This is a genomic window from Paenibacillus sp. yr247, from assembly GCF_900103825.1.
Lineage (GTDB): Bacteria > Bacillota > Bacilli > Paenibacillales > NBRC-103111 > Paenibacillus_E.
Map to the genome: position 1 here is coordinate 1 of NZ_FNIF01000003.1, position 115,343 is coordinate 115,343.

Sequence of the window (115,343 nt, forward strand, 5' to 3'; positions counted from 1 at the left end):
GCCGATACACACGCATCGCCCTTACCCAGAAGCTGCGCCGCATCATCGATGAAGGCATCGGTTATGGCCTTGCCCTCGAAGGCATCAGCGCCGCCGACGTCGCCCGATCGATGGCCAACAAAGCGTGAATCTATAAAAAATCTCCGAGGTACTCCCGGAGATTGAGAAACTCGGTGGCCAGCTGATCGCTGTCACTCCACAAAGCCCCGACAACTCGCTGTCCCATCAGGAAAAGGAAGAACTGACCTTCCAGGTGCTGAGTGACTCGAACGGCACTGTATCCGACAGCTACAAAGTTCTGTATCAAATCCCTGATTACGTTCAGGACGTCTTCACCCAAAAATTCGGTCTGGATCTCACCAAGTTCAATAATACCGCTCGTTGGATTCTGCCGGTTCCGGCGACGTTTATTATCGATAAGGAAGGAATCATCCGCCGCACTCACGTCAATCCGGACTTCATGAAGCGGATGGAACCTCAAGAAATCATCGATCAATTAAGGAAGCTTTGATCATTAAGAAAACCAACATCGTTGGGATCGAAATGAAAGATGCATGATAGGATTGGTTAAATGGGTAAACTAACTGTTGCTGTTTTCACAGGCGCATCGAAAGGTATTGGCGCCGGCATCGCGTAAGCTTGAGCTGCGGAAGGAGCTCCAGTTTACCGAGTTCGGTACTTTATTCATCGACCAAAGCTGTAGTTGACACGTTGTCGCTTGCGCTCGTGAAAGAGCTTGGTCCGCGAAATATTCGCGTCCATCGTCGCTCCGGGCCACACCGATACAGAAGGGCTGCATAGCCTTGGTCTCATTGGAAGCGAGCACGGCAAAAAGTTGGTTTCCGACATACAGCTTGGAAGCCGTTTTGGCCAGTCGGACAAAGACATCGCGCCTGTCGTCGTGTTCTTAGCTCCGACGAAGCCTTGTGGCTGAAAGGTGAGCGGATCAACGCATCCGGCGGGACGCACTAAACAGAATCGATCATCAAAATGTGCAGTACACTCAAATTATCTATCTGAAGGAGAGAAAAGAATCATGAATAAATTGACTGGCAAAGTGGCGGTTGTAACTGGTGCATCGAAAGGTATTGGTGCTGGGATAGCAAAGGCATTGGCGGCGGAAGGGGCGGCAGTAGCTGTTAACTACGCATCCAGCAGAGAAGGAGCCGACCGGGTCGTAACGGAGATCACCGCTAACGGAGGTAAAGCTGTCGCGATTCAAGGCGACATGTCCAAGGCAGCGGATGTTAAACGGTTGTTTGCAGAAACGAAGACCGCACTCGGAACGCCGAACATCTTGGTTAACAACGCGGGTATCTTCGAGTTCGGCCCGTTCGAAGAAGTTTCGGAAGAGCAGTTCCACCAGCATTATAATATCAACGTTCTTGGGCCGATTCTGACAACGCAGGAAGCTGTGAAGTATTTCCCTGCAGAGGGCGGCAGCGTCATTAACATCAGCACTATCGCCAGCATCAATCCGGTACCGTATTCCATGTTGTATGCTTCGTCCAAGGCTGCGGTCGATACAATGTCGATGGCGCTGGCCAAGGAACTTGGACCTCGGAACATCCGGGTTAACATGGTTGCGCCAGGCTTTACGGACACGGAAGGGAATAAGGCATTCGTTGGCAGCGAGATCGGACAAAACCTGGCTGCCACTACCCCGCTTGGCGGACGTTTTGGAAAACCGGAAGACATCGCTCCTGTCGTGGTATTCCTCGCGTCGGACGACGCTGCCTGGTTGACTGGCGAAAGAATCAGTGCATCCGGTGGTGTGCATTAATCTATCTTATCAAAAATACTAAACTACACAAGCCTTGCTGCCGTCGTCAGATCATCGGGATGACGGTTTTTTTCATTGTCCGTAAATAAAAGGCGATTCCTGAAATAGTACGATTAACAAGTTAATATCCAATATGAAAGGGGACGCTTACTTTCCTGGACCGTTTATAAGACCTCTACAAAAAAGCCCGGGCCGGTATCCAGCCGCAGGCTTGAAAAATAATTGCTTGCTTTCTTATGTGTATCCTCCCTTCTGTTTGCATAATTGCAGCTGCGCTGTAGCATGATACAATGCATAAAACACTAGCTGCTGTTGATTTCAATACGCTTCAGCATATCCGTTTCATCGACTGGCGGCACTTCTGAACGAACGAATATCTGCAAGCACGGCGTCCATTACCGCTTCAAGAGGACTCGTCTCCTTGTGGCACTGCGTAAGAAGAAGGCCTTCCTGAAGTGCGGTCAGCAGCGCCATAGCGAGATTGTCCGGATCGGCTTCGGCTCTCAGTTCGCCGCGCTCATTCATTGCGCGGAGTCCTTTGCGAATGGCGAGTTCCCACTGCATTAATCCGGCTGCGAGTTCTGTGCGAGCCGCCGGTTCCATATCCGCCAGCTCGCTGGCAAACGAACCGATGGGACAACCTCCTTTGTACTGCCGTTCAATCTGAAGCTGTACGATCGCATCGCGCCAAGTACGCAACGCTTCCATACTGTCCAGACGACTCAGCAGAGGCTCCTGGGCACCTAGCACCTGTTCGGTCTGATACAAAATGACCGCCAGTACAAGCTCTCGTTTTTCTTTGAAATAATGATATAACTAGGAGGCGCTGACCTTAGCCTCTTGTTGCACATCTTCCACGCTTGTACCGGCAACCCGCGTTCAAACATCAGTTTGGCCTCGGCGGCAACGATGCGAGCGCTGGTTTCTTTCCCCTTTTTCGTCAGCCGCTGCTCTTGTGTTTTGACATCCATAATAGTTCCCATATATGTAGTATGTCAAAAATGGAGTTGACAATCCAAAAAAATAGCGTTATGATGGGTTTGTTGATAAATGGAGTAACTACTCCAATATTTATATTTTAAAGGAGGACTGTACAATGTCCGTTAAAGAACAATTGGATCAAGCAAAGGAAGGCTTTATTGCCACCGCGCCCGAAGAGGTGCAAGCGGCACTTTTCCGGAACATTAAGGAGCAGCAAGAATCAGGTATTTTGTTCGGTTTGAAGGAAGGGGACAAAGCTCCTAATTTTACGCTGACCAATCCGCTTGGAAATCAAGTAAACCTGTATGACGAGCTGGCGAAAGGTCCGGTTGTCCTGACCTTCTACCGCGGCAGTTGGTGTCCTTTCTGCAATATCCAGCTTCGTGCATACGAGCAAGCACTGCCGGAGTTGAAAAAGCTCGGCGGCCAGCTGATCGCTGTCACTCCGCAAAGCCCCGACAACTCCCTGTCCCATCAGGAAAAGGAAGAACTGACTTTCCAGGTGCTGAGTGACTCGAACGGCACTGTCTCCGACAGCTACAAAGTTCTGTATGAAGTCCCTGATTACGTTCAGGACGTCTTCACCCAAAAATTCGGTCTGGATCTCACCAAGTTCAATAATACCGCTCGCTGGATTCTACCGGTTCCGGCGACGTTTATTATAGATAAGGAGGGAATCATCCGCCGCGCTCACGTCAATCCGGACTTCATGAAGCGGATGGAGCCTCAAGAAATCATCGATCAATTGAAGAAGCTTTGAGAGAAGCATGAAAAGCCGCCTTGTATGGACTTAAGATTATCGAGAGACCCAGCATCCTTTTTCAAAGATGTTGAGTTTCTCCTTTACTAATCGATTAAAGTGGGAGGCATGTTGCTTTGACAAAAGTAAGTTTCGATTTAAGCGGAAAAGTAGCTATCGTCACCGGTGCTGGACGCGGAATAGGACGTGCTATTGCAGAAGGGTTAGCACAAGCGGGGGCGAATGTCGTGCTGATAGCTCGTACTGAAACGGAAGTGGTTGAGGCTGCCAATCAAATCCATCAAGCAACCGGGCGACGCACGCTCGGCATTTCTTGCGATATTAACGATAAAAGCTCCATTGATTCAACCGTTCGCCAAGTTTTGGAGAGTTTCGGACAAATCGATATACTCGTTAATAATGCCGGTACGACAGTTCGTCAAACAGCGTTCGACTTAAGCGAGGAAGATTGGGATTTCGTCGTCGATACCAACTTCAAGTCCGTTTTCCTCATGTCAAAGGCGGTCGGTAAACATATGGTCGAACGTCAAAGCGGACGTATCGTCAATATCGCTTCCGTAGCTTCTGAATTGACATTATCTTTCACATCAGCATATGGGCCAAGCAAAGCAGCAGTCGTACAGCTGACCAAACAACTTGCCAACGAATGGGCTAAATTCGGTATTACCGTAAACGCAATTAGTCCATGGTTTTTCCGAACTTCCCTTAATGCAAAGAATCTTGACAATCCGGATTTTAAAAATTTGATTGAGCAGCGGACGCCGATCGGAAGAGTTGGCCGGTTAGAGGAAATGATCGCACCGGTTCTGTTCTTTTGCTCTGAAGGTTCGAGCTACGTAACTGGGCAGAATCTATTTGTTGATGGGGGAACTACCCATTATGGAATCTGATTGTCGAATTCCTTCATCGAACGGATGAATTTATGCGGTTCTCAAAGAAATTGGATTGGGAGATTCAGCCACCGGAAAATAAGAAAAACCGTCAGGGAAAAACATCCTGACGGTCCTTTTGCGTGTAAACCCATACTTTTGTGCATGGGGAGAGATAGATGTGGGGTTCCAACCGCTGTTGTGCGGTAATAAACACGACTTCAAAGGCGGCCCACCGCAAGGCGCCTTTCCACCCTCACACCCATCCCTCTTCTGTTCTACATTGAGCTGCCTTCCACTTCTTTATTCTCTAACCAATCTGAGACCCGGTATTCGTATCCATGTATTCCTTTGTAATACTCTGGATACATGGCTCCACCACAGCTTTCACATGTGAATTGTGAAGGTACAGCTCTATCTCCTTGATCCATTCCGGTCAAAATCTCTTACAACATTAAGCGGTATGTTTTCGCTTTCCGAAAAGGTCAATATAATTCACTGTCTGTTTGGACAACTGTGGTTTCTTCTTTTTGTTTTTCGTTTTCTTGCTTCCCTGTGAGATCTCGAATCATCCTTTCCAAGCAGCCTCGTGTCTTCTCGCATGCTGCTTATTTAATCGTTAGTTTACCTTCTTCTAAACAGACTTCCCCCTTGTATTCAAGGTAACATTCGCACTTTGGACAGACCAGTGGGTCTTTTCCGGTTGCTCTTTGAATTCGTTCTCTCCAATTCCTGCGGTTTAGACGTCTTTCAGCGCGTACGATCCACTTCTTTACTTCTTTTTGCCAACTTGTCAATAGCGTTTTACTTACCTTTTTCAGTCTTCGCGAATAGATCCCATAGTACCGAATTGTTTTAAAGTTTTCATCCGGAATATGGTGTATGACCCTTGCAATAAATTCTTCGACCGTTACTTTTTCCGTCTTCTCTTCCCCACTTGTTTTATCGTGGTAGCTGAACGCTACGTATTCTCCGTCATAGGACTGGATTCGTTTTAACGCAATAGCTGGTCTCTTTATATAACGTCCTATGTATCCTAGCTTTTTCTTTACATTCCCTTTTTGCTTCGGAGCATGCACATAAAAACCTTCTCCATTGGAGGAATATGCTTTCTATAGTCTGGACTGTACCTGTTTCTTCTCTTCTGCGTTCAATCGTTTTTGAATTAGCTTTAACACCACGGTTTGCCACTGTTTTCTAGCACTTCAAACGGCACGTAATCATACGTTTTCCATTCTCCGTTTGATCTCATTCCACCCATCGTCACCAACATATGAACATGCGAATTAAAATTCAGACGTGAGTCAAAGGTATGCAACCCTGCAATAATGCCAGGGGTAATCTTATGTTTCATCTCGAAATGCTCTTCAATGATTCGTACGGCCTCATCCATGAATTCTTTTAGCATTTTTCGATGCAGCAAAAACATACCCCATAGACCTTCATCAATGGTGAATACCACGTGTCGATGATTGACTTGAAATACATCTTCCATCAACAAGCGGCTCCATTCTTCGGTTTCGCCACAGGAGCATGTTGTGCAGAAACGACCTTTACATCGATAGGGCACTCTCCGTATGTCATGGCATCCTTCACAAACTAGAATGTTGAAACCGTTATAGGATCGCAACAACCACGAAATTTTTGTACCTCTTTGATGACATTTGGCCGAATATGCTTTTTATGTTTTTCTACAAACGCATCCCAATGCTGATGTTGATCGAAAAAGATTTGTTTTAAGAGATTCGAGTTCATATCGCTATTTTACCAAAAAATTTAAATAAGGGGTAAGCTTCGCTTACCCCTAACCATATAAATTCTTATCTGTCAAGAATACCCACCTTTACAACTCGCGAAAAAGGTGGGTTTTTCTTGAAAAGAACAACTAATTCCGAATGGGCTGAATACGCTGAACAGAAAGGATAGTTTTCATAAAAATGGGTACATTATCTAAATAACTTTAACACGAAGGTGGATTCCACTAATGGACTGGTTTGGATTCATGAAGAACAAGATTAAAACAAATACCAATCTTACCAACGAAAATCCGAGCCAAAATATAAGTAACAACATTATTGAGAATGAAAAAGCATTAAAAGATATATTTCAGAATTGTCCCGATATTATATTTCGTGATATTACGATTCACGGTCAAACCAAGGCATTATTAATCTACTTAGATGGTATGGTCAATACTGATATCATTACTTCAAACATTCTAAAACCTTTGATATATGATGGTCTGCCTCAAGGTCTTGGGATGATCGACAGTCTCGCACAAATGTGCAAACAAGAGCTCGTTTCCGTTTTATCGACTAATAAACTCTCCAACTTTGAAGAAATTGTCGATCAGATTTTAAAGGGAAATGTTGCTATACTGGCCGATGGGGAAAATACCGCCCTTCTAGCTGATGTCACAAAATTTGAAACTCGAGCCATAGAAGAGCCTTTTAATGAGGCAACCATTCGGGGATCCAAAGAAGGTTTTACGGAGAGCCTGCGGATGAATACCACGATGCTGCGCAGGATATTGGCAACACCGAAGATGAAATTTGAATCATTAAAGATCGGAAGACTGACGAAGACCGATGTTGTCATCGCCTATATTGAAGGAATTGTTTCCATCCCGGTTCTGAATGAAGTCCGTAAAAGGATACATCGAATACAAATCGATGGAATTCTCGAATCGGGGTATATTGAAGAATCCATTGAAGAAACTCATCTTTCTCCCTTTCCGCAAATGATAGTTACTGAGCGCCCAGACATTGTTGCCGCTGGATTGCTTCATGGAAAAGTAGCCGTATTAACCAATGGAGGCGCCTGCGTCCTTGTAGTTCCAATGACGTTCTGGGAAGGATTTCAGGCGCCTGACGATTATTATGAACGCTTTTTATTCGTAACCCAGATTCGATGGATTCGCCATATATTTGCTTTATTCTCGGTGGTATTCCCTAGCGTTTATATTGCGTTGACTAATTTCCATCCGGAGATGGTTCCTCAAAAACTGATGTTGACGATTGCAACGCTGCGGGAAAAGGCACCCTTTCCAACTGTGATTGAAGTCTTTATGATGGAGCTCATGTTCGAAGGTTTACGGGAAGCGGGAATCCGTTTGCCAAAACAGATCGGTCCTCTCGTAAGCATCGTCGGGGCATTAGTCATTGGGGAGGCGGCTGTCCGTGCCGGAATTATTTCCGCACCTATTGTCATTGTCGTATCGGCTGCCGGAATTTCGTCGTTCATCATTCCGCGATATCGGTTCGCTTATGCTCTACGGATGTTACGATTCCCATTGTTGATCCTATCCGGAGTATTCGGGCTATTTGGTTTAGCGATCGGGATCTTCGCGATTTTAATTCACCTCATTCAACTTAGTTCGTTTGGGACTCCATATTTAACTCCAGTGGCTCCGCAAATCGCTCGAAGGCTTACGGACGTATTGATGCGATGGCCTCGAAAGCGTTCCGTTTATAATGAACCACAAAATGAGGCGGATTAACCATGAAGAGGGCGGCTAAGCTTTGTTTCGTTGTTCTCCTAATGGTATCGACCACAACCGGATGCTGGAACCTAAAGGAACCGGATCAACTCGCATTTGCTTTGGGGGGAGGGCTGGATTTAACAAAAGACGATCAGTTAGATATTAGTGCTCAAATCGCGATACCCTCTCGTCTTGGCGGCGGACAGGAAGCAGGCGGCGGAACCGGGAATAAAAGTTTCCGTATAATAAGTGCGACTGGAAAAAACGTTAACGATATTGTTTCAAATTTGCAGAAACAGTTATCGCGAAATTTTTTTGTCGGGCATCGTCAGATCATTCTCATCGGACAACGAATGGCCGAGCACGGAATAGGCAGCTTGCTCGATTGGTTTGTTCGACATCCTCAATCGGAGTTGCGTTCAAGGATATTTGTTGTGAAAGATGGCCAAGCGAAAGATCTCCTATCTGTTGAGCCGTTCATCGAGCCGTTTACATCTACGGAATTGGTACGGCAACAAACAGCTTTAGGTTTAAAGCGTCATTATTTCCGGGATTTTTTGTCAGATACATTAAGTCAAGGTTTACAGCCCATGTTGCCAGTGGTTAGCTTAACGGACACAAAACAAGTTGTTTATTCGGGTACTGCCGTTTTCAATAAAGACGATGGCCTGAAATTAGTGGGTTTCTTGAATAGTGAAGACTCTTTCTATGCCAATTGGATTGCAAATAGACAAACAAATTTAGCTATCACTTCTTTCGTCAAACGAGGAAATGGCAGTATTAGTTTAACGCTGCTGTCATTAGGTCGACGGATTCTAGTGAAGATGATCGATAACCAAATAAAAATTGACGTACTTCTCACTGGAGAAGGAACTATTGTCGAAAATACTACGAACTTGGATCCAACCATACGAAATGATCTCCAAATCATAGAAGATGAACTCAGTGAAACGACACGGAGATCGATACAGCAGCTGATCAAAAAAGTTCAGAAGCAGTACAAGACAGACATCTTCGGGTTTGGTGTACATGTGCATCAGCAATATCCAGACCATTGGAAAACCTTGAAACAAGATTGGGACGTAACTTTCCCTGAGCTGAATGTTTCGGTCAAAGTAAAACTTCATTGCAAGGATCCGGGTGAAACCAGCGCGTCAATTCAGACAAAGCCTTGACTCTTTTACGGGCTGTATACCATTGAGGAGGAGTAGAGGATTTATGAAGCTGTCCGGATCACAATTGGTTTGGATTATTGTAACAGAGGTCTGTGCGATAATCGGGATAAGAATTTCGCCGGCGATCGTAATATCTCAACAAGATACATGGCTTTCGATATTGGTTGGGGGCGTCATAGGCGCAGCCTTAACCTTCCTTGTCGTGCATCTCAGCATTCTCCACCCCAATCAAACATTAACCCAATTTAGCCAGTCTCTGCTGGGCAAATGGCTAGGGAGAATGATTGTCCTTCCGTATCTCGTTGCCTGGTATCTATTTTGTGCTGGTTTACTACGCGAATTTCCAGGCTTTTTGCAACCTGTACTTATTGACAGAACACCTCTGTGGATAATGATATTACTGTTACTAAGTTTAATGATCTCTTTGACTTATTCCTCAGGTATTACAGGAATAGGTCGATGCTGTGAAATAATAGGACCCGTTATTATCTTTGTATTGATTGTCAGCTTCATTTTAAATGTAGGCAATGCAGATTGGCATCAATTATTACCAGTATTTAGCGATACAGGTTGGGTAAACATTTTAAAAGGGTCGCTTGGTCCCGCTTTTTGGTTTCCAGGTCCTTTCACCTTATTGGTTATTATCGCTTTTATGCAGAACCCCCGAAAAGCGCTGTCAAAATCCTTATTAGGAGTAGGCCTTACCGTTTTCATGGTTTTTATTGCAACTCTTATGGTGCTTATGGTTTTTGGACCGAATTTATCAGCCCATTTAAGGTTTTCTTACTTTATGTATGTTAGGACCATTGATATATTAAATTTCATTCAAAGCGTCGATGTATTTTTCATGTTTATTTGGATTTTCGGAGTGACTGCCCAATTGTCATTATATTTGTTTGTCGTTAGCTACGAAATGGCAAATTGGTTCAATGTGAAAGATTGGCGGAAAATGATTTGGTTCAGCGCATCGGCGATTTTTATTATAGCTATGTTAATCCCCAATGAGACAGCATTTACATCATACGATAAATTTTGGACATCTGTGATATTCCCTGTTTGTGGTATCGCGCTCCCCCTTATATTATGGATTATTTCGGTCGTCAAAAAGAAAACTGTGAAGATATAAATGTATTGTAAATTCGTCCTCGGAAATTGGACGATAAACACATATTTGCATTACTAAACCCGGCCACACTTGCCGGATTTTTGCTTTTTATTGAGCTTTCCTCCGATAACTTAAGTTTGATCAGTTTAACGGCAGTGTTTATAAATCCTGAATCACTTGTCACCGTCTTGCCCAAGTCCCTCCTGAGCATTCCGTAATCAAAGCGCCTTTACCCGGATAGTCGTTGTGGACTTGACTTTGTGCCGTTACGTTGCCGCCACAGCAGTGCCATGCAGTTACAGTCCGTTAGCGGAGCAAAGTAGCCGAACGGTACCTCCGAAGCCTCGTCGGTGTAGTTTTGTTAACAACCGTATCCGTCGTAGTCTACTTACTGTATGGGGCATGGTTCTAGGTTTTAAAATTAATACAGATGAATAATATTAAGCGAAAGCATTATCGAAAGCGGAGCAAAGAAATGTGATAATAACCGCACCAAAAATTACCCGAAAGATCAGTTGAACTCTTAAACACGATTCCTGGAATCCTGAAAGATGCTGCTGCGGTCATCTTAGCAGAGATCGGGAATGATATGTCTTGCTTTGGAGGCGATCCGCAAATAGTAGCTTGGGCCGGGTTAAGCCCAGGGAATAATGAGAGTGCAGGAAAGAAGAAAAGTTCAAAGATAGCTAAGGGGAATAATAGTCTAAAGGCAGTGCTTTGCCAAGTTGCTTTGGCGGCAAATAAATCTAAGGGCACGAGACTTGCGTCTTTCTTTTATCGAATACAGAAACGACGAGGACAGAAAAAGGCAACAATAGCGACAGCCCATCTCATACTTTGAATTATCTACCGAATGCTCAAGGACAAAATAGCTTACCGTGAAGTAGGCTGGGACTATCTAACCTCTTCAACATCATCTGTGGAATATTGGATAAAAAAATCGAGGCCCAGGGACTCATTTGTCTTTCTGCCACTTTTTGTTGAGCACTTCGATCGTTTTGGGTCCCGCGAAACGCCCGCTCCCCATGATCAACTCGGCACCGCTAGTCTTGTAGGCATCCAAATGAAAAGCAATCTCGCGGCAATCATGTCTTGCTTGCATTGTCGAACCTTCGCCATGTCGGTCGTGACGGAACCGGTCATCACCGTGCCGAACTGAGCGGCGCTCCAAATCTCATTCTTGCTGGGCACGCAGGCGACGGCTGGACATGAGCCCCGACCCACCGGCACTCCACGACGGCAACCCTTTGCCCGGATCGCGCCAGGTGCCAAGCCAGCAACTTTCCGCCTTGGCCGCTGCCAAGGACCAGGGTTTCGAAATGTTCTGCTTGAGATATCAGAGTCCTCCTTTTTTGAAATCCCAATGATGTTGGGTTCTCGACAATCCGAGGTCGCACAAGGCGGCCTGAACATTATAGTTGCCACACCTCGCGGACGCAAGTAAGCAAGGTAATCACTCTCGAGAGCAGGGGTCTTTTTTATTCATATTCATCATATTTTCATCTTCCTAGCTATCCATTCGGGATTCAATACACTACGATCCAAATTGAGAATTCGATATTTCATCACCGAAACTATAACTAAGAACCGCTTTGACTATTGTCAAGCGGTTCTCTGTCTCGTATTTAGTCAAACGGATTCGTGTTTCCAAGTTGTTGCTTTCCCGGTCTTAGAGCAATTTGGGAAAGTTTCGCCAGCTTGTAATACAACGTGTCCTCCATCAACATCAATATAATGCCCCGATTCAGTCACTCTTTCACCAGTTTTATGCCGATGACTTGCAGTATTCATCGTTTTCGCCCCTTCTTGATTTGGAATTGAGATTTCGTGAAAATTCACGCTAACATATTTATGCCCTGTCTGGTTTACGACAAATCACATAACAATTGCCAAATCTTCGGGGTATGTATTTTTAAACGCTGCTGCATTCAGTTTTCCATAAACAATACGAACCATGTACTGTAGGGCTTTTATCAGAATCTGATTATGTTTCTAAATATATCTTGTGTGCGGACGATTGCTGCGGATGACATGCGCCGCGATGACGCTGCGAGCCAAATTGCTGCAAAACAGACGTCAGAAAAAGTTAGTAGAAAACTTCTGTTGTCACCAACCGAATAGCATACCCTTTTTAGGGCAATCTTGCCGCCTTCCCACGATTAACATTTGATACAGTTCGTGAAGGCATTACTTTCGGAATAAAGAAAAGCATCAGGATCACGAGAATTATCGCGTAGCAATAAGTAACTCCTAATTTTTATCTTCAAATATAAATTGCCTGGGCTGGAGAATTCCAGCCACAGGCTTGAATAAAAGAGAACTTTTCTCTATAAGTAAATCTTCGTTAGGCTCATTTTCAAATCTGGTCGGCAAATAGCGCTATCACTTGGCCGATCAGTTCCTGACCACTTCGATCACTTTGTTTGGCTGTCGATCCAATCCCTTAATTGGTCTTCGAACGATAGCCGGAAACTTGATCGACTGCAACTCCATCCTGAAACAAAATGAGGGTTGGAACTCCCATCACGGCAAAGTTATTGGCGGTTTGCAGATTGTCGTCGACATTGATTTTTGCAACTTTTAATTGTTCTCCAAACTCAGACTCGAATTCATCCAATACTGGAGACAGCATTTTGCAAGGACCGCACCAAGGCGCCCAAAAATCAACCAATACGGTTCCTTTCTGTTTCTCCACTTCCGTCTCGAATGTTTGATCCGTCACATGTACAATAGCCATTTCGATTCCCTCCTGTTTTTTGGTTCTTGAAACAATTATAATAACACTCTAATGGGATATCCTATTTTCGAAAAAACCGAACGAATTTTCTGGAAAGCAGAGAGTGATCGTTAGTATTAAGGTTACATCCGTGTACTCTCTCCTGCCCATCGTCTAATAACAGAAGCCTAAAGACAAACTTCCTAGACTTTCAGACTGAAAAACTTATGATATAGATTCCAGATAATCCTGCACTTGAGCAGGGGTCTTTGCAAACTTACTGTGCAAATGTCCCAATTTCACTCCGTTCTTATAAACAAGTAAACTTGGAATCCCACGAACCTCGTTTGCTTCCACAATCGTTTGAAATTGTTCCGCATCGATTGCATAGAAATCCTTATCCTTATTCTCCGTTATGATCTCATCAATAAATCGGTCCATGTTTTTGCAGTCGGGACACCAGGTTGTGTCAAATTTCACTACTGTGTATTGATCTCTATTGACCAAATCTTGAAAACGATCTTCCGTAAGTATTCTTTCCATTTTTATTCGCTCCTTATAAAATGGGTTGTAATTACACTGTCTTAGCTCACAAAATCAGTTCCATTGGAGACATCCAGTTCAATAAAAAGCTAGCTATCTCGACAAAATAGTTACATTGTAAATATAAGCCTCATACGCGATCCTCTCCTGTTTTTTGGTTAGCCGATCGGATGTTCTTCCAAAAATCGTTCGCAATCCAGTGCCGCAATCGCTCCGCTGCCGGCCGAAGTGATTGCCTGCCGGTAGCGGGGGTCCTGCACGTCGCCACAAGCGAATACGCCTGGAATACTCGTTTCAACCGTTCCCGGCCTTACAATTAAGTAGCCTTGCTGATCGGTCTGCAGTTGTCCGTCAAGAAATTCGGTATTCGGATGATGGCCGATCGCTACGAATATACCGTCGGTTTCGATGATCTCCGCAGCGCCTGTTTCATTGTTTTGCACTTTCAATCCGGTTACGCCTTTTCCATCGGAGATAACTTCCAGCGGAGTCCGATCCAGACCCCACTTGATTTTGCTGTTTTGCCGGGCACGATCCTGCATGATTTGAGACGCCTTCAGTTGGTTTCTCCTGTGGACGATGCGGACTTCCGAGGCGTATTTTGTCAAGAAGTGCGCTTCCTCCATGGCCGAGTCTCCGCCGCCGACCACGATTATTTTTTTGCCACGGAAGAAGAAACCGTCACACGTGGCGCAAGTGCTCACGCCTCTTCCAATATTTTCGTACTCATTTGGAATTTGCAGATAGTTTGCAGATGCTCCCGTAGAGATGATGACGGTCTCGGCTTTTAGCGTTTCACCACCTTCCAAGTACAAGCTGAACGGGCGGTTTTGCAGATCGACCCGGCTTACCCGGCCTGTTTTAAACCTGGCGCCGAATCGCTCTGCTTGCTTTCTCATATTTTCCATCAGTTCCGTTCCCAGGATCCCATCCGGAAAGCCGGGGAAGTTCTCAACTTCCGTCGTCGTCGTCAATTGCCCGCCGGGCTCAGTTCCTTCGATAACGAGAGGCTCCAAATTCGCCCTCGCCAAGTAAATAGCTGCTGTTAATCCGGCTGGACCGGTACCGATAACAATCGATTTGTACATGGTAAACAACTCCTATTTACTATTTTTCAAAATTTAATCGTATGTAAACTATTTAGGTAAAAATTTTTGACTAAAGGTGTCGATATTAAAGCTGACGTCCATCTTTTCAAAGCTGGAACCCCTCAGTCCTTGACGAGTTTACTTGCTGTCGCTCGGCCAATGCCGCTCGTTCCTCCTATAATAAGTGCTGTTTAACCCGATTGATTAGAAGCCATTCGTAGTTACTCCTTTCAATATTTTGGTGTTTTCAATCCATTTTATTGATCTGAAATCAATACTAATGCATTCTTTTTGGATTGTCAATTCCAAAATTACATATCAATGCATGCCACGCTCTTATGGCAAACACAGCAACCCAAAGGTTCAGCGGAATCTCGATTAAACAAGGAATATCTCGTACTTAACCACCTGCATGAGGAACATGCCCACCTTTAAGAAGGTTACTTTCGTTGCAATCACGACGTTGGGCTACATCTTAGAGTGAGTTATTATTGCGCGCTTTCTACTTGATTTGAACAAAGTGACTGCCCTAATCCTGGACCGTCGAGCCGCCGTTTCCGTATCCGACAGCTTCGCTGACAAGCGAGCCGATCGGACAGCCCCCCTGGCATTACCACTCATTCTGAAGCTGTACGGTCGCATCGAGCTGGGTTCGCAACGCTTCCATTTTGGCCATGTCGACGACGATACGCGCGCGTCTCTTTTCCCTTTTCGTCAGCTCCTGCTCTTGTTTTTTGATATCCATTAAGTTTTCCATTCATGTAGTAAAACAAAAAATGGAGTTGACAATCCATAAAAATAACGTTATGATGGGCTCATCAACAAATGGAGTGAAAAATCCAATATTCAATTTAAAAGGAGAGTTGTACCATGTCGGTTAAAGAACAATTGGATCAAACGAAGGAAGGTTTTATTGCTAACGCACCTGCAGAGGCCCAGTCGGCTATTTTTCAGCACATTAAGGAGCAACTGCAGTCCGGTATCGTTTTCGGATTGAAGGAAGGGGACAAAGCCCCGAATTTCACACTGGCCAATTCGCTCGGTGAGCGAGTGAACCTGTATGACGAGCTTGCGAAAGGCCCGGTTGTCCTGACCTTTTACCGCGGCAGCTGGTGTCCCTTCTGCAATGTTCAGCTCCGTGCTTACCAGCAATTGCTGCCGGAGATTGAGAAGTTTGGTGGCCAACTGATTGCCGTCACTCCGCAAAGCCCCGACAACTCGTTGTCTCAGAAGGAGAAGGAGGAGCTGACCTTCCAGGTGCTGAGCGATTCGAACGGCCGTGTCGCCGATAGCTACCAAATTTTGTTTGAACTGCCCGATTACCTTCAAAAGGTATTCACAAATTCGTTCGGTCTGGATCTCACCGTGTTCAATGCCTCCGATCGCTGGGTGCTGCCGGTTCCTGCGACGTTTATTATCGACAAAGAAGGAATCGTCCGCCGCGCGCATGTCAATCCGGACTTCATGAAGCGGATGGAGTCACAGGAAATCATCGATCAATTGAAGAAGCTCTGAGAGAAAGCATAAAAGGATGGCCGCCTTTGCGGCCTCAGATTGTCGAGAAGCCCAACATCCCTTCAGAGATGTTGGGCTTCTCATTCACTAGAAGAAATTGATGTTGCCGTGTGCTCATGTCGAATGATATCAGCCAAAGAGGCGTGATACGTCCGTGGTACGGCCAAAGTGGGAACGATTGAAAGAGGAACGATCGGCGGAAGCTGCGTCAATATTAATAGTGTGTCGGTGAGATCAACCATTTGTCCAAACAAAATTACTTCACCGGACTTCAAATATCCGCGAAAGCAGTAGATTTGACAGCTAGGAACATCTTGGTTCCTACTGGAGCTTCTCCTGCATTTCCGGACTTGCTGGGACTGGGAGACTTCGATTACTTGCTCAGCACTTCGGCTCTCGAACTCCGTCCGGGATATTCCCGAAGCGCCTTGCAGTCATCGGATCCGGTTACATAGCGATGGAACTGTGTCAATTATTCCATAACCTTGGTGTCGAGGTTACGCATAAGCATGAAAGGGTAGGCCGAATGCATATATTCGTCTGCCCTTTCTACTATTAAATTAATCAACAAATTATTTGGTTTTGACAGCAAAATCAACCCACAAAATCGTTCGTACACATGCTGCTTCTCTTGTTGTTAAAATGTGGCGACGGAATGACGTCCGGTTATGAGGCGACGCCAATTCGCGACTGACGATAGCCCTGAAGCTAGCCGAAGAATTCCAGTGCCTGCCCATTCAATCGTGGCATTCGAACGACGGCCCCGAGACATTCGCCAGTTTCGAAATTGAAGGCGACAACCTCGTCCTGCGCGACGCAATAGAGGAGTCCATTCGGTCCGAACCGCAACCCGCGAGGTTTGTGGAACTCAGTCAAACCGTTTGAAGAGAAGACGCGGATGAGATGACCATCCGTAGCGTCATATTCGCGAATGGTCGTGACAGCGTCTGGTGCGCCGAACGGCTGCTCGCTAGAAACAAGGATATTTTCGTTGGGGGCGATGGCAAGGTCGAGGGGACTGAGTCCAGGGTCCATCACGAACCGAGCCGCCAGAACGCTTCCCCCGGGAGCGAAGACAACAACGGTGTCGTCGCCTTCGCCGCCCGGTCCAACGCCTGAAGCAAGAAAAAGCCTGCCGTCACTTCCAAAAGCGAAACCGCGGGGAAACGGCACAACGCCAGCCGGTACGACAAGCTCGCCCGCGGCATCGAGCCCAGCCGGAAAGGCCATGATGGTGCGCGCGGTACGGAGTCCAATATGATAGCGGCCATCCAGGTCTAAATTCCCCCCACCGGGGTTAAGCCCTTTGATCGGGCCTGTGTCTCGCACGACCCGGCCATCCGGTCCGATAGCGAGTACTCGGTCGGCGCCGCTGTTGAGATAGAGCAAGCCTTTCGGTCGGCGCCGCTGTTGAGATAGAGCAAGCCTTTTGCCCGATCGACGCATAGACCGCGCGGGTCAGCGATCCGGCCGTCATCACTAAAAACGCCGAGCGGATTGCCATCGAGATCGAATCTTAGAAGCGCGCCGAATCCATTACCATTGAAGCCGGCGGCGCTGGTGACGAGAAGACGCATTGAACCAACTTCATCCCTTCTTGTATATTGATTAGTAATACAGGCAATCCAATATCCAGCCATTATATGATTACATTTAAATATACTCAATGGGTAAACTCATTTAAATGATTTCTCCAGGGGGAAGAAACACCTTTTGTCGGCATGAGACACTGGCAATAATTAAACGGCGGTACGTCCTCCAAAACGGCGAGGTTTGCGCCGTGTATGAAACTGGAACGATTCTTCGCTAGGAAGACGATTGCCTCTGTAATCTCATCCGCTGTAGCAGGACGGCCTGCCAATGCTTGGGAGGCCAGATGATCAAGTGCTTCGCCCATTATTTGCTGTCACTCGGCCAATGCCGCTCGTTCCTCCCGTAATAAGTGCTGTAAAACCCTATTGATTAGAAGCCATTCGTAATTACCCCTTTCAAAATTATTATGTGTTCAATCCATTTTCCTTAAACTGAAATAAATACTAAAGTAAAATTTTTGGATTTTCAACTCCATAATTAGCAAGCATCGCTGCCTATCACGCCATTCTGGCAAACGTGTTAACCCAAAGCATCAGCGGAATCGCGATCAAACAAGGAATATCCCGTAACTCCACCCGCATGAGGAACACGCCCACCTTTAAGATAGTTTTTTCCGTTGCAATCACGACGCTGGGCTGCATCTTATGGGGAGGTATTACTCATCTAAATGATACCTCTGCTTCATAGATAAAACACAATGGTGGAGAACAGTTTTCCGTCTCCACCATTGTATGTATATTCATCGTATACGAAATCGCCGACAATTGGATTGCGCGGGGGTATAAGGTGGCTGTGGTGTTGCGAATCATCGGCGTCAGCCTTCATCGAATTGAGATTTCGTTATCAAATTTGGGTGCTTTCCTTTCCGGTACTAATTATAAAAAGCTCGTGGCTGGACAATCCAGCCACAGGCTTGAAAAAAACAAGCACTTTCCTTCGCAAGTAAAGCTTTGTTAATTTTAAAATCCGGCCCCATCTTCAATTTCGATCCACAGATAAAGCCAGTACATAGCCAACCAGTTCCGTACCACTTAGATCAACTCTTTTGTCCGGCTATCGATCCATGGGTTGGAATTCCTAGACGAAACATCCTCCTTCATATTGAATTTTTTTAATAAATACTGCTACTTAGTAGCATCATTAGAAAGCATCGAACGAGATCTTGTGCTGTTTGCAATACGCATCAGCATATCCGCCGCATTTTTTAGCGGCACATCAGATGATGAACGAGCGGATATGCGCGAGCATGGCGTCCAATACCGCTTCGAGCGGGCTCGTCTCCTTGCGGACCTGCGTGAGAAGAAGGCCTCCCTGAAGGGCGGTCAGCAGCGCCAACGCGAGAACGTCCGGATCGGCATCGGCTCTCAGCTCGCCGTGCTCCTGCATCGCAAGAAGTCCTCTGCGAATGGAGTGCTCCCACTGCATAAATCCGGCTGTGAGCTCGGTACGAGCCGCCGAGTCCGTATCCGCCAGCTCGCTGGCAAGCGAGCCGATCGGACAGCCCCCCTGGCATTGCCGCTCAATCTGAAGTTGTACGATCGCATCACACCAAGTTCTCAGCGCCTCCATGCTATCTAGATGGCTCAACAGAGGCTCCTGGGCACTCAACACTTGTTCGGTCTGATACACAATGACCGCCAGAACGAGCTCTCGCTTCTCCTTGAAATAATGGTACAGCTGGGAGGCACTGACCTTGGCCTCCCGCTGCACGTCTTCCACGCTTGTACCTGCAACGCCGCGATCAAACATCAGTTTGGCCGCGGCGTCGACGATGCGCGCGCGCGTCTCTTTTCCCTTTTTCGTCAGCCGCTGCTCTTGTTTTTTGACATCCATTAAGTTTTCCATACATGTAGTATAACAAAAATGGAGCTGAAAATCTGAAAAATTACTTCCACTCTCTACATTTTATTAGCTATAGATGCATGCCCTTCGATCACCAACGGCTTCAGGCTGAGATCCGTGCTTTTTTTGTTGGACGCTCATCTTTTATCAATAATCGCGACGGTGCAACGGGAGATAAAGATCAGTTTATCCTGCTCGACTATGATCTTGCTATCCCAGACCATCGTTTTTGCGTCCCTTTGTGAAAAAAGGGGTAGCGACCGCGGTCACGATACCCTCACTTTTGCTCCGGAGGTGGTTGGCGTTAATCTCCAGCCCTACCGCCGCATATTCTTGGTTGTCTATATTTATGATGGAGGCGCTGGAAGCCGCCGATTCCGCCAATAAAACCGAAGCACCGTCGTGCAGAATGCCCGCAGGCTGATGGGTTATCGGACCAACTGGCATGGTCAAGACAACGCGATCCGGATGAAGTTACGTGTACTCAATGCCCAGCGACGCTATCGCCGAATTTCTTCTTCCTTCTTCCATATGACGGATGATGGTTTCCTTGTCCATTCCGAAGTTTGTTAATATGACATCTGATACGATCACTTTAACCAACCTCTCCTTTATCTAATAGTGAAGCTGGAACTGCACCCGCAAGCTGCGCTTCAAATTCGAAAGTATTCATCAAGAAGTAGTGACTTTTTTGACAATCAACGTATTTATACTTGCTCCTATAATAATTCCTGCAATATTAGGCAAGTTTTATGCATGAATGGCACTATTTTGTTTCGCTTATTCAAGTAATAATATCTATGTCAGGCAACGTTTGAGAGTCAGTTTAATTCATCAGTGCTCTGCACATAATATTGATGTTATGAAAGAGAGGTGAGTGGTCGTGAGCGAAAGAAATATTACTTTTACGCAAGAACAACCACATCGGAACGGTCGCCTGTTACCGAAGATTAGTTTCTATTTGCTGGTATCTGTTCTCGTTAGTTATCTTACTTCTTCCAGCGCCCCTACGCCATTATATGCTTTGTACGCTGTCAAATGGGGCTTTTCACCAATTACCGAAACCGTCATTTTTGGTGTCTATGCCGTAGCCGTTCTCTTTTCTCTTCTGACAGTTGGTTCTTTATCCGACTATGTGGGACGTCGACCTGTGCTTATCGGCGCTCTGGCCATACAGGCGGTGGCTATGCTCGTTTTCGCTACCGCTGGCGGAATAGACGCTTTGATAATTGCCCGCGTTTTGCAAGGGTTAGCAACCGGAGCGGCTGTTAGTGCGCTTGGTGCTGCGCTGCTTGACTTCGACAAGGTCAAGGGGACAATAGCCAATGCGGTGGGGTCCCCAATTGGGATGGGACTGGGCTCGATCATGTCTGGTGTGATGGTTCAATTCCTACCAGCGCCGACGCATCTCATCTACTTCATCCTCCTTGTAGTTTTCATAGTCCAGGGATTAGGTGTCTTGTTAATTCCGGAATCTGCCGACCCGAAAGCAGGTGCATTATCATCGTTGGTGCCGCACTTTGGGATACCCGCTACCACACGTAAACCGCTCGTTGCGGCCGTACCAGCACTCGTAGCAACTTGGGCCTTGATGGCTTTCTATGGATCTATTGGTCCAACTGTAGTTAAACTAATTACCCACTCTAATTCCTATTTCTTTGCGGGGCTACCACTCTTCGCAATAGCTGGAAGCGCCAGCATTACGATACTCATTGTCAGATCCTTCCCTTCAAAAGTTGCAATGCTGCTTGGAATGGTTGCACTGATTGTTGGCGTCGGCTGTACGTTGCTTGCAACTGTTAATACCTCAATCCTCATGTTTTTTATTGGAACGGTTGTTGCGGGAGTTGGTTTCGGAGGAGGGTTCCAAGGAGCGTTCCGAATTGTACTCCCTCTAGCAAAACTGCATGAACGCGCCGGTTTGCTCTCCACGCTGTACGTGATTTGCTATATCGCGTTGGGGGTTCCTGCTGTCATCGCTGGGATATTCGTGGAGAAATTTGGAATCCTCAACATGACGAGAGAGTACGGCCTAGTCGTAATGATATTTGGCGCCCTCTCAGCGTTGGGCTTAGGCTTTGTGAAGAAGAGTGAGTAACCTATAGAGGGCTAATCCAGTAGCGAATCAATTTTATGAAATTTGTACGGACATCGATGAGTCGTCCAGGAATTAAATATCTGCTAGGATTGCCAGAGCTTTGGCGGCAGAAGGCTTTGCTTTTCATGGAGTGAAATTAGCAAGGCGGCCGAGGTTAAAAGTAGCGAGGATAACGATTCAACGCGAATGTTCCCACAAGCAGCTTAAATACCCTTAATCCTCACCGGTTCAAGCATTCGCAGGATGAAAAAGAAGCGTGGAGTGTTGGAAGACGTTACGCAAAATGGACCTCTGTCAATAGATTAGACACACCAAACTGTTTAAGTAAATAAGTTCTTTCTTCAAAATACTATGAAAAGATTCAATGCAGGCGTTGTCGTAACAGTACCCTTTACGACTCATGCTGTCTTTCATCTTGTAGCTACGAAGACGTTTTTGGTACGTAATGGATGCATACTGGCTGCCGCGATCAGAGTGATGCAACACTCCATCCTTAGGCTTCTGAATGCGATATGCTTGATTTAAAGCCTTTAAACACAACTCCTTTGTCATGCGTTCATCCATATGGAATCCGGTAATTTTACGCGTACAGAGATCCTCTACGCTGGCAAGGTAAAGCCATCCTTCGTCTGTTGGCACATACGTAATATCTGCCATCCAGACTTGATTAGGCTTCTCTGCAGTGAAGTCCTGATTCAAGACATTGTCGGACACAGGCAGGTTGTGTTTTGAATTCGTTGTAGCCTTGTATTTCTTCACAATACGCGAATTCAAGCCCAAAAACGGTCCTAGCGCGAAATAGATGCGAAAGCGGGCCGTTTTTGCTTATTGTTAAGAAAATACCAAAAACTCTCCACTCAACCCCTACCGTTCGTCGTGTGCAATATAAGCTAGGATACTAACTAAAACGCCCCTCTCCCCCTGCCTGACACAAGAAGCGCCGACACAAGCGAGGCAAACATCGGGACGAAGCCGACCGCGATCACCTTGGCCAGCCGGTAGCACTGAAACCGGTAGGCACCGGAATCGCCGAAGCTTTCGAGAAAAGCGATCTGCCCTACATACCTGCGGACCGTTTCCTTCGATAGAACGTGCGGACGGTCCTGGCTCGCATCCCGCGCGAAGCCTTTCTGCCTCAGCACTTCCGCGATTTCGTACACCCTGTCCCGATGCGGACTGGATAGACCGTCCGTCAATTCTGCCAGATCGAACCACCGGGTTCCAAACTCATACAAAATTACATGAGTTTCCTCATCATTGAACCTTTTCACAATGGAAAGCCCCCAGGAAGTCTGAACCTCCTGTCCGAAGTAAGCAGGAAAGCTGATCTTTTCATCCGATTCAATCTATCGGCATTGATCATCTTTTCCGTCTCGACGGTTAACGGACAGTGCATCGAGATCACATCCGAGCGCTCAAAAAGTTCGTCCTGCTCCACCCATTGAAAGTTGGCAAGCGGCGTATTAACAGACATGTTCCGCTTATGAGCGAGCACTTTCATGCCGAAGGCCGAAGAAATGCGAGCCACCTGCTCGCCGATGCGGCTATATCCGACGATGCCCATCGTCTTGCCCGCCAGTTCCATTAATGGGCTGCGCCAAAAGCACCAATCCGGATTGAGCGATCACTCGCCCTGGTGAACCGCATCGCTGCGTTGTTGAACGCGGTGACACAGCTCTAATAATAAGGCGAACACCGTCTGCGCAACGGAGACGGTACCATAGCCCGGCACGTTGGTCACAGTAATTTCGCGCTCAGAGCCATTTTCACATCGACAATATCATATCCGGTTGCAAGGACACCTATGTACTTTAGGGCCGGCAGCTGATCAAGCACTTCCCTCCGAAGAGGAGTCTTGTTAGTAAGTATCGCCTCGGCATCCATGCAGCGTTCCAAGATTTGATCCACCGGCGTTCGATCGTGGATCGTTAAGCAGCCCAAGCTTTCCAGCCCCTCCCAGCTTAAATCCCCAGGGTTCAATGTATAACCATCCAGCACGCCGATGTTCATCGGCATCTCATCATCATTCACCTGAATTTCCGTATTTCGCTTTGACGTTCTCTTTATTGAGCTCTCGTACCCGTAGTAACCACCCTACCTGTGAATAGCGAATTCATGAGATCTTCGAGCGATAAATGGTTTCATAAAGTGAGTAAACTTGGCAGGAATACCTTTCCACCAGGGCAAAGAACTTACCCCTCTCCACCAGCACCAACCGAGAAAGTGAACTGTTCATAAGTTTTCATCGTTAATTTTACTTGAAATGGCCCTCCTTTTGGAGCAGGTCCGTAATAAGGTTTTATATCTTCCTTTCTTACTTTTTTCGTAATATTGTCATAAGTGAATCAATTTCATTTCTTCTGAGCTTCCAGCTAATGTCAGGTCCCCATCTTACTTGAGCTGATTGGACTGCATTTGCAGTCAATCTAAACACCCTAATCCGCGTTTTACGAATTCAAAAAATCTCCGGAAGGCTTATGCCCCCGGAGATTCTTTTATAGATTTACTTTTTGTTGGTGGCCATCGATCGGGCGACGTCGGCAGCGCTGATGCCTTCGAGGGCTAGGCCATAACCGACGCCTTCATCGACGATGCGGCGCAGATTCTGGGTAAGGGCGACGCGTGTGTAGTGGCTGGTGAGCGGCGGAAGCTTAGTGATGTTTTCGGCGATCTCGTGTGCACGTGCCAGGAGTTTTTCGTCCGGCACGATCTCATTGACCGCCCCCCACTCCTGCGCCGTCTTCGCGTCAAGCTCCTGTTGCGTGAGGAGGAAGTAGCGGCCGCGTACGCTGCCGATGACCTCCGGCCAGAGCAGATTCACGCCATCACCCGGCACGATGCCGAAATCGAAGTGAGGCTTGTCTTGGAAGACAGTTTTCGGTGTTGCCAGCACGATGTCGGAAAGCAGGATGTATTCCGAATGTAGTCTGACCGGGCCGTTTACGGCGGCAATCACCGGCACCTCGATATCGAGCATGTTCATGAGGACCTTTTTGCCCTCGCGATAGATCTTGTCATAACCCTGCGGGCTGAAGAAGTCGAAGCCTTCCGGGCTGATCGTATCCATGAAAGCATCGCCTGAGCCAGTCAGGATGACAACTCGGTTGTCGGGATCGGAAGCGATGGCATGGAAGAGATCGACAAACTCCTCATGGGTATGGCCGTTAAAGATGAGCTTGCCGCCGTCGGTATGAAACTTCACCTCCAGAACACCGCTTTCTGAACGGGTCAATTGGGCATTGGGAAAGCTGTTACGGTAAGTGTCGAAGCGGCTGCTCGCGGAAGTGCTGCTAGCAGCCGCATTGGACGATGCGGTTTGTTCGTTATCGTTCATGGCGGCGAAGGCCGTCACGTTGCCGCCGGAGGCCGTCAAGAGTGAGAAGCTCAATGTTGCGATTAAAGCGATAGAACTGATTTTTTTCTTCATGTGAACCTCCCAGTTTAATTTGGTACCTTACGATACCCATTTTAAGATTGCGCTTCCATGAAATTGGAATGATCAACCGAACGATGGGACGCGAATCGTTGCAGCGTCACATCATTGAAGGAATTACCGTCGGCACGGTGAAAGGTTAATAGTTTCCTCCTAAGTGATCAACAAGTTGGTTTTAGATAATTGTCTATCTTTCTGAATCGGATTGAACATTGGATTCTGTCGACCGGATATCATTGGACTCGCGTCGCCTCGCTGGTGCGAAAGGAAATTTAAGCTGAAAACAAGCACGAGCATACAATTGTCATCACGCGGGGAAGACCTGTCATTTTATCGCAAATATAAGATCAATGCGATTCCGGCAGCGGGAAGTCGAGAGGCTGCCATGCGCGAAGCTCGAGGGTGCGGGCGCCTTCCAGCACGAACGGATCGTGTTCCGCCAGCCGACGGGCTTCCTCTTCGCTTTCCGCGCGGTACAACACCATCCCGCTGAGTCCGTCGGCGAACGGGCCGGCCATGACGACTTTGCCTTCCCGGTACAAGCGGTTGATGTAAGCAAGATGGACCGGTTCAAGCCGTGAGCTCTTTTCTGTGTCGACAATTGGTAATTGCGCGACGTAGATCATGGACGATTCTCCTTTTTCTCTCCTACAAATGTGCCTACTGCCAGAGCGGTAGTTCTTGCCGAAGCCATGAGTTTTCTTTACATAAGAACTCCTCCTTGTAGTTGAATAATCCTTCAAAATAATATTAATTGGAATTGGTTAAACGAAAAAGACTAATCCTGCATCATATTTGCCTAATAATGCAATATGTTATCATTTTCATTGACGGGTTGTATTGTCCTGCCACGAAATTGAGTATTCTTCATGATAAAAATCCTCGCATGATGAGCAGTATATGTAATTATAATCATTAAGACTGTCATATTCGTCCGCTTCACTGCCTAGACGCCCTGATCTCCAGGACTTCAAATCGCTCAAGTATTCTAATTCTTCCGTGGTCACTTTTTCGGTCGTCAACAAATTTCGCAATAAATGATCAACTTCTAAAGTACAGATTGCAAAATCCTTAGAACATTCTTCGCCCGTGTATGTGAAGCAAAAAAGGCGGCATTGCCCATCGTAAATCTTGCAAGAGAGGTGGTAAAGCCAAAAAACGTGGGATAAGTGATGAACAGTGTCAGTCGTGGTCGCTATTGATCGTAATGGAGCGATTTTATCAAAATAATCTGGAAGTGGACGAATTACAGCATACCAAATCAATGAGGCAATTACGGATTCCGCAACCAATTACAAGTCTTTTGCCAAGCAGTATAACTTTAACCATGAAGTGATAAATGTTCGCAAAGACGGGTAAAGGCAGCAGAACAATCAATAAAATAAATCCATCCGCTTACATTGGAAATACCAATACCGAAGAGCAAAATAGATGGATATTTCTATGTTTCCAACAGTACTTTGAGTTTCATTCCGACAGCTCCTTCCACAAATATTTGCGCTTTATGGGTAACCCGTAAAATACTAAATTGGCTAAAACAAATAAATCCCACCCCCAAGACAAATGAACCGCACCCCCTAAAATAGACATTAGAAAAAACCCCTGGGTTAATCTAAACTATTTTAGGGGGTGTTTGGCATGGCGACAAAGGGACAGAAGTTAAAAACGTACAGCCAAGAACTGAAATTGAAAGCTATTAAAATGAAGCTAGAAGGAATGACGAAACGTCAGATTTCAGAAGAGCTTGGGATAGAAGATCATGATCGTGTTAAGATCTGGATGCGTAAGTATAAGCAGTTTGGCGAGTACGGTCTTATGGATAATAGAGGACGACGTGAAGTGTACAAGGATGAAGACAGACATCTTCAGAAGCTTACTCGGGAGAATGAAATGCTAAAAAAGTGCTTGGAAATCTGGATACAGGAGGTACAAGTCGATTGATTCATAATCGCTATAAAACTGGCATGCAAATTGATCATCCGCTCATTTCTCAGTTTTTAATGATAAGCCACTTAAGGTGGACAAATCCTGTATCAGGCAACCCCGCGTGGATCTTCAAGGCGAATGAATCCGGCTTCATAATCTCCCACTTGTCTGTCAACAAGGTGGACTTGTCGTCGAGAAGTATGGATGGATTTACTATTCCTCAGTCAATGAGAATGGAACTTTTGAACTGGGGCGTTTAAGACAGGAAGCACTTCAAAAGGAGGTGCTTCCTTTGTTGTTGTATTATTAATGCTATTTCTTCCAATGTCCCGCGACAGACCATCATGTCTTTGGTCAGAATTATGTTATCTCCAAAATCTTCATTAAGCTAATTATCAAGCTGGACGGTTCCAAAAGTAACCTGGAACGGGGGAGAACGATCTGTAATCGGCGTAAAAGGTGCAACAGCGCGTCAAGCTAACCATCGACTCAAACACGAAGGTGCGTCCGTCGATCATGACAGGCTCCTGTCCATCCACTTTCAGCTAGCTAGAAATAAAAAAGTGAATGTTCACAAAAGTAAACACCCACTAACGGACTTTATTTTCCACTAACGATCTTTATTTTCCTTGATCATCGTGTCCATGTTATCCCACTTCATTCTTCCTTTCCGAATGCCAGCTGCTCCCATTCTTCAAGAGTCATTCCATTCAGTATTTGGAAATCCTTCAGCTTCATCCAGCACTCCGAACCCAAGCAGTCTACTTGCTCATTTACCTTTTTCCTGCCGGCGAGCGGCCATAGTTCTATATTCATTCGTCTGTGCATGCAATAACAGGACGTAATCGCCGGATTTTACGCATGCGACGCCTGTGTAGTGTTATCGATATCAGCAGGCTAGACAGACCAAAAATATAGTAAGGTGCGTCACTATTATTGAGACTCTCTCAAATTCGGCAAGTTGGGTTTTATTTAAAGCCCCGCAGTAATCGGTATATCCTTTAGGCCTCCGGGTTACGGGTCTTGAACGGTACTGATATGGCAGCCTATTTACTATTTTCTATGAGCCCATAATGAACACCCATTGGGTCAACAATATAGGCTAATTTAAAGTCACCCGAAATCCATTTCTGCTTCGCTACAAAGTAGGTATATTTGTGTAACTTTACAACAATGTAGGGACATTTGTGCAATTTAAGTTGACACAATTCTCCCTAACATAAAAATAAAAAAGCCTGATTTCTCAAGCTTTTGCTGATTTAGTTATGTAGGCACATTTGTGTCATTGGACATTCATCTTTTGTACATATGTATATGCCATAAGTTTTTTTATTTGTTTTGTATTTTGGCGAACGATATATGACAAGAATTTGTACCGATTGTCTCAAAAACGTCTGCTACATCGTGTCGCTGTACTTGCCATGATCCTCAGTATTATTAAGACTTGCATCACCTTTGCGTCGATCCAATTGATGAATAACCCAAAGCAGAAACCCTAACCCCACCAAAGACACAAATACCGCTACCGGCAGGCTCCAAACGGCAAGCGGCTTCGAAAAATAGGGAATCAGCGCAACCGCCAGAACAGGCGCATCAGTCCAATTGAGCCGCTGCATAAGGAATAATGTAAGCAAGACCGTCAGGAAAAAAGCGATAATTCCGCCGACCAGCCAATGCAGCAAACTGCCAATAACCGTCGCCACAGTTGCCGCAATTATTGTCTTTGGCAGATCTTTCTTATATTCTTCCCGCTTGAACAAAATAACGCAGAAGGATGCCAATGATGGATAAAAAACCATTTCCAGTCCAGGAATATGCTGGGTCGCCCAATAAGCAAGTGTTAAATAAACACAAGTTGCTAGTACTTGGATTTTCAAGCTGCCACCCCGATTCTTCTAGATTACGATATATAATTCTATCGGCTGTGGTGGGCCTGTTCGGCTATGCGATCATATCATCTTCCATTCGCACTCGTTCCGGGTGGCGGTCAAGCTCCCACTCGTCCCATTCATCGGCCCTCAGCCATTCGGCTATGCGTTCCCATAGCTTGATTTTGGCTTCCACCACACCAGGTACGGACATTTTTGCTCTCGGAATAGCGGTCAGCCCGGCATAAGCAATCTCGCTTTCATTAGGTGCAAGATGAGCCGCCGCCTGATTGACAAACTTGACATTCGCTTCATCCGTGCTATGGATATCAATAACGTCGTTATCCAGAGCGTTTCGCGCCTTATCTTTGGAATCCTCGTTTCTTCGCTGCACCGACACAGAGACCATAGGTGGATTGGAAGTGACGATATTAAAATAGCTGAATGACGCTGCATTCACGACTCCATACCTGGATTGAGTTGTAACAAGAGCGATGGGCCTCGGGATAATGCTCCCGATCATCAACCTATAATTGTCACGTTCGCTCTGTCTCGCTGGGTCAATCATGAACATGGTCTCTTCACCTCTAGATCAGATTTAAAAATCCTCCTGTACCAGTCCGCAGCTGCAGCCGCTTCTGTTCTGGTTGACATTACTAACAGATCTTCAATGTTGGAGAAGCGCATCAATCGAATACTCGCCGGCACCGATCAACGCCACACTATCGAATACTGCGATAAGGATAAGGTTGAACTCATAGCCGTTTGAAGTGCTCCAAAAGCCGTTTGGACCATGCACTTTAGCAATAGCTACCACCATGGTGATTGCAAGCAGGATTGCAGCTATCGGAGTAAACAAACCCACTGCAAAAGCGCAAATTTCCTATCATCCAACAAAAAACGATTCGTCCATGCTGTTTATCCTCTTGATTGTCAGCTGCAAAAGGAAGCCAGCGCTATGAAACTATCCGGAGTAATAGCGCGCGTTTGGTTCAAAATAAACTCGCGTACCGGATCGTGTACGACGTGAGGATCGCTGACATTCCGCATATCCTCCCAAACGCATTCCGCTCCTTGCTCTTTCGCCGTTCCGGCGAACATTTTACAGCTTTGGCAAAATTGTTCCCGTTGCACATCATTAAGTTTGACAACTTTATTACGCAAGCAGCAATATATTTGTTCATCCTGATCTTTATAATTCATATGAGTTACAAGTCTCATTTGTCCACCCCTTCCAGATAATTAATCAATAATACCTTTTATAGAGCAACTGTAATTGAGGAAGTGAGAAGGCACCGATCCCGTTGTACAAATACAAGGACACTGGATCGAGCTATCACCATGAACGGTTAGGTAATCGTCGATTTTGACTGAAATGAGCGGCGAAACGACATTCCAAACAGCGCTGGCACTTAACCTACCCGTTCCGTTCCGTACCACTTCAATCACTTTGTTTGGCTGTCAATCCAAGCCTTAATCTGGTCTTTCGAACGATAGCCGGAAACTTGATCGATGGCAACTCCATCTTGAAACAAAATGAGGGTTGGAACTCCCATCACGGCAAAGTTTCCGGTGGTTTGCAGATTGTCGTCGACATTGATTTTTGCAACTTTCAATTGATCTCCAAACTCAGACTCGAAATCATCCAATACCGGAGACAACATTTTGCAAGGACCGCACCAAGTCGCCCAAAAATCAACCAATACGGTTCCTTCCTGTTTCTCCACTTCCGTCTCGAACGTTTGATCCGTCACATGTACAATAGCCATTTCGATTCCCTCCTGTTTTTTGGTTAGATGATCGGATGTTCTTCCAAAAATCGTTCGCAATCCAGCGCCGCAATTGCTCCGCTGCCGGCCGAAGTGATTGCCTGCCGGTAGCGGGGGTCCTGCACGTCGCCGCAAGCGAATACGCCAGGAATACTCGTTTCAACCGTTCCCGGCTTTACAATCAAGTAGCCTTGCTGATCGGTTTGCAGTTGTCTGTCAAGAAATTCGGTATTCGGATGATGGCCGATCGCTACGAATATACCGTCGGTTTCGATGATTTCCGCAGCGCCTGTTTCATTGTTTTGCACTTTCAATCCGGTTACGCCTTTTCCATCGGATATAACCTCCAGCGGAGTCCGATCCAGACCCCACTTGATTTTGCCGTTTTGCCGGGCGCGATCCTGCATGATTTGAGACGCCTTCAGTTGGTTTCTTCTGTGAACGATGCGGACTTCCGAGGCGTATTTTGTCAAGAAGTGCGCTTCCTCCATGGCCGAGTCACCGCCGCCGACCACGATTATTTTTTTGCCGCGGAAGAAGAAGCCGTCACACGTGGCGCAAGTGCTCACGCCTCTTCCAATATTTTCGTACTCATTTGGAATTTGCAGAAATTTTGCAGATGCTCCCGTAGAGATGATGACGGTCTCAGCTTTCAGCGTTTCACCACCTTCCAAGTACAAGCTGAACGGGCGGTTTTGCAGATCGACCCGGCTTACCCGGCCTGTTTTAAACCTGGCGCCGAATCGCTCTGCTTGCTTTCTCATATTTTCCATCAGTTCCGTTCCCAGGATCCCATCCAGAAAGCCGGGGAAGTTCTCAACTTCCGTCGTCGTCGTCAATTGCCCGCCGGGCTCAGTTCCTTCGATAACGAGAGGCTCTAAATTCGCCCTCGCCAAGTAAATCGCTGCTGTTAATCCGGCTGGACCGGTACCGATAACAATCGATTTGTACATGGTAAACAACTCCTATTTATTATTTTTCAAAATATAATCGTACATAAACTAATTGGGTAAAAAATTTTGGCTATAGCTGTCGAAATTGAAGCTTACATACATCCGCCCCGTTATTTGCCGCTGATTCGAACTTCGAACGCTCTTGACGAATCAGCCTATTCACTTCCATACGCTTGAGCAGCGGCGTCAATGTCCCGGAATCCAGATCCAATATGTAAGCCATTCCCTCACCGTGCTCTCGTTTCGTTCCCATAGGACCAGTAAAACAATATACTTCGGATAGGTGATGCCCTTTTTTTTCTATTAACGGCCGATACATTCGCGAAATGGCTCAGGAACAAGTACAAGGAAAAACAAAAATAATCCTTCAGATGAAACACTTCCTCTACTTACAGCCCTCCTCTTTTTTGATATGATACACGGTCGATTCAATATTCAGAGATAAAATGGATTGTTTGATCCATTAATTCATGGATTCATCCTAATACTATTTTTTTGGATTGTCAACTCCATTTTTGACTATATGTATGGAAAACTTAATGGAAGCAGCGGCTGAAGAAAAAGGGAAAAAGAGACTCGCGCGCGCATCGTCGCCGCCGCTCGAGGTCGTGCCAGGACGCGTTCTTCAGTCTCTGACCGAATTGAATGCAGGTAAAGAGGGGCTGAGACCCGATGAAGCCGTACTCATTAAGGATCAAATGGTAGGCCGAATCGATATGGAAATGAAAAAAACGGATTACATCCTGAACAGTAAGGGGTACAGCCGACAAACCGGTTTGTTGGAAGCGATCGTTCATACTGAAAGGGGCGATATGTACTGGCTCCCGATTTTTTGAACTTGGCCTTCGTAGGCTTCAATTTTTATAAATAAGCTCAGAATAAATAAAGGAGGAGCTATCGTGGCTAGCTCCTATAGTTTTCGATTCCAGCTACAATAGGCAGATGGAAATGTGATAATTAAACCCCAGCATTTACTTCAATAGTATCCCGTGATGAAATATCGTGGAAAAGCAAAAAGAACGCGCCTGTCCTCTAACGTTTTCTCCCGGTGAGATTCACAAAAATAAGGCCCCTAGGAGAGCTACTCCAGGAGCCAATTTTACATAATTAACGAAGTTTACCATACAAAAAGCCATAGAGATGATAACCAAAAGAATAAAGAGAACTAAAATTGCTGCACTACTAGTTATCGGTTGCGCCATGTTTCACACCCCCTTCGCACTAACATATGGGGGGATGTAATGAAGTGAACTGCAATAATGCCTATTATTTAAAAAAGATCCAGACCTCATATTCAAATCGGTTTGTTTATCTGTACAAAAACCGCTATTTTGTGCAGATGTGATCACTTCGTTCTAGCAATACGAGTGTTATAATTTTTTAATATGAATAGCAATTATTCTGTTATACGATAAAGGCAAAACTAATGAAAATTAGTGACGCAAAGCTAAATGGGCTAAGGCGAATTGTTCGCTATGCCTGCCAGTTACCAAAGGACAGGGATATATATTAACTCCCCATGTTCGATCTTATAAGGGGAGTTTTTCTTATGTCAACGATTCAATGTCATCTATAACAGTTAGTAACTAGGTTTCAAGTCTACTCCTGAAGAGGTGAATTTAAAATGGCTAGAATATTGGTTGTAGATGATTCTATGTTTATGCGATTGATGATTAAGAACATCTTATCAGAAATAGGGCATGAAATTGTTGCCGAAGCACCGAATGGACTTGAGGCAATATCCCTTTTCATCCTGACTTAGTTATGTTGGATATTACAATGCCTGAGATGGACGGTATTACTGCATTAAAGGAAATTAAAAGTTACAAGAGTAATTCAAAGATAATAATGGTATCAGCAATGGGGCAACAATCTTTTGTTATTGAAGCTATTACCCTGGGGGCTAATGATTTTATTGTGAAGCCTTTTGATAAAGACAGGGTAACAGAAGCTATACAAAAGGTATTGAATACGTAAATGAAGACGTAATGAAGCCCCTCGCTTACCATATTGCTTTTACGCGATCGTGTGTTTCTAGTGACATATGTACAAAAAGCATTATCTTGTGAGCAAGTGAAAAGGAGCTGCAACGGCAGCTCCTTCAGAGGTATTGGATTTATCTAAATGTCATTCTCAAAAAATAATAGTCCACCGACACCCAATACAAGTAAGGTAAGAAGCAAACCTATAAATAAGAACCCTAAACCTCCAACGAGAACCAACGCCTTAGGAAAAATAACTAAAGTGATCAGTCCAAGTACGATGAAAAAAAGTATAGATTTAAAAGTAATCCCAATTAATTTCCATAAGAAAATTGCAATAACGATTCCAAAGAGAATATGCGTCAAATGATGCATAAGGTTCAATCCCTTCATACCAATCACTTATCCTCAATTAATGTTTCTCCCGGTACTTTCTTTCAAGAGTCTCTGCAGCTTTTGGATGAACGAACACATTAAAAGGGGAAACTTCCTTTTAATTACCCATCACAGCTAATCTTCGACCTGATACTTTGTAGGCAATAACCCTTTTGCCCCAGCTCGCATAAAGTATCGGGAAGACTATTTTGAAGGCTAAACCGATTTTAAAGGAGGAACGTACGATGTATTCGAATCTAAAGCAGCCTCAACATCATCTCGCATTGCATGAAACGTTGCAATTGCACGAAACGGTCGGTTATTTGTCCGGCCACTTGATCGAGTTAAAAAGGCAGATTCGTTCCGTCCAAGATCTGGCGCTGCGCGCTTTATACGTCGAAGCGATCCAAGTAACCGACATGGACTTGAGAGAACTGCTCCTTTTTTATCCGATGGCTCCGACGCCGTTCCGGGATGACAGGGTCCAAGAAATGCCCGAGTTTATGGGGAAAGAGGGCGATATGACAGGGTTTCATGGAGGAAAACTGCTCGCCTACTTTAAATCGTCGATCCGCGCTTATGCGATACCCCTTACGGAATCGGCAACCCCACAGCTGCGCGATGCGTTTCAAAGACATATGAACAGAGTCATTCATATGTACGGAAAAGTGTCCAATTACATGTTGGAACGCGGTTACTACCCGGCGTATGACCTTGGCCGGCTGCTTGCGATGGATGTGGCCCACGCGCAGAAAGCGTTGGACATGTAAGGGGCAGTCAACGAAGCATTACATCATTCAAAGGGCCCTGCCGGCGAACTAATCTGCCCGTTACTTCAACAGGCTGCCGAGTAAACTGACAGCCTGTTGTTATTGTGCTATAGTTCTCCGCTAGTTCATAGAAACAAGTAGCTCTGCCTACTCCACTAGTACCCCAGGCTTATCTTTCCAATACAACTCCCCGCAATGCCTCGGGTAGATCAAGTGGCATAGACCACCGCAGATGGAATATGTTAATTTCAGATGTTGCTCCCATCCTTAAATTCTTTTACAGAACAAGTTAATAAATTCTTGTGATGGTCCTTTATTATCTTTCCTTCTAATTTCTGTAAAATTATCGTTTGTGTATTCATTAATAACTCAACTTTCGCACCTTCGAAAAACTAGTTAAGCCTTATGGCTGCAAGGCTTAATTGAGAAATTTTGCTCATCTTGACAGAAAAACACCCTCTTTGTTTGGTATCATGGAAGTGACTAGCAACCATGCAAACAAAGAAAGGTGTGTAACTCCTATGGTACACCAAAAATCCTTGTCTGAACAGGCAAAATCTCGCTTTTCCATCTTGCTTTCGACCCTGAAAATCGGCCAACTACTACGAAACGCTGGAATTACGAAATCTTTTGGTTTTTCTAGTTTAGCTGTGTTTCAACTTTTGTTCTCACTCGTGTTTGAAGGACGAAACTGGTTTCGTCTTTTGGAAAGCGAACGCAGTGAGTCACTGCCCGGTAAAGACGTCATTTATCGCTTTCTAAATCAGAGCTCATTTGCTTGGCGAAAGTTTCTCCATAGCTTTGCTCTAAAGATTGTTTTGCACTTTGAGTCTCTTATTTCCACTTCGTGTACACGCGTATTCATCATTGACGACTCCGTTTTGAAGCGTAGTCGTAGTAAAAAAGCCGAATTATTGACACACGTATTCGACCACACGACCGGTCGCTTTACTAAAGGGTTTGCGATGCTGACACTTGGTTGGTCGGATGGTTTTAGTTTTGCTCCCATTGACTTTGTTATGCTTTCTTCGGCTAAGCTTGCGAACCGTATTTGTGAAATGAAGGAGCATGTTTCTAAGCGCAGCTATGGCTACAAGCGCCGACTTGAAGCTCTCCATCGCAAACCAGATGCCGTAGTGGACCTATTAAAACGGGCACTAACCGTCGGATTTACAGCAGACTATGTGCTCATGGACAGCTGGTTTACTCAAGCACCTTTGCTTCGTCAGCTGGACGAAATGGGAGTACCTGTCATTGGTATGGTCAAAGAATTGAAGCAACGCTATCGCTTAAACGGAAAACTAATGACCTTAAAAGAGTTGTACGCAACAATTTCAAAGGGGAATCCAACTGAAATTCTGGGCTCCGTCACGCCGAAACCTCTTGCGGATTACCCGCTAAGTTCGTGTTTGTTCAAAATCGCAACAAGCGCCGAGAATGGCTGGCCATTATCAGCACGGACTTGACCATAAGTGAAGACGAAATCGTACGGATCTATGGTATGTCGGATCATTTTTGGAAGGAGAATTATCTCTATTCTCCTTATTTCTCTTCGTCGTAACAGGGTTCACCAGAACAACGGTTAAGCTTTGTTCTACCAGCCAATTCGCTAGATTAAACCAATAGTGACCCGTCGGTTCCATTCCAATTATTATGTTGTTCAATCGGTGTTTCTGCTGCAACTCATTAACCCAACGTCCAAACCTTTCAAACCCTTCCTTGCTGTTGGTAAACGTAAGATGTCGTTTAGAAAGAACAATTCCGCGAAAGTTCGTTGCTTGTGCGACATGGGCATCCTTCGCCATGTCGATGCCTATTACTAAGTGAGATGGAGTAATTCGTTCTATCCGTTGATTTTGTTCGTCTGATTGCTTAAACTTCATAATAAGAGCGCCTCCTTGATGGTGTTGGGTTTCAAACCCGTGGACAAACCCATCATACCGAGGCGCTCCTTTTTTGACAAAGACCATTTCTTAGATCCTACAGGAAGGTTTAATGAAAAAGGAACTGCATCCCGGCAAGCTCCTCCATTGTCGTTCTTCGTACCAAATAATTTATCTATTTACAGGAATTAATACTACTTTCTAAGACCACAGGACCCAGCTTTCCAGTCTTTGAGTTAGAAAGACGCACCTCTAATTTACTATTTTCCAGGTCTGCTGTTATTTCGTCAAACCTACCTACCCAAGTCGGACCACCTATTACTGGTATTGGATATAGTTTGAATCTCCAACTAATTTCATTTGGAATAAATGCAAAGCCCTCATAACCATCATATTCTCCCAGAGAGGATGGTGTCGGAAGATGATTAGCATGAATACTTATACTGGTGCGCGGAAAGCTTGGTGTTAATTTCACTTTATAAACCAGAACTACCCCTTTTTCATTTGCATAACCGGTATTTACTGGTTCTAGGACTGAGCTACACGGTAAGGATACGTTAGCTTTTCCGTTCTCAGGACTAACTAGGACACTACCCGAAATTATTAAAGCCGCAATAATTTTCTTCACTTTGACTCCTCCACATTTTTATGTGGTTATCATTCCCTTTTTGATTGTTTAGCATTAAATTGCCCGGTAGCAGAAGAAAGGCAGCAGATCAAATTGGTCTGCTGCCTTCTCATGTTGATACTGAACTCTCGGTTGCAATAGGTAAGCATTTGATGTGATCTCCAGCTTTTCCCCTGCTCCACACGGAGCGTGCCAGTTTCCCAGCACTCCGCGTTCCATCTAACTAAATGTACTTGATCATAAGTTCCTCGTTACTCATTGATTTGGGATATGTTAAACTGGTTCTAGTGCATATTTTTCACGGTATTTGTTGATCTTGTTCATCATCAATTCCGTTAGATCCAGTCTATTCTTGAGTACGACAATCGTCTCTTTATTTGTTTGGAGGATAAGTTGTTGGACCTCTTTGTGGAGGATGCGCAAATTGTTAAATTTGTCATTTCCACCTAAGTGCAACGGGATATAGTGGTGGCAGTAAACATCGGACGCGAAGAGGTACATGCCTGTAATTTCGCATTTCCCCATTTTCATGCTATACCGACTAATCCGATTGTCCATATATTCAACACTCTGATTCGGGATGCTAGATGTCGTAAGAAAGTAAATTTCCTGACGTAAATCTGGTCGAAGCTTTTTGTGTATTTGTTCTCTGCCTGCTGTGGTAAAGAGCGAAAGCCCTGTACTAAAGCCCATCGTATTCTTTGTTTTCACATTGGCAAGAGGATATAAATAAACATCTGCTACTTTAAAAGTCCTGTAACCCAAGCTGTAAAATTTACTGTACGTTGGCGGTGGGTTTGCAGGATGCTCGTATTTCCCGATTTGTTTAAGACGATTGTACATGAAAGCTCGAAGATCGTAGGCAAGACGTGAGAACGCAACACTGACATGTGTTGCCCGATTGAAGTAGTTGTGAATTCCTAAAACAAAGCTGTTGAACCGTGCAGCGGTTAGAGCCGTTGGCGAAGCCCTCATTTTGAGAATGTGTTTCTTGGCTTCGCTTTTGATTTTCTGCCTTTTGTTGGCTTTAATGCCCGTATGCGCAACTCGCTTTTGACCCTTTTTGTTCGCTCGGATTGTAAACCCAAGGAATTCCGACTCTCGTTTTCGCAGATTGATGATTTGCGATTTCTCTGGTGAGACGTCGAGTTTCAGGCGGTCTTTGAGATACAGAACAACCGCATGATACCACCTCTGGGCAGACTTCCAATCGCGACAAATGATTTTGAAGTCATCGGCGTAACGCACCAGATAGCCTTCTTTTAGACTAGACCGTATTTTCGCAGCCCTTTCGCCAGTTCTTGATTTGAAAGGTTGTGTCAGCGGAAAGAGTTCCCATTGACCAGCCACCCAATGATCGAGGTCATTCAGTACAATATTCGAGAGCAGTGTTGACAGCAAGCCACCTTGAGGTACGCCTTTAGAAGGTATTCCTTCCCCTTCGATTTCAGCTTTTAACATTTTAGAGATGCACGCTAGAACCTTTCTATCTTGAATGCCCATGTTCCAAAGTTGCTTCACGAGCAAGGTATGGTTGACGTTGTCGAAAAACCCCAATATGTCGATGTCGACTACAAAATGCATTGACGCCTGATTAATGAGAAATTGAACTCTTGCCATGGCATGGTGTGTCGATCGAAGGGGTCTGAAACCATAGCTATGGTTGTAAAATTGGGCTTCAGCTATGGGCTCAAGGACTTGCTTAAAGCACTGTTGAATGATGCGGTCGAGGATGCAAGGGATGCCAAGCGGTCTCCATTTGCCGTTATCTTTCTCGATAAGCTTCCGTCTAACTTTCATGGGGCGGTAGTTTTGCAGTCTGTTTTGGATTTCACTTACTAATTCATGTTCGGGTCGTTGTTCGATGTCTTCGATGGTTAGTCCATCTGTTCCTGGTGTCTTTGATCCTTTATTGGACTTCATCGAGCGATAAGCCAGCAAAATATTTTCTCTGGATGTGACGGTCCCATAGAGGTGTGAAAATGTTTCTTTGTTTGCTGATCTTTCGTATAAATCCGTAAAAGATTCCGTCATGCCGTAATACTCCCAATTTCGTAAAGCTTGCACTGTGGCACCCCTCCTAAATGAAGCGATGTCCCCACATTCCTACCTGATCGGTGCAATTCACGCATGGAAAATGATCGTTCTTTTCAATTAGACTTGGGGCTGTTCCTCCACCTCGATTACAGAGGCTTCCTCAGTCGTGCCCCTGCCCTCACAAGGATAAATCCATTTCGGCAAATGCCTTATTGTAACCGTTTCGGGTAACAGCCCTTCCTGCAACGTCCCTTGTTTTCCAAGTCCCTTACAGCTTAGCTATCCGTTCTGAACTTAGGTGCTCCCTCTAAGCCTGTGAGATCGATGCCGCCATTGTTCGGCATAGCGTATTTCAGAGCAGAAAGTTTTACTTTACGCCCCTCACCCCATCGTCTGATGGTACACACGTTTCCGTGTGCTCTAACTGTAGACCTGTACATTCGGAAGTTCGTCAGTTCGCTTCAGTGCGAGCATTCTCACCATATCCAGTTTTTTAGCCGCGCGACATATCCGTTGGCATACCTTTTCTATTAGAATGGCTACAGCCTTCGTTCTGTCGAATCTACCTGAACTTCACACTTCATGTTCTGTTAAACATGACGCGTGCAGGAGTATTGGCGGGATGGTTTCAGGATACATGGTTCCGTCATTCCCATCCTCGGTTGTAAAGTTAAAATTACTGCTGTAATCTCCTGCTTTTCACACTGTTTGGTGCTTATAGCAGAACTTGTCGTACTTCTGCGTTAGCTGAATGAATAGGGTTTAATGTAATTCTCATAATGCTAAGAAGATGTATTTCCTTGATCTTTAAAATTTGACCAGTATAGATTTGCTGCTTGTTTTAACTCGTCCATCGCTATTTTGTTTCTATTTTCATCATACAGTTCAATTCCATCGCATTTTAGATATAAAGTTCCACCGCTGGAAGACCTGTAACTTTCTATCAGACAGATGATGTTTAGATACCCACGTTTCACGTCAGCATCATGTATTTCTAAATCATACTGATTAATTAAGTATAAATCCGTTATTGCTTTATCTAAATCCCAATGTTCAAAGAATATATAGTGACAGTTCTTTATTAATCCATATAACTTATTTTCTCCTGGAATTAGCATTTCGACGATATATTTACATTCAATTACAAACGAAATGTCTTGCGTATCTGGTACAGAGGCTAGATCTAATAATGATCCATCATGGAAGATACTAAACAAAGCCGCTTGATCTTCTATATTCATAACTTATCACTCCGATACAGAATAAATCTAATCTCTAACTTCGATGACAGTATTCAACTCTCCTGCCCGTTAGCTGAATGCCGGTAGTACCATTTTCATTGAATAGTACAAACGATTACTTGTAGATAAAAATAAAACCGGATCCCCATAGTTTCCCAAGGAGTCCCAGTCTTATAAATACTAAACGTCTTTATACAAACTACCATCCCGAAAACGAATAATCCGCTTCGCTTGCTGCGCAATCAAATTGTCATGCGTAATCAAAATAATCGTCCGACCTTGTGCATTTAATTTCTTCAAAAGCTCTAAAATCTCATTTCCCGTCTTCGAATCCAACGCTCCCGTAGGCTCATCCGCCAAAATTATTGCTGGATCTCCTGCCAACGTTCGCGCAATAGCATCACGCTGCTGCTGTCCACCAGATAACTCAGAGGGAAAATGCTTCATACGATCCAGTAAATCCACCGATTCTAATGCCTGCAAAACGTATGGTTCTCTTTCCTTTTTCGTCATTCCCCGATAAATTAAAGGTAATTCCACGTTTTCATAAGCACTTAATCTCGGCAGCAAGTTGAAACTTTGAAAAACGAAACCAATCTTCTTATTGCGAATCTCAGCAAGCTGAGAATCCTTAAGTAAGTTAATTGCTTGACCATCAAGGTCATAAACACCTTTATCTGCAACATCCAAACAACCGATGATGTTCATGAGCGTGGATTTGCCAGAACCCGATGGGCTCATTATGGCAACGAACTCGCCATGATCAATATCTAACGAAATGTCATCTAACGCTTTAATGGTTTCCTTGCCCATCGTATAATATTTACTGGCATTTTCGATATGAATTAAAGTCATGATCTTCACCTCCATTACTTGTACATGGTCCAAATAAATGAAGTAATCGATTCAGATCCTTACCTTTTCGCCTTATAAAACTCATGATATAGCTTCATCAGCGCCCGCTTCTCAATCCTTGATACATAGGAGCGACTAATCCCCAGCTCCTTCGCAATCTCCCGCTGCGTCCGCTCTTCCCCACCTAATTCAAGTCCGAACCTACCCACAACAACTTCCTTCTCACGGTCGTCCAAAATCTCCAGATTGCGATAAATTTTACTCTTCTCTATTTTCAGTTGCACCTTATCCACCACATCATCCGCTTCTGTGCCGAGGATGTCGATCAACGTGATTTCATTCCCCTCTTTATCCGTTCCGATGGGATCATGCAAGGACACATCTTTTCGTGTTTTCTTCAGTGAACGTAGATGCATAAGGATTTCGTTCTCAATACAACGAGCCGCGAATGTCGCAAGCTTTGTGCCTTTGTTTGGAGAGAACGACTCGATCGCTTTGATCAGGCCTATGGTCCCGATGGAGATCAAATCCTCGAGATCTTCTCCTGTGTTGTCGAATTTTTTTACTATATGGGCAACTAACCTTAAGTTATGTTCGATCAACATATTTCTAGAATATTCATTGCCTTCTGCCATGAGCCTAAGATGTTTTTCTTCCTCTTCCTCGGTAAGTGGTTGAGGAAACGCGTTATTTTTGACATAGGATACAAGCAAGGTTAACTGTTTAATTAATAAAGCAATTGCACTAAACAATCCAGGCATTCCAGCCACCCCCTTCAGTGTTAGCGGATCATAGATGTTTCGGAAGCCTCCGCTTATAGATTAGTATTAGTGTATGTGGGTGTGTGCCTATAAGTGCATGTACACAATAGTTTCCAGAAATTACTCAGTTATCTTGAGCTACTCCTATTAATACTAAGATTAGAATGTATTCTAAGTCTCTTTGCATTAAACTCAAACATCGCTTTTTCTTGTTCTATCCCCATCAGAAAAAACTTTAGTTTGACATCTACAAGCGATCGAAATAGAAAGTCGTAAACTAGCCTCTGACGATGTTCATAGGCTGAGATTTGTAAGGCCTCTTAGCCAAAAACAGAATTATGCAAAGTGCTCAATTAAGAATCGACTGTGTGATCTTGGTAACTATTTTAGAAAAACGGTCCCTTGCAGAAATTATCTACAAGGGACCGAATCTTTCTTTTATTTACTCTACATTACCATAGAACCAAGCTTCTCCATTTTGCATGACACGATCGTGAACAGCTTCCAAGTTATCTTCTGACCAAGCCAAAGTCGTTGGATTCTGGCGAACGAGCACGATGTTCAGGTTGGAATAGTCCCCAGTTGCAACAGAACCGGTACTGGATAATTCGGATAATGGAATGACCATCTCGATGTTGCCGGTAGCCGGATCCCATTGAGGTGCGATCACGCTGGTAATAAAGTGGTCAAATGACCAAGAACCGCTTACAACTTTGAATTTCGAGAAATTAGCGCTGTCGCTCCAACGGCCGACCATATACTGTGCCGCATGATCGAGCCCACCGCCGTACATGGCGGAGGATGACGAAGCTGCCGCACCGTGTTTATAATCCTCCCCATATACCATGACTCCAAAACGAGGAGCGGTATTGTATGCGGAAAGGACTCCGCTTTTATTTTTAACGCGAATGTAGAGATTGCTAGCATCATTACTGACATAAGCCTTCGTAATTGTCGTATCGCCTGAACCGGATGTACTGGCCTTATTATTTAGATAATAGGGCACATTGCTGTACTGAGACAAGTCGGAAGCTACGCTCGTGGTGACGTTAATGGTTTTATAAGCACCAACGTTATACTGAGGAGCAGTGATGCGAATATCGGCCTTTCCTTCGTAAGCAAGCGCTGTTAGAACAAACCAAGCCGCAGTAACGGGCTCGACCATCGTGCTTGGAAGAGGTTTAAATGTAATTCGAGATACCGCTTCTCCTGCGGACATGTACCCTACTCCCGTTCTGGAGACGATCCATTGCAAGTAACTAAGTGCAGTTGTCAAATTACCTTGGTAGATGTTATATAGAGCCACATAGGCACTCATTTGCGGCCAAGAAGGCTCGTTGCTTAAAGCCTCATTGCCTGCTGGACTGAATGCGGCGGTATAGTAGAAGGTATCGCCAGTGTAACGGGCGATTCCATTGCCGTCGTGCTGAAGCGTCGTTGTAATTTTGTTGATATGACTGCTAATTCTCGAGGAATTGGAGTCAAGCAGACCGTAAACGAACATCGCATCAGATGAGGAATCGACCAGCGTATTCGTCCCGCCGGAGGTAGTTACGGCACGGTTGAAGTAACCGTTTATGGAATTCCACAACCCAGGTGGACTCCAGCTATCATTCTTCTGGATATTCGATCGGATCTTGCCCGATACGCCGTTGTAGCTGTCGGCGAGGCTGCTCAATCCTTCCGCGCGGGACATATACTGGGCCGCATCCAATCCGGCTGCATATAAACCTTGCGTAAATCCATTGTACTCCTGTTGTTCCTCCCAAATGCTGGCATCGGGTTGACCGAAGCCGTAGGGATCGGAACCGATATAGTTAGTAATGAAGTCTGCCGACTTTTTATAAGCGGTCCACATATTGGCAAGAAAAGTAGCGCTGCCTGTTAATTTGTAATGCAAATAAGCGCCGATGAGGAAAATTCCGATCGAATCGTTTTCTGGTTCGACAAAGGACATATAGCTGCTGTCCCATAGGTTGAACGTTGTTTTGAAGCTCCCGTCCGCAGATTGTCGGGCAATTAACCAATTCCAATATTTTTCTGCTTCCGCAGTGAAACCGGCCTGATCCAAAATCATCGCAGTCACAGCCGAATCGCGAATCCAGACCTTATAGCCGTAAGCAATCGGATTGGTCGTCGCCGGCATCGCACCCGATGTCGGATTGATCGAGTTTTTAATCGATATCAATGCGCGTTTATAGGTTTCATTGATACCCGTATCGGAAGAGGTCGTTGTTTTCCCGCTGGCCAACCAATTGGTATACGCGGTTTGAGTTTGCGTAAACCAGTAGGTCGCGGTTTGAGCGCGAGCTGTGTCCACGGTGCTTTGTGCATTAGCAAGCGTATCGCGAACCGTAGCGACGAAAGATAATGAAACCGAACTGTTTGCTGGAATGGTAAATCGGTTTTGGAACGCAACGCTAATATCCGTCGCCACTACATCATTATTGTTTTTGACCGTGCCGTTGTTATCGAACGTATACCACGCTGCAACGTCATTGGAGATTAGATTGGAAACCGCATCGTTGGCTACCTGATGGCCGGTCACCGCCTGAAGCGAGGTCAGCGCAAGATAGTATTGGCCGGATGCGCTCATATCAACAAATAGCGTGTTGCGTGTACTGTCGTAGTACCCATGGTGGGAATTGTTGGCTCCTCCGATCGATTTGTTGTTCTCGTGAATCTGCTCCAACAGGTTATAATCAATGGAGGTTGCGTTATTGTTGGTAAACGTATAAGTGGCTACTGTAAAATTCTGATTCGGTACCATATTATAATCCTTAGTCACCGTCAAGGGCATGTTGGATCCGCTATAATCCAGATATTGGGTTTTTAAAATGCCGTTGTCGTCATAATAAGCCTGAGAATTAAAATTATGGATTTGATTATATTTCACAGCAAGTGTCTCGTCACGGAAATAGCCGGAGTAATCCTTAATCTGGTTGGTGTTGTAATCGTTGCTTACACGCATCTCACCGATTCGGGGCCCGAAGGTGCCTGTGTCGTTCTGAGATAATTTACTAGCCATCCATATATTCATTGCGTTGTTCCAATTGGACATGTAAACACTTGTTGCAGATTGTGTAGACGGCAAAGTGGTTGCGAAGACCGGTTTAACGAAGGCCAGCGGCCCCATCGTCAGTGCTGCAGTTAGAAGCACGGCAAGCCCTATTTTAACCTTAACCCATTTAAATTGCCTCATGAAAAATATCCTCCTTTAGTTTAAGGAATGGAAATCGAATAGTTCGTACCTTGCCAACGATCGATATTCGTTTCAAGAATGCCGTTATTATTATCGTCCCATAAGAATGTGAAATTTACCGTCGTTCCCGATGTGAACGGCCCAATCGAATTCTCGTAATTGTGCAATGTATCGCTTGAACCGTTATTTAACATCATCGTATCCGTCACATTTTGCCAATTGTTAATACCTGAGTGAATCCAACCTTGTTCTCCTGTTCTGAAGGTGATTCGATATCCCGCAGGTACAGAGATAATGGCACGATCAAACTGCCAGATATAGGTTTTATCCAAATTAAGGCGATCCAAATTAATCGCACCTGTATTGCTGGCGGAATACCATAGCACAATGCTGTGGATCCCCGGTTTGAGATGTGCGGTTAGTTCGCCGTCATTCCATGTATCCCAGTTTGCGGTGCCTTTAAAGCGTACGGTGCCTGCATAAGCGCCATCAACAAATACATCTCGCGTAGCATCCGTCCCGCCATTGCTATAATGGAACCGCAATGAATAATCATCATTTGTCGCCGCATTTACAATGAAGGATACTCCTTCATTCGCTGCAACGAACCCGTCTACAAAACCGGTGCCCGTATATCCCGTATGATTGGTATTGGTTGTCACGCTAGTCTTAATAGCCGTCTCCGCTTCGTAAACGTTATTGGTCGGTGTGGTGAAGGTGCGGCTCAAGTAAATCATATCCCAATACTGTAATGAAGGTAAGGTAAAGGAAATATACTTGCCGTTGCTGTCCGTTCCCGTGGTGAAAGCAAGCTGCTGCGAGCTTCCGTTGCTAATGTCGGGGGAAGCAAGATTCACGCTCGAAATACTCTCGTCATTGCCCACATACACTTTTGTAATGAGATTGTTCATAGTGACAGGCGTATTTGCCGTATTTCTCCAAGTTGTATCATTGTTCTTTAAATTAATGAGGTGCACGATGTCATAGCTGCCGTTCCGTTTGATTTGCTGCCAGATTGTGTTGGCCGCTGCATTACCGCTTAGCGTCTGGCCAGTAATGGAGACGAACTGCGTGCCGGCGTCATTATCGATCACGTCAGGATCAAACAAAAGATTTTCGTAAGCAGTAATGAAGTTGTAATGATCCTTCATTCCCTCCCGCAGACTTGTTCTCATTTGTTTCCCTTCGTTTGGAAAATATGGGTGCCCGAGCATTTGATCCCCTTCGCCCATTTCAATGTGAAAAGAGCCGCTCGCAGCAATCGCCGCGTTAGCTAACCGTACGGAAGGTTCATTGAATGTTCCGAGCGTCAAGCTATCTAAATTAATAAAGCCTGCATCCGTTGCATTCATTTGAATTTTTACAGTGTGGTTTCCTGCTGTCAGTTGGACGACATCATAGGCGTCAAATGACCATGTATCCCAATTTGCTTGGTTCTGAAATGAAATTTGCTTATCCAAAACCCCGTCCACATAAATACTTCTAGTACCCGTTGCCCCTGTAGCATTCGCGTATTGAAACGCTAATGCATATTTCCCTGTTTCTGGGGCGTTGATATTAAACTGGACATAATTACCTGTGGTTCCGAAATTATCGACGAAACCCGTACCCGTATATCCCGTATGATTATTGTTCACCGTAACCCCATTTAGGGAAGCGGATTCAGCTTCGTATCTTGTACCCAAATTTTCCTGATAATTCATATAAGCGGCCAACACCATTGCTTTGCCACCATCATTGCTTCGAGCTTTGTTAATAAAGTTTTTCAAATCGATATAATTAGGTGAATTTTCCCATATTTCACTGTAATCAAAGCTAGTTTGGGCGTTCGTCGTGACATCATTCGCTGCCCAACCAGTGACGCCGCCATTCACAATATTAAAAGCAATTGCTTTGTTGCTAAAGCCAGTGCTGTTCAGATTACTCCGCAGATTGTTAATAAAACCTGAAAAGCTGTGTTCCAGATCCACAATGCCCCCGTTATAGTCGTGCATGTTATCACGCTGACCCATCTGGTCGAGATGAATCCCATCAAAGCCAGCCGTTGATAAAATATCGCGATACTGCCCATAGATGTAATTTTGCCAGCTCGTATTCGCTGGATTAAACAGCCATAGGTTCGTATTCGGGTCATTATCTCCAAAATCGAACACAGCTTGACTCGCATGGAGTGTATCATTATACATTCCCCACGTCGGACTTACACCGGAAATCGATTGATAATTTTGCAATGCAGCGTAAGTCATAGTATAAGGCATGGCCGCAGCATTGTAGTTGTGTACGGAAGAAATCAAATTTTGGATGGTCGGCCAAGAATCGGTGATTTTGCCGTTCCAATTCGTCCAAGAGCTGTTGATCGTGCCTCCTGTCCGTTCGATCATATTTTCATGCCGCCACATCCAATCATAAAGCTGAAAAGCATTCGTATGGTAATCCTGCATGGTTTGCTTGATTCTGGCATCCGAGGTAGAGGAGGACTCGCCAACAGGATATTCCGTAAGAAACCCGTATCTTGGATATTTGGTCCAAGTACTTGATACGTCAATGGCAGTCGCCCCTGTGGAAGTCCCTGCTGTAACATTAACAAAATACCCTTGGTAGTCCGTTGCCGGCGTTGTCCAAGGAAACGTGACAGTTGTCGAGGCTCCTGTAGCTAGAACTACGGCTTGCGAAGTTAAATAGGTTTGCGTTTCTAGATGAGAAATCGTCAAAGTCACATTTCCATTGAATGCTGCACCCGAATCGTTTGTCATTTCAACACTAATGGTCGCCGCGCTGCTGGGGTTGTACTTCGCCTTATCCGTATAAACCCGCTTGATGATTCCGGTTGCCGCCGCTTTTGACGTCGTTGGGTGAAAGACTAGTAGGCAAATCACAAACGAAAGAAAAAGCAAACTTGTTTTTTGCAACCTACTTTTCAACATCATAACTACTCCTCCTATTTTCTGGTTTTGTGAGGCCTCCCACGACTACCTCGCTTTCGCTCCCGAATACTAGAAAGCATTCACCCCCTTCAAGTCTTCTTAGAGCTCTAACTCGACTACTAACAAATCCCAAAAATACAGATCAGGTATAACGACCTTTAGTATCTGACCCTTTGACCCTTCCGTTGTTACCGTAAAATTTAAATTGCGGTGTCGTCCCATATCTATATCGGGCGAAGCCATAAACACCGACTTTACTTTCCGATCCAAAAGGATGTTCACTTGCAGATCATGCTGTTCTGACGGGCGATTCTTTCCTTCGTTCCATAAATCGTCCTCATTGTTTGTCAAATTGATAAAGCTGATGGTTTTATACTGTGCGTTCTCTCTGATAAGGGTCCACACTTTGCTCGCTTCACCGTAGGCGCTCCACGAAAAATTTCCAAACACATATTCGATATTGTCCCAGCCTGTATGGGTCATCGACACATCCTCGAGTGAATCATCGAACAATAGATTGGCGTAGCGAACAATAAAATCGTAATAATTTCTGATTTCCCGTACAAAATTGGCATCTTCTAATGTGGTGTAATCCACATAATAACCTTGTGTCAATACCGCTTGGTTTTCCCCGTGTAATAGATGATAACCACCGTTTGCAGAAATCACGGCTGTAAGCAGCAATGCCGAGAAATTCGCGCGGTCTATTGCCGATGGCTGCTCTCGAAAAGGTTTCAGATAAGCTGCCAGAATGACTGGCTTCCCTTCGCTATGAAACTTGGCCATGCGAATGATCTGCTGAATGTGATGATACCGCTCATACGGGTGCCAGACCTCGATATACATAGCGTCCTGCGCTGCAAGCGCTACTGTATCGACAGGCCAGTTTCCCACATTATTGAAAATAAGACAAACATCTTCCTTATCCTTTTCAAGCTCACTCCGGGTGGAATTGATTAAGAATGGAAATTGATCCTTTAACTTCTCGATTCGTGACACACCATGCAATCTAGAAAAAGCTGTTTTCGGAGCTCCGTAGGTATCCATATGAATCCCATCAAACCCGACCTCTTCGAGCGCTTTTTTGTACTGGGAAATAATATGCTTAGGCCAAGGCGATTCGTCAGAAATATTCATGATAAAAAATAGGCCAATGAGATCAAGAACCTTCCCATTACTGTCATACAAAGCCCAATCCGGATGCTGCTCGAAAAACGGTTGACTAGCCGCATAGACTGCGCCGTACGCAATTGCTTTCATGCCTAAAGCGTGGCACAGAGCCACCTTCTCTTTCACTACGGACAAGCTTAATTCGCGCCCCATTAAGTCTGTGAATTCGCTCCGAGGCGGAACGAGCTCGTCATGTCGATACATCCAATCGTAAAATTGCACGAGGTTGATATGAAGCTTATTCAAATAATTCACATCATCTGTAGTTCCTAATTCGGCTGGAGCAAAATCGCTCAAAAACCCATACCTTGGTGATTTTCGCCAATTGGAAACCACATCGAAAGAAGTAGAAAACACATGGAGCTGCGTGTTGGAATCAATAGGATAGAGTGCTGCATCCGCTCCGAATCCTTTGAAATCCTCATCCTTTGATTGAATCGCGACGTCTAGAATCGATAACCCCGCAGGGACATTCAAGATTTCTTGGATATAATCTTCTATAAATTGGTCTACATAGTAAATTCGCACTTCCAATCGAAAAGTAACCGGAATTTCAGAACAATTCTCTATTTCAACCCGAAGCTCGATCCGTTCGTTCTTCAGAAATTGAGCTTTCTTTGGGTATAGGTCCTTTATACATAGATTCATCTTCTTCATCCTTTCACGGCCCCCGCAGTTATTCCCTTAATGAAATATTTTTGAAAGATAAGAAAGGCAATCACCGCCGGAGCCAACCCGATTACCGCAGCTGCCGCCATCAAATTCCATTGGGCTCCATAGGTTTGAAAAAACAATCCCACAGCAAGCGGTACTGTGTACAACGCTTTATTTTGCAGAAAAAAAACAGCTTGCCCATAATTGTTCCAAATTCCAAGTCCTGACAAAATAACAACCGCAGCGGTAACAGGTCGTAAAAAGTGAAAAGTTACACGCCAAAAAGCTGTAAAATAGGTACAACCATCGATAATCGCCGATTCCTCCACTTCACGTGGCAGCATCTTAATAAAGCTCGTATAAAGAAACACTGAAAATGGTAAAGCGTTTGTTGCAGTTAGCAGAATCATCGCCCAATGCGTGTTGATCCCTCCAATGGATTTCATTAACGAGTACAGAGGAACGGTAATAATAATGGCTGGTATCATCAAACAAATAAGCAGCGTATGAAAGACAGCGGTATTGAACTTATTGTTAAATCGAGCAATAGAATAACCAGCTGAACTAGAGAGTGTCACAACTAAGGCAATGGCGCCTCCTGTAATAATCAGCGAATTCACAATTGCCAAACCGAGCTTAGATACTTTCCAGGCTTGCACATAATTATCAAAATGAAAATCGGGTAGCAATATGGAAGGGTCATACATCCCCCGTGTTGGCGTATTCAGCGATAAATAGAGCAATACATAGAAGGGAAACAAAGATAGAAGAGCGATGAAAATGACAACAACATATTTCAAAACGCTTTGGGCTATTTTCATATCGCGCCTCCTTGACTTTTAGAGTTCAAATTCTTTATGTCTTACTAATCTTAAAAAGACGACCACAGGTACAATGATCAAAAGAAAAAGGATGAGCGCTACCGCTGTTGAATAGCCTGTAAAGCTGCCATACAGCTTCCGTAAAATAAAAATGCTTAGCGACTCTGTACTAAATCCTGGTCCTCCATCCGTAAGCGCAACAATAATTTCGAAAACGGATAATGATCCGATAATATTCGTAACGACATTGATTTTAATCGAAGGGTACAGCATCGGAATGGTTACATACCAGAGCTTGGAGAAGTAGCCGGCGCCATCTATTTTGCTAGCTTCATATAATTCCTCCGGAATCGATTGGAGACCTGCCAAGTAAATAATCATTGTCATGCCTACAAACTGCCAAACATTCACGAAAATTAATACTTTAAGCGCTGCAGAGTTATCGCCTAGCCAATTGATACTCCACATACCGGGATGAAAATGATCTAACAAACGGAAGAGATAGCCTCGACCCGGCTGAAGGATAAAATACCATACATAGCCCATTATTAAAGGGCTAATAACCGCCGGTAAATAAACGATCGCCCGCACAACCGCTTTCCCCTTGAAATTACGATCCAGTAAGAGCGCATAGAGAAAGCCAAATAGGTTCAAAAGCGGAGCGCTGCCGAGCGCGAATAACACAGTGGTCATGACATCGTGCATAGCTCGATCATCATGAAAGAAATCCACAAAGTTTTGCAAGCCTGTAAAAGAAGGCTGCGTGACGCCATTCGAATCGGTTAAGCTGATGCCAATGCCTTGCGTCAATGGATAAATAAAAAACAAAGCAAATAATAAAATGGCCGGAACCGCCATAACTTTATGCAAATTTAGGTTGAAATATCTGATCATTCTCATTGCCATTTCACCTCTTCGATTCCCATATATGATGAAAAAGAAGGAAGCCTTTCGCAGTGTAGTACGAAGTTGACTTCCTCATTTTTCAAACAACAGCCGTATTACTTCTTGTTAGTTGCATTCCATGCTTTATCCCAAGTCTCTTTATAGGCTTTAGCAAAATCAAGGGTTGTTTTGTATTTTCCGACAAGCAAGTCCTGCACCATTCGGCCTGCATCGTCACCGGAGAATCCTGCAGGCGTATCTGTAAACGAAATGTTTACTCCTGTTTGTAGCGCTGCAGCGGCTTGATCCTTAAGAGGTCCCCAATCTGCAGTTACATCTTTGAACGCAGATGGCGATTTCAAAAACTCGCTGTACTGTTTCATGTTCTCTGGCTGAAAGAGGAAGTTCAAAAATTTCTTCGCTTCTTCCTTATGTTTAGAGCTCGTTGTGATAAGATAAGCTGAATCCTCAGCTGATAGGGTGACGGGCTTCGTTCCATCGGCAATTGCAGGGAACGGACTGAATCCGATGGTATCCTTCAAATCTGGATTCATTTTCAATAAATCACCTAGCACCCACATCCCTTGGCTGATAACGCCAACCTTACCCGCTGCGAAATCTTCCTTTTGGTTGTCGTACGTGGCAGTTAAAGTATCTTTGTTGATCAACCCATCTTTTTTGAGCTCAAGCAATCTGGCTGCAAAGGTATCGATACTTCCTCCCGGTGCATCAAATGCAAGCTTATCCGACTCATTGTTAATAAAGGCTTGCCTGGAAGGATTCACGCCATATTTCTGTTTAATAACGCCATGCGCCAAAAACTCAATGAGATGGCCTAAGGTCCAATTCTCTTTACCAGCGATGAACATCGGCGTAACGCCTGGTTTCTTATCTTTAATCGTTTGCAAATTGGCTTTGAAGTCATTCCATGTCAAGGCTTCCTTTAAACCGAGATCCGTAAATATTTTCTTATTATAAAATATGCCTGCCATCGTCACGTTCGTCGCTACCCGGAACTGTTTGCCCGTTTTAATATCCGTAGTTAAATCTTTAATTGCAGGCAGTATTCTAGACCAGTAAGGCTCCGTTGATAAATCCAGATATTTCACTTGATCGATATATTCCTGCGAAAATACAGTTGTAATATCCGGCACATCACCAGAAGCAAACTTCACCTTCATCACATTCGCGGCATCCTTCTGATACTCTTGCTCTACCACTATGCCTGGATTTTGCTTATTGAACTTATCAATCAGTTGATTCATTAGATCTACCGTTTCTACTTTTCCAGTGAAGAATTTCAACTTCACTACTTCAATAGGCGCGGATGAAGCCGTAGGAGCAGTTGTCGTACCTACAGGAGAGGAAGCAGGGCTTACCTCCTTTTGGGCACAAGCGGCTAAGATTGAGAGCAGCATAGCCATACAAATCATTAATGATAAATTTCTTTTCATTTTTCGAATCCTCCCTTTTAATGACAAACTTTATTCACACTCTCATCATACTTCCAGATCCACTAGATAAGAAACACCGTTTTTCACTTATTGAGGTACGATTTCTTACGAATGATTGCTAGAGACCCCTCACTAGCGATAAACTGAAACTATAAGGAAGGTGATAAGAAAATGACGGGCTATAAAAACTATCGGGAATGGAACATACAAACAAAACTATTGGTTTTGTCTGCGTTATTCACCGTAGGCTCCGTGTTTCTCGTATCGTTTCTTTCTTACCAGAAATATACACAAAATTTTGAAGTCCAATCCTCGGATAAGGTACAACAAATTGTCGATCAAGTTTCCTATAACATCAATACATATATGGATGATCTCTTCCGGTTGTCCCTAACCCCTTACCGAAATGATAGCCTCATGATGACGCTCGAAGAAAACGTGGAGCCTACGGAGAGTAACGAGTTGGATAAACGAAGACTAGCGGAAGGTTTTTTGGATGAAATCATGATTTATCCGCGAAATGATATCATTCGCGTATTAATATTAACGGATCAAGTTTACTCCAGCGGCAGATATTTCATGAGTATCGATACCACTACCGACTTCCATAATTTTAATTGGTTTAAAGAAGCCATGACCACGCAAAATCCGATTGTCGTTCCGACTCATATGGAAGAGCTTGTAAATAATAAAGGCCCTCGGGTATTTTCCATCGTTCGACAGTTTCGCAGTACACGCAATACGGAAAAGATACTTGGTGTAATAAAAGTGGATGCCAATTATAAAGGAGTCGAAGATATAGCGAGCAAAGTGAATATGGGTAAAGAAGGCGGGCTCTTCATTATGGATCAAAACAAAAATTTGATTTATTCGAGCCTTACGAATCTAAACCTCACAGAGATCTTCGAGAAAATAACAGGTGATCAGCTATCCGGTCGGAAGATCCATATGAATAACAGCGAATATCTTGTGAATTCTTCTTTTTTGACGAGTTCTGGCTGGACCATCATCGCCATAAATTCAACCAGCGAGCTGAACCAAAAAGCTGTACAAACACGAAATACAGCCTTCTTATTTGCTCTTCTTTGCTCCCTTTTTGCCATTGTTATCCTATCTTTCTTCAGTAATTGGTTTATGAAACCCTTGTTAAATATCGTAAAGCTCATGAAGCAGGTGGAACAAGGAAAATTGACCGTCCGCTTTGCCGACCAACGTAAGGATGAAATCGGCTATCTTGGCTCCTCGTTTAACGGCCTCGTTTCGAAAATTGACACGATGCTCGTAGAAAATACAAGGCTCGTTAAGGAAATATATGAGACGAAGCTTCTAGAGCAGGAAGCTCAAATCAATGCGCTTTTCAATCAAATTCGTCCGCACTTTATATTCAATACCTTAAATATGATTTCCATGTCCATGCAAGTAGGTAAGCAAGACAAAGCGATCGACCATATCCATAAGCTAAGTTTGATTTTAAGAAATATGACCACTTGGGATAAGGACATTCCCTTGCATCGCGAGATTGAGCTGCTCCATGCCTATCTCAGCATTCAAAGCAGTCGATATGAAGGCAGGCTCAACTATCAAATTATCATTCCCCCTCACTTCTATACCTCCTATATCCCGGCTTTGCTGCTCCAGCCAATTGTGGAAAATGCAGTCATCTACGGTTGCGAAACCAAGCGGGAAGAAACGATGATTCGCATCTTCACAGAAGAAGAAGAGAATCGTTTGCTCATTTATGTGGAAGATAGCGGTACTGGTATGGGTAGCGAGAGGTTGTACCAACTACAAACCAAAATACTGGAACATTCAATCAACGGAGAAGACCCCCTCGAGGGTGGCGGTACGGGAATCGGCCTGATCAACGTGAACAAGAGAATCAAGCTCAAATATGGCCTTGCCTACGGATTAGAGATTAAGAGCATGCTTGGACAAGGAACGACCGTGAAGATTATTTTGCCTAAAGATCTAAAGAAAGCGGGTTCAAATGATGTATAACTTAATGATTATTGATGATGAGCCGCTGACAAGAGAATATTTAAAAATCCAAATTCCCTTACTAAATGAAAAATTCCATGTCTCGGCGGAAGCCATGGACGGAAGCGAGGCGTGGGATATTTTGCAAAAGCAGAAGGTCGATCTTGTAATTACGGACATTAAAATGCCGATTATGGATGGGCTAGAGCTATCAAGAAACATTTCACAACATTTCCCACGGCAAAAAATTATTATTTTATCCGGCTATGACGAATTCGCCCTAGCCAAAGAAGCGATGCACTATGGCGTGTACGACTTTTTACTGAAACCGATTGTGTTAGAAGAATTAGCGAAGGCGCTTAACAAAATCTCCATAGAGCTCGAAAGAGAGGCAAGCGAGAATTTGGCCTACCATACATTGAGCAACGTTTCAAAGGATATGAAAACGCAGGTGGTCAAAAATTTTTTAAAGGCTGCCGTATCGGATGGGAATGTGGAGATCAAAGCTCTTTACCCTCTCATTTATCGCTTGAATGTCAGCTTACTTGAAGCCGAAGCCATTGTTATGATGATGGATTTAGACACGGATACCATTTTCGAAAAGTCCGTTCCGGCAAGAGATATACCGATTTTCAAGTTTATTCTTCATCAAGTTGCCACGGAAATTACAGAAGAAGAAAGCTGGGGCACGGTGTTCTTCGATGAACATCAGCATACAATCGTGTTCGTCCCTGGCGAGAATGAAGATGAAATTGTTCAGAAATGTAAAATGATCCATGAGAAAGCTTCCTTCTTTATTCAACAAATTACAGGAATTACGGTTACGAGTGCGATCGGCTCCATCGAGGATGATGTCTTTCAGCTTAACTCTTCCTATCACAAAGCAAGAAGAATTATGCAATGCCGGTTATTTTCCAGAGGCAACCACTTCTTCGCTTATAATGAAAGTCAGCATGAGCTTAAACTGATTCATGAATTAGAGCAATCCACCGCTTCCATTCTATCCGAATTACTTAACAATAATGAAGTCGCTTATGCCATGGCTATAAAACGCGTGGTCGAGTTCATAGACCATTTAACCGTATCTAACGTATTTAAATTAGGTATTTATTTAATCGAAAGTATTTCACAGCTCAGACGGGAAAAATCAACCGATCTTATAGAGTATGCATTGAATCATCTCAAAACCAATATTCAAGCTCATTCAGATCCGCTTTCCAAAAATGAAACCATCTCTTTATATATGGGGCTAGTTAACTTCTTTTCCATGCATAATTCACCCAATCAAGATCAGCTAAATGAACATGATATAGTATTTAAAATGAAGGAATATATTTATGCCCATTATTCTGAACCCCTTAGCCTTGCGGATATCGCGGAATATATTGGGGTTTCATCCAATTATTTAAGTAACGTGTTTCATAAAAGAGTGAATGAATCCTACATTAAATTCCTTACACGTGTTAGAATGGAACAGGCAGCGAAGCTGCTCTGCGCGATTCCATCGGAAAAAATATATGATATATCGGAAAAGGTTGGTTATCTCAGCGTGAAGCATTTTTCCTATGTATTTAAAAAATATTTCGGCATGCCGCCTAGTGATTATCAAGAAATGAATATAATCAAATGAATAAAAAACAACCCCGAAAAAACATTACCCTACTTTAAATATTTATACTGATTACTTCTGATATTTTATTTAGCCATTCAACAGCGGAGAGGACCATCTGACCATTACTCCTTAAATACGACAAAGCCTAGCGATCTGAAAATCAGAACGCTAGGCTCTTTTGCATTCAACCATATTTTCAAGTTGACGACTACAACCGTTACACTAGACGCTTCGACATCGTCTCGCTTATCAAATAATCTTCAAAGGTCAGCGGCTCGACGCCGATCAATCGCGCAAGTTCATCTGGATCTGGTTGGCGAATCGGCCCCTTTCCCGAAGCTAATGCTGCTCCAACTGCTGCGATATGGCGTGCCATATCCATATTGACAGGTCCGACAGGATCACTTGAGGCGAGGGCTGTCAGTTCATCTGCCCATTCTTGCGCATTAACCGGGACGTATCGAATCTCCCTGCCAAGGTGTTCTCCAATGATCCGAGCTATCTGTGTGTGATCCATTAGTTGAACGCCTACCGGGTAGTGAACTTGTTCTCCCTCGAACCTCTCTGGTTTCAACAAAGCGGCGACGACCAGATAGGCGGCATCCCTGCCGCTGATCCAGGGAACTTGCGCCATTCCAAAACTGTTCCGAATGATGTTTTCTTCGCGAATCGAACGAGCATGAACCGTTGCAATGTTTTCGAAAAACACTGCTGCAATACGTAGTACACAAACATCGAGTCCCGCCCAGGACAAAACCTCTTCTGCAAGCCATTGCCTTCTGCCAAGGTGGCTTGGGCTATCGGGGTGAGCCACTGCCATGGAAGTTACCACTACACGTGGATTTGATCCGGATTGACGTGCTGCCGCGGCAAAATTAGCTGCCGCTTCTACCGCTCCATGGGGTAAGTGAAGGTGGCTTGCGATACTCCGTTAAAGGCACTCACAAGGCTTGCCCGATCATGTAGATCTCCAAGAACAATCTCAGCGCCTAACTTTTCGAGTTGCTCCGTCATTGTACTTTTTCTCCTTGCAAGTACGCGTACTAGATGCCCATTCTCGCGCAACTTGTGAACGACATAAGCCCCTGTACCGCCATGTTTTCCAGTTGCCCCTGTTACAAGCACTATGTTTGAAGCTTCCTTTTCGGTCATCTTCTCTTCCACTCTCCCTGATTTCTATTTCAGTACGATTTCCTATTAATAATGGAACATTTCATGATCACCAAGATCAGTTCGGACCCCTTGTTGCTGAAGTGCAACTCCCAAAGATACCCAATCCCTGAACGAGCCAGCCGTAGAATGGGATCAATTGGGGTCTCAATTAGCTGATTGTGCTCCTCACTTTAAACAGAAATAGTGCTTTTTGAACAGGCTCTTTCACGATTAAATCTATCATTCTAGTAATGTGTTCCGAAAGAGGTCTTAAGACATAATTTTTATAAATATTTGTAGTAATTTTACTTTTTTGTAGTTTGTAGTTTTTGATAATAAATATTTATAATTAATAGCTGAGCTAATTTTAATGCCCCGTTTTCTTCATTGGAGGGCCGGTAGCCCTTCTGCTCATTTCCAACATCCGTCGCAAGCTCCACGATAAACATATAAGGGATGTCCGGTAAGTCGAATCAGACTTTGGACATCACTTGATTTTATCCGGTCGTATTCGGTGCAGCGGGTGCAGGCTCCGTTTCCTTGCGGTTTTTCGTCGCAAGCAATAGCGTAATCAAAGCAACGAATCCGACTATGACGGCGAGACTCCATATCGCGTTGCTGAAGCCGTAAGCGGTGGAAGCCACACCGCCGCCATACGCGCTCGCTCCTTGGAATAGATAGCAGACGAGTAACACTGCAGACAAAAACTGTACCCGGTATTGGGGAGGCGAGTTGATGGCGGCAATGCCGATTCCTCCGGCTATAGAGAACCCAGCGGCAAGTCCGCCGAGAATCGATGAGATGACAAATATAACGAAAGAATGAAGCTCCGACGCGGTGACGAGCAGAACCATTGTCAAGATTATCGAAACCATACCTGCCCGAATCGAAGTCACAGGACCCAGTCGTCCGGCAATGGTTGCACTGACTGCAATCAGCAAATATGATATCGACAATACCGTACCGATCACAAGAATGTCCTTTGTCCCAACGACATCGCGCGCAATTTGGGCTCCAAGAGATGTGAACACAGCGCCCATGGCCATCCCCGTTCCCGCGGCTAATGCTGCTAAGACATAAAGGCCCCATAATCCTCGCGGCACCTTAACGCCTTGCGGCTTCCAGCCCGATTTACGAGCGGATTCCAGTGTCTTATTCTGCGGAAGGAAGAAGCTCAGGATAATGCTGATGAACACAAGTGAGGATAACACCCAATAATTTAAATGCAGCGGCCATGGCGCATATTTAATTAGGGCTGCACCGATAATTGTCGCAAGGAACATACCGACTGCCTGCGTAATAGTGTTAACGGATCCGGGCAGCTTCTTGTTCGACGTCGGATTAAATTCTACAAGCGCTGCAGCTCCCAAACCCAACGTCAGCCCGGCCCCGACGCCTTGCAGCACACGACCGGCAAACAGCCAATACATGTTCGAAGCTAAAGCGAAAGCTAATGCTCCGTTGAGGAGAAAAATAAGTCCGGTAATCAAAGTGTTCCGGCGTCCGATGTAATCTGAAATATTACCTAATAGAACAAGTACCAAGATCAGTACGATCGGAAATGTAGCAAAGATGCCTGTCGTTATTGACCTGGAAAGGTGCCACTGCGACGCATATACCGGGAACACAATGGAAGGGGCCATGCTGGACCAGAAGCTGATCGCGAGTACCCAGGCGACAATCCAAAATGCCGCTTTGGATGAAATACTTTTCATAAGACTAACTCCTTTGTGGCGAAAAATTGTTTGCCTAAGGACAAGCTGTAGGCAACATTCTCAAAGATCGCCATTTTGATGTAACTCCTTCTTCGTAGTATCTTGGAATAATTCCGGGTAAAGGACAGCAACGCCGCCGGCAAGGTCTTTCTGTACTTTGCGGCTCAAATCGTCGGCTAAGATCTCGTAGCTATCCGCTTCAATGCCGTCAATGGCAATTTTGGCGATGTCAGCGGGGTTCGCTTTTGGCGCGGAGATTTTCGCTGTCATATCGGTGTCCATGTATCCGACGTGAAGGCCGGCAACTCTAATGTTGCGAGCAGCCAAATTTAGCCTCAACACGTTCGTCAAGCCCCACTCCGCCGATTTGGCGGCTGTATAAGCACCGGCGCCTCCGATGCTGAACCAGGACAGGACGGAGAGAATGTTTAGAATAGACCCTCCGCTATTACGTTCAATGATCGGAGCAAATGCGCGAACCATAGAAAGGGTTCCGAACACGTGCGTATCGAATTCAAGATGAATGTTATCCAGATCGCCTTCGAGCAGAGAGGCGCCGGTTGACGAGCCTGCATTATTGATTAGCAGCGTTACGTCCTTAGCGGATTCCGCCGCGGCGGCTACGAATTCGGATCCGTAATATCGAGCTGCAGCGGGATCGCACCCGGAATATCGACGGCTTGCGGATCTCTCGCACCTGCGTACACCTTTGCTCCTCGGGAGAGAAGTTCGCGAGCAAGTTGAAGGCCAAGCCCCCGGTTCGCTCCGGTCACTAATGCAATTTGGTTAGCAATGTACATGGGTAATATCTAATATTGTTGGTTAATTTTAGGGATAACGGTAAATCATGCTGTTCGCAACCGTGCCTCTGATTTGAACGAGTGTTGTCGAGCTTTGACTTTTAGGAACGATCAATTCATTAATTGTGTAATAAAATAGGCTGCCTCCGATGAATTTGCCTTCCCCTCCTGACCATACCCCTGATAACGAAAGATGAATTCATAAGACATTAAAAAGAATGGACGTTCTTAAATCCCCGCACTCTAAGGAATCAAGGTTTATTTGTTTCGTAAAACAGTTATAAACCCGTCCAGTATTTTATGGCTTACAATATATCCTTTTCGTTTGTAAAATTCCAATGCGTGATCATTACCATTTGAAACGAAAATGAAACGATCATCTACATCATCAAACTGGTTCAACCATTTCATTGACATATCGAAAAGCACCGACCCAATGCCATGTTTTCTATACTGTTTTTTAATGTAAAAATTGGATAAACACCCTACATTATTCCCCTTCACAGAAGAAAAATCAAAGAAGGTAGCGAAGTCATTTGTGTATACTTCTTTAGGAGAGATGTTCGAATATGCATACCCAATCTCTTCATCATCATCTTTAGCAACTACAATGTGATTGTATATTGCCCTTTTCATGGAGGGAACCATTCGCGTATCAAAATTCATGTTATCAAACAACTCTGGTTTAATTTGTGCCTTTGATTTTTGAAAGACCATTAGTTCGTTGCATAACTCTCTACAGCAATCAGCTTTTTCAACTGGTATATCTACATCGTTGCCAAGTGATGACAACTCGTTCCATTAAAGCTCCTCCATAAGAGCTCTGCATCTTCCTTTCCTCAACGAGTTCGGGACTTCATCGTCCTCGCGCCTTTTCACCGCGGAGTGTCATGCATGTTCTGGTAGCACGTGCAACAAGTTTCTCCTGCTCATCAAATATGTCACATTCCAATAACCCTATCGATTGTCCGCTCTTCACAACTTTTCCGACCGCCCGAAGTGTTGAATTCCAAACCGGTTTCAAAAAGTTAATTTTAAGTTCTAGTGTGGTAAAGGTGTCACCCTCATCAAGCGTAGTTGCATAAGCCATTCCCATCGCGGCATCTGCAATGTCGCAAAGCACGCCCCCATGAAGCGTACCCATCGGGTTTGCATGTGTTTTTGGGTCTGCCATAAACGCAATTTCTACACGCCCGTCGGACACACCCGATATGCTAAACTTAAGCAGTTTTGCAATTGGCGGTGGTGGTACGGTCCCCTGGAACAACTTCAAAACATTTTTTAGTCCTGCTTTCACAAAAACCACCCTCTCGTTTTAAGACCATTCGGTCTGAATGGAGAACAAAAAAAACATAGTGTTAACAATCTACACCGTGAAGGGACGCCCAAATATTCACGGTGCAGTCCCTCGCAGACGCTTGGTGGAGATCCCGAAGGCAGCAATGGCACCGATAACCGAAATGGCTCCAGCCATCCACCAGACATTCACGAAAACGCAGTTCTTAACGATTGATCCAACATGTTCAGGGAGAACAAGATCAAGAACAAGGACACTCGTTCCCAAAACTGATCCAATTTGACGCGCAATATTAATTACTGCACTTCCCATTGCAGTTTGATGGCCTTCAAGATCCGCCGTGGCAGAGGCAATCATATCGGTGGCGCTAGTCCCATACCAACCCCAACCACCAGCCAACCGGGTAAAATCTGTACCACATACGAATGAATTTCACCGATCGATAACAATGGACCATGTACTACTCCATGCCAAGTTAGTAAACGTTATTTTTGACAGGAGATATTAAGTATTGGAATCATGCGTGTCCGTCACTCAATCTACGCCAGATACTAAATGGTTGGCAAGCTTGTGACCAGTGACAAATCGCAGCACAGAATGGTCCGCTAAGTTGAACGTTGGGATAACATCGGAGAAAGATTTTTACGTTTCAACAGCTTATGGACTTGCCTCAGATAACTATTACACTTATCCTATCAAACATTGATACCGAGGATATTATGGAGGCGGTAAGATACCATGATATTAGTGTTAATGCTGTGTTCACCAGCGAGGACGTTGTGCTGGTCTGACAACCTTACTTGTTTATTTCTCTTTTTTCCTTTGAACTACTTCCAAATTATTCCATTATTCTGTCAGTTAGCACAGCGAGGCTGCCCGATTGTAAGCCGAGGAAGCCTAGTGATATAACTTACTGAGCTCTTGTCTTCCGTTGGTTAAAGATCACATTGTCCCCCTTACTAATGACGGATTTGTTTATGGAAGAAGGTACTCTCCGTATGAATTAGCCGAAGTAGTTCAACCAAGTCGCGTAATCGCTTTAATTGAGAAGAATACTCGCGTATAGGCTCTAATCGTTTTATCGCAATTGCCTCATGGATAAGACCGTGCCAACGCTCGGGCAATACTTTAAGCCCATACTCGCCTGCAGCAACCTTGCTGAATACATCACATTCCCTAATTGAATAATATTGCCTTAACATGCCCGGCGCGCACCATTCAACCGAAAAATCTAACTGCTTAATTTGCTCCAAATTAGTTGGTTCCGATATATCGGTCAAGCTAGTTGATGTTCAAGTACTTCAATCCATCCGACCCAATATGTATTCATATTTTCAAATACGTATTAGACGAGTTCGTCAGATGAAATCTCATATTCGAAGGCTAAAGGCTGTCCATAAATACAAATGCATATTTCTTAAGCACCCACCACGTAACTGGATTTATATCCCCATTTCCATTGAAATCTAATGTCTTATCGTGATATTTGGGGAATGGTGGGATGTCGTTGAAGGGTTTTCCCGCTTCCTGCTGTCTAATATAAGCACCCATAATGTCCAAATTTGGATAAATCAATTCAACAAGTCTATGAGCATCCATAATCAATTGGGAGTCTGATGAGCTAAGGGTTCTATTGACAAATACAAGAAAGTCTATATCGCTTGACCCTTTAACATAAGCGTTAAGCGCGGTCGACCCATAAATATAAATGGATTCTATTGTATTAGGCAACCTTTCTTGTAATGCTTCACTTAACTTTCGCGCCCTTGGCACCTCCTATATGTGCGATGTCCTTTGTTCTTTAAACCTGCTTCATACCACCGTCAACAAAGAGTTCGATGCCGTTTACGAAACTGCTGTCGTCCGAAGCCAGGAACACAACGGCCTTGGCAACTTCAACAGGTGTGCCCAATCTTCCTTGTGGCACAAGGCTGGAAAGGAATTCAAGTCTTTTCTTTTGTACTTCTTCGCTAGCGCCTGCTGCAGCAGCCAAACCAACCGTTTTGATAGGGCCCGGGCTAACGACATTCACTCGGATCTTACGACTTTTCAAGTCAACCAACCAGTTCCGTGCAAAGGCGCGAACAGCTGCTTTGGTTGCTCCGTAAATGCTTGACCCAAGCGCACCGCTGCTGCCTTGAGTGGAGCTGTTTAGAATGATTGAACCGCCATCACGGAAAAGGGGAAGCGCTTTTTGAACCGTAAACAATACACCTTTGACATTGATATTAAAACTGTTATCAAACATCTTTTCGGTAATTTCGCCGATTGGAGCTTTTTCCACGACGCCGGCGTTAGCAAAAAGAATATCAATATGGTCATGCTGACTCTTCACGGCACCATAAAGATTGTCCAAGTCTTGAAAGTTCGATACATCAGCTTGAACCGCCGTTACATTTTTTCCGATTTGCTTGACGGCATCATCAAGATTGCTTTGGTTGCGCCCAGTAATGTATACATAGGCACCTTCTTGAACAAGTTGCTGTGCTGTCGCAAGACCAATACCCGAATTTCCACCTGTTACTACCGCTACTTTTCCATCTAATTTACCCATGATAAACACCCCAGACCTTTTTTAATTGAAAATGGTTTCAACAAAGCCTCTTCATTTTTTTTCCCAACGTTAAGAACCCGTATCCCTGTTTGTTTCCGTGTATCACTCTTTGTTATAACTATTATTGTTTCAACGAAGTGGTAAATAAAAGCCCCCTTAGGAGCTTCTATTTTAGATGAATCTTGGGATAAGTTGACTTAAAGTTGTCGACCCTAATTGGTTTTCCATTGCCGCTTGAGCTTTTGCAAATTCGGAATGTAGAACAGATTCAATGTTACGACCAACTGGACAACCCACATTCGAATCTTCATGAATCCGAAACGCATACAAATCGTTTTCTTCAATTTCATTCACTGCTCGATAAATTTCAAGCAATGTAATTTCCTCCGGGGTTTTAAGCAAAAAGGCCCCTCCTACCCCAGCACGAACATCCATTATTCCTGCCCGTTTAAGCATTCCTATAACTCGCCGAATTACAACAGGATTATTATTTACGCTTCGAGCAATTTCATCCCCTGTTTGTTCGGTATGCTTCACTGCTATCATCGAGAGGATATGAATGGCCATAGAAAAACGTGTACTGACTCGTTGCTTCAAATGTACCACCACCGTTGAAACGTTAATCGTTATAACAATTGCCATTGCACCTTTATATTATAGGGTGCTGGCCAAGAAGTCAACACCGTTTATTCTTCCCTCAAGTCTGACCGCGGCAATCAAAGCAAGTTCTTGTCTCCATTCGGGGAAGGATGCAAGTTCTTGTACCTCGACACTTGTCGGTTCGTGTTATTAACTTTTTTCTCTCCTCGGTTGACAAGAACTTGATGTCAAATTTTATTTGACAAGTCGAATATACCTTTCTTTGTTTTTTTCAATAAAATCAAGAAAGCATCTCACAGCCATTGAGGCTTGTTTTCTATTTCTTACGGCTATTCCAATACTTCGGGAGAAACTAGGGGATGTTTCTTTGCTGAGGATATTGTACTGGGTTCTTTTTAGAATAAGCTCAGCCAATATGCTTATACCTAGCCCGTTTTCGACCATTGAAATGATAGTGTAATCATCATCGAGGCGGTATTCAATCCTAGCTTTGATATTATGTTGGCGAAACATGTCCAACACTTCTTTTTTTGTCCCTTCTTCCAGAAGGATCATAGGTTCCTGCTCAAAAATACTCAAGGGTACAGAATCTTCATGAGCATATGAATGATTTGCAGGCAGAATAGCGAGCATCCGGTCTTCCATGATCGAAATCACTTCAAATTCTCTTAAAGTAGGCAAATCCACAAAACCGAAATCGACCGTTCCTTCCGAAATCCAGATTTCGATTTGGCGGTAGTCTCCTTGGATCAGTTCAAATTTTATATTCGGATGCTTGGCTTTAAAGTCTTTAAGAAGCGGGGAAAGCAGATGACAAGAAATACTGGAAAACGTACCGATGCGAATAAGGCCGCTTTCTATTCCAAGCAATTCAGACACTTTGTCTGAAAGCTCATTATATGCTTGGCTTAACTTTTGAATATGAGGCAGCAGTTCTTCACCGTCTGAAGTAACGGAAACTCCTGAATGACTTCTATTCAAAAGTTTGATACCAAACTCATTTTCCAGGGAGATAATTATTTGGCTTACGGCCGATTGAGAATAATTGCAATAATCTGCTGCCCGTGACAAGCTTCCAAGTTCAATGACCTTCATAAACACTTCATATTTCGATTTTTTCATAAAGCCCCCAAATAAACATAAGATGTTCTTATTCTCAGTATAACAAATATTCACTTTTCTTATATATAGAGCGTGAGTAAGATATTATTCATGACACAATAATAGGAGTTAAGGTGAAGCGAATGACACAAAAACAAGCAAACTTAGTTTTAGCAACGGTATCTATAGCTTGGGGCCTGTCTTATATTTTCATGAAGCTCGGCATTGACGCAATGCCACCGGCAACCATAGTGGCATTGCGTTGTGGCATTGCCTTCCTTGTTACAATGCTGATTTTTGTTAAAAAAATGATGAAAATCAATACCAAGTTATTGAAGTATGCTTCTATCTCCGGTGCTTTACTGGCAGGTATTTTTGCCATGCTGTTGTATGGGGTCATGAATACTACTGCGACCTCCGCAGGTTTTTTGACGAGTACCACTGTAGTAATGGTTCCTGCCATTCAAGCATTTCTCCATCGAAAGCTTCCAGCCCAAAATATCATTGTTGGTGTTGTGATCGTATCCATTGGACTGGTGCTAATGACCGTCCGCGATCAGTTGACATTTGATGTTGGCGCAATTTATTGCCTGATTGCTGCTTTGCTTTATACTATTCATATTATTATCTCAAACCATTTTGTACGAGAAGTAGACGCTTTGCAATTAGGAATTTATCAACTTGGCTTTGCTGCCCTTTATGCCACTGTGTTTACCTTTATGTTTGAAACGCCAGTTTTGCCGGACAGCCCTATCCATTGGTTAGCGATTCTTGGTTTAGCTCTAATATGCAGCGCCTATGGTTTTGTAATGCAGTCTGTCGCTCAAAAGTATACAAAGGCAGAAAGTGTAGGGTTTCTGTTCTCGCTCGAACCCATTTTCTCCGCTATTTTTGCCTTTATCTTCTTGAAGGAAATTATCGGATTAAACAGTTATATCGGTGCGGTACTTATCATCACGGGAGTTTTTATAGCGAATCGCAGCAAGAGTTTCTAGATTCTCTCATTTCCCTTAATGATGGCTTCAATTGTAAATCTGAGCCATCCCTTCCCTTGCTCGATCTCTACATTATTAGAGAAGTGTTCTCCGTTACAAGTAAATTCAAATTCATCTTTCACTATATAGGATTCAATATTCCCGATAGCAATCGGAAATTTGAACACCATTTATCCCACTCTCCCCATAAACCTCAAAGATGTGTTTGTAAATCTCAACAAACTTATTCATAGCAAACGTTGCACTTCTGAGGGTAAGATTTGTGAAAGATCCAAGGTCAACCGGGGTTTGTTCCACAAGTACATGTGGTTGATGTTTTTGCAGGGATAAAAATTTGATATAAACGACATATAGGTTTGTTTCATCAAGAGCACGAAGGTCTACGGTTTTAGTTTTTCGTTTGCCAACTTGATCTAAAATTACCTTCAGTTCAAGTGTTAAGAGAGAAAATACACCTGTATCCTTTTTGCCTCCAAAATCAAATTATTGTTGTTGGGACATGCAAATTGGCGAAGTTAACCAAATATATTCAATGGTATAACAAAGTGAAACGGAGGGTAAAAGGATGTTTAACTGTTTTCATGTCGAGGTCTCGGGAAACACAATTTTCGTGCGCCGTTATGGACAAGGACCGGCAATTCTATTGGTGCACGGCTTCCCGCGCACAAGCCTGATGTGGCGATTCCTCGCGCCGAAGCTTGCGGAAAATCATACTGTGATTTGCGTAGACTTACGCGCCTACGGCCGCAGCGGGATACCCGCCTCCAGCCACGATCACTTTCCTTATTCAAAGCGCGCGATGGCGAAGGAATTGGTTGAGGTGATGAGCAAACTTGGCTTTCCGACCTTCATATTGATCGGTCACGACCGCGGGGGACGCGTCAGCTACCGTATGGCCTTGGATCATCCGAAGAATGTGGAGCGTCTGGCCGTGTTTGACGTCATTCCGATTTTCGAAGCGTGGAAACGGGCAGATACGCGCTTCGCTCAAACCTACTGGCCCTGGAGTTTACTGTCGCAGAAACAACCGCTGCCGGAGAGTTATCTGCTCGGTGCTCCCGAGGCCGTCTTCCATAACCCCTTCGGCGAAGGTTCCTTCGGCCGCGAAATCTTGCAAGAGTACGTTTCAACCTATTATAATCCGGCCCGCGTGCACGGTATCTGTGAGGAATATCGAGCTGCAGCGACGATCGATGTCGAACACGACCGCGCGGACAAAGAAGCGTCGAAAAAAATTGAATGTCCGATGCTGCACCTGTGGGCGGAGGGCGGTTGGCTTGACACTTACTATGCAAAAGACAGCGGTCCGCTCGGCATATGGCGGCAATGGGCTCCGAAGGTGCAAGGGCAGGCGATAAAGGGTGGCCACTTCTTCCCAGAAGAGAATCCTGACGAAACGGCGGTTCTCGTGAAGCTGTTCCTCTCCGCTAAATGAAAGATGTGGTACTGCTTGCTGTTTCTTCTTATCTGCTGAAGTAGGTGCATTTGGCTCCTTTCTTGACTGAACCGCTGTTGTGGCCTGGGGGTGGCGTTTGTGACCGAGGTTAAACCATCCGTTTAAAGGTTAAGTTTTTCAACCGAACCTTTGCGGAATATTCCTCTTTATCAAGGACTATCATAGGGTTCAAAATCAGCAAAGATTCAATTTCGGAGTACCTACAATATAGATCACTGGTACCATCTCCCAACCCGCCTTCATGTGCGATTCCCCATGAAAAGGCGGAACCTGTTTTTTGATGGCAAAATGGAGCCGGAATGATCCGCCGGCAATCATGGTAATATGGCTTAAGCCTTTAACTTGTTTGGGCTTCAATACCGGTTGGTTGCGGTTTATTCGGCCGTTTTGCTGCATCATGAACAAGTTATTCCAGCTTGCAGCGATCGACTTGATCTTCGTCAATGGTGTGAGCGTCTTGATTCTCAGTTCATCTTCTGTCCGCATTCTGCCCATGACTTCATTGTACACGATTGCCCAATGAACCGCCCCGTCTTGTGTGAGAACAAATACGAAATTGCCGCTGATGAATACAGCTTTCGCAGATGTAATGCCTTTCAAAGACAGATATTGAAACCGTCGCTCCAGAGTGCAAGGCCATGCGAATCGCAGGCTGCGATACCAACTATGGATAGTGGTACCTTGTCCTCATGGGGGCGACACGGCCATAACCCAGTTTGTGATAAAATAATAAAAATGGGAAACTATTACGAATAGGCGGATGATTGGAATGAGTGGAAGCTGGCACGATTCATATCAAGGAAACACTCATTTGTACCGTATACCCCTTTCAAAAAGCTGCCAATCAAGCAAAAGAACCTTGAAGCATTCAAGGTTCTTTTGGCCGTATGTCTAGCATTAGTAGATCAGCTCGCTCACCACTAAGAGTGTCGACTCTACTATTTACAATTCATAACTTCGCAAAGGTTCAGCCAGCCGAACCGTATGCTCTTCATGAAATTTCTCCCGCACATCCAGTGGCACATAATCATCCACATAATGCATCAGAATCATCTTCGATTGAATTGATTTCGGTAGCGTCAGCAGCTCTTCTAGAGATGTATGCGAGGGCAGCTGATCATCCTGCATATGGCATTCGTGAAATATGGTTTGCACCTCTTCGACTATATCCCTTATGTAGCTTTCATCCAACCTTGTATCCCCGCTAAAATAAAAGTGCGGCTTGCAGAGGAGACCGTAACTCAGCATTTCCGGCACATGAAGCGTTTGCACAAGCTCGAACTGCACACCAGTTACCGTAAAATCCTTTTCGACACATTCAATATCAAAATAATCCTCAAACACGCGCTTTCCACGCGTAGTTAGCTCCAGACCATGACGCAAACACTGCCATAGGTCCTCAATCAACCCAGCAGGCACATAAAGCTTCGGTTTCGCCTTCCCGGGATAAACTCGGTGAAATAAAGCCAGCTTCTGCAAGCCATTAATGTGATCCTCGTGCAAATGAGTAACGAATATGTTCTCCACTTGATTGAGCTTCATACCCAATTGATGCAAACCCAGATGATTCGACTCTGGAAAATCGATGCATAAATTCGTATCTGCAAAAGTAAGAAGAGCACTATTATGCCCTTGCTCTATACTAAAACCGTCACCACAACCCAGAAATGTTACTTTCATGTTAACCTCCATTTTCGTGTGTTTTTCTTTGTACATTTATACTATGATAGTTGATAGATATCGCCATTTTAGGAGGACAACATGAGCACACAGCATAAACCGAAGCCGAAAATCCACCTGCGCTCCTCGCTCTATATCCTAATGATTTCCTTAATAATTGTACTACTTACGGATAGCGTATTCTACTATTATACAAAGAGAATACTAACTTCCGAGCTTGAAACCAAGCTGGAGCTTATCGCTGATAACGTCACCATCTCGATTAAACATTCCAAAACCGGGGAGAAATATGTTGAAAATCTAATCGGCCAAAATCTGCGTACAGCCTCCTTAGCGGCACAATACCGACTCGATCCCGACATAGAGAAAGTGACCAATGAAGAGCTTACCGTACTCAGCAAAGAGCTAATGGTCGATCATATTACACTCATGAAACGAAGCGATGATGATATTATTGGCTATAAATCCACCGAGCCCAAGGAAATTAACATGAGCACCAAAAGCTGGAGCAGAGATTGGTTCCAAGCGTTCAATCAGCTTCTAGACACCAAAGAAACAAATGTAAAAAGCGGCCAAGCTCTGCCTCATTATTGGTCAGGACCAATGAATACATCCATGACGAATCCTCAATTTGTTGACAAATGGGGCTATTATTACGATGGCCGTACTAATTATATCCTTGACCCTTACGTGCATGATACGTTCTTCCGAAATTATCAACGAGAAACCGGTGTAGATGCCGTAATCAACGAAATGATTCATGGATATACTAACCATGGCGCTAAAGAAATTGCCGTTTATAATCCGCCGATTTTCTTAAAACAGCAGGAGCAGTATAAAAAGGAAGGCTACACATGGTTCTCAGATCGTGAAATATTGTTCGGATCCTATACGATGAAAGATAATCGGGATCAAGAAATGGTTCAAGCGGTCATGCAATCGAAGCAAACTCAGCAGCTTATCACCACGATCGGCGGAAAAACCTATCTCAAAATGTTCATTCCGCTCCAACTGGATTTCCCTGTCGTTATTGGTCTGACGGCCGATTATGAGACCGTACAACAATCAATTCAACAACAGCAAGTGAAGCTGCTCCTTCTGATCGGAACAACTGCATTGATCGCTTTCTTCCTCGTCATTGTGAGCATTCGCTTCATTAATAGGAATCGTGAGGCGACCGCAGAGAGCATCCAAGAGGTCTATGTCGATCACATCGACTCGCTGTTTCGCTCTATGAAAGAACAGCGGCATGATTTTAATAACCATGTGGCTACGATACATTCTCTTGTTCATTTGAAAGAGTACACGGAATTAGATCGTTACACCTCCGAGATTATTGGTGAAACCACAGCTTTGAATGATATTATACAAATCAATGTGCCAGCCTTATCTGCGATTGTTCAGTCCAAGGTTATTCAAGCCGTTGAACGCAAAATTACGTTCCAGCATGAAGTTGCTAATTTAAAGCAAATTAACCTTGGGGCTGTCAAAGCGACGGATTTAGTTCGAATCATCAGTAATTTAATCGATAATGCGTTTGATGCTGTTTCTGCTTCCAAAAAGGAAGCGGACAAAGAAGTCCGTTTGATTGGGTTTTTGGAAGGAAATTCACTTATCTTTAAGGTAATCAATAACGGAGACCCGATCCCTAGTGAGGATCTAGAAAGCATATTCGAACCCGGCTACTCTACGAAAAAAGACATGGAACTCCACGCCGGCCTAGGTTTAAGCATTGTCAAAAAGCTGGTCGACAAGTATGGAGGAACGGTTCATGTCAGCAGCTCTGAAAAGGAAACAATCTTCACAACTTCAATTGGAATATGACGAATTTTGCGAACATTAACCGATTGACAACGCCTAACGTTCGTATTATGATAATCAAGGCGATAAGAAATAGCCACATACGTATTAATCGTTCGTATATCCTTGAGAATTGGCTTAAGGGTCTCTAGAGGGAGCCGTAACTTCCTAGCTACGACGGGTACTTGCTTTTGCATACCCGTGTGGCTGGGATTTTCTGTGTCCAAAAATGAAGGTTCCAGAGGAGATTGCAATGAAAGCTTATGATTTTATCGTTGTTGGTGCAGGACCTGCCGGTATTTTTGCATGTTATGAAATGACACTGCTCCACCCTACCGCTAAAGTATTGCTCGTAGACAAAGGCCATGATATTTACCATCGCAGTTGTCCAATCCTGGAAAGTAAAATTAAACTGTGTCCTCCCCCAGCAGGTAAAAAGGACTTCTCTGGATGTCTTCCTGCCTGTTCCATTACGGCTGGCTTCGGAGGCGCGGGTGCTTATAGTGATGGCAAATTCAACATCACCACTGAATTCGGTGGCTGGATGACTGATTATTTGGCACCTAGCAAAGTAATCGATTTGATTCGTTATGTGGATGATATTAATCTACAGCATGGTGCAACTGAAAACATTACGGACCCAACGACAGAATCCGTTAAAGATATTGAGCAGCGCTCCTATGCTGCAGGATTAAAGCTGCTTCGCGCTCAGGTTAGACATCTGGGAACCGAGCAAAATTTGATGATTCTGAAGTCCATATATGAACACTTGAAAACACGTATCGATATGCAATTCAAAGCAGAAGTTGACGATATTATTACCATCAAACGGGGAGATAAGCATGTCATTCAAGGTATCCGCTTAAAAGATGGGACTGAAGTTCATAGCGATCATGTCATGTTGGCTCCGGGTAGAGACGGCTCATCTTGGTTAACGCAAGTACTCAAAAAGCGCCGACTGAAAATGTATAATAATCAAGTGGATGTAGGGGTACGTGTAGAAACTTCGGATGTCGTTATGCGTGAAATCAACGAGCATCTATATGAAGGGAAATTCATTTACAATACTTCTGTAGGTACACGAGTGCGTACATTCTGTAGTAATCCATCCGGTCATGTGGTGGTTGAGAATCATAGCGGCGTCATGGCAGCTAACGGTCACTCTTACAAGGACCCGGCACTTGGTTCCAGTAATACGAATTTCGCGCTCCTCGTTTCACACAAATTCACTGAGCCCTTCGATAAGCCGAATGAATATGCGCGGGAAATATGTAAACATGCGAATGACTTATCAAGCGGCGGCGTTATTGTTCAAAAATTTGGGGACATCATGCGTGGACGTAGATCAACAGCGGATCGTATTCGCGAGGGCTTCCTTGAGCCGACATTATCAGAAGCTGTTCCTGGTGATCTAGGTCTTGTTCTCCCTTACAATACAATGAAAAGTTTGATTGAAATGATTCAAGCCCTTGAGAAAGTAACGCCAGGTATTGCTTCTGAGCATACACTTTTCTATGGCGTTGAAGCAAAGTTCTATTCCGCTCGCCCTAAGCTTAGTGAAAGCTTCGAGACCGAGATCCAAGGTTTGTTCTGTGGCGGCGACGGTGCGGGAATTACAAGAGGCTTGGCCCAAGCAGGAGCTGCAGGCGTTTGGGTGGCACGCAACGTGCTTGACCGCATTAAGTAAACGAACAGCAAATTATTACCGGGGAAATGATTTCTTTCGTCAAAATCTGTGGTTTACAACGGATCCTACTCACTTGGTGTGGATCCGTTGTTTATTTTCACGTTTATAAACTCTTTTATTCTCCTCTAAGATATGGTAAGATGAAATCGTTCTCATTATGTAAGCGTTATCATTTTTAGAGGGGGATTATAAAATGAATGTAGCGCTCGAAGTTAGAAACAGCTATGAAAATTTCATACTTGTAAAGGATATTATGTACTTCCGAGTAGGAGAACATGGGCTTGTCTCTTTCCATGGGAAAAATTATCACATTAAAAAACGTATGTCCATTGAGCAAATTCATGAAATAACAACAGATAGCTCCTTTTTCAAGGTCAATACGGATTGCTATGTGAACACAAGAAAAATTAAACAGATTAAAGATGGTAAAGTGTTTTTTGAAATCAAAGGTGCAGAGTCCAAATTCGCATCGATTACGAAGCTTCGCCAGTATCGTCTGAAAGAAATCGTACAGCAGCACAAAACAGAAGTTGCCGCAGAGGAAACAGTTAATTAAAAGAAAAGCGCTTAACGACGAAGCGTTATAACAAACAACAACGACCGAGAGGTTATACAGAAAAAGGAGCCAGCGAATTCATCGCAAGCTCCTTTTTGGCATGAAACTATGAAATTTTTGCGAGTGTTTCTTGTTGATGTTCGCGGATGAGAAAGCGTATGTAGTCGACTGTTGTATCTTTCACCTTTTTGGCTTCTTCCAAAGTCGCGAAGCTGTACTCAGCATGATCTGTGCTTTCGTACTTCTTCAGCTCTTCATAGTTCATTCCAAGTGTGGAGAAGTTATAAACCAGTTCGTAGGGTGTCTTAGTATCCACATTTTTCACGAAAATATCTTTGGAAAAGAATGAGCCTTGTTTCTCCACTTTAAAAATGACACGAAACGGCTTGTCTTTATCCGATACAAAGCACTTAATAACAACGTCGATTTCCATCGTTTTGTAATCCACAGCGTTCGTAGGTTCTTGCTTTGGTGTATGCATCCATCTTTTCAAAAACCCCAGCAAAAGATTCCCTCCCTAAATAACGATATGAATATAAATTATATTGTAGCGGATACACTAAAAATTGACAATCCAAAATTTGGTTATTTTGAGATATGCTTCTGCTTATTCTTCTCTATGAGGCAGTTCCTATCTCTTCAAGAGACTTTTTCTCAGTTGATTTCCTATATTTCCAAATAATAATCAGACATAGAATACCTGTTAACACCCCGCAGCAGACAAAAGCCCCATTCGCACCATAACGATCTGCGATATAACCAGCAAATAAGCTGCCTATCGGCGTAGAACCAGCAAATACAAGTGAGTACACACTCATTACGCGCGCGCGATATTCCTCTTTGGCATTCATCTGAAGGGATGAATTACTGTTCGTCGCGAACATAATATTGAAGAATCCGGTTAAAGCTAATAATCCTCCGCAGACCCAAACGGAAGTACTGAGTCCATTTAAAACCAGACAGACTGCAACCACTATACTAGCAATAATACTTAGTTTTAGCCTTGGCCTTTGTTTGCTGCGAAATGACATTGTTAGTGCCCCCACAAAAGAACCAATCCCCAGACATGACATTAACGTGCCATAAGTCGTTTCTCCCATGTTTAGTACGCTTTTAGTGAAAACCGGAATGAGTATATTAAAGTTAAAAGCGAGCGTACCAATCACTGTCACAAGCAGCACAGTCTGCGCTAACAAAGGATCTCTTACAATGTACACGATCCCATCTTTAATTTCTTTCATCATACCATCGCGCGAAGTTTTCTTTCGAACATACGTAGCTGCTTGAATATGAAACAAGCCATATAGAACAGCCAGAAAGCTGACCCCATTGAGCAAAAAGCACCAACCGGCACCAAGCCAGGCCATCATTACCGCACCAATCGAAGGTCCTACAATTCTAGCCATATTGAATGTCGTTGAATTGAGGGCAATGGCGTTCATGAGATCTTCTTTTCCCACGATTTCAATATTAAAAGCCTGCCTTGTTGGCATATCTAAGGTGTTATTAAGCCCAAGCAGCAGCGCTAGCACGATAATATAACTGTACTTCACCGTATCGGTCAAAACGAGGATAGCTAGCGTAAAAGCAAGAATCATAGCAACGGTCTGCGTGACAAGAAGGATATTCTTTTTGGGAAACTTATCGACGATAATTCCTGCAAATAGAGAGAACAAAAGGATGGGAAGGAACTGACATGCCGCGACAATCCCCAGCTTGAGAGGCGACCCCGTAATTGTAAGGACAAGCCAGGACTGCCCAATATTTTGCATCCATGTCCCTATCAGAGATACACACTGACCTAGCCAAAGATACCGATAATTACGATGGGTTAAAGCATGAAAATGTCGATCTAAGAACAGCGATCCTGCAAGCTTCATATTCATGGCCCCACCTGCTCCTCTGCGAAATGCGCTGCATTATGTCCCATTTTCTCCAAAATGGTCAAGGCCAATTGCTTTTCCTCTTCCTTTAAGCCGAACGTCAGACGTTCTCGCCAATCGGTCAGCACCTTACGCACATCATCCTTAATCAGAAGTGCTTTCTCGGTCAGATGAACTTCGTTGCATCTCTTATCTTTTTCACTGACTGTGCGGGCTATGTACCCTTTCGTTTCTAGTTTTTTTAACGCTTTAGCTGTGGTGCCTTTATCAATTTTCAAATAATCCGCCAACTCTTCCTGGGAGAGACCATCTTCCTTATAAAGTGCGTTGAGGAATATATGCTGCCCCCTGCCGATGTCGTACTCTTTCAAATGCTCACCAATATACATTTGTCCGTAACGGTATAAAAGCGAAATCCACCTGGGAATTGAATTTCTCGTATCGATCATAAAAGCGACTCCTATCTTGAACAAATTGGTCTAACCTTCCGAATCGTTGCACTTGCCACTATTTCATCATACGTCGAGTTAGTTGCATGTGCAACTAATTTCCAAATAAAAAATAGCACCGGACGGATCCAAAGACACCACGTGGCTATTCTTACAAAAAAGACCGAACGCCCAAACAGCCCTCGCTGTGAGAGTACTCGGTCATTTCAGTTTCCTCTAGCCCTAGAGAAACTTGATGCAAACAGGTCGCGGTACTGCTACCGATTGCCCGGTTTCATGCAGCATTCCGGTCTCCGCATCGACGCGGAATACCGTAATGCTGTTCGAGTCTTGGTTCGCCGCGAGGAGGAACTCCCCCTGCGGCGACAATGCAAAGTTCCGCGGCGTCCGCCCCAGCGTCGCCTGCCAACCCACGACCGACAGCGTGCCGCTTTGTCGGTCAACTCCATAAACCGCGATACTATCGTGTCCGCGGTTGGATGCATACACATAGCGGGCATCTCCCGAGAGATGGATGTCCGCGCATGTGTTCTCGCCGCTGAAGCCTTCCGGCAGCGTCGAAAGACTCTGGAGCGCGGTCAGAACTCCCGCGTCCGCCTCATAGCCCAGCACGGTAACTGTGCTGTCCAGCTCATTGATCGCGTACACGTACCGGCTATCCGCGCTATACACCAAATGCCGCGGGCCTGCGCCCGGCTTCATCGCCGCATCGCCATGCGGCATAAGCACGCCGCAATCCGCGTCAATCCTACTTACCAGCAGCCGATCGAGACCCAGATCGGCTGAAATCGCATACCGATTGTTCGGAGATGGAACAATCGAATGCGCATGCGGAGCCTCTTGGCGATCCGCACGCGGCCCTAATGGCCCTTCATGCTTCGCCAACTGCGTTGCCTCAGCAAGCCTTCCGTCCGCTTCAACCGGATAAACGGTCACACTTCCGCTTAAGTAATTCGCCACAAACACCGTACGGTTCGTCTGATCCAAGCTAATATAACAAGGTGCCGATCCACCTGTTGGCTGCTGGTTTAACTTCTTCAGCTTTCCGGTTCCGGCTTCTACCACATAAGCCGCGGCGGAACCTCCGAAACAATCGTTATACGTTTCTGTCTCACTCACTGCATACAACACTGTCCGTTCACCATTCAGAGCAAGGAACGAAGCATTTGGCAAATCAGTGTACGCCTCCACCAGCTTCATCCCCCCGTTCTGAGGATTGAACGCATATAAATGGATGCCATTTTTGTTCTGCTCATCCGTATAGGAACCCACATAGCAATACAATTCCCTTTGATCTCCTACTGACATTGCCTACCAGCCTCCACACTTCCTATTTCTGCTTTTTATGTTCTCTTTATGCATGCTTATTCAGCTTTTATCTTTTCCGACTTCTTTCAGCTTACGCCATACTGCAGTCATCCCTATCGCAATCACCGCACCATACAGGGCAACCTCCATATCATGGTGCGTATCCCATGGATCACCTTGTGCTCCAAGGAACAACGTTCCAATCTCAGGAGCAACAAGCAATGCCACCCACATTTCAATGAGCTCGTAAAATGCCCCCATGGCTAAAACAATGACACACGTAATCACATAAAGCCATCTACGGCCAAGCTGTGTCCAAACACTCAGCGCTTCCCGTATCGGATAGGCGAGCAGCAGTCCAAAGCTAAAATGCACCAAACGATCATAATTATTGCGTTCCGAATGAAAAATAAATTTCAGCCAGACATCCACCACATTTTCGTTATACGAATAATGAGCCCCAACTGTATGCAGCACCAAGAATAAACCGAAATAGGCATAAGACAGATTCGTAAATGAGAAGAGCTTATACGTACTCACGAGGCCAATAAGCGCTGCCCAAATCAACAGATTTTCCAGAACCCAATCGAATCTGTTATAAGGCGATACAGCCATCCAGATCCAGATACCCACATAAATAACGATCATTATTTGCAAATGCCGATTACGTGTAAATGGCATGTTGTTATTTTCTCTCTTGTCTTCCGTCTCTTTCATGGCTCAGTCCCCCTGTTACTATCGTTAAACTCAGGTTACCTTGCCTCAGTCTTTTCCAAAAGTACTAAGTTTATGTAGTACTAAACAAATCGTACCGACTTGGTTCAATGACGAAGCCCTAATTCCCTATGGATGAAACTTTTAAAAGAATTGGCGTTACTTCACTAACCAAATAAACCTTTGACGTACAAGCTTCGAAACTCGCTCGGTGTCATGCCTTCATGCTCCTGGAACCGCTGGTTGAAGTAGCTTGCGCTGGCGTAACCTGATTCCTTCGCGATATCCTTGATCGATAAGTTCTCCTTTTCAATCAAACGCTGTTTAGCGAATTGAATACGGCAAAGGGTAATGAAGGATAGCGGCGTCATCGACATGGCTTTGCGAAATAATTTGCAGAAATAGTATGTGCTAACGCCTGTCAGCTCCGCCCATTCTTCCAAGATAAACGGTTGACAGGCTTTTTGCTGCATCGAGGGAAGTAAAGCAAGAATGCGATCCACAGACTCCATACCGCGATTTCCCGTTAAAGGTGCCGCATAGCTCATGAATTCACTCAGAATCATATACGTCAGCGTTGAGAGATTCGTTGTCCGAAGAATGTTCGTCGTCTCCGCTTCCTGCAGCAGCTCGTGAAATGCCTCTTCTAGTTCATTCCACCGTTTTAACGTCCATAAGGTACGTAGAAATCCTTTTTCCAGCATAAACTCCTTGACATGGCTCCCATAAAAGTGAACCCAACGGACATTCCATGGATCTTCCTTGGAGCTGTAGTATTTTTGTTCTTGATACGGAAAAAACAGGAAAGCATCCCCTTTTTGAATCGGATACTGTTCACCTTCCATCTCCACATATCCTTTGCCCGATACGATAAAATGTAAGCTGAAGGTTTCACATAACCCTTCGGGTCGATAGACAGAATGATTGGGGACGTCACGATACCAGCCAACGGATTCTGGAAAAATGAAATAAGAAGATCGCTGCAGCTTTGGCAGCATGACTTGCCTTTGCATCCTATATGGCCTCCTTACTTAATGACAATATTCCGATAGCCAATGCAATATATTATCATATTCATTTTAAATAACTCGTTTTATAATAACAATATAACGTTATAATTATTTTACTAAAGGAGATATGCAGCAATGAAAAAGTTTCGTTGGGGAATTCTAGGTTGCGCCAATATTGCCCTTAAGGCTTGCATTCCTGGGATTAAACAGTCTAAAACTGGAATTGTAAGCGCTATTGCGAGCCGTAATTTGCAGAAGTCACAGGAAACTGCGGCTGCGCTCCATATTCCAAAGGCTTATGGCAGTTATGAAGAATTAGTCGGGGATCCGGATATAGATGCCATATACATCCCCCTTCCGAACCATCTGCACAAAGAGTGGACGATCCGTGCTGCTGAAGCTGGTAAGCATGTGCTATGCGAAAAGCCAGCATCATTAACTGCTGATGAAGTGCAAGAAATGGTCACGGCCTGCGACCAAGCAGGTGTGTTGTTTGCCGAAGCGTTCATGTACAGACATCATCCCCGCTACGAGCGGATCAAAGCCATTATTGACTCCGGAGAAATCGGTGACGTTCGTGGTATTCATGGGACATTCACCTTTAGTAACCCTGGGGATAGCAAAAATGTTCGCTACGTGCGTGAATGGGGCGGCGGCTCGGTCTATGACGTTGGCTGTTACCCGTTGAGTGCAGCAAGAATGCTGTTAGGAAGAGAACCCGAGGCTGTAACAACTCATGCCTTCTTCTCACCTGAGCATGATGATGTTGATATGATGATGTCTGGCTTAGTCGAATTCAGTGGCAATGTTGCGCTAACATTCGATTGCGGGATGTGGGCCGCTTTCCGTAATACGCTCGAAATCGTCGGCGTGCATGGACGCCTTGAAGTCCCATCAGCTTTCATAACGCCAACAGAGGAATCGGGTAATTTCATCGTCTATGTTGGAAATGAACGTCGTGAAGAAAAGGTTCCTTTCCTCAATCAATATGCGCTGCAGGCTGACGATTTGGCTTATGCCGCTTGGGGAGAGAAGTCGCTTCATTTCCCAGCAAGTGATGCAATTAACAACTTGAAATTAATTGATGCTTGTTTGAAATCAGCTAGAGAGCGTTCTCGAATCGTTATTAACCATTCATAATCGAAAGGCTGGGATGAACTACTATGAAGCACATTCAAATTAAAGGATTAGATAAACCTGTATCTAAACTTATCATGGGATCCGATTTCTTTAGATTGGATAATGGTCATGAAGTCAGTGACCTCCTTGGGCATTATTTAGCTATAGGCGGAAATACGATTGACTCGGCATTCATCTATTGTGGCGGCGAAAGCGAGCAAGCGATTGGGATATGGCTGGATGAAATGGGAAATCGCGATGCGATAAACATCTTTACCAAGGGTGCTCATCATGACGAGCACGGACCTAGAGTGAATCCGGAAGCGATTCGCAGTGATCTGTTCACCAGTTTGGAACGGCTGCGCACCGACTACATAGATTTATATGCGCTCCATCGCGATGACCCCGCGACACCGGTTGGCGTTATCCTCGAAGCGCTGAATGAACATGTGGAAGCTGGCCGAATCCGCGCCTTTGGCGGTTCCAACTGGACACACGAGCGTCTGCAAGAAGCAGCTGACTATGCCGATCAGCATGGTCTAATCGGCTTCAGCTTCAGCAGCCCTAACCTCAGCTTGGCTAAAGCAAACGAGCCGTTCTGGCCCGGCTGCGTCTCAACTGATGAAGGGGCGCTGCATTGGCACGAAGCCAGGCAGTTTCCTCTGCTGTCCTGGTCTTCTCAGGCACGCGGATTTTTTAGCGGGCGGTTCACGCCCGAGAACCTTGATAATGCCGACCTCGTCCGCGTCTTCTACAGCGACGAGAACTGGACGAGGCTGCGCCGCGCTGAACAGCTGGCGCAGGAAAAAGGCGTAAGCGCGATCCAAATCGCGCTCGCCTACGTGCTAAGCCAGCCGTTCCCGGCATGCGCGCTCATCGGCCCGCGCAGCGAAGCCGAAATGTACTCTTGCCGTGACGGGGCGGAGCTCGTGCTGACTCCGCATGAGCTGGCATGGCTTGATTTGACCGCAGCTACTGTGTAGCTGCGGCACCCCCTTTGAAGGCAGCGTAAGCGTGTCTCTTAGATGGAAGCCCCGGATGATAATTGAGCCGGGGCTTTTTGGGTTTTGTAGCCTTTGTTAGTGAGCTCGACGGATCGGACGACGTTATGCGTTTTTTTCATCGCTATGGAGGTACTTCTCACTTTCACTCTTCGACGCCATCCGATAGACGGCTTATCCGTTGACATGATAAGATACAAGTAAGCATTATCTACATAATTGTTATCTTTTATGAAAAATTAGAGTTTACTTATCGTATCGATGTTAGTTAGCTTTCCTGCAGGGAAGCTTTTAGGAGGTACCATGGGAAAGACAGATATTCGCCGAGATGCCATTATGCAAGCCATAAAAGATAAAGGCTCCATCGCCTTGACCGATATCGTACAGCAATTCGCCGTATCAGAAGCAACAGCCCGGCGGGATCTTGAGATTCTGGAGCAAGAGAAGCGCTGCATTCGCACCTTCGGCGGTGCCGTACTAGAAAGCTTAAAGGTCGAAGTCCCCTTTTTCAACAAAATGGACCTTTACACCGATGAGAAAAAAGAAATCGCCGATAAGGCGCTGCGCTACATTGAAGATGGCGATATCATCGGTTTAACAGGTGGAACAACAACGACATTTATCGCTAAAAAGCTAAACCAATTCAAGAATCTCACCGTCATCACGAATGCGGTGAACATCGCCTATGAGCTAATCGGCACACAAGGTCTGCAGCTCATTCTTACTGGCGGTGTGATTCGCACCCAAACCTTCGAGCTGTCAGGGCCGCTCGCCAATGCTACATTAGATAATCTCAGCATTCGCAAGACATTCATGGGTGTAGACGGCATTTCGTTAACTCGCGGCATGATGATTTATAACGAGCTGGAAGCCGAGACCAATCGGCGAATGATGAAGCAATCTATGGAAACTTACCTCGTTGCCGATCATTCCAAGTTCAGCCGAAGCTCCTTATTTGTGATAGGCGAAGTTCAAGAAACTATCGGGATTATCAGCGATTCAAAGGTAACACCTGAAATGAAGATTGCCTTTAAAGAAGCCGGGGCGCCATTTTTGTAAAAAAATAAAACTCGATCTCTCTGATAATAACCAGCGGGATCGAGTTTTTTCATATTTTATGCGCGTAATCAGAACTTATAATACCATGGTAAAGAATCGTCGTTAGCTGTTCTCTGACATTCGTTAGCGAGCCTGCACCCGCCATCAAATTACTTTTCATGCTAAATTCTTTCATAAACGTCAGATACATGATTAGAATGTGAGGTGAAATATCCTTGCGGATTTGTCCCAATTGCTGTCCTTTGAAGATCAGCATTTCGAATTCCGGAATGATTTTATCCTGGTTGAAGTCAAGGATACGCTGCATCAAATGCGGGAAGGAGTCGCGCAGATCTGTCACGAAAATATCCGTTATATTTTTGGCAAACGTATCCCCCATTTTCGTAAAAAGTGAGAGCGCCTCAATCGGCTCCTTCGCCTGATCCATAACTTCACGAAATAGACGGTGACCCTCGGCAATCAGCTTATCGACGACCTGTTCGACCAGACCTTCTTTATTTTGAAAGTAGTTGTAAATGGTCATCTTGGAAACAGGCGTTTGTTCAGCAATTTGCTCCATATTCGTTTGTGAGATCCCTTGTTCGAGGAACAAGCGCATACCTGTTTCAATCACTTTTTGCTTTTTACTCACCATCCGTCACGATAAATCCCTTCGTTGTAAAATATAGCTCCCAATCCAAATCCCGCCGATATATATTCCTAATGTAACTAGCAGCCCAGAAACTGTCAACCCACTTCCTTTAACAACAGCAGCTGCATCAAAGAGATGCATAGGGCTGAGTTTAGAAAGCTTTTGAAGAAACCGCCCGCCGCCACCAAGAATAGTCGGGATGAACGAGCCAAGCAATATACCAAAGCCGACAGCCATCGACGTTCGTTCTGAAGTAAATAAAGGTGTCAGCATGTAACCAATTCCTGATAAAAGTAGACATATCAAGTATCCGCCAGTTGTAAGCAGTATGATATTTCCAGGATCATTCACCCCAATGGTTAAAGCGGCAATCAGCAGGGTGAGCGAAGCAGCCACGATAAACAACAAAGTCAACGAAAAGAAATGCGCGACAACTTTTGAAATGAAAACCTGTCCCCGTGTGTAAGGTAGCGCGAACAAGAATTCACCTGTCCCCCGATCTAGTTCCTTAGCTATGGAGGAAGCAGCCCAAATGGCGGCAAAGCAGCCTAAAAGCAAAACTAAAATGGTATAGGCCTGACTTGCAAAATACCCTTCAAAGGACTTAAAACTATCTGGAACAATATTAAATGCGGCCAAGAGGGGTTTGGGCATGGAACCAATCAACTTAATCATTTCGGGATTGCCAATATAGGAATCGGCTTTCATTAAAAGCAAAGCGATCAACAAAGAAGACACGAAGATAGCCCATAGTACACTTTTTTGAATTTGACGCAGTTCGTGAAGAATTAGATTCCATTTCATTATTGTTTCACCTCGTCCCGGTAGTACGCCATAAATAATTCTTCCACCGTCGGCTTTCGAATCATCACATCCTGAATCGGCAGTAAGGCTAGTTTTGCCAGTACTTCATTCAGCCTTCTACCTGTGCGCAGATGATGATGTGTGCCGTCGTAAGTTACACTTCCATCCAATTGGTTAAGTCCGTAACGCAGTCTTAGATCTCCCGACTCTTGAAAGCCAACCACAACGACATGATCACCCGGCTCCGATAATTCACTTACTTTGGAAGTCCGCAGTATTTTCCCTTCTCGTATGAAGGCGACACGTTCGCAAATTTTCTCAACCTCATTCAACACATGTGTGGAGAAAAAAACCGTCATCCCTCTTTGCTTCTTCAGTTCGGACAGCAACTCAAAAAAGGAGTGCTGAACTAATGGATCTAACCCTGAGGTCGGCTCATCAAGAATAAATAACTCCGGCTCATGCAGCAAGGCAAGAACAATCCCCATCTTCTTACGATTACCTAGTGAATAAGTTCGGATTTTCGAGCTCATGTCCCATTGAAGTCTCTCCGCGTATACGGCTGCACGTGTGTTTTTCAAGCTTAAGCCATAGGCCGCAGCAGCTAACTCCAATGCCTGTTTTCCGGTCATATCCGGATAAAAATGAATTTCGGATGGTAAATAACCAATCCTCTTTCGCAAATCGGCTCTGTCACCAATCACGCGCTGGCCAAAAAGATGAATCTCTCCTCTTGTCGGAGCATTGAGCTGCATCAGTAATCGAATAGTCGTGGACTTTCCTGCACCATTGGGTCCAATGAAGCCAAATATTTCACCTTGGTCAATCTCCAAATCAACATCGAAAATCCCTTGATGGTTGCCATAATCTTTCGTAAGATTAGCCGTCTTAAGCACATGCATAGAGCAGCACCTCATTTGTACTTATATTTATAAATAAGTATATAATCACCCTATTTCAACTTAATGTCAATGATTATTTTACTTTTTTCATTAAAAAGTATACATATAAGCGATGTACACAAAAAAAGCCTCCCGAAAATCGGAAGGCTTCGCATATTTGCATTACTCGTTGCTCGGTTGCGCCGTAACACTTGGCTTATATTTCAGCGAAGGCAGCATAATGAATACACCAATTAGAAAAAGTGCCGCTGATGTGATATAGATCATTTCAAGGGAGAAGGAGGCCTTAATACTTCCGGCCAAACTCATAGTGAGGACCATGGCTCCCATAAACAGAGGGTTCAAAATACCATTTACACGACCAACAAACGCTTCCTCAGTGTTACCCAGAATCATCGTATTAATACCAATTTGGATGGCAGGCAGGACAAGTCCGGAAAGAAATTGCATCAAAAGTGCAAGCCACAGAAAATGTGTCATGCCCATAGCTGCAAACGTCACGACACTTACTGACATCCCTAATATTAACAAAGCTTGCGGTGACATTTTTTTAGAAAAGCCCATCGTCAGGCCTCCGCCGATAATCATCGCGATACCATTCGTCGCCATGAACCATTGCAAGTTCTCTTTAGGCAAGCCTAGATTTTCCGTGACCAGATAGATACCAAGTGGACTGATTAGACCAATAGCAAGACCAGCTACAGCAAAGCATCCACCTAAGGTGACAAGCATTTTATTTTTCTGCACATAACGAAAGCCTTCACCCATTTCAGCAAAAATGTGGGTAGATGGTTGTTCAGCACCTCGGTCAGCTTTACGATCGGCTGGAAGAAACGTCAGAACAAGTGCAGAAAGCAAGAAGCAAACCCCCATAATGGCTACTGCGACTTCGATACCAAAGTGATAGTAGACGAAGGTCCCCATGATAGGACCCAAGATCATAAAGATAGCCATCATCGATTGAAACAACGACATCCCCATTTGCATTTGGGACTCATGCACATGAACCTTGAACAGCTTCATCCCGGATGGTTGTGAGAATTGGGATAGGATGGAGGATACTAATGTGGCAAAAAAGATCGCTTTCCATGATCCATAATACAGGGTAACCATTATGACAAACACGGAGACTGCACTCAGAATATCGCACCAAACCATCGTCAGCTTGGGCCGCCAGCGATCAGCAAAAGCACCGCCGATAAAAGAAAAAATAAAGATCGGTGCAAACTCGGCAACTGAAATCAAGGAAACCGAGTAAGGATCGTTATTCGTCATGTCAGTCACATAGAGAAGAATTGCAAAGTTACGAATCCAAATTCCGATTTGAAGGAAAATACCCGATAACATAATGGACTGAACGAAGCGATTTGCAAAAAAAGAACGCATCGTCGGCGCATTAGAAGAAATTGCTTGTGACATAGAAAAAAACACCCCTTCGTAAATAGATAGTTCCATAAAACTAGACCTCATTCCGACGTAATCGGAACTAATAAAGTTTCACAAACCTCATTTACTGTAACCCAAAAGGGTGTTTAACGTCTAGTGCAATAGGTCATATGACTGGTCATATTTGTAAGTGACTCACTGCTCATCCCTGGTCCGACAATAAGGCGGCGACGACAACGTCTCGCAAGCCGAGATTCGCGGCGAAGGTGACGACACCCCCTGTCCCATCAATCCTGTCTCCAACCAATTGGATACTGATCTGATAACGTTACAGGCAGCCGCCCAACCGCTTTCTCTTTCCCAAGCAGCACATTCGCGAGGGATACCATTGCAAGCGGACGATTTTCATAACAAGCCAAATACGTTTTCACCTCAGGGAACTCAAGCAAATCATACGGATTGCGACCAGCGGCCACAATGAAATGCACTTCATCTCTTCGAGCTAGCTCCCTAACCAACCGGGTCTGTCCAGGAGAGAATGTCGCATTATAAGTGACCATGACAACTTGATTCTTGCCCTCACAAGCTTCCAGTACAGACGATATCTCTACATCAGAAGGATACAATCCCAAGTAAACCTCTTCAACGTGCTTTCCTGCTATTTCAGACAAAGCACATCCTAGGGTGCCATTACGATCAACAATCTCATCGATCTCTGTTCCCTTTTGCACTTCCGTCCAGATGACAAGCGTCGATTTATTCATTTCGAGGGATTTACCGATTTCATCCTTAACCAGCGTAATGCTTTTGCGGCTAAGCTCTTTAGCCAGATGCTGATGCTCTGGTGTAGAAATAGGTCCTTCTGGAATCGGGGCTAATGTTTCAAAACGAATCTCTCTCTTATATTTATAGGTCATAATCCGCAGCACTGACTCATCAATTCGCGACTCCGGAATTCGTCCGCTTTCAACCGCTGCAATAACCGCTTCTATCGCGGAAACTTGGCGATCCAGCAAATGACTAACTAAAATGATATCAGAACCGGCCTCAATCGCACGAATGGCACCTTCAGCCACCCCGATACCTTCAGAGATCGCCTTCATCTCCAGACAGTCCGTTACGATTAGCCCTTTGAAGCCAAGCTTCTCACGCAGCAGCTCGGTTAAAATGCGATACGAAAGCGTCGAGGGAACACCGTTTTCCTCAAGTGCCGCGAACACAACATGCGCCGTCATAATGGCGTCTACACCGCCTTCAATCGCTTTTACGAAAGGGGCTAGCTCAAGCTCCATCAGCCGCTCCATACTGTGCGGGACAACCGGAAGATCATGGTGAGAATCCTCTGACGTATCCCCATGCCCAGGGAAATGCTTGACCGTGGCAATAACGCCCATGTCCTGTAGGCCTTTCACAGCATGAGTGCCCATATCACTTACAATCGCAGCGGTTTCACCGTAAGAACGTACCCCGATGACCGGATTCAATCGATTATTATTAATATCCAAGCATGGCGCGAAGTTCATGTTCACGCCCATTTGACGTAATTCCTTCCCCATCACCTTTGAGCTTGCATAAACGCCGGCTGGTGCAAAAGCAGCCCCCAAGGCCATATTTCCCGGCAGCAATGTTGCTCCTTTTTCAATACGGGAAACCATGCCCCCCTCTTGATCTACCGCAATGAATAACGGCTGGCCGCCGCTGCGAAGGCTCATAGCTTGCAGCTCAGCTGATAAATGAGCCAATTGGTGCGCATCTTTTACATTGCGACGAAAATAGATGACACCTCCCAGCCCGTACTTTTCAATTAATTGGGTAATTGAAGCATTAGGCTCCAAGGATTCAAAGCCACAAATAAACAGTTGACCAACTTTTTGACGCAAGCTTAAAGGTTGATGATGATGGCTTGATGAGGATGACATAAATGACACGCTCCTAGAGTGAGTGGGTTATACTTTAATACCTACAATGATCCGCTTTTGCAAAATAAGAAAGATCAGCACAACGGGGATAACGCTAAACCATAACGAAGCGACATCATCATATCAACCTACTATTTGGTATGGGTTTCTTCCTTATTCGAAGCTTCTTGCTGCTTCTGTATGTCCGCCATCAGAGAGACCGGATCTATTCTTCCACCGATTAATTCTTGCATACCGCGCTCTAATTTTTCCCGGACTTTCGTTTGGATATGGGAGTCAAAGGCTGGGAAAGCACCTTTACTGCTAGCAAAAACAGTCAAAATTTCCGTAATGAGCGGATTCACATTGCTCGTATCCTGAAGCTTCATTGCAGGCGGCATTCCCTCTTCGACAAGCTGTCTTTTTTGCATAGATTCATTGTACATTTGTTTTATGAACTCCTTGATCGCCGCAAGCTGACCTGGCGTCACTTTCTTGGAAAAGCCATAGGCATTAGACCATCCGCCATTGATATAGCCATCACCTGGACCGCCCATTGCCGGGAAACTCATGAAGCCTACATCCTTTACAATGGCTGACTTCTCAGGATCAAGCAGCGGTGTATTAGCCCAACTGCCATCGAACATGAAAGCCGCTTCGCCGCTGCTAAATTTATTTTGCTGCTCGGCATAAGACAGTGCTAAGCTGCCTTCCTGGAAATACCCCTTTTTAACCAACGTATTATATTTCTCGAAAGCATCCACGACATTTTGATCCGTCCATCGTTTACTTCCATCCAAAAAGCCCTCAATTGAATCGGGGCCGGCAGTGCGCACCCACATCGTATTGCTCATCATGTTAATGACCCAGGAATCTTTGGCCGCCAGTGCGAACGGCGTTATTTTCAGTGCTTTAAGCTTCGCGGCAGCTGCTAGAAGCTCATCCCATGTTTGAGGCCTTTTCATTTGATGATCCGCCAAAATCTTTTTATTATAGTACAATCCCTCGACATACCCCGCCATCGGAATACCATAAATTTTACCGTCAACTGTAAACTCCTCAAAGCTATAGAACTTATCCATTAGTCCCAGGTCATTCAATATTGGCGTCAGATCAAGCAGCCTGTTCGCTTTTACATAATCCTTCGTATCGGTTCCGCCGAACAAGTCGAATATTTCCGGTGGATTTCCAGCGGCCATCTCCGCTCTTAGCTTCTCAAAACGATTGACCTTATCCTCTACTCCATCTAAGGTAATGGACAAGCCTGGCACCTTCGACTCCGTTGCTTTCACAACCTCCTGCAGCATCGCCAGGCGCTTCTTCTGCGTATCTTTCACTTGTGTATGACGAAGAGTCAAAAGGATCGGATCTCCTTTAGCCGCTGGATGGTTAGGCGTTTCATCCACATTACGGTGATTTTGATCCTTGTTCAAACTTAAGCTGCTGCAAGCAGACACGATGAACGTTGCACCCATTAAGACTGCCACCGAAATCAACGTTCCTTTTCTCATCTTCATTGATCTCCTTTAAGCTTGCAATTTAAGTATAAAATAACGCCTCTTCATCCTATAGATCCACAAATTCCTAATAAAGGGGCAAATTCCTCTACTTAGCTTCCTTGCGCTTATCACGATACTCCGATGGAATTTCGCCGGTAAACTTCTGAAATACTTTGGTAAAATATCGTCGTTCTATGTACCCCACCGATTTCCCGATGTCTGTAATACTTTTATCACTGTGAAGCAGCATGGATTTCGCCAATTCCATCCGATGCTTCGTAACATATTCAACGAAAGTTTCCCCGAAATGCTGCTTAAATAGTAAGCTAAAATAGCTGGAGCTGATGCCGAGTGAACTCGCAATATCCTCGATTCCGAAATCTTTCGAATAGTGAGTTCTTATATATTCTTTCGCAGCTGCCATAAGCAGCTCGCTGTTTTTCTTCTTATTCGTCCCTTCCAGCCCTAGTGCTACGAGCTGTACCATGACCTGAATCAGGTGCTGAATGCTTTCACTTTTATCCAGTAGGCTCCAGACCTGTTCTTCCTCTTGAATATTGAGTGTATTCATCTCTCGTAATTCGCGCAGTAAGTGAAGAATGAGGAAGTGCAGCATCTGATAGGCCCTGGCAAAGGAACTGTCGGGCAAGCCTTCTAGCAGCAATTTCAAACGGTTCAATGCGTCCTCTGTTTTGAGACGGTTAAGCTGTTTGAGCCCCGTTACAATTTCCTCCACCAAAAACCACAAAGAAGTGTTCGCGTCCGCAGGCTCTTTGGATTCCTTATACAGCAGAACAGACTCCTGCTTCCCCAGATTAAGCTGCATGAATCGCTGCAGCTTCCGATAGGCGTTAGAGAGTTGACGGAGTCCAACTGCAACGGGGAAGAAGCCCACACTAATGCCTAATTTGACCGATTGCAGCACGTCATTTTGCAGCTGAACAGCAATTTCGCTCAACTTAGTCTGCACCATACTTTCATCGGTTTCATCCCATTGAATAAGCAGGCACCATTCGCCTTCGCGCATCTGGAGTACCGTGAACTTCAATTTCTCATCCGTTAAAGAATCTTGAAGTACATTTCGTACCGCGAAATTCCAAAGCTTCCGCTCCTTTTCCGCCCAATGCAATGATTTCTGCGAGTAATTATCGACATCAATCATCGCGAACAGATACGTAAGCGTTTCAAGGTCCATATTATCAATCGGAAGCAGTGTATTCGGCGTAATTTCCGTATAATTCATCAGTACGTCCTGCATAATTTTCTCATAGGCTAAATTTTTCATTTTGCCCCACTTCTGCTGTTCCTCTTGCTTACTTAGCTTCATAACCCTGATTTCATTCGCCAATTTACGAATACAGTTTTCTAACTCCTCGTAGTTAATTGGCTTCAATATATAATCACTTACGCCAACTCGCATTAACGAGCGTGCATACTCGAAATCCTGATACCCCGTCACCATCAGCACCGTACATTCCTCATTGATTTCGCGCAGCTTTTGAACGAACGTAATCCCATCCATAAGCGGCATACGAATATCACTCATGATCAGATCCGGTACATGCAAGCCGCAAAGCTCAAGTGCCTCAATACCATTCTTTGCTGTTCCAACAATATCGATCTCTAGTTCATCCCAAGGAATGACCGCCTGCAAATTACGCAAAATGTTAGGCTCATCATCTGCTAATATCGCCTTTAGCTTCACAAGCCTTCCCCCTTATTTTTTGGGATCACGATTTTCATCGTCGTTCCGTGCCCTTCTTGACTGCATATGAACATGCCATAATGTGAGCCATATTGGATCCGTATGCGGTCAGCTACATTGCTGACACCGAGCCCTCTTCGCTCTTCATTCGTGCCCAATATCTCATGAAATGGCGTCTCCAGCTCTGTTTTGTAATGGAATTTAGCTAATTTATCCGCACTAATGCCTATGCCGTTATCAGTCACATAAATCCCAATTCGTTCCCCTTCATTCACAACCTTTATCGAGATCAAACCCATATACGCAATAGGTTCAAAGCCATGCTGCAGAATATTTTCTACCAACGGTTGGAGAGTAAGCTTTAGGATGTGAAAATCCAAAAGTTCGGAAGGAGCTTCAATTTCATATTGAAATTGATCTTCAAAGCGGAATTCCTGAATTTCGAGATAACTTTTCAAATGCTCCAGCTCTTGCTTCAACGAAATTTCTTCTCTGCTCTCCATCCCAATGCGCAGCAAATTACCAAGTCGATATACCATTTGGCTGACTTTTTTTCCTTGGTTCTGGATCGCTAACACATTAATGGATTCCAGTGTATTGAAAAGAAAATGAGGCTTGATCTGGGCTTGCAGCAGCATAAGCTCAGCCTTATTTTTACGATCCTGTTGTCGTTTGACTTCTTCCAGAAGATCCTCCACTCGTACAACCAAACTATTGAACCCTCTGGCGAGTGCAGACGTCTCATCCTTACCGCTTTCCTCCATACGAGTCGTCAGATCTCCGCGTTCAACCTTTTTCATTGAAGAAAGCATACGTAAAATCAACTGAATAATTCGTCGAACGAACACCAGATTGTACACCAGCGCAAAAAATAAACAGATGAACGTAATCCCGGCAACCAGTTTCATAATCGTCTCAATTTCACCAGCTACGTATTTCCATGAGGTGATAGACACGACACTCCAATCCCGCACACCCATTTGATTAATATTTAAATGATAGAGTGAAACTAAGCTTTTTTCATTTTGAAAATTCGCTTGGAAACTGTGATTGCTTTGTTGCAGATCCAATTTGCCTTGCAGCAGCAGAAGCACATTGGCACCTTCTAGATTTTGTTTATTATCATAAAAAATAAGTCCACTCTTATTGACAAGCAAATAGCGCTTCGAGCTTTCCTCATTCGTATTGTATGATTTGAAAATTTGATCAAGCTCATTAAATTTAAACTTCAGCAGCATAAAGCCAAGGTTGTCCATCGTCCAGAAATCTTTGACCATTCTTGCTTGATAGAACTCCCCGCGGCCAGCCCCGAACTCCTTATACTCGGAAGGACCTATCCAAAGCGGACTTCCGTTTAATTCCTGTATTTGCCCAAATGCCGTGCTTTTCATCAGCACCGTCCATGGCAAGGCACTTCCACTTGTACGCCCAGCACTAAACGATTTACCGGCATTGTTGTAAATCACGACCGATTGTATAGGGGAATAGGTCAAAATCGAGCCGCGGAGCAATGTATCTAAGGTATTCAAATCATAAGAGGAGGGCGAATCTTCATTCGGCTTTACCTCAATTGTTCGATAAATACCTTGAATGCTGTCTTTTACCATCCAAAAGTCGGAAAAGTAATTCGCTTCCTTGAACATGTAATAAATGTTACGGGAAATCGCCTGCAAAGTAACCTCGGTCAAATCGCCATATTTTTTCTCGATTAGCTGTTGTGATACCGTATACACAGCTGATCCCAGCACGAACAAAGGGATAATTATGAAGATTAAAAAACCGATAAAGACTTTTTTGTTCAAATTCATCGCCAATGGCAGACCCCTTCCAAACCGAATCAGGCACCATCCTAGTGTTGGCGCCTTTTCATTCCTTACTATTGATTATAAATGACCCGTAATTTACACTCCTAGGGATAGGTTTGGTTGCTTCAGGGATAAAATCATCTACTCTTGAACAAGAGAAATTTCAGGCTCCACAGTTACTTCAACGTTACCTTTTAAAGCTTTGCTGATCATGCAAGTCTGCTCTGCGCGATATGCCGCTTTGCTTATTTTATCCAGTTCCTCTTGCAAAGTATGAATGGGAACGGAAATTCGCGGACGGTGTATGATTTTATCTACTTTCATTGCCGGACTGCTTTGCACGAATATCTCCGAGTTAAGCTCAATCGTTGTAATGCCTAGCCGCTTCAGCAGAATGCTGAGCGTGATGAGATAGCAGGTCCCTGCCGCGCCAAGCAGCATCTCTTCCGGATTCGTCCCGATACCAGGACCATCTAATTGGCTTGGAACCGAGATTGCCGTGACCAGGTTACCTGCTCGGATGTTACCTGTTCCGTCCAATCCTCCGGTCCATTCTGCCTTTAGTTCAAATCGATGTTCATTCATAGGTTTTCGCTCCTTATATTCATCTACTTATTCGTATCTGAGTTTATCATTGTTAAAGAATTTTGCCTTTGCGAGGTCTTCGATTGAACTTCGTCCCCAGCGCTGCTTATATGTAAACCAATTACTCCTAAAATGATAAGAACAATTGAAATCATCTTCATTATGGAAACCGATTCATTGAACCACCAAATTCCAATGATCGTGATGAGTGCGGTCCCTACACCCGACCATATCGCATAGGCCAAACTGACATCGAGCTGCTTAAGAGCCAACATTGCCGTAGTTCCCACCGTTTCAAATAAGATCGCAAGCCGTAGAAACGTCCAATTCATATTCCAAACCATCTCAACCATCCTCTACGCTTAAACTGTTAGTTATTATTGTAATGGAATGCGCTGAGTTTCACCAGTTTGAATGCTAGGCTAATTACCAACAGCGTAAAGCAAAAAATCGTTCTCGCTCCTAGAACTAGGACGAAAACGATTATGATTTTAACCATTAGAAAAAGGCCGTCCTTATCTCTAAAACAGATAAAAACAGCCCTATATTACTTACATTGATATCAATGAAAATGCATTAATTAATGTGTTGGAATCAAAACAATGAAAGCCCTACCTCTCTTCCATCCTTGCGGCTCCAATGACCGCGCCAGTACGAATTGCTTTACAAACACCTGCTGCCGAAACACTTGACGTAGCCTCGGGTTTACCATAAAATGAGCTGATTTTTACTGCACATTGGGAGAAAAACAAACAAGGAGAGGGGGTTACTTTCTTCTCGCTAATCGTTCGTATAGGGGTAAATGGAGGTTTGGTTTAAAGTGTTTATATGGTTCATTTCAATCAATTCATATACTATACATGAAAATGAAGTGCATGTCAACTCTATAAACACCTACTATCACTGTAATAGTTCTTATGATATTATCATTCCTAAGAATACAATCAAAAACACGGCTGTGAAGCACACGCCGCTTTTCTAGTTCTGCACGTGCTGCTGATCTGAAAAGCGGCTTATTTATTTCCATGGGAGGTCATGTCATTGAAAGAACTTTTGCACTATACACTTGAAAACTACATATCTCAGCATCTAGCACTTTAACGGTCTGCACCCCGAGTATGAAGTAAAAGACTTTCGCGACGGAACTCGCTTTCTGGACTTTGCTTTTCTACGTCATTCCTTGAAACTAGCTATTGAAATTGATGGTTACGGACCACACTCTTCCCAAATAAGCCGCACCCAATTTGCTGACCAGTGGATTCGCCAAAATCATCTCATCATTACATTGAAAAGGAAATAATTCGTTTGGCTTTAACTATTGGTAGAGCTTTGAAGCCAAGCGATGTAAGCCAGATGCTTCATTTCGGCTCTCGAAAAGCCTGCCGAATTCTGAAAGAGATGTCTGGAAAATCACTTCTTAAGCCGGCTGGAGAAGGTATAAAGTGCGTTCGAAGTTACAATGTTCACGAGAATACACAATCAATCTGGGAGGTTAATAACCAAGTAAATTAGTAACCTTAGAATCAGCAGCTTGTTTCCTCACAATACCATAGACTTCCTAAGAAAGGCCTTTTTCATCCTCTCAGTCACTAATCCAGGCAATTATAGCTACTCTCAGCAATGAGCCGTCCTCTTCAGACGTCTCGCAGGGGCTCACTCCATTTCAGCTTCTGAGAAGGCCTTTTTCATCCTCTCAGTCACCAATCCAGGCAATTATAGCTACTCTCAGCAATGAGCCGTCCTTTTCAGACGTCTCGCGGCGGTTTCATCCGTTCTATCGTGCGAGAAGACCTCTTCTGCCTTCTCAGATCGCTTTTCAACAACGCTCCCCACACTTTTGCGATGAAATTCATTCTCTCAGCAGCCTGAAATCGGAGGCTCATGACGTTCCCCCCACGCACCTCGGTGGCTCAAACAAAAAAACCGCAGGCACACAGTCCGCGGTTCTCTCTATTTCTACACCGTAAATTTCTGCAAAGAAATTTGTAGTTCCTCAGCAAGTCCTGCCAACGATTTGGCAGAATTCTCAATTTCCTCGGTCGTTGACATTTGCTGCTGGCTGGCAGCTGATGTTTCCTGACTGACCGAAATCCCTGTTTCCGAAACAGCACTTACAATACTCATCACTTGCTCGATGCGTAAATTTGCATCAACCAGTTGGTGAATATTCAGATTCACACTCTCCACTTTCGCGTTCACTTTCTCAACGGAAGTTTCGATGTGGACGAAGGATTCTTGCGCTTCACCGGAAATGGTTAATCCAGCTTCCACTTTGCCAGCCCCTGCATGCATGGAGCTTACAGCGTGATTAATCTGTCTTTGAATCGTAGAAACCAGATCTGTAATGTTGCGTGCCGACGAGGAGGATTGCTCAGCAAGCTTTCGCACTTCTCCAGCTACAACAGCGAACCCACGACCTGCTTCTCCAGCACGCGCAGCTTCAATAGCAGCGTTCAAAGAAAGCAAATTCGTCTGTGTGGAAATTTCATTTATCACATTGACAATCTCACCAATTTTGTGAGCATTTTTGCCTAAGGCGGCGATAACTTCATTGACTTCCCGCACAGCGTCGGAAATCTCCGTCATTTGACCGGCGATTGATACCACGGATCGTTTCCCATTTTGTGCCGCATTGGTTGCTTGCTCCGCGAGCTCAGCCACTTCTTGGGCAGACTTATCAATGAGCTTCGTACTCGTTAGCATGAGTTGAACTGCCTCATTCGCTTGATTCACTCCAGCAAACTGCTTCTCGAAATCTTCGGATAGCTGCTGACTGGATGTTGCTACCTGTTTTGCAGCCATAGAGCTTTGCTCTGAACTTGCAAGAAGTTCTTCTGAACTAGCTGAGAGAGTCAATGCATTTTCTGCGATCTGCTTAACTAATGTACGCAAGCTTTCGGTCATTACATTAAAAGAGCCAGTTAATTTCCCGACCTCGTCCTCGTAAGGGTAGTCACCTTTAACGGAGAGATCACCGTCGGCAGCCTTTTCCATATGTTCCTGCAGCCTGCGAATTGGAGTCGTAATAATCATATTCAAAGCTAGTGCATTCGCCGTCATGACGATAATCGCGATGATAATGGTAAGGATAATGACCAAGTGTGACGTCTTAGAGTCTGCACTGCTCGTTTTCTGAAATTGTTCTGCAGCAAATTCTTTGAGCAAAACCAATTTATCCAGCGCTTCAATCGTCTTACTACCTTGCGGTGAAACCTCATTGTTATAAACTTGGTAAGCAACTTGATTATTATTTGTGGCATGATTAATCGTTGTGTTAATGACCTCGCGGTACTTACCATTCAGTTCTTCAAAGCTTTTAAAAGCCGCAGCTTCCTCTTGGTTTAAAGCAATTCCTGATATTTTAGTAACAAGCTCATTATTCTTAGCACTGTTCTCATCTAATTTCACTTTCAATTTGACCTTATATTTCACATCAACCGATAGCATCATTTCTAGAAGATTGGATTGGGTTTCATTAAAATTTGATTTCAATTGATTAATCCATTTGACAGACAGCAGACTTTCCTCGTACATTCTAGTAGAATTACTAGACATCTTATCCATGTAGTAATAACCAGTAATACCAACAATTGCCAGGAACAAAATAGCGATGGCATTCATTAAAAGCAGTTTAAAACGAAGTTTAAGGTTTCGAAGGATGGAAAGGTTAGTTTTCGTTTTTTTTACTTTTTTCATGTTACTCATATTCAATTTCATATTGAATTTCAAAGTTAACCGTTCTCCTTCCGAGTCTTAGATTTTGTAGTCTGACTTAACTTGTCCAGAACAAAACCATCAGTGTTATCTTGATGAAACAAAACCTTACATCAAAATATTTTAATTCACCTATGGTTTATTTTACAAATAAGTACCTATTATGTAAAGACAAAATTCGCCAAAAAATAGGGAAATCAAAGAAATTTTTTGGTTAACTACTTCCATTTTTTATAAAATAGATCGGGGATAAATGGACATGAAATCAATCGGAATTATCGTGAATCCGCTTTCAGGGGACGGCAGAGGATCTATCATCTGGAGAGAAATTGCGACTTATCTACAGTCGAATCATATCTCGTATATTTCAAAATTAACGACAAAGGCTGGAGAAGCCACCCAGCACGCCATCACACTTGTTAAGGAGCATGAGGTTGTAAAGCTAATTGTTATCGGCGGGGATGGAACGATTCATGAGGTAGCCGGAGGATTATCACAATTAAAAAATACTGGATTTAGCTGCAGCCTTGCTGTTATTCCTGCGGGTACAGGCAACGATTTTGCCAAAGCTTATGACATTCCCACCAATCCATTAAAAGCCCTAGATGTCGCTTTATCGGAGACAAAAAAAGTCCAAATCGACATTCTGCGTGCAAATAATGGCATGATTGCCGTAAATAGTATTGGAGCGGGTTTCGATGGCATGGTGGCCAAACAAACTAACGAAGCTAGCTACAAAAAAATTTTCAACCGCATCGGTCTTGGTAGGCTGTCCTACTTCCTTTCGATCCTCAGAGTGTTCGCCACTTATCAACCCTGCACAGCTTGGTTAGAAGTAGATGGCACGGTTCATGAGTTGCCTGATATGTGGCTGACAGCTGTCGCAAATATTCCCTTTTACGGAGGCTCTATTCAAATATGCCCAGCTGCCTCACCTCACGACGGCATTGCTGATATCGTCGTGATTCAAAGCAGAGGGCGATTCCGGTTACTTCCCATCCTTTTCACCGTTTATCAAGGTAAGCATACCAAGCATCCCGCTGTTTCTTTCTATAAAGGTACGTCAATTTCACTTCGTACACAAACGTCTCTACTCGTCCAAGCGGATGGAGAGTTCGCCGGATCAACACCACTGCAAATCGAGATTGTGCCTTCAGCGATAACGGTTATTCGGTCAGCTCTCAAAGGTTAACTTACAAAGCTATTTTCAAACGTTGACGCTGTAAAATCAGGTATCCCACGAAGCCGGCTAGGATGACAGCAATCCCCGTTATGGACATGTCAGGTGATAGACCATCCTTGGAAATTTGCGTGTAGATACCTACACCGGCTAGCATCATCGTATTTTCGAGGAAATTTTGAACCGCAATCGTTTTACCGGCTCCCACCATTCCCTGGCCTTTATCTTGAAGTACAGTATTCATCGGTACGATAAATACGCCGCCGCTGAAGCCTACGAGGAGCAGAAGCCCTATGGTGACATACAGGTTAGTAATGAGCGGGAATAGCAAAATGCTGATAATCATTAGAATCCCAAAGATAAAGGAATTATAATATTGACGTGCCGGAATGAGCTTCGGCGTCATAAGTGCGCCAACCATAATACCTATTCCTGTTACTGCCACCAGCATCGAAATCTGATCTATAGACTGGATCCCAAGATGGACCGGTACCCATGCAATAATCGCTAGACGAACGACTGAAGATGTCATCCAGAATGAGCCGGTTCCAACGAGAGAAAAACGGGTGGCTCTATTTTTTAACAAGAGAGTCATATCCGAAATAAATGACTTAGCCTCCTTAAGATAACGGATGTTCGAATTGCCTTGAATCCTTGGTATTTGCATTGTCATAACTAAAGAAACCAAGTAAAGCGCGAAGCAAGCCATAATAGACCCGGTAAGTGATAGTTTTGCCAAAATACCACCGCATACGGAACCAAGAAGAATGGCCATAATCGTATACCCCTCAATGCGTGCATTGGCTTGCAGCAGCTCGTTGTCTGAATACGTAAGCGAAGGCAGTATACCATATTTGGCCGGTGAGTAGACCGCGGCTCCTATACCGACAATTCCGTAACTGACAGCAGGATCAATATGCAGGAATAACGCGATAATTCCGATGCTCTTGATAGCGTTGCCGACTAGAAGGACGTGGGATTTCGCATTTTTATCTGCGTATGCTCCAACGAATGGCGCGAGGAGAACGAATGCAACGAGAAAGGATGCTTGCACAACGCCAATATAATAATCAGGGAAAGCATTCTGTTTAATGATAGCCAGTGTAATGAAGAGAATCATATTATCGGCAAAAGCGGAAAGGAATTGTGTCAAATACAGCGTCTGAAGTGGCTTCATTTTCATATCATTTCGCTCCCTTTAGGTTCATGATCATCCTGCAGCGCCGTTCGTTTAATAGTCACATAGTCTACTTTTCCACTTCCCAAAAGCGGCAGTTTCTCCAAATAACGAAGCTCCGAAGGCATGTAAATCGTTGGATGACCCTGCTGTTTCATCGATTCTCTGAGTTGCTGGATCTGGGCCCCCGGAATATTATGGTATACAACGATCCTCTCCCCTTTTCGTACTTCTGGCACACTGATCGCTGCGCATATCGCATGTGGCGGCAAGCTTGCAATCACAAGCTCTTCCACCATCGGCAATGACACTTTTTCCCCACCAATTTTGGCAAAAGACTGCACTCTTGCTTGAATCGAGATAAACCCTTGATCATCTATTTGAACAACATCTCCGCAACTATACCACTCCGGGCAAGATACGAAGCCTTGACCATGGATTAAATAACCTTTCATGACATTCGGACCCTTCACCAGCAAATTACCGCCAAGCTCAATGCCGTCCACCGGCTCTAACCGATAGTGAATTCCTGGCAGTATTCGACCCACTGTCCCTTTCTTTGCATACATGGGCGTATTAAGTGAAATGACAGGCGCTGTCTCCGTTGTACCATAACCCTCGAGAATTCGGATGCCAAATTTATCAGACCAGGTTTGTCGGACTTCCTCCTTCAGCTTCTCAGCACCAGCCACGACATATTTAAGCGATTGGGCGTAATCGTACGGATGCGCAGTTCTTGCATAAGCCGATAGAAACGTTGAAGTCCCAAAAAGAATCGTAATATTCCGATCGTAAACCAACTCTGGAATGACTTTATAATGTAAGGGATTGGGGTACAGTACGACTTTCATACCGGAAAGAATCGGCAGCATCGTACCCGCTGTCAACCCGAAGGAATGAAACATCGGCATCGCTCCAAGCACGATATCTGACGCATTAAAGGCAATAACGACCTTAGCCTGCTGAATATTTGCAAAAATATTTCGGTGTGTAAGGATAACACCCTTCGGTTTACTCTCACTTCCTGATGTGAAAAGGACAACCTCGTTCTTTCCTGAACCAACGACTCCTCGAGCTTTTCTTACATAGTGAACGATTCCCACACATTTAAGTTTAAAAGTGATACTTTGTTTGACATCCTCGAGATAAACAATTGTGAAAACACCGCTCGCGCTTTGGATAAAATCAGTAAGTCCCGCCTTGGCGACGAACGCTCTAGAAGTCACAATCGTCTTCACAGAGGCCGTTTCACAAGCATCTAACATCGCCTGTTTCCCCGCCGAATAGTTTAGAATCGCCGGTGTTACACCTAATCGGAATAAAGAAAACAAGGTAATCACATTCGCCGCAGCATTAGGAAGCAAAACAGCTGCACGATTCTGTTCCTTGAGAAGCTCTTTTAATCGCTCCGCCATTGTATATGTTGTTAGCAGTAACTTGCGGTAGGAAAGGGAATAATTGCCAACAATATCTTCACAAATAATGGCGGAAGAGCCGTGCTGTTTAGCAGCTATAATCAGTTCGTTGAATAAATTGAGCTCAGGCTTCATACGGCTTTCCAGCAAATGATTCTGCATGCGGCTGCGAATCGTATCCGTTGCCTGATCTTTCTGAACTCTCCTCGAGATATGTTCACTCATGGGCACTTGAAAAGCTTCGCCAAACGTAATGCTTACAGCCGGAAACCAGATCTGCTTCAGTTTCCCGCGAAGATAAGATAGCTTCGAATGCTCCAGCCCATTTATCGCAATTGGCAGCATAAGAGCCTGAGATCTCAGTGCAATATAGCCAATCCCTCCATACACCTTCATCATACCACCGGTTGTTGTGATACGTCCTTCCGGAAAAACAACCAACGGTGTACCGCTTTGTACGGTTCTGAGCATCGTCCGCACCGAATAGGGATTCAAAGGATCTACCGCGATATGCGCCCGAAAAAGGAGCAGCCAAGCAAAACGCTTTGCAATCTTGGTGTTTACAACAAAGGCCACTTCCTTGGGCAGTATCAGAGCTAATAGAACTGCATCTAGCAAAGATACGTGATTAGGGATGAGGACTGTTTTCTCCGTAAAATCCAACTGCTCCATCCCTTTCACTCTCACCCGGAAGCTTGCCATCAAGGCTGGGCCCAATAAGGGAAGAAACAGCTTTAACAGAGTAACAAACAACCATTTGATCATTGGAACTCCTCCTAAGAGCTTTGCTTTAGCAAAGCTATCTTCGTAAGCATCAGCTGAGCTTTGCTTTAGCAAAGCTATCCTCGTATGCACCGGCTGAGCTTTGCTTTAGCAAAGCTATCTTCGTAAGCATCAGCTGAGCTTTGCTTTAGCAAAGCTGCGGGCATCTATTAATACCAGGTCATAATCACATTGTATGCATTTGCCGCGAATCTGATAGTACTAACTTTACGTAGTACTTCGCCTAGGAAGATATATTTCAATAAAAAAAAGACCACTGCATCCATATATGCATCGGTCTCTCTCTCATACTTATTAATTTTCCTTCGGAACTTCACTGGTTAATGCTAAGGTATTTCCCTCTGTATCCCGGAAAAAGGCCATCCAAATATCGATACTGCCCATATTGGCTGCCACATGCGGCTCGTTAATAAAGGAAACACCTCGTTCTATAAGAACTTCATAGACCCGCTTAATGTCTTCCACCTTATCATAAATGACTGAGCTTGGATGAGTAAATTCCGGATTTTCAGGGAGGCTTAGCATCAATCGAATACCGTTACAATCAAAAAAAGCCACTTGAGAAGCTTGAAACAAAAAATTCATACCTAATGTGTCGCGATAAAAGATGACGGCTCTTTCAATGTCAGCTGCATTTACAGAGATTTGTGCAATTTGGGTTAAACTGTTCTCGCTCATATGGTTCCCCTCTCAACAGATATACCCATATTCCACCATACAAGCTTTTTCGTTGTAACACAAAATGATAGCTCTAAGACTTTAAAAGATCTCTTAGCTTCGCCGGATAGTCGGTAATAATACCCGAAACACCCGAAGCAATCATCCTTCTATAATCCGCCACTTCATTTACCGTATAAGGATAACTAGCGAGGCCCGCAGCAGCGGCAGCCCTAACATCCTCTTGTTCTATACAGTGGTGATACGGATGTAAAGAATATACATCTACACCTATTTGCTTAGCATATGCGGCATGATCAATTAAATTTGCTGCATACAGCAGCCCCACTTTTGCCTCAGGCTCAGCTTGTTTGATCCTGCGAATCACTTTGTGATCGAAGGAAGAGATGACGACATCTTCCCATCTGTCGCGTTCACGCAAAAATGTGATCAGTGCTTCCTCCATTCGCCCTTCGTAAGCGTGTTTCACTTCCACATTGATGAGGTGTCCTCTCGGTACAAGGTCGAACACTTCACACAATCGTGGTATCCGTTCCCCCTTATAGTGATCCGAAAACCAGAAGCCAGCATCTAACGACTTTATCTCTTCCCAGCTTTTTTCACAAATAAGTCCGGATCCATTCGTCGTCCGATCCAAAGTAAGATCATGGCAGACAACAATTTCTCCGTCTTTCGTCAGCTGGACGTCCAGTTCAATGCCTTCTGCCCCTTGCTCTAAAGCTAATGCGAAAGAAGCTAATGTATTCTCCGGAGCTTCGCCGGCTGCTCCGCGATGCCCGATCACAATCGGTTTCTGTGTGTTCATGGTCCACTCTCCTAAGCTTATAAGCTACTAATATGCTCAAATTATAGATGACATTACCCGATTTTGCCCAGTATTCGAAAGTAAAGGTTATGTAAACTCGAAAAAAAATCCACAAATTCTTCATCTGTATTTAATATTCGTCAAATAAGCAATCGTTAAGCTAGTAACATAGCAGTAGTTGAATAACGTCCGTGGAGGAGTTTGGAATGAATACAATGGAAAGAGATTTACAACTAACAAGAAAAACAAATACTAATGCGAATGTAGAGCATCCTCGCAAGGCAATGCTCAGTCATAAATGGATAGAGACGCTCCTTGGTTATGTCTTCTTATTTCCCTCACTTTTGCTATTTGCTATCTTTTTGTTTTATCCCCTTTTTCAAACCCTATATCTGAGCTTGCATGAAACGGATCCGCGGGGCAGAGTCGCTTCCTACGTTGGCTTCGATAATTTCGTTGCTATTTTCACGTCAGAACGATTTTATCAGAGTTTAGGAGTTACGGGCCTTTTTACACTTCTAACCGTTCCTACCGTTATCGCAGTCGCTCTTATGCTCGCCGCTTTTACGCACAATCAGCTCAAAGGTATGCGTATCTTCCAATTCATCTTCTCACTGCCTGTCGTTCTATCTGTAGGAACTTCCGCTGTAATCTGGATGATGCTGTTTCACCCGAGTGTCGGGATGCTGAATTACATCCTGCACGTAGTCGGCTCAGAGCCTGTTGCTTGGTTGACGGATCCAAGATGGGCACTGCTTTCCGTTTCCATGATGACCGTCTGGATGAATTTAGGCTTTACTTACATTGTCCTGCTCAGCGGCTTACAAGGAATTCCGGATGAGATCTATGATAGTGCCAAAATCGATGGGTCTGGTCCAGTCCGTACCTTTGTTCAAATCGTCTTGCCTTTACTTTCACCGACTGTGTTTTTCGTCACGATTGTGTCCATCATCGGTGCGTTTCAGTCCTTCGGACAAATTCACATTTTGACCAAAGGTGGTCCGGTAAACTCCACAGATGTTCTTGTTTATTCCTTGTATCAGGATGCCTTTATCAATTTCCGGTTCGGAACCGGGAGCGCTCAAGCGCTTGTCCTCTTTACCATTATCCTTATTTTCACAGTCATACAATTTAAAGTTTTTGAAAGGAAAGTGCACTATCAATGACCTCTCGTTTGCATAATACCTTCGTCTATTTCCTGTTGATCATTTGCGCCGCACTCGTACTCTATCCCATCTTCTACACGTTCTCAGCTGCATTGATGACGCCCGATGAAGCATCAGCATATCCGCCCCGCTTCTTGCCTGGCAGCTTCTATTTGGGCAGTATTCTCGCAGTCTTCAAGCTCGTGCCCATAGGCAAGTTTGTTACAAATAGTCTTATTGTCTCTATCATCATCATGGTAGGACAGCTTATAACATCAAGCATGGCAGCGTACGCTTTCACCAATATTCGCTTTCAGGGTAAGGCCTTCATCTTCGCGCTTTTCATGGCTACCATGATGATTCCATGGGAGGTCACCATTATTCCCAACTATTTAACGGTAAAAAAATGGGATTGGCTCGATAGCATGCAGGGCCTAACCGTTCCATTCCTGGCGACTGCTTTCGGGACCTTCCTCCTGCGTCAATTTTTCTTACAGCTGCCCAAAGAGCTGTTCGAAGCGGCACGGATCGATGGATGCGGACACTTCCGCATGTTTTTCCGAATTGTGCTTCCGCTCGGACGCCCGGCACTGGCAACTCTAGCCGTTTATGCCTTCTTAAACGCTTGGAACATGTATCTGTGGCCACTGCTCATTACGAACAGCGAAGCCATGCGAACCGTGCAAATCGGCATCGCGATGCTGCAATTCGAAGAATTAACCGTTTGGAATTTGGTCCTGGCAGGAGTAACGGTCGTCTTACTACCTTCCCTCTTGCTGCTTATCCTCGGTTTAAAACAGCTCGTTCGCGGACTTACTGCCGGCGCTGTGAAAGGTTAGCCCCATCCTTGATGGCTGCTCTGTTCAGCAAGTTAGCTGAGCTAGATTTCCATAAATTATAGAAACGATAAGGGAGAGAAACAAAGAATATGAAAACATTGAAAATGAGAAGCTCCGTCCTTGCTATCACAGCAATCATGGTGCTGTTAACTAGCGCATGCGGCAAAGCTGAAACAACGACTTCAGGAAGTACAACAGATAGTAAACCTACAACAAGTACCGCTACCGCTGATGTGAAAAAGCCGACTGAGCCAGTTAAAGTAATCTGGTGGCACTCCATGAGCGGTGAGCTTGGCAAAGCCGTCGATAAGCTAGTCGCAGATTTCAATGCCTCTCAGAAAAACGTGCAGGTAGAGGCTGTTTTTCAAGGTACCTATGATGAAAGCTTAAACAAAATGAAAGCTTCTATGGATACCAAAAGCGGTCCTTCTCTCATTCAAGTATACGAAATCGGTTCCCGCTTCATGATCGATTCCAAAGCCATTACGCCAGTCCAAAAGTATGTCGATGCCGATAAATTCGATCTTTCCCAGCTCGAAGAGAACATTCTGAATTATTATAAAGTCGATGGCAAACTGAATTCGATGCCGTTCAACACCTCTAACCCAATCCTGTATTACAACAAAGATATGTTCAAAGCTGCCGGTCTTGATCCCGAGAAACCACCGACCACTTTTGAAGATATTTCAAAAGCTGCTAAAGTGCTAAGCAAAGATGGGAAATCCGGCTCTTCCTTTGCCATATACGGCTGGTTCATGGAGCAATTCTTTGCTAACCAAGGCGTTGAGTACCTCAATAACGGTAATGGTCGCACCGCTGCCGCAACAGAATCAATGGTTAACAATGAAACTGGCGTAAAAACACTGACATGGTGGAAAGAGATGGTCGATAACAAAACATCCGCCAACCTTGGCCGTAAAACGGATGATACGAAAAAAGCTTTCTTAGCCGGTCAAGTCGCCATGACCTTGGATTCCACAGCTTCACTTCGCGGTATCGTGAGCAGTGCCGAAGGTAAATTCCAAGTTGGTACGGGTCCCCTGCCAAAACCGGCGGATGCCAAAGAAGGCGGCGTTGTTGTAGGTGGCGCTAGTCTTTACATCTTGAACAACAAATCGGAAGCCGAGCAAAAAGGCGCATGGGAATTTATTAAATTCCTGACGAATCCACAAACACAAGCATGGTGGAACGTGAACACAGGCTACTTCCCAATTACGAAAAAAGCATATGATGAGCAGCTCGTGAAAGATAACCTTGCGAAATACCCGCAATTTCAAACGGCGATTGATCAATTGCACAAGACGAAAGCGAGCACAGCAACCCAAGGTGCTGTAATGGGTGTATTCCCGGAAGCACGCCAAATCGTAGAAACTGCAGTCGAAGAAGCATTGACAGGCAAAAAAGCTCCAAAAGAGGCTCTAGACGGGGCAGCGAAAAGCATTACGGAGAAGATTGGCGCTTATAACAAAACAGTAAAATAAAGCAAAAAAGCCATGCGTTTATCCATATAAACGCGTGGCCTTTTTTTATCCAGCACATGACATTATGCTTAGAATTAAGTCAAAATCTCTTCAATTTTTTGAATGACATCCGCAGGCAATATAACACCGGAAGCTTTCACATTCTCTTCCAGCTGTTCAATTTTCGTTGCACCCACAAGTGCGCTGGCAACATTCGTTTGTCGAAGAATCCAAGCAAGCGCGAGTGTAGACAGCGAAATGCCCAGCTCATTCGCAACACCCAGCAGCTGCTCTACTTGATCCAAATGAGACTCACCTAGGAAGTTGAAAATCCACGCATTCGATGTTGGATCATTCGCACGGCTGCCCTCAGGGAGCTGCTGTCCTTTTCGGTATTTCCCTGTCAGAACACCTTGCGCGAGCGGTGAAAAGACAACTTGAGAAACGCCATTGCGCTCACTTAGCGGAATAATCTCGGACTCAATCGTTCTATTGAACATATTGTATTGCGGCTGGTTCACAACAATCCGGTCCAGCAAGTAGCGATCCGCCACAGACAAGCCTTCCTGAATTTGGGCAGCTGTCCATTCACTGACTCCAACATACAATACTTTACCTTGACGAACCATATCCTCAATCGTTCTCAACGTTTCATCTACAGGAGTCTCGGGATCATAGCGGTGACAATAGAATATATCTACATAATCCGTTTGCAGACGCTTTAAGCTTGCATGAAGTTGCTCAAATACATGTTTACGCGACAACCCCCTATCATTAGGGCCTTCCCCCATCGGCCAGAACGCTTTAGTAGCAAGCACATAGGAATCACGTGAATACGATTTCAAAGCTCTTCCAAGCAAAATCTCAGCCTCACCCTTCGCGTAAAGTTGGCTGTATCCAGAAAGTTTATTCCTAAGTCAAAAGCCCGCTGAGTCATCTTCGCTACCGTTTCTTCAGCAACGGAATTCCCGTATGTAAGCCAACTGCCTAAACTAATTTCACTTACTTTTAAGCCTGTTCTTCCTAATCTCCGGTATTTCAAATGAATAACGCCTCTTTTCTTTTTGAAATAATATATCATTGTGAAAACGTGTTAATTTAAGTATATCATTTAAACGAATAGATGGTAAACTTTAGCCAATGGACGATTAAAAATGGCTATTGACCAAATGGAGAAGCATTCACCGGAATGTTTCTTAAATTGGGTGGCACCGCGAGACTTTGAGCGAGGCTGATCTAACCATGAATTCGGCTTACCTGCATATCACTATGAACAAAACGATCGAAGGCTCCCGTTACACTACAATACCAGAGGTGGACAGCACGCCGCTTGTAGCCGATCTGACGAGTGAAATCCTAAGCAGAAAGCTTGATCTGCAAAGGTTTTCCATGCTTTATGCAGGCGCTCAGAAGAATCTCGGACCCGCAGGGGTCACGGTTGCCATCATCCGCGAAAACTGGCTGGAGAAAGCCTCCAAAAAGATTCCGGAGATAATGCGTTACGAAACATTCGCCAAAAATAAGTCACTTTACAATACGCCTCCCGTTCACACCATCTACTTGATGAATTTGGTGTTAAAATGGGTAGTAAAACAAGGCGGTGTTGAGCAATTGGAACATCAAAATAGCGAAAAGTCAGGCCTGATCTATGATGTGATTGATGCTTCCGGCGGATTTTATCAAGGAATTATTGAAGTTAATGATCGATCGCATATGAATATCACTTGGCGCATGGCTAATGAAGGAATTGAACGTCAATTTATCGAAGAATCAGAGGCTAACGGCTTTGAAGGTTTGGCAAGATATCGAAGTGTAGGTGGTTTGCGTGCTTCCGCGTACAATGCCGTTTCATATGAAGCCTGCCAAGCTTTAGCTGATTTTATGATAGACTTTGCCCGTAGAAATGGATAAATGATATAGAAATGAGGATGTTCAGTGGAAAACGCACTAATTAAGAAGCTACGTTTAGCCGGTTGTAAACGAGCACTCATTATGAACGCTCCCGAAGGTTATCTCGACTTATTGAAACCCCTACCGGAAGGTGTTCTGTTTACCGACAAAAAAGAAGGCAATCAAGCCTATGACTTTGTCCAGGTATTCGTCCACTCGCTAGCAGAAGTCCAGCAGCTTGCTCCCAAAGCGATTGAGTCTGTAACTCCAGAGGGGATGCTGTGGATCAATTATCCCAAAGGAACAGCCAAAATTAAAACGGACATCAATCGTGATTCGGGATGGCAGACTGTCACTGATTTACAGTTTGAAGGGGTGTCTCTCGTCTCGATTGATGAGACGTGGTCGGCTATGCGGTTTCGGCCCGTTCGGCTCGTCAAGACGCCACGCAGTGAACGATTAGCCAATCGTGAGAAAGGACCTGCGGTCGCTCCTGGTGATAAAGTCGTTATTGTACCGGATGATCTCGCAGAAGTATTTCGAACAAACCCTGTGGCAGCTGATTTCTTTGCAACGTTGTCTTACAGCAACCGCAAGGAATATGTGCAGTGGATCATGGAAGCTAAACGTGAGGAAACTCGAAGCGCACGAGTCGTAAAAACGTTAGACAAGCTTTCGAATGGCATCAAAAACCCTAGATTCAAAGAATAACAACCATCCCGTAAAAATAAAAGAGTCCCGTAAAGCGGCTAATGCCTTGCTCTCGGGACTTTTTATCTAAAGGTTATGGAAAACAATGGAATGACGCTTCTTATTTACCAAGCTGATGAATAGGGTGTCCAAGCGCACCTTCCGCCGCATCCATGATCATTTCTGTCAATGTTGGATGTGCATGAATCGTAAGTGCGATGTCTTCCAGGTTAGCGCCCATTTCAATCGCAAGAGCAAGCTCACCGATCAAGTTGGAGGCTTCCGGACCAACGATTTGACCCCCAAGAAGTTGGCCTGTTTCTTTATCGCCGACAAGCTTCACAAAGCCTTGGCCTGCGTTCAAAGAATTAGCACGACCATTAGCTGCATACGGGAATTTACCTATCGTAACGTTGATACCTTGTGCCTTCGCTTCAGTTTCACTCAAACCTACGCCTGCAATTTCCGGATCGGAGAACACAACAGCAGGCATTGCTTTATAATCAACGATGCTGGATTGACCCGCGATAGCTTCTGCAGCAACTTTCCCTTCATAGGAAGCTTTGTGTGCAAGAGAAAGGCCAGGTACAACATCACCAATCGCAAAAATATGCGGAATGCTTGTTCTGCCTTGGTTATCGACTTCGATTAAACCACGATCCGTCAACTTCAAGTTGATGAGATCAAGACCCAGCTCGCCATCTGTATTCGGACGACGACCCACTGTGACTAATACATAGTCAGCTGTTACTTGCTTCTCTTCCCCTTTAACAGTGAATGTGACAGTAACGTCGTTATCTGTTTTAGTACAGGATTGAGCCAAAGCTTCGGTATGAACCTCTACGCCAACCTTCTCCAGATTGCGTGCCACCAGCTTCGTCAACTCTTTCTCAAAGCCAGGAAGCACAGCGTCAGAGCCTTCCAACACGGTTACTTTCGTACCGAATTTCGCGTACGTTTGACCAAGCTCTATTCCGATGTAGCCACCGCCGATAACGACCATGCTTTTCGGAATTTCAGGCAAGTTCAGCGCTTCCGTCGAAGAAATAATTCTTCCCCCGTAAGGGAATGCTTTCAGCTCGATTGGACGGGAGCCTGTCGCGATAATGCAGTTTTGGAAGCGGTAGCGAGGAGCTTCTGCATCGTTGAACACACGTGCTTCGTGCTCATTGATAAACATCACTTCGCCTTGGAACATTTGGATCTTGTTGCCTTTGAGCAGCGTGCCAACGCCACCCGTTTGTTTAGCAACAATACTGTTTTTCCACGCTTGTACCTTCGCGAAGTCAACCTTCACGTTCTCTATCGAGATACCCATACTGTCAGCGTGCTGTGCATGCTCATACGTGTGAGCTGCGGAGATCAAAGCTTTGGAAGGGATACAACCGCGGTTTAAGCATACGCCGCCCCATTCAGCTTTATCAACAATCAGAACGCTTTTGCCAAGCTGAGCAGCCCGGATGGCGGCTACATAACCGCCGGGACCTGCACCAATAACCAACAAATCAATATCTAAAGAAGCATCTCCTACTACCATACTGTTACACCTCCAAGACGAGAAGCTCTGGATCAGCCAGAAGCTGTTTGATATAGTTCAGGAAACTTTGTGCTGTCGCTCCATCCACAATACGGTGGTCGAAGCTCAAGGAAAGCGCCATAACGGATGCTGCAACGATTTGTCCGTTTTTTACAATTGGTTTCTCTGTGATACGACCTGCACCGAGAATCGCAACTTCAGGGAAGTTGATGACTGGCGTGAAGAACATACCACCTACAGAACCGATGTTGGTAATGGAGATAGTGCCGCCTTTCATCTCGTTAGGTGACAATTTGCCTTCACGTCCGCGAACGGCAAGATCTTTAATCGAAGAAGCGATCGACCATATGTTTTTGCGGTCTGCGTCATGGATAACAGGAACGAGCAAGCCGTTTTCAGTATCTGTTGCGATACCGATGTTATAGTACTTTTTGTAGACGATCTCTTGTTTCTCTTCATCGATCATCGCATTCAACGCTGGGAATTGACGGCAAGCCGCAACCAATGCTTTTACGATGAAAGGCAGGTAAGTCAGTTTCACGCCTTTTTTCTCGGCGAGTGGCTTCGTGCGTTCACGCAGAGCGACAAGTGCTGTTACGTCGATTTCGTCCATCAGTGTCACGTGCGGAGCCGTGTACACGGATTTCACCATTGCGTTCGCGATGATTTTACGGATTCCTTTGAACGGAATCCGCTCTTCGACGCGATCGCCTACGACAACCTGCTGCGCCGCTGCCGCAGGTGCTGTACCGCCAGCTGCTGCAACTGCAGCTGGTTCTGCTGCTTCCGGAGCCGCGGCAGCGCCCGCTCCGTTAAAGCCGAGCACGTCCTCGCGTGTTACGCGGCCGTGCTTACCAGTAGGCGTCACCTCTGCGAGCGTGATGCCTTGCTCTCTTGCCAGCTTGCGTACGCTAGGCGTCGCAAGCACTTCGCGGCCCGCGCCAGCGCTTGGCGCGGCTGATGCTGGAACTGATGACGCTGCAGGCGCTGCTGTAGGTGCCGGTGCTGCCGCCGCTGGGGCAGCAGTCGGAGCCGCTGCAACCGCAGGCGCAGCGTGGCTTGAGCCTTTATGCATGGATTCAGCAGGCAGTGCGCCTGTCACTTCAATCGTCATAACGAGCTCACCAATATTGCAAACTTGTCCTTCCTTTACGGCAACGGAAACGACTTTACCTTCAACCGGACAAGGAACTTCAACGACCGCTTTGTCGTTTTGTACTTCCATAAGAATCGATTCGTCTGTTACGGTATCACCCGCTTTAACCAACAGCTTTACGATCTCGCCTTCATGTATGCCCTCACCAAGCTCAGGGAACTTGTATTCAAACAATGCCACGTGCACAACCTCCTATTACCTTCGACTTTGATTAGAATTCGAGTACTTGATTAATGCCTGCAATGACACTTGCTGGACTAGGCAACCAAGCGTCTTCGATTTGAGCGAACGGATAGATTGTATCTGGCGGTGCAATACGCAAAACTGGAGCCTCCAAATGCAGAATTGCTTTTTCATTAATTTGTGCAATAACCTCAGCGGCAACACCTGATGTTTTTTGTGCTTCTTGAACGATAATCGCTCGGTTCGTTTTCTTGATCGAAGCAACAATCGTTTCGATATCAAGAGGGATCAGGGTACGAAGATCAATAACTTCAACTTTCACACCCTGTGTTTTCTCGATTTCTTCCGCCGCTTTTACTGATGTGTGGACCATAGCGCCGTAAGTAATAACCGTCACATCTGAGCCTTCGCGAACAACGTTCGCTTTACCAAGCTCAATGGTGTATTCGCCTTCTGGTACTTCTGCGCGGAATGCGCGGTATAAGTTCAGATGCTCCATGAAGAAGACAGGATCATTATCGCGAATCGCGGAAATGAGCAGTCCCTTCGCATCATAAGGGTTGGAAGGAACGACAACTTTAATACCTGGCGTTTGAACAAGCAAGCCTTCGAGTGCATCTGTGTGCAGCTCAGCCGCTTTAACACCGCCACCAAAAGGTGTACGGAATACGATTGGCGCGTTGTAACGGCCCCCGGAACGGTAACGCATACGAGCTGCTTGCACGCAAATCTGGTCAAGCGCTTCATAAATAAAGCCTACAAACTGAATTTCTGCAATCGGGCGGAAGCCTTGAACACCTAGTCCAACTGCAAGTCCGCCAATAGCAGACTCAGCAAGAGGCGTATCAAATACGCGCTCTTCGCCGAATTCTTTTTGTAAACCTTCTGTAGCACGGAATACGCCACCTACATGGCCAACGTCTTCGCCGAACAAAATTACATTAGGATCTCTTTCCAGTTCAACGCGCATTGCGTCTTTTATCGCTTGAATCATTGTCATTTGTGCCATGACTTCTCCGTGCCTCCTAAGAGTTTTTCGCCAGAAAAACTGGATTCGTAAGCTTATGCTTCGTTTTCGCAAGAAAAACTGGCATGCCTTTTTATTTAAACGCTTGCTTCTGTTCTTCGAGATGTTTAGGTGTTACTTCGAACATAGAATCGATTAAGCCTGGAACTGTCATTTTCTCAGTTTCCTCAGCTTTTTTAATGTGCTCAGCCACAGTTGCTTTCGCATCTTCTTTCACCTGGGCTTCTTCCTCTTCACTCCATAGACCTTTTTTGGTCAGGAACAAACGCATACGCGTAAGCGGATCTTTAGGCTCCCAATCAGACTCTTCATCTTTGGTCCGATATTTCGTTGTATCATCGGCCAAGGAATGCGGACGGTAACGGTAAGTTAGAGCTTCAATCAACGTAGCGCCTTCGCCTCTGCGTCCTCTTTCAGCAGCCTCCGTAACGGCTTGAACAACAGCCAATACGTCCATGCCGTCAACTTGCACGCCTTTGATACCGGCAGCAAGTGCTTTATGCGCGACAGAAAGCGCACCAGTTTGTTTCGAATAAGGCGTCGTAATCGCGTAACCATTGTTTTGTACAAAATAAATGACAGGCAGCTTGAATGCTCCTGCAAAGTTCATGCCTTCGTAGAAGTCGCCTTCTGAGCTTCCTCCATCCCCTGTGTACGTAATTGCTACACGCGGTTGATTACGTTTCTTGAATGCCATAGCTACACCGGTAGCATGTAAAATTTGTGCACCAATGATGATTTGTGGCATTAGTACGTGTACATCCTGCGGAATTTGTCCACCATGTTGATGACCACGGGAATACAAGAATGCTTGATAAAGCGGTAGTCCGTGCCAAACGAGCTGCGGCATATCACGGTAACCAGGGCAAATGAAATCGTCTTTATTTAAAGCAAATTCACTTCCGATCATGGATGCTTCTTGTCCGGATACCGGAGCATAGAAACCAAGACGTCCTTGACGACCGAGATTAACTGCTCTTTCGTCCCATACGCGGGTGAATACCATTCTTCTCATTAATTCTTTTAATTGGTCGTCACTAAGTTTAGGCATTTTGTCGGAATTTACAACTGTGCCGTCTGGAGCCAGAACCTGTAAAGGCTCAACCTTCTCTGTGGTCACTTCATAATTTGCTTGGCTGACAAGTGGCTTACTCATACCATTTCACCTCTTATATGATTTTGATGCCTGCTAGCTTCACTTCTGTTATAGTATTATTATAAACCTGTTTTTGTGAATTGTACACCAGTATCCTTGTGGCATATGTCCTTTTTTCGTTGAATTGAATAGTACAGTTTCGGAAAATATATAATACAGTTAACGTTAAATTTACAACTGCTATAATACACCTTACCCTTAAAGCAATAAACTTACGCTTACGACACCAAATTTCCCTAAAGGAAATGCTAAAGGAGCACAACCATGTCGGATGACTCTCGCTTTTATAAAAGAACCATTGTCAAAGATGAACTCACCTCTGTCATACTCCAAGAAAATCGCTCATTGCGGATTTATCTTCCTCCTGGTTACAACGAACTGCTCTCCTATCCGGTTATTTATTGCCAAGATGGTGAACAATTTTTCAATTTCGGCAGAATTGCAACTACGATCACCCGCTGCATTTTAGATGAAGGCTTGGAGCCTGCGATTGTGGTCGGTGTCGATGTCAATAACGCCAATCGCACTTCTGAATATGCGCCTGAAGGAGAACGCCATGACGCATACTGCCGCTTTTTTGCCGAAGAGCTCCTCCCTTATGTAGAAAGCCGCTATCCGATTCGTACGG

General features: G+C 44.6%; 112 protein-coding genes, 12 pseudogenes and 2 riboswitches (1 of these 126 running past the window's edge). Of the genes and pseudogenes, 36 read left to right on the plus strand and 88 right to left on the minus strand.

Annotated features, from left to right (window positions below):
• Positions 1-139 precede the first annotated feature (139 nt).
• The 3 genes from BLT91_RS09005 (at position 140) to BLT91_RS09015 (ending at position 1,783) form a co-directional block, all read left to right on the plus strand.
• Positions 140-511, plus strand: coding sequence for a redoxin domain-containing protein (locus BLT91_RS09005; RefSeq protein ID WP_090819872.1), 372 nt, complete (start codon positions 140-142; stop codon positions 509-511).
• Between the two features lie 225 nt (positions 512-736).
• Complete coding sequence (locus BLT91_RS09010) at positions 737-934, plus strand: hypothetical protein (RefSeq protein WP_090819874.1); 198 nt, start codon at positions 737-739, stop codon at positions 932-934.
• A gap of 102 nt (positions 935-1,036) precedes the next feature.
• Positions 1,037-1,783, plus strand: coding sequence for an SDR family NAD(P)-dependent oxidoreductase (locus tag BLT91_RS09015; RefSeq protein WP_090819879.1), 747 nt, complete (start codon positions 1,037-1,039; stop codon positions 1,781-1,783).
• 342 nt (positions 1,784-2,125) lie between these two features.
• Here BLT91_RS09015 and BLT91_RS09020 read toward each other — a convergent pair whose 3' ends face one another.
• A complete protein-coding gene (locus tag BLT91_RS09020; RefSeq protein ID WP_217635193.1) occupies positions 2,126-2,551 on the minus strand; it encodes a TetR family transcriptional regulator C-terminal domain-containing protein in 426 nt (141 codons plus the stop codon).
• A gap of 328 nt (positions 2,552-2,879) precedes the next feature.
• Here BLT91_RS09020 and BLT91_RS09025 point away from each other — a divergent pair, with 328 nt between their 5' ends.
• A complete protein-coding gene (locus BLT91_RS09025; RefSeq protein WP_090819882.1) occupies positions 2,880-3,524 on the plus strand; it encodes a peroxiredoxin-like family protein in 645 nt (214 codons plus the stop codon).
• 116 nt (positions 3,525-3,640) lie between these two features.
• A complete protein-coding gene (locus BLT91_RS09030) occupies positions 3,641-4,414 on the plus strand; it encodes an SDR family NAD(P)-dependent oxidoreductase (RefSeq protein ID WP_090819885.1) in 774 nt (257 codons plus the stop codon).
• 587 nt (positions 4,415-5,001) lie between these two features.
• Here BLT91_RS09030 and BLT91_RS32720 read toward each other — a convergent pair.
• The 3 genes and pseudogenes from BLT91_RS32720 to BLT91_RS32730 all read right to left on the minus strand — a co-directional run.
• Positions 5,002-5,472, minus strand: a complete 471-nt coding sequence (locus BLT91_RS32720) for a transposase (RefSeq protein WP_254776854.1) — start codon at positions 5,470-5,472, stop codon at positions 5,002-5,004.
• A 92-nt stretch (positions 5,473-5,564) separates the two neighbouring features.
• Positions 5,565-5,888, minus strand: a complete 324-nt coding sequence (locus BLT91_RS32725; protein WP_254776882.1) for a transposase — start codon at positions 5,886-5,888, stop codon at positions 5,565-5,567.
• 12 nt (positions 5,889-5,900) lie between these two features.
• A pseudogene (locus BLT91_RS32730) lies at positions 5,901-5,963 on the minus strand (hypothetical protein); the annotation flags it as partial.
• A 432-nt stretch (positions 5,964-6,395) separates the two neighbouring features.
• Between BLT91_RS32730 and BLT91_RS09045 the strand changes: the two are divergent.
• The 4 genes and pseudogenes from BLT91_RS09045 to BLT91_RS32735 all read left to right on the plus strand — a co-directional run.
• Positions 6,396-7,892, plus strand: coding sequence for a spore germination protein (locus tag BLT91_RS09045; protein ID WP_090820539.1), 1,497 nt, complete (start codon positions 6,396-6,398; stop codon positions 7,890-7,892).
• Between the two features lie 2 nt (positions 7,893-7,894).
• Positions 7,895-9,049 (plus strand): Ger(x)C family spore germination protein, encoded by a 1,155-nt coding sequence (locus tag BLT91_RS09050; RefSeq protein ID WP_090819888.1) that lies wholly within the window; start codon positions 7,895-7,897, stop codon positions 9,047-9,049.
• Positions 9,050-9,092: 43 nt separating this feature from the next.
• Entirely contained in the window at positions 9,093-10,175 is a 1,083-nt protein-coding gene (locus BLT91_RS09055) for a GerAB/ArcD/ProY family transporter (protein WP_090819891.1), read from the plus strand.
• A 508-nt stretch (positions 10,176-10,683) separates the two neighbouring features.
• Positions 10,684-10,995, plus strand: a pseudogene (locus tag BLT91_RS32735) (transposase); the annotation flags it as partial.
• A gap of 114 nt (positions 10,996-11,109) precedes the next feature.
• Here BLT91_RS32735 and BLT91_RS32280 read toward each other — a convergent pair.
• The 6 genes from BLT91_RS32280 to BLT91_RS31405 form a co-directional block, all read right to left on the minus strand.
• A complete protein-coding gene (locus BLT91_RS32280) occupies positions 11,110-11,256 on the minus strand; it encodes a hypothetical protein (protein WP_217635195.1) in 147 nt (48 codons plus the stop codon).
• A gap of 527 nt (positions 11,257-11,783) precedes the next feature.
• Positions 11,784-11,945, minus strand: coding sequence for a YjzC family protein (locus BLT91_RS30625; RefSeq protein WP_175532178.1), 162 nt, complete (start codon positions 11,943-11,945; stop codon positions 11,784-11,786).
• A gap of 652 nt (positions 11,946-12,597) precedes the next feature.
• A complete protein-coding gene (trxA, locus tag BLT91_RS09070) occupies positions 12,598-12,891 on the minus strand; it encodes a thioredoxin (protein WP_090819894.1) in 294 nt (97 codons plus the stop codon).
• Between the two features lie 204 nt (positions 12,892-13,095).
• Positions 13,096-13,413 (minus strand): thioredoxin family protein, encoded by a 318-nt coding sequence (locus BLT91_RS09075; protein ID WP_090819897.1) that lies wholly within the window; start codon positions 13,411-13,413, stop codon positions 13,096-13,098.
• 158 nt (positions 13,414-13,571) lie between these two features.
• Entirely contained in the window at positions 13,572-14,501 is a 930-nt protein-coding gene (gene trxB / locus BLT91_RS09080; RefSeq protein WP_090819900.1) for a thioredoxin-disulfide reductase, read from the minus strand.
• A 610-nt stretch (positions 14,502-15,111) separates the two neighbouring features.
• On the minus strand, positions 15,112-15,258 hold the full coding sequence (locus BLT91_RS31405) for a hypothetical protein (protein WP_175532179.1): 147 nt from the start codon (positions 15,256-15,258) through the stop codon (positions 15,112-15,114).
• A 113-nt stretch (positions 15,259-15,371) separates the two neighbouring features.
• On the opposite strand from BLT91_RS31405, the gene BLT91_RS09085 reads away from it, so the two are divergent.
• Positions 15,372-16,016, plus strand: coding sequence for a peroxiredoxin-like family protein (locus BLT91_RS09085; RefSeq protein WP_090819903.1), 645 nt, complete (start codon positions 15,372-15,374; stop codon positions 16,014-16,016).
• Positions 16,017-16,193: 177 nt separating this feature from the next.
• A pseudogene (locus BLT91_RS09090) lies at positions 16,194-16,536 on the plus strand (FAD-dependent oxidoreductase); the annotation flags it as partial.
• Between the two features lie 188 nt (positions 16,537-16,724).
• Here BLT91_RS09090 and BLT91_RS09095 read toward each other — a convergent pair.
• From BLT91_RS09095 to BLT91_RS09110, 6 genes and pseudogenes are all read right to left on the minus strand, one after another.
• Complete coding sequence (locus tag BLT91_RS09095) at positions 16,725-17,246, minus strand: NHL repeat-containing protein (protein ID WP_175532180.1); 522 nt, start codon at positions 17,244-17,246, stop codon at positions 16,725-16,727.
• Between the two features lie 47 nt (positions 17,247-17,293).
• A complete protein-coding gene (locus BLT91_RS31410) occupies positions 17,294-17,593 on the minus strand; it encodes a hypothetical protein (RefSeq protein ID WP_217635196.1) in 300 nt (99 codons plus the stop codon).
• An 86-nt stretch (positions 17,594-17,679) separates the two neighbouring features.
• Positions 17,680-17,913 carry an SDR family oxidoreductase gene (locus BLT91_RS09100; protein ID WP_090819909.1) on the minus strand — a complete coding sequence of 78 codons (234 nt, stop codon included), beginning with the start codon at positions 17,911-17,913 and terminating at the stop codon, positions 17,680-17,682.
• A gap of 193 nt (positions 17,914-18,106) precedes the next feature.
• Entirely contained in the window at positions 18,107-18,250 is a 144-nt protein-coding gene (locus BLT91_RS31415) for a hypothetical protein (protein ID WP_175532182.1), read from the minus strand.
• Between the two features lie 574 nt (positions 18,251-18,824).
• Positions 18,825-19,454 (minus strand): TetR/AcrR family transcriptional regulator, encoded by a 630-nt coding sequence (locus BLT91_RS09105; protein WP_090819915.1) that lies wholly within the window; start codon positions 19,452-19,454, stop codon positions 18,825-18,827.
• A gap of 134 nt (positions 19,455-19,588) precedes the next feature.
• Positions 19,589-19,982: pseudogene (locus BLT91_RS09110) on the minus strand (hotdog fold thioesterase).
• A gap of 352 nt (positions 19,983-20,334) precedes the next feature.
• Here BLT91_RS09110 and BLT91_RS09115 point away from each other — a divergent pair.
• A complete protein-coding gene (locus BLT91_RS09115; protein WP_175532183.1) occupies positions 20,335-21,549 on the plus strand; it encodes an MFS transporter in 1,215 nt (404 codons plus the stop codon).
• Positions 21,550-21,870: 321 nt separating this feature from the next.
• Here BLT91_RS09115 and BLT91_RS09120 read toward each other — a convergent pair.
• The 6 genes and pseudogenes from BLT91_RS09120 to BLT91_RS09145 all read right to left on the minus strand — a co-directional run.
• A pseudogene (locus BLT91_RS09120) lies at positions 21,871-22,353 on the minus strand (IS3 family transposase); the annotation flags it as partial.
• 119 nt (positions 22,354-22,472) lie between these two features.
• A pseudogene (locus BLT91_RS09125) lies at positions 22,473-22,754 on the minus strand (bacteriocin maturation protein); the annotation flags it as partial.
• A 62-nt stretch (positions 22,755-22,816) separates the two neighbouring features.
• Entirely contained in the window at positions 22,817-23,134 is a 318-nt protein-coding gene (locus BLT91_RS09130) for an NAD(P)-dependent oxidoreductase (RefSeq protein WP_090819924.1), read from the minus strand.
• Between the two features lie 152 nt (positions 23,135-23,286).
• Entirely contained in the window at positions 23,287-23,580 is a 294-nt protein-coding gene (locus BLT91_RS09135; RefSeq protein WP_175532185.1) for a Rossmann-fold NAD(P)-binding domain-containing protein, read from the minus strand.
• 472 nt (positions 23,581-24,052) lie between these two features.
• A complete protein-coding gene (locus tag BLT91_RS09140; RefSeq protein ID WP_217635197.1) occupies positions 24,053-24,976 on the minus strand; it encodes an enoyl-CoA hydratase/isomerase family protein in 924 nt (307 codons plus the stop codon).
• A 353-nt stretch (positions 24,977-25,329) separates the two neighbouring features.
• Complete coding sequence (locus tag BLT91_RS09145) at positions 25,330-25,608, minus strand: YciI family protein (RefSeq protein ID WP_090819929.1); 279 nt, start codon at positions 25,606-25,608, stop codon at positions 25,330-25,332.
• Positions 25,609-26,096: 488 nt separating this feature from the next.
• On the opposite strand from BLT91_RS09145, the pseudogene BLT91_RS30630 reads away from it, so the two are divergent.
• The 3 genes and pseudogenes from BLT91_RS30630 to BLT91_RS31420 all read left to right on the plus strand — a co-directional run.
• Positions 26,097-26,209, plus strand: a pseudogene (locus BLT91_RS30630) (IS1595 family transposase); the annotation flags it as partial.
• 411 nt (positions 26,210-26,620) lie between these two features.
• Positions 26,621-26,923 (plus strand): helix-turn-helix domain-containing protein, encoded by a 303-nt coding sequence (locus tag BLT91_RS09150; RefSeq protein WP_141224960.1) that lies wholly within the window; start codon positions 26,621-26,623, stop codon positions 26,921-26,923.
• Positions 26,920-27,168, plus strand: a complete 249-nt coding sequence (locus tag BLT91_RS31420) for a hypothetical protein (protein ID WP_090819932.1) — start codon at positions 26,920-26,922, stop codon at positions 27,166-27,168. The genes BLT91_RS09150 and BLT91_RS31420 overlap by 4 nt, the downstream gene beginning before the upstream one ends.
• 397 nt (positions 27,169-27,565) lie before the next feature.
• Here the strand turns inward: BLT91_RS31420 and BLT91_RS31425 are convergent, their stop codons facing one another.
• The 8 genes and pseudogenes from BLT91_RS31425 to BLT91_RS31430 form a co-directional block, all read right to left on the minus strand.
• Complete coding sequence (locus BLT91_RS31425; RefSeq protein WP_175532186.1) at positions 27,566-27,724, minus strand: hypothetical protein; 159 nt, start codon at positions 27,722-27,724, stop codon at positions 27,566-27,568.
• A 581-nt stretch (positions 27,725-28,305) separates the two neighbouring features.
• Positions 28,306-28,785, minus strand: a complete 480-nt coding sequence (locus BLT91_RS09160) for an HPP family protein (RefSeq protein ID WP_090819935.1) — start codon at positions 28,783-28,785, stop codon at positions 28,306-28,308.
• 64 nt (positions 28,786-28,849) lie between these two features.
• Complete coding sequence (locus BLT91_RS09165) at positions 28,850-29,350, minus strand: flavin reductase family protein (RefSeq protein ID WP_090819938.1); 501 nt, start codon at positions 29,348-29,350, stop codon at positions 28,850-28,852.
• A 93-nt stretch (positions 29,351-29,443) separates the two neighbouring features.
• A pseudogene (locus tag BLT91_RS09170) lies at positions 29,444-29,647 on the minus strand (DoxX family protein); the annotation flags it as partial.
• Between the two features lie 62 nt (positions 29,648-29,709).
• Positions 29,710-29,979 carry a hypothetical protein gene (locus BLT91_RS09175; RefSeq protein ID WP_254776855.1) on the minus strand — a complete coding sequence of 90 codons (270 nt, stop codon included), beginning with the start codon at positions 29,977-29,979 and terminating at the stop codon, positions 29,710-29,712.
• 242 nt (positions 29,980-30,221) lie between these two features.
• Positions 30,222-30,545 carry a thioredoxin gene (trxA, locus tag BLT91_RS09180; RefSeq protein ID WP_090819948.1) on the minus strand — a complete coding sequence of 108 codons (324 nt, stop codon included), beginning with the start codon at positions 30,543-30,545 and terminating at the stop codon, positions 30,222-30,224.
• A 23-nt stretch (positions 30,546-30,568) separates the two neighbouring features.
• Positions 30,569-31,498 carry a thioredoxin-disulfide reductase gene (trxB, locus tag BLT91_RS09185; RefSeq protein WP_090819951.1) on the minus strand — a complete coding sequence of 310 codons (930 nt, stop codon included), beginning with the start codon at positions 31,496-31,498 and terminating at the stop codon, positions 30,569-30,571.
• A gap of 70 nt (positions 31,499-31,568) precedes the next feature.
• Positions 31,569-31,751 (minus strand): hypothetical protein, encoded by a 183-nt coding sequence (locus BLT91_RS31430; protein WP_175532188.1) that lies wholly within the window; start codon positions 31,749-31,751, stop codon positions 31,569-31,571.
• A gap of 274 nt (positions 31,752-32,025) precedes the next feature.
• Between BLT91_RS31430 and BLT91_RS09190 the strand changes: the two genes are divergently transcribed.
• Positions 32,026-32,334: a hypothetical protein gene (locus tag BLT91_RS09190; protein WP_141224961.1), complete on the plus strand. Its 309-nt coding sequence runs from the start codon at positions 32,026-32,028 to the stop codon at positions 32,332-32,334.
• Positions 32,335-32,553: 219 nt separating this feature from the next.
• Here the strand turns inward: BLT91_RS09190 and BLT91_RS32740 are convergent, their stop codons facing one another.
• A complete protein-coding gene (locus BLT91_RS32740) occupies positions 32,554-32,700 on the minus strand; it encodes a hypothetical protein (RefSeq protein ID WP_254776856.1) in 147 nt (48 codons plus the stop codon).
• A 204-nt stretch (positions 32,701-32,904) separates the two neighbouring features.
• A riboswitch (cyclic di-GMP riboswitch) is annotated at positions 32,905-32,992 on the plus strand.
• A gap of 130 nt (positions 32,993-33,122) precedes the next feature.
• On the opposite strand from BLT91_RS32740, the pseudogene BLT91_RS09195 reads away from it, so the two are divergent.
• Positions 33,123-33,475, plus strand: a pseudogene (locus BLT91_RS09195) (response regulator).
• A 143-nt stretch (positions 33,476-33,618) separates the two neighbouring features.
• Here the strand turns inward: BLT91_RS09195 and BLT91_RS09200 are convergent.
• Positions 33,619-33,873 (minus strand): hypothetical protein, encoded by a 255-nt coding sequence (locus tag BLT91_RS09200; RefSeq protein ID WP_090819957.1) that lies wholly within the window; start codon positions 33,871-33,873, stop codon positions 33,619-33,621.
• Positions 33,874-34,100: 227 nt separating this feature from the next.
• On the opposite strand from BLT91_RS09200, the gene BLT91_RS09205 reads away from it, so the two are divergent.
• Positions 34,101-34,625: a spore coat protein gene (locus BLT91_RS09205; RefSeq protein WP_090819961.1), complete on the plus strand. Its 525-nt coding sequence runs from the start codon at positions 34,101-34,103 to the stop codon at positions 34,623-34,625.
• 521 nt (positions 34,626-35,146) lie between these two features.
• Positions 35,147-36,129 (plus strand): annotated as a pseudogene (locus BLT91_RS09210) (transposase); the annotation flags it as partial.
• Position 36,130: 1 nt separating this feature from the next.
• Here the strand turns inward: BLT91_RS09210 and BLT91_RS09215 are convergent.
• The 13 genes and pseudogenes from BLT91_RS09215 to BLT91_RS09270 all read right to left on the minus strand — a co-directional run.
• Positions 36,131-36,508: pseudogene (locus BLT91_RS09215) on the minus strand (transposase); the annotation flags it as partial.
• Positions 36,509-36,683: 175 nt separating this feature from the next.
• Positions 36,684-37,136, minus strand: a complete 453-nt coding sequence (locus tag BLT91_RS09220; RefSeq protein WP_090819964.1) for a YoqH family protein — start codon at positions 37,134-37,136, stop codon at positions 36,684-36,686.
• A 273-nt stretch (positions 37,137-37,409) separates the two neighbouring features.
• Positions 37,410-39,203 (minus strand): group II intron reverse transcriptase/maturase, encoded by a 1,794-nt coding sequence (gene ltrA / locus BLT91_RS09225; protein ID WP_175532189.1) that lies wholly within the window; start codon positions 39,201-39,203, stop codon positions 37,410-37,412.
• A 245-nt stretch (positions 39,204-39,448) separates the two neighbouring features.
• Positions 39,449-39,613, minus strand: coding sequence for a hypothetical protein (locus BLT91_RS32285; protein ID WP_217635198.1), 165 nt, complete (start codon positions 39,611-39,613; stop codon positions 39,449-39,451).
• Positions 39,614-39,955: 342 nt separating this feature from the next.
• Positions 39,956-40,414 carry a hypothetical protein gene (locus BLT91_RS09230; protein ID WP_090819967.1) on the minus strand — a complete coding sequence of 153 codons (459 nt, stop codon included), beginning with the start codon at positions 40,412-40,414 and terminating at the stop codon, positions 39,956-39,958.
• Between the two features lie 180 nt (positions 40,415-40,594).
• Complete coding sequence (locus tag BLT91_RS09235) at positions 40,595-41,269, minus strand: ABC transporter ATP-binding protein (RefSeq protein WP_090819971.1); 675 nt, start codon at positions 41,267-41,269, stop codon at positions 40,595-40,597.
• 59 nt (positions 41,270-41,328) lie between these two features.
• Positions 41,329-42,030: an RNA polymerase sporulation sigma factor SigK gene (sigK, locus tag BLT91_RS09240; RefSeq protein ID WP_090819973.1), complete on the minus strand. Its 702-nt coding sequence runs from the start codon at positions 42,028-42,030 to the stop codon at positions 41,329-41,331.
• 442 nt (positions 42,031-42,472) lie between these two features.
• Positions 42,473-45,232 (minus strand): glycoside hydrolase family 15 protein, encoded by a 2,760-nt coding sequence (locus BLT91_RS09245; RefSeq protein WP_090819976.1) that lies wholly within the window; start codon positions 45,230-45,232, stop codon positions 42,473-42,475.
• Between the two features lie 20 nt (positions 45,233-45,252).
• Positions 45,253-48,159, minus strand: coding sequence for a glycoside hydrolase family 66 protein (locus tag BLT91_RS09250; protein ID WP_090819979.1), 2,907 nt, complete (start codon positions 48,157-48,159; stop codon positions 45,253-45,255).
• A gap of 96 nt (positions 48,160-48,255) precedes the next feature.
• The gene (locus tag BLT91_RS09255; protein WP_090819982.1) at positions 48,256-49,983 is read right to left on the minus strand and encodes a glycoside hydrolase family 66 protein; all 1,728 of its coding nucleotides are present in this window, start codon (positions 49,981-49,983) and stop codon (positions 48,256-48,258) included.
• Positions 49,980-50,801 (minus strand): carbohydrate ABC transporter permease, encoded by an 822-nt coding sequence (locus BLT91_RS09260; RefSeq protein WP_090819984.1) that lies wholly within the window; start codon positions 50,799-50,801, stop codon positions 49,980-49,982. The genes BLT91_RS09255 and BLT91_RS09260 overlap by 4 nt, the downstream gene beginning before the upstream one ends.
• 18 nt (positions 50,802-50,819) lie before the next feature.
• The gene (locus BLT91_RS09265) at positions 50,820-51,701 is read right to left on the minus strand and encodes a carbohydrate ABC transporter permease (protein WP_090819987.1); all 882 of its coding nucleotides are present in this window, start codon (positions 51,699-51,701) and stop codon (positions 50,820-50,822) included.
• A 101-nt stretch (positions 51,702-51,802) separates the two neighbouring features.
• Positions 51,803-53,140 (minus strand): ABC transporter substrate-binding protein, encoded by a 1,338-nt coding sequence (locus tag BLT91_RS09270; protein ID WP_090819990.1) that lies wholly within the window; start codon positions 53,138-53,140, stop codon positions 51,803-51,805.
• A gap of 171 nt (positions 53,141-53,311) precedes the next feature.
• Here BLT91_RS09270 and BLT91_RS09275 point away from each other — a divergent pair, with 171 nt between their 5' ends.
• Together BLT91_RS09275 and BLT91_RS09280 are read left to right on the plus strand one after the other, a co-directional pair.
• Entirely contained in the window at positions 53,312-55,138 is a 1,827-nt protein-coding gene (locus tag BLT91_RS09275; RefSeq protein ID WP_090819993.1) for a cache domain-containing sensor histidine kinase, read from the plus strand.
• A complete protein-coding gene (locus tag BLT91_RS09280; protein WP_090819996.1) occupies positions 55,128-56,747 on the plus strand; it encodes a response regulator transcription factor in 1,620 nt (539 codons plus the stop codon). The genes BLT91_RS09275 and BLT91_RS09280 overlap by 11 nt, the downstream gene beginning before the upstream one ends.
• Positions 56,748-56,946: 199 nt before the next feature.
• On the opposite strand, the gene BLT91_RS09285 is transcribed toward BLT91_RS09280, so the two are convergent.
• The 13 genes from BLT91_RS09285 to BLT91_RS09335 all read right to left on the minus strand — a co-directional run bounded on the left by BLT91_RS09285 (position 56,947) and on the right by BLT91_RS09335 (position 65,969).
• Entirely contained in the window at positions 56,947-57,561 is a 615-nt protein-coding gene (locus BLT91_RS09285) for a Rossmann-fold NAD(P)-binding domain-containing protein (protein WP_175532191.1), read from the minus strand.
• Positions 57,562-57,617: 56 nt separating this feature from the next.
• Entirely contained in the window at positions 57,618-57,881 is a 264-nt protein-coding gene (locus BLT91_RS09290) for an SDR family oxidoreductase (protein ID WP_090820001.1), read from the minus strand.
• A 497-nt stretch (positions 57,882-58,378) separates the two neighbouring features.
• Positions 58,379-59,596, minus strand: a complete 1,218-nt coding sequence (locus tag BLT91_RS09295; protein WP_090820004.1) for an MFS transporter — start codon at positions 59,594-59,596, stop codon at positions 58,379-58,381.
• A 60-nt stretch (positions 59,597-59,656) separates the two neighbouring features.
• Positions 59,657-60,184, minus strand: a complete 528-nt coding sequence (locus BLT91_RS09300) for an SDR family NAD(P)-dependent oxidoreductase (RefSeq protein ID WP_368086791.1) — start codon at positions 60,182-60,184, stop codon at positions 59,657-59,659.
• 32 nt (positions 60,185-60,216) lie between these two features.
• On the minus strand, positions 60,217-60,396 hold the full coding sequence (locus BLT91_RS32745; protein ID WP_254776857.1) for an SDR family NAD(P)-dependent oxidoreductase: 180 nt from the start codon (positions 60,394-60,396) through the stop codon (positions 60,217-60,219).
• 258 nt (positions 60,397-60,654) lie between these two features.
• A complete protein-coding gene (locus BLT91_RS09305) occupies positions 60,655-61,113 on the minus strand; it encodes a GNAT family N-acetyltransferase (RefSeq protein WP_090820547.1) in 459 nt (152 codons plus the stop codon).
• Between the two features lie 139 nt (positions 61,114-61,252).
• Positions 61,253-61,693: a PaaI family thioesterase gene (locus tag BLT91_RS09310; RefSeq protein WP_175532193.1), complete on the minus strand. Its 441-nt coding sequence runs from the start codon at positions 61,691-61,693 to the stop codon at positions 61,253-61,255.
• A gap of 96 nt (positions 61,694-61,789) precedes the next feature.
• On the minus strand, positions 61,790-62,092 hold the full coding sequence (locus BLT91_RS09315; RefSeq protein WP_141224962.1) for a multidrug efflux MFS transporter: 303 nt from the start codon (positions 62,090-62,092) through the stop codon (positions 61,790-61,792).
• Positions 62,093-62,652: 560 nt separating this feature from the next.
• Positions 62,653-62,973, minus strand: a complete 321-nt coding sequence (locus tag BLT91_RS30650) for an aminoglycoside adenylyltransferase domain-containing protein (protein ID WP_175532195.1) — start codon at positions 62,971-62,973, stop codon at positions 62,653-62,655.
• A 103-nt stretch (positions 62,974-63,076) separates the two neighbouring features.
• Positions 63,077-63,466, minus strand: coding sequence for a nucleotidyltransferase domain-containing protein (locus BLT91_RS33495; protein ID WP_090820011.1), 390 nt, complete (start codon positions 63,464-63,466; stop codon positions 63,077-63,079).
• Between the two features lie 28 nt (positions 63,467-63,494).
• Entirely contained in the window at positions 63,495-64,247 is a 753-nt protein-coding gene (locus BLT91_RS09325) for an SDR family NAD(P)-dependent oxidoreductase (RefSeq protein WP_090820015.1), read from the minus strand.
• Positions 64,248-64,418: 171 nt separating this feature from the next.
• Entirely contained in the window at positions 64,419-64,889 is a 471-nt protein-coding gene (locus BLT91_RS09330; protein ID WP_090820018.1) for an Rrf2 family transcriptional regulator, read from the minus strand.
• Positions 64,890-65,081: 192 nt separating this feature from the next.
• The gene (locus BLT91_RS09335; protein ID WP_217635199.1) at positions 65,082-65,969 is read right to left on the minus strand and encodes a LysR family transcriptional regulator; all 888 of its coding nucleotides are present in this window, start codon (positions 65,967-65,969) and stop codon (positions 65,082-65,084) included.
• 122 nt (positions 65,970-66,091) lie between these two features.
• Here BLT91_RS09335 and BLT91_RS09340 point away from each other — a divergent pair, with 122 nt between their 5' ends.
• Positions 66,092-66,943 carry a DMT family transporter gene (locus BLT91_RS09340; RefSeq protein ID WP_090820021.1) on the plus strand — a complete coding sequence of 284 codons (852 nt, stop codon included), beginning with the start codon at positions 66,092-66,094 and terminating at the stop codon, positions 66,941-66,943.
• On the opposite strand, the gene BLT91_RS31435 is transcribed toward BLT91_RS09340, so the two are convergent.
• Positions 66,940-67,113, minus strand: a complete 174-nt coding sequence (locus tag BLT91_RS31435; RefSeq protein ID WP_175532197.1) for a hypothetical protein — start codon at positions 67,111-67,113, stop codon at positions 66,940-66,942. The genes BLT91_RS09340 and BLT91_RS31435 overlap by 4 nt on opposite strands.
• Positions 67,114-67,508: 395 nt before the next feature.
• Here BLT91_RS31435 and BLT91_RS09345 point away from each other — a divergent pair, with 395 nt between their 5' ends.
• Positions 67,509-68,378 (plus strand): alpha/beta fold hydrolase, encoded by an 870-nt coding sequence (locus BLT91_RS09345; protein ID WP_090820024.1) that lies wholly within the window; start codon positions 67,509-67,511, stop codon positions 68,376-68,378.
• A 195-nt stretch (positions 68,379-68,573) separates the two neighbouring features.
• Here BLT91_RS09345 and BLT91_RS09350 read toward each other — a convergent pair whose 3' ends face one another.
• Both BLT91_RS09350 and BLT91_RS09355 read right to left on the minus strand, forming a co-directional pair.
• Positions 68,574-68,999, minus strand: a complete 426-nt coding sequence (locus BLT91_RS09350; RefSeq protein WP_090820027.1) for an RCC1 domain-containing protein — start codon at positions 68,997-68,999, stop codon at positions 68,574-68,576.
• Between the two features lie 342 nt (positions 69,000-69,341).
• Positions 69,342-70,079, minus strand: a complete 738-nt coding sequence (locus BLT91_RS09355; RefSeq protein WP_090820030.1) for an MBL fold metallo-hydrolase — start codon at positions 70,077-70,079, stop codon at positions 69,342-69,344.
• Positions 70,080-70,160: 81 nt separating this feature from the next.
• Here BLT91_RS09355 and BLT91_RS09360 point away from each other — a divergent pair, with 81 nt between their 5' ends.
• From BLT91_RS09360 to BLT91_RS09370, 3 genes are all read left to right on the plus strand, one after another.
• The gene (locus BLT91_RS09360; RefSeq protein WP_090820033.1) at positions 70,161-71,903 is read left to right on the plus strand and encodes a sensor histidine kinase; all 1,743 of its coding nucleotides are present in this window, start codon (positions 70,161-70,163) and stop codon (positions 71,901-71,903) included.
• Between the two features lie 72 nt (positions 71,904-71,975).
• Positions 71,976-72,074: riboswitch (purine riboswitch) on the plus strand.
• A gap of 58 nt (positions 72,075-72,132) precedes the next feature.
• A complete protein-coding gene (locus BLT91_RS09365; RefSeq protein WP_090820035.1) occupies positions 72,133-73,566 on the plus strand; it encodes an NAD(P)/FAD-dependent oxidoreductase in 1,434 nt (477 codons plus the stop codon).
• A 193-nt stretch (positions 73,567-73,759) separates the two neighbouring features.
• Positions 73,760-74,122, plus strand: a complete 363-nt coding sequence (locus tag BLT91_RS09370) for a LytTR family transcriptional regulator DNA-binding domain-containing protein (protein ID WP_090820037.1) — start codon at positions 73,760-73,762, stop codon at positions 74,120-74,122.
• Between the two features lie 106 nt (positions 74,123-74,228).
• Here BLT91_RS09370 and BLT91_RS09375 read toward each other — a convergent pair whose 3' ends face one another.
• The 6 genes from BLT91_RS09375 to BLT91_RS09400 all read right to left on the minus strand — a co-directional run bounded on the left by BLT91_RS09375 (position 74,229) and on the right by BLT91_RS09400 (position 79,489).
• Positions 74,229-74,627, minus strand: a complete 399-nt coding sequence (locus tag BLT91_RS09375; RefSeq protein WP_090820039.1) for a hypothetical protein — start codon at positions 74,625-74,627, stop codon at positions 74,229-74,231.
• Between the two features lie 112 nt (positions 74,628-74,739).
• On the minus strand, positions 74,740-76,008 hold the full coding sequence (locus BLT91_RS09380) for an MFS transporter (protein WP_090820042.1): 1,269 nt from the start codon (positions 76,006-76,008) through the stop codon (positions 74,740-74,742).
• Positions 76,005-76,454 carry a MarR family winged helix-turn-helix transcriptional regulator gene (locus tag BLT91_RS09385; protein ID WP_090820045.1) on the minus strand — a complete coding sequence of 150 codons (450 nt, stop codon included), beginning with the start codon at positions 76,452-76,454 and terminating at the stop codon, positions 76,005-76,007. The genes BLT91_RS09380 and BLT91_RS09385 overlap by 4 nt, the downstream gene beginning before the upstream one ends.
• Positions 76,455-76,676: 222 nt before the next feature.
• Positions 76,677-77,762 (minus strand): lactonase family protein, encoded by a 1,086-nt coding sequence (locus BLT91_RS09390; protein ID WP_090820048.1) that lies wholly within the window; start codon positions 77,760-77,762, stop codon positions 76,677-76,679.
• A 60-nt stretch (positions 77,763-77,822) separates the two neighbouring features.
• Positions 77,823-78,479 (minus strand): DUF2238 domain-containing protein, encoded by a 657-nt coding sequence (locus tag BLT91_RS09395; RefSeq protein ID WP_254776860.1) that lies wholly within the window; start codon positions 78,477-78,479, stop codon positions 77,823-77,825.
• Positions 78,480-78,643: 164 nt separating this feature from the next.
• The gene (locus BLT91_RS09400) at positions 78,644-79,489 is read right to left on the minus strand and encodes an AraC family transcriptional regulator (RefSeq protein ID WP_090820052.1); all 846 of its coding nucleotides are present in this window, start codon (positions 79,487-79,489) and stop codon (positions 78,644-78,646) included.
• 132 nt (positions 79,490-79,621) lie between these two features.
• Between BLT91_RS09400 and BLT91_RS09405 the strand changes: the two genes are divergently transcribed.
• From BLT91_RS09405 to BLT91_RS09415, 3 genes are all read left to right on the plus strand, one after another.
• The gene (locus BLT91_RS09405; RefSeq protein ID WP_090820055.1) at positions 79,622-80,626 is read left to right on the plus strand and encodes a Gfo/Idh/MocA family protein; all 1,005 of its coding nucleotides are present in this window, start codon (positions 79,622-79,624) and stop codon (positions 80,624-80,626) included.
• A gap of 23 nt (positions 80,627-80,649) precedes the next feature.
• Positions 80,650-81,588 (plus strand): aldo/keto reductase, encoded by a 939-nt coding sequence (locus BLT91_RS09410; protein WP_090820058.1) that lies wholly within the window; start codon positions 80,650-80,652, stop codon positions 81,586-81,588.
• A gap of 321 nt (positions 81,589-81,909) precedes the next feature.
• Positions 81,910-82,665, plus strand: coding sequence for a DeoR/GlpR family DNA-binding transcription regulator (locus BLT91_RS09415; protein ID WP_175532199.1), 756 nt, complete (start codon positions 81,910-81,912; stop codon positions 82,663-82,665).
• A 49-nt stretch (positions 82,666-82,714) separates the two neighbouring features.
• Here the strand turns inward: BLT91_RS09415 and BLT91_RS09420 are convergent, their stop codons facing one another.
• The 12 genes from BLT91_RS09420 to BLT91_RS09480 form a co-directional block, all read right to left on the minus strand.
• Positions 82,715-83,299, minus strand: a complete 585-nt coding sequence (locus tag BLT91_RS09420) for a TetR/AcrR family transcriptional regulator (RefSeq protein WP_090820063.1) — start codon at positions 83,297-83,299, stop codon at positions 82,715-82,717.
• Between the two features lie 3 nt (positions 83,300-83,302).
• On the minus strand, positions 83,303-84,100 hold the full coding sequence (locus BLT91_RS09425) for an ABC transporter permease subunit (RefSeq protein ID WP_090820066.1): 798 nt from the start codon (positions 84,098-84,100) through the stop codon (positions 83,303-83,305).
• A complete protein-coding gene (locus BLT91_RS09430; RefSeq protein WP_090820069.1) occupies positions 84,100-85,002 on the minus strand; it encodes an ABC transporter ATP-binding protein in 903 nt (300 codons plus the stop codon). Before BLT91_RS09430 ends, BLT91_RS09425 begins: the two co-directional genes overlap by 1 nt.
• A gap of 162 nt (positions 85,003-85,164) precedes the next feature.
• On the minus strand, positions 85,165-86,421 hold the full coding sequence (locus BLT91_RS09435; protein WP_090820555.1) for an MFS transporter: 1,257 nt from the start codon (positions 86,419-86,421) through the stop codon (positions 85,165-85,167).
• A 254-nt stretch (positions 86,422-86,675) separates the two neighbouring features.
• A complete protein-coding gene (gene nagZ / locus BLT91_RS09440) occupies positions 86,676-88,307 on the minus strand; it encodes a beta-N-acetylhexosaminidase (RefSeq protein WP_090820073.1) in 1,632 nt (543 codons plus the stop codon).
• Between the two features lie 131 nt (positions 88,308-88,438).
• Positions 88,439-89,797, minus strand: coding sequence for an extracellular solute-binding protein (locus tag BLT91_RS09445; RefSeq protein ID WP_254776861.1), 1,359 nt, complete (start codon positions 89,795-89,797; stop codon positions 88,439-88,441).
• 94 nt (positions 89,798-89,891) lie between these two features.
• Entirely contained in the window at positions 89,892-91,490 is a 1,599-nt protein-coding gene (locus BLT91_RS09450) for a response regulator (RefSeq protein WP_090820079.1), read from the minus strand.
• Positions 91,487-93,298 (minus strand): sensor histidine kinase, encoded by a 1,812-nt coding sequence (locus BLT91_RS09455; RefSeq protein WP_141224965.1) that lies wholly within the window; start codon positions 93,296-93,298, stop codon positions 91,487-91,489. The genes BLT91_RS09450 and BLT91_RS09455 overlap by 4 nt, the downstream gene beginning before the upstream one ends.
• A 138-nt stretch (positions 93,299-93,436) precedes the next feature.
• Positions 93,437-93,880 carry an OsmC family protein gene (locus tag BLT91_RS09460; RefSeq protein WP_090820085.1) on the minus strand — a complete coding sequence of 148 codons (444 nt, stop codon included), beginning with the start codon at positions 93,878-93,880 and terminating at the stop codon, positions 93,437-93,439.
• A 23-nt stretch (positions 93,881-93,903) separates the two neighbouring features.
• Positions 93,904-94,212 (minus strand): DMT family transporter, encoded by a 309-nt coding sequence (locus tag BLT91_RS09465; RefSeq protein WP_090820557.1) that lies wholly within the window; start codon positions 94,210-94,212, stop codon positions 93,904-93,906.
• A gap of 1,413 nt (positions 94,213-95,625) precedes the next feature.
• Positions 95,626-95,763, minus strand: coding sequence for a hypothetical protein (locus tag BLT91_RS31440; RefSeq protein WP_175532200.1), 138 nt, complete (start codon positions 95,761-95,763; stop codon positions 95,626-95,628).
• A 73-nt stretch (positions 95,764-95,836) separates the two neighbouring features.
• Positions 95,837-97,585 carry a methyl-accepting chemotaxis protein gene (locus BLT91_RS09480; RefSeq protein WP_217635200.1) on the minus strand — a complete coding sequence of 583 codons (1,749 nt, stop codon included), beginning with the start codon at positions 97,583-97,585 and terminating at the stop codon, positions 95,837-95,839.
• Positions 97,586-97,853: 268 nt separating this feature from the next.
• On the opposite strand from BLT91_RS09480, the gene BLT91_RS09485 reads away from it, so the two are divergent.
• Complete coding sequence (locus BLT91_RS09485; RefSeq protein ID WP_175532202.1) at positions 97,854-98,786, plus strand: diacylglycerol/lipid kinase family protein; 933 nt, start codon at positions 97,854-97,856, stop codon at positions 98,784-98,786.
• Between the two features lies 1 nt (position 98,787).
• Here the strand turns inward: BLT91_RS09485 and lplT are convergent, their stop codons facing one another.
• From lplT to BLT91_RS09505, 4 genes are all read right to left on the minus strand, one after another.
• Positions 98,788-99,957, minus strand: coding sequence for a lysophospholipid transporter LplT (lplT, locus tag BLT91_RS09490; RefSeq protein WP_090820097.1), 1,170 nt, complete (start codon positions 99,955-99,957; stop codon positions 98,788-98,790).
• Positions 99,954-102,131, minus strand: coding sequence for an AMP-binding protein (locus BLT91_RS09495; RefSeq protein ID WP_090820102.1), 2,178 nt, complete (start codon positions 102,129-102,131; stop codon positions 99,954-99,956). The genes lplT and BLT91_RS09495 overlap by 4 nt, the downstream gene beginning before the upstream one ends.
• Positions 102,132-102,443: 312 nt before the next feature.
• Positions 102,444-102,827, minus strand: a complete 384-nt coding sequence (locus BLT91_RS09500; RefSeq protein WP_090820105.1) for a VOC family protein — start codon at positions 102,825-102,827, stop codon at positions 102,444-102,446.
• 73 nt (positions 102,828-102,900) lie between these two features.
• Complete coding sequence (locus BLT91_RS09505; RefSeq protein ID WP_090820109.1) at positions 102,901-103,632, minus strand: glycerophosphodiester phosphodiesterase; 732 nt, start codon at positions 103,630-103,632, stop codon at positions 102,901-102,903.
• Between the two features lie 284 nt (positions 103,633-103,916).
• Here BLT91_RS09505 and BLT91_RS09510 point away from each other — a divergent pair, with 284 nt between their 5' ends.
• The 3 genes from BLT91_RS09510 (at position 103,917) to BLT91_RS09520 (ending at position 107,097) form a co-directional block, all read left to right on the plus strand.
• Entirely contained in the window at positions 103,917-104,798 is an 882-nt protein-coding gene (locus tag BLT91_RS09510; RefSeq protein WP_254776880.1) for a carbohydrate ABC transporter permease, read from the plus strand.
• A complete protein-coding gene (locus BLT91_RS09515) occupies positions 104,795-105,616 on the plus strand; it encodes a carbohydrate ABC transporter permease (protein WP_090820116.1) in 822 nt (273 codons plus the stop codon). The genes BLT91_RS09510 and BLT91_RS09515 overlap by 4 nt, the downstream gene beginning before the upstream one ends.
• Before the next feature lie 89 nt (positions 105,617-105,705).
• Positions 105,706-107,097, plus strand: a complete 1,392-nt coding sequence (locus BLT91_RS09520) for an ABC transporter substrate-binding protein (RefSeq protein WP_090820118.1) — start codon at positions 105,706-105,708, stop codon at positions 107,095-107,097.
• Between the two features lie 74 nt (positions 107,098-107,171).
• On the opposite strand, the pseudogene BLT91_RS09525 reads toward BLT91_RS09520, so the two are convergent.
• Positions 107,172-108,118, minus strand: a pseudogene (locus tag BLT91_RS09525) (aldo/keto reductase family protein).
• Positions 108,119-108,297: 179 nt separating this feature from the next.
• On the opposite strand from BLT91_RS09525, the gene serC reads away from it, so the two are divergent.
• Both serC and BLT91_RS09535 read left to right on the plus strand, forming a co-directional pair.
• Positions 108,298-108,987, plus strand: a complete 690-nt coding sequence (gene serC, locus BLT91_RS09530) for a 3-phosphoserine/phosphohydroxythreonine transaminase (protein WP_254776862.1) — start codon at positions 108,298-108,300, stop codon at positions 108,985-108,987.
• A 24-nt stretch (positions 108,988-109,011) separates the two neighbouring features.
• Positions 109,012-109,677 (plus strand): YdeI/OmpD-associated family protein, encoded by a 666-nt coding sequence (locus BLT91_RS09535; RefSeq protein ID WP_090820121.1) that lies wholly within the window; start codon positions 109,012-109,014, stop codon positions 109,675-109,677.
• Between the two features lie 100 nt (positions 109,678-109,777).
• Here the strand turns inward: BLT91_RS09535 and lpdA are convergent, their stop codons facing one another.
• The 4 genes from lpdA to pdhA form a co-directional block, all read right to left on the minus strand.
• Positions 109,778-111,193, minus strand: a complete 1,416-nt coding sequence (lpdA, locus tag BLT91_RS09540; RefSeq protein WP_090820124.1) for a dihydrolipoyl dehydrogenase — start codon at positions 111,191-111,193, stop codon at positions 109,778-109,780.
• A 4-nt stretch (positions 111,194-111,197) separates the two neighbouring features.
• The gene (locus BLT91_RS09545; RefSeq protein ID WP_090820128.1) at positions 111,198-112,529 is read right to left on the minus strand and encodes a dihydrolipoamide acetyltransferase family protein; all 1,332 of its coding nucleotides are present in this window, start codon (positions 112,527-112,529) and stop codon (positions 111,198-111,200) included.
• 31 nt (positions 112,530-112,560) lie between these two features.
• Positions 112,561-113,541 (minus strand): alpha-ketoacid dehydrogenase subunit beta, encoded by a 981-nt coding sequence (locus BLT91_RS09550; RefSeq protein ID WP_057306092.1) that lies wholly within the window; start codon positions 113,539-113,541, stop codon positions 112,561-112,563.
• 91 nt (positions 113,542-113,632) lie between these two features.
• A complete protein-coding gene (pdhA, locus tag BLT91_RS09555) occupies positions 113,633-114,715 on the minus strand; it encodes a pyruvate dehydrogenase (acetyl-transferring) E1 component subunit alpha (protein ID WP_090820131.1) in 1,083 nt (360 codons plus the stop codon).
• A 264-nt stretch (positions 114,716-114,979) separates the two neighbouring features.
• Between pdhA and BLT91_RS09560 the strand changes: the two genes are divergently transcribed.
• Positions 114,980-115,343, plus strand: partial view of an alpha/beta hydrolase gene (locus BLT91_RS09560; RefSeq protein ID WP_090820134.1) — the beginning only. Its footprint extends 368 nt past the window's final position; only the first 364 of its 732 coding nucleotides appear in the window; the start codon lies at positions 114,980-114,982; its stop codon lies off the right edge, out of view.

What these genes read in the sequence shown, in the direction of transcription:
- BLT91_RS09015 (WP_090819879.1), top strand. Translation starts at nt 1,037, where the DNA reads ATGAATAAATTGACTGGCAAAGTGGCGGTTGTAACTGGTGCATCGAAA.
- BLT91_RS09025 (WP_090819882.1), top strand. Translation starts at nt 2,880, where the DNA reads ATGTCCGTTAAAGAACAATTGGATCAAGCAAAGGAAGGCTTTATTGCC.
- BLT91_RS32725 (WP_254776882.1), bottom strand. Translation starts at nt 5,888, where the DNA reads ATGGAAGATGTATTTCAAGTCAATCATCGACACGTGGTATTCACCATT.
- BLT91_RS09045 (WP_090820539.1), top strand. Translation starts at nt 6,396, where the DNA reads ATGAAGAACAAGATTAAAACAAATACCAATCTTACCAACGAAAATCCG.
- BLT91_RS09050 (WP_090819888.1), top strand. Translation starts at nt 7,895, where the DNA reads ATGAAGAGGGCGGCTAAGCTTTGTTTCGTTGTTCTCCTAATGGTATCG.
- BLT91_RS09055 (WP_090819891.1), top strand. Translation starts at nt 9,093, where the DNA reads ATGAAGCTGTCCGGATCACAATTGGTTTGGATTATTGTAACAGAGGTC.
- BLT91_RS32280 (WP_217635195.1), bottom strand. Translation starts at nt 11,256, where the DNA reads ATGCAAGCAAGACATGATTGCCGCGAGATTGCTTTTCATTTGGATGCC.
- BLT91_RS30625 (WP_175532178.1), bottom strand. Translation starts at nt 11,945, where the DNA reads ATGAATACTGCAAGTCATCGGCATAAAACTGGTGAAAGAGTGACTGAA.
- trxA (WP_090819894.1), bottom strand. Translation starts at nt 12,891, where the DNA reads ATGGCTATTGTACATGTGACGGATCAAACATTCGAGACGGAAGTGGAG.
- BLT91_RS09075 (WP_090819897.1), bottom strand. Translation starts at nt 13,413, where the DNA reads ATGGAAAGAATACTTACGGAAGATCGTTTTCAAGATTTGGTCAATAGA.
- trxB (WP_090819900.1), bottom strand. Translation starts at nt 14,501, where the DNA reads ATGTACAAATCGATTGTTATCGGTACCGGTCCAGCCGGATTAACAGCA.
- BLT91_RS31405 (WP_175532179.1), bottom strand. Translation starts at nt 15,258, where the DNA reads ATGGAAAACTTAATGGATATCAAAAAACAAGAGCAGGAGCTGACGAAA.
- BLT91_RS09085 (WP_090819903.1), top strand. Translation starts at nt 15,372, where the DNA reads ATGTCGGTTAAAGAACAATTGGATCAAACGAAGGAAGGTTTTATTGCT.
- BLT91_RS09095 (WP_175532180.1), bottom strand. Translation starts at nt 17,246, where the DNA reads ATGGCCTTTCCGGCTGGGCTCGATGCCGCGGGCGAGCTTGTCGTACCG.
- BLT91_RS31410 (WP_217635196.1), bottom strand. Translation starts at nt 17,593, where the DNA reads ATGCGTCTTCTCGTCACCAGCGCCGCCGGCTTCAATGGTAATGGATTC.
- BLT91_RS09100 (WP_090819909.1), bottom strand. Translation starts at nt 17,913, where the DNA reads ATGGGCGAAGCACTTGATCATCTGGCCTCCCAAGCATTGGCAGGCCGT.
- BLT91_RS31415 (WP_175532182.1), bottom strand. Translation starts at nt 18,250, where the DNA reads ATGCAGCCCAGCGTCGTGATTGCAACGGAAAAAACTATCTTAAAGGTG.
- BLT91_RS09105 (WP_090819915.1), bottom strand. Translation starts at nt 19,454, where the DNA reads ATGGAAAACTTAATGGATGTCAAAAAACAAGAGCAGCGGCTGACGAAA.
- BLT91_RS09130 (WP_090819924.1), bottom strand. Translation starts at nt 23,134, where the DNA reads ATGGAACTGGCGGGCAAGACGATGGGCATCGTCGGATATAGCCGCATC.
- BLT91_RS09140 (WP_217635197.1), bottom strand. Translation starts at nt 24,976, where the DNA reads ATGAAGAAAAAAATCAGTTCTATCGCTTTAATCGCAACATTGAGCTTC.
- BLT91_RS09145 (WP_090819929.1), bottom strand. Translation starts at nt 25,608, where the DNA reads ATGATCTACGTCGCGCAATTACCAATTGTCGACACAGAAAAGAGCTCA.
- BLT91_RS09150 (WP_141224960.1), top strand. Translation starts at nt 26,621, where the DNA reads ATGGCGACAAAGGGACAGAAGTTAAAAACGTACAGCCAAGAACTGAAA.
- BLT91_RS31425 (WP_175532186.1), bottom strand. Translation starts at nt 27,724, where the DNA reads ATGAATATAGAACTATGGCCGCTCGCCGGCAGGAAAAAGGTAAATGAG.
- BLT91_RS09165 (WP_090819938.1), bottom strand. Translation starts at nt 29,350, where the DNA reads ATGTTCATGATTGACCCAGCGAGACAGAGCGAACGTGACAATTATAGG.
- BLT91_RS09175 (WP_254776855.1), bottom strand. Translation starts at nt 29,979, where the DNA reads ATGAATTATAAAGATCAGGATGAACAAATATATTGCTGCTTGCGTAAT.
- trxA (WP_090819948.1), bottom strand. Translation starts at nt 30,545, where the DNA reads ATGGCTATTGTACATGTGACGGATCAAACGTTCGAGACGGAAGTGGAG.
- trxB (WP_090819951.1), bottom strand. Translation starts at nt 31,498, where the DNA reads ATGTACAAATCGATTGTTATCGGTACCGGTCCAGCCGGATTAACAGCA.
- BLT91_RS31430 (WP_175532188.1), bottom strand. Translation starts at nt 31,751, where the DNA reads ATGGGAACGAAACGAGAGCACGGTGAGGGAATGGCTTACATATTGGAT.
- BLT91_RS09190 (WP_141224961.1), top strand. Translation starts at nt 32,026, where the DNA reads ATGGAAAACTTAATGGAAGCAGCGGCTGAAGAAAAAGGGAAAAAGAGA.
- BLT91_RS32740 (WP_254776856.1), bottom strand. Translation starts at nt 32,700, where the DNA reads ATGGCGCAACCGATAACTAGTAGTGCAGCAATTTTAGTTCTCTTTATT.
- BLT91_RS09200 (WP_090819957.1), bottom strand. Translation starts at nt 33,873, where the DNA reads ATGAAGGGATTGAACCTTATGCATCATTTGACGCATATTCTCTTTGGA.
- BLT91_RS09205 (WP_090819961.1), top strand. Translation starts at nt 34,101, where the DNA reads ATGTATTCGAATCTAAAGCAGCCTCAACATCATCTCGCATTGCATGAA.
- BLT91_RS32285 (WP_217635198.1), bottom strand. Translation starts at nt 39,613, where the DNA reads ATGTACAGGTCTACAGTTAGAGCACACGGAAACGTGTGTACCATCAGA.
- BLT91_RS09230 (WP_090819967.1), bottom strand. Translation starts at nt 40,414, where the DNA reads ATGAATATAGAAGATCAAGCGGCTTTGTTTAGTATCTTCCATGATGGA.
- BLT91_RS09235 (WP_090819971.1), bottom strand. Translation starts at nt 41,269, where the DNA reads ATGACTTTAATTCATATCGAAAATGCCAGTAAATATTATACGATGGGC.
- sigK (WP_090819973.1), bottom strand. Translation starts at nt 42,030, where the DNA reads ATGCCTGGATTGTTTAGTGCAATTGCTTTATTAATTAAACAGTTAACC.
- BLT91_RS09245 (WP_090819976.1), bottom strand. Translation starts at nt 45,232, where the DNA reads ATGAGGCAATTTAAATGGGTTAAGGTTAAAATAGGGCTTGCCGTGCTT.
- BLT91_RS09250 (WP_090819979.1), bottom strand. Translation starts at nt 48,159, where the DNA reads ATGATGTTGAAAAGTAGGTTGCAAAAAACAAGTTTGCTTTTTCTTTCG.
- BLT91_RS09255 (WP_090819982.1), bottom strand. Translation starts at nt 49,983, where the DNA reads ATGAAGAAGATGAATCTATGTATAAAGGACCTATACCCAAAGAAAGCT.
- BLT91_RS09260 (WP_090819984.1), bottom strand. Translation starts at nt 50,801, where the DNA reads ATGAAAATAGCCCAAAGCGTTTTGAAATATGTTGTTGTCATTTTCATC.
- BLT91_RS09265 (WP_090819987.1), bottom strand. Translation starts at nt 51,701, where the DNA reads ATGAGAATGATCAGATATTTCAACCTAAATTTGCATAAAGTTATGGCG.
- BLT91_RS09270 (WP_090819990.1), bottom strand. Translation starts at nt 53,140, where the DNA reads ATGAAAAGAAATTTATCATTAATGATTTGTATGGCTATGCTGCTCTCA.
- BLT91_RS09275 (WP_090819993.1), top strand. Translation starts at nt 53,312, where the DNA reads ATGACGGGCTATAAAAACTATCGGGAATGGAACATACAAACAAAACTA.
- BLT91_RS09280 (WP_090819996.1), top strand. Translation starts at nt 55,128, where the DNA reads ATGATGTATAACTTAATGATTATTGATGATGAGCCGCTGACAAGAGAA.
- BLT91_RS09290 (WP_090820001.1), bottom strand. Translation starts at nt 57,881, where the DNA reads ATGACCGAAAAGGAAGCTTCAAACATAGTGCTTGTAACAGGGGCAACT.
- BLT91_RS09295 (WP_090820004.1), bottom strand. Translation starts at nt 59,596, where the DNA reads ATGAAAAGTATTTCATCCAAAGCGGCATTTTGGATTGTCGCCTGGGTA.
- BLT91_RS32745 (WP_254776857.1), bottom strand. Translation starts at nt 60,396, where the DNA reads ATGTACATTGCTAACCAAATTGCATTAGTGACCGGAGCGAACCGGGGG.
- BLT91_RS09305 (WP_090820547.1), bottom strand. Translation starts at nt 61,113, where the DNA reads ATGGTCTTTCAAAAATCAAAGGCACAAATTAAACCAGAGTTGTTTGAT.
- BLT91_RS09325 (WP_090820015.1), bottom strand. Translation starts at nt 64,247, where the DNA reads ATGGGTAAATTAGATGGAAAAGTAGCGGTAGTAACAGGTGGAAATTCG.
- BLT91_RS09330 (WP_090820018.1), bottom strand. Translation starts at nt 64,889, where the DNA reads ATGGCAATTGTTATAACGATTAACGTTTCAACGGTGGTGGTACATTTG.
- BLT91_RS09335 (WP_217635199.1), bottom strand. Translation starts at nt 65,969, where the DNA reads ATGAAAAAATCGAAATATGAAGTGTTTATGAAGGTCATTGAACTTGGA.
- BLT91_RS09340 (WP_090820021.1), top strand. Translation starts at nt 66,092, where the DNA reads ATGACACAAAAACAAGCAAACTTAGTTTTAGCAACGGTATCTATAGCT.
- BLT91_RS31435 (WP_175532197.1), bottom strand. Translation starts at nt 67,113, where the DNA reads ATGGTGTTCAAATTTCCGATTGCTATCGGGAATATTGAATCCTATATA.
- BLT91_RS09345 (WP_090820024.1), top strand. Translation starts at nt 67,509, where the DNA reads ATGTTTAACTGTTTTCATGTCGAGGTCTCGGGAAACACAATTTTCGTG.
- BLT91_RS09355 (WP_090820030.1), bottom strand. Translation starts at nt 70,079, where the DNA reads ATGAAAGTAACATTTCTGGGTTGTGGTGACGGTTTTAGTATAGAGCAA.
- BLT91_RS09360 (WP_090820033.1), top strand. Translation starts at nt 70,161, where the DNA reads ATGAGCACACAGCATAAACCGAAGCCGAAAATCCACCTGCGCTCCTCG.
- BLT91_RS09365 (WP_090820035.1), top strand. Translation starts at nt 72,133, where the DNA reads ATGAAAGCTTATGATTTTATCGTTGTTGGTGCAGGACCTGCCGGTATT.
- BLT91_RS09370 (WP_090820037.1), top strand. Translation starts at nt 73,760, where the DNA reads ATGAATGTAGCGCTCGAAGTTAGAAACAGCTATGAAAATTTCATACTT.
- BLT91_RS09380 (WP_090820042.1), bottom strand. Translation starts at nt 76,008, where the DNA reads ATGAATATGAAGCTTGCAGGATCGCTGTTCTTAGATCGACATTTTCAT.
- BLT91_RS09385 (WP_090820045.1), bottom strand. Translation starts at nt 76,454, where the DNA reads ATGATCGATACGAGAAATTCAATTCCCAGGTGGATTTCGCTTTTATAC.
- BLT91_RS09390 (WP_090820048.1), bottom strand. Translation starts at nt 77,762, where the DNA reads ATGTCAGTAGGAGATCAAAGGGAATTGTATTGCTATGTGGGTTCCTAT.
- BLT91_RS09395 (WP_254776860.1), bottom strand. Translation starts at nt 78,479, where the DNA reads ATGAAAGAGACGGAAGACAAGAGAGAAAATAACAACATGCCATTTACA.
- BLT91_RS09400 (WP_090820052.1), bottom strand. Translation starts at nt 79,489, where the DNA reads ATGCAAAGGCAAGTCATGCTGCCAAAGCTGCAGCGATCTTCTTATTTC.
- BLT91_RS09405 (WP_090820055.1), top strand. Translation starts at nt 79,622, where the DNA reads ATGAAAAAGTTTCGTTGGGGAATTCTAGGTTGCGCCAATATTGCCCTT.
- BLT91_RS09410 (WP_090820058.1), top strand. Translation starts at nt 80,650, where the DNA reads ATGAAGCACATTCAAATTAAAGGATTAGATAAACCTGTATCTAAACTT.
- BLT91_RS09415 (WP_175532199.1), top strand. Translation starts at nt 81,910, where the DNA reads ATGGGAAAGACAGATATTCGCCGAGATGCCATTATGCAAGCCATAAAA.
- BLT91_RS09420 (WP_090820063.1), bottom strand. Translation starts at nt 83,299, where the DNA reads ATGGTGAGTAAAAAGCAAAAAGTGATTGAAACAGGTATGCGCTTGTTC.
- BLT91_RS09425 (WP_090820066.1), bottom strand. Translation starts at nt 84,100, where the DNA reads ATGAAATGGAATCTAATTCTTCACGAACTGCGTCAAATTCAAAAAAGT.
- BLT91_RS09430 (WP_090820069.1), bottom strand. Translation starts at nt 85,002, where the DNA reads ATGCATGTGCTTAAGACGGCTAATCTTACGAAAGATTATGGCAACCAT.
- BLT91_RS09435 (WP_090820555.1), bottom strand. Translation starts at nt 86,421, where the DNA reads ATGTCACAAGCAATTTCTTCTAATGCGCCGACGATGCGTTCTTTTTTT.
- nagZ (WP_090820073.1), bottom strand. Translation starts at nt 88,307, where the DNA reads ATGTCATCCTCATCAAGCCATCATCATCAACCTTTAAGCTTGCGTCAA.
- BLT91_RS09445 (WP_254776861.1), bottom strand. Translation starts at nt 89,797, where the DNA reads ATGAGAAAAGGAACGTTGATTTCGGTGGCAGTCTTAATGGGTGCAACG.
- BLT91_RS09455 (WP_141224965.1), bottom strand. Translation starts at nt 93,298, where the DNA reads ATGAATTTGAACAAAAAAGTCTTTATCGGTTTTTTAATCTTCATAATT.
- BLT91_RS09460 (WP_090820085.1), bottom strand. Translation starts at nt 93,880, where the DNA reads ATGAATGAACATCGATTTGAACTAAAGGCAGAATGGACCGGAGGATTG.
- BLT91_RS09465 (WP_090820557.1), bottom strand. Translation starts at nt 94,212, where the DNA reads ATGAATTGGACGTTTCTACGGCTTGCGATCTTATTTGAAACGGTGGGA.
- BLT91_RS31440 (WP_175532200.1), bottom strand. Translation starts at nt 95,763, where the DNA reads ATGAGCCTCCGATTTCAGGCTGCTGAGAGAATGAATTTCATCGCAAAA.
- BLT91_RS09480 (WP_217635200.1), bottom strand. Translation starts at nt 97,585, where the DNA reads ATGAGTAACATGAAAAAAGTAAAAAAAACGAAAACTAACCTTTCCATC.
- BLT91_RS09485 (WP_175532202.1), top strand. Translation starts at nt 97,854, where the DNA reads ATGAAATCAATCGGAATTATCGTGAATCCGCTTTCAGGGGACGGCAGA.
- lplT (WP_090820097.1), bottom strand. Translation starts at nt 99,957, where the DNA reads ATGAAAATGAAGCCACTTCAGACGCTGTATTTGACACAATTCCTTTCC.
- BLT91_RS09495 (WP_090820102.1), bottom strand. Translation starts at nt 102,131, where the DNA reads ATGATCAAATGGTTGTTTGTTACTCTGTTAAAGCTGTTTCTTCCCTTA.
- BLT91_RS09500 (WP_090820105.1), bottom strand. Translation starts at nt 102,827, where the DNA reads ATGAGCGAGAACAGTTTAACCCAAATTGCACAAATCTCTGTAAATGCA.
- BLT91_RS09505 (WP_090820109.1), bottom strand. Translation starts at nt 103,632, where the DNA reads ATGAACACACAGAAACCGATTGTGATCGGGCATCGCGGAGCAGCCGGC.
- BLT91_RS09510 (WP_254776880.1), top strand. Translation starts at nt 103,917, where the DNA reads ATGCTCAGTCATAAATGGATAGAGACGCTCCTTGGTTATGTCTTCTTA.
- BLT91_RS09515 (WP_090820116.1), top strand. Translation starts at nt 104,795, where the DNA reads ATGACCTCTCGTTTGCATAATACCTTCGTCTATTTCCTGTTGATCATT.
- BLT91_RS09520 (WP_090820118.1), top strand. Translation starts at nt 105,706, where the DNA reads ATGAAAACATTGAAAATGAGAAGCTCCGTCCTTGCTATCACAGCAATC.
- lpdA (WP_090820124.1), bottom strand. Translation starts at nt 111,193, where the DNA reads ATGGTAGTAGGAGATGCTTCTTTAGATATTGATTTGTTGGTTATTGGT.
- BLT91_RS09550 (WP_057306092.1), bottom strand. Translation starts at nt 113,541, where the DNA reads ATGGCACAAATGACAATGATTCAAGCGATAAAAGACGCAATGCGCGTT.
- pdhA (WP_090820131.1), bottom strand. Translation starts at nt 114,715, where the DNA reads ATGAGTAAGCCACTTGTCAGCCAAGCAAATTATGAAGTGACCACAGAG.